This window comes from Streptomyces sp. NPDC057307, assembly GCF_042667665.1.
GTDB lineage: Bacteria > Actinomycetota > Actinomycetes > Streptomycetales > Streptomycetaceae > Streptomyces.
Map to the genome: position 1 here is coordinate 1 of NZ_JBHUZM010000006.1, position 112,944 is coordinate 112,944.

The 112,944-nt window shown below is 69.2% G+C and carries 98 protein-coding genes, 3 tRNA genes and 3 pseudogenes (1 of these 104 only partly in view); 44 read left to right on the forward strand and 60 right to left on the reverse strand.

Features of this window, described 5'->3' with window-relative positions; all coding sequences use genetic code 11:
• Positions 1–462: 462 nt before the first annotated feature.
• Positions 463–993, reverse strand: a complete 531-nt coding sequence (locus tag ACFUN8_RS03840; protein ID WP_383630950.1) for a hypothetical protein — start codon at positions 991–993, stop codon at positions 463–465.
• Between the two features lie 378 nt (positions 994–1,371).
• Positions 1,372–1,614, reverse strand: a complete 243-nt coding sequence (locus ACFUN8_RS03845; protein ID WP_383630953.1) for a hypothetical protein — start codon at positions 1,612–1,614, stop codon at positions 1,372–1,374.
• Positions 1,615–2,274: 660 nt separating this feature from the next.
• On the opposite strand from ACFUN8_RS03845, the gene ACFUN8_RS03850 reads away from it, so the two are divergent.
• On the forward strand, positions 2,275–3,051 hold the full coding sequence (locus ACFUN8_RS03850; RefSeq protein ID WP_383630956.1) for a ParA family protein: 777 nt from the start codon (positions 2,275–2,277) through the stop codon (positions 3,049–3,051).
• Positions 3,044–3,439, forward strand: coding sequence for a hypothetical protein (locus ACFUN8_RS03855; RefSeq protein ID WP_383630959.1), 396 nt, complete (start codon positions 3,044–3,046; stop codon positions 3,437–3,439). The genes ACFUN8_RS03850 and ACFUN8_RS03855 overlap by 8 nt, the downstream gene beginning before the upstream one ends.
• A gap of 792 nt (positions 3,440–4,231) precedes the next feature.
• Here the strand turns inward: ACFUN8_RS03855 and ACFUN8_RS03860 are convergent.
• From ACFUN8_RS03860 to ACFUN8_RS03870, 3 genes are all read right to left on the reverse strand, one after another.
• Entirely contained in the window at positions 4,232–6,454 is a 2,223-nt protein-coding gene (locus ACFUN8_RS03860) for an SGNH/GDSL hydrolase family protein (protein ID WP_383630962.1), read from the reverse strand.
• Positions 6,455–6,745: 291 nt separating this feature from the next.
• A complete protein-coding gene (locus tag ACFUN8_RS03865; protein ID WP_383630965.1) occupies positions 6,746–7,069 on the reverse strand; it encodes a hypothetical protein in 324 nt (107 codons plus the stop codon).
• Between the two features lie 320 nt (positions 7,070–7,389).
• A complete protein-coding gene (locus tag ACFUN8_RS03870; RefSeq protein WP_383630968.1) occupies positions 7,390–8,952 on the reverse strand; it encodes a recombinase family protein in 1,563 nt (520 codons plus the stop codon).
• Between the two features lie 54 nt (positions 8,953–9,006).
• On the opposite strand from ACFUN8_RS03870, the pseudogene ACFUN8_RS03875 reads away from it, so the two are divergent.
• Together ACFUN8_RS03875 and ACFUN8_RS03880 are read left to right on the forward strand one after the other, a co-directional pair.
• Positions 9,007–9,708: pseudogene (locus tag ACFUN8_RS03875) on the forward strand (AAA family ATPase); the annotation flags it as partial.
• Between the two features lie 54 nt (positions 9,709–9,762).
• Positions 9,763–10,458, forward strand: a complete 696-nt coding sequence (locus ACFUN8_RS03880; RefSeq protein WP_383630971.1) for a DUF1707 domain-containing protein — start codon at positions 9,763–9,765, stop codon at positions 10,456–10,458.
• A 74-nt stretch (positions 10,459–10,532) separates the two neighbouring features.
• On the opposite strand, the gene ACFUN8_RS03885 is transcribed toward ACFUN8_RS03880, so the two are convergent.
• Positions 10,533–11,882, reverse strand: a complete 1,350-nt coding sequence (locus tag ACFUN8_RS03885) for an SGNH/GDSL hydrolase family protein (RefSeq protein ID WP_383630973.1) — start codon at positions 11,880–11,882, stop codon at positions 10,533–10,535.
• A 200-nt stretch (positions 11,883–12,082) separates the two neighbouring features.
• Here ACFUN8_RS03885 and ACFUN8_RS03890 point away from each other — a divergent pair, with 200 nt between their 5' ends.
• On the forward strand, positions 12,083–13,690 hold the full coding sequence (locus ACFUN8_RS03890; protein ID WP_383630976.1) for a DUF445 domain-containing protein: 1,608 nt from the start codon (positions 12,083–12,085) through the stop codon (positions 13,688–13,690).
• 60 nt (positions 13,691–13,750) lie between these two features.
• Positions 13,751–14,683, forward strand: coding sequence for an alpha/beta fold hydrolase (locus ACFUN8_RS03895; protein WP_383630979.1), 933 nt, complete (start codon positions 13,751–13,753; stop codon positions 14,681–14,683).
• A gap of 28 nt (positions 14,684–14,711) precedes the next feature.
• Here ACFUN8_RS03895 and ACFUN8_RS03900 read toward each other — a convergent pair whose 3' ends face one another.
• A complete protein-coding gene (locus ACFUN8_RS03900) occupies positions 14,712–15,182 on the reverse strand; it encodes a MarR family winged helix-turn-helix transcriptional regulator (RefSeq protein ID WP_383630981.1) in 471 nt (156 codons plus the stop codon).
• 94 nt (positions 15,183–15,276) lie between these two features.
• Between ACFUN8_RS03900 and ACFUN8_RS03905 the strand changes: the two genes are divergently transcribed.
• Positions 15,277–16,212, forward strand: coding sequence for a nitroreductase/quinone reductase family protein (locus tag ACFUN8_RS03905; RefSeq protein ID WP_383630984.1), 936 nt, complete (start codon positions 15,277–15,279; stop codon positions 16,210–16,212).
• Here the strand turns inward: ACFUN8_RS03905 and ACFUN8_RS03910 are convergent.
• Positions 16,205–17,413 carry an endonuclease/exonuclease/phosphatase family protein gene (locus tag ACFUN8_RS03910; protein WP_383630987.1) on the reverse strand — a complete coding sequence of 403 codons (1,209 nt, stop codon included), beginning with the start codon at positions 17,411–17,413 and terminating at the stop codon, positions 16,205–16,207. The two genes, ACFUN8_RS03905 and ACFUN8_RS03910, sit on opposite strands and share 8 nt — an antisense overlap.
• 208 nt (positions 17,414–17,621) lie before the next feature.
• On the opposite strand from ACFUN8_RS03910, the gene ACFUN8_RS03915 reads away from it, so the two are divergent.
• On the forward strand, positions 17,622–18,602 hold the full coding sequence (locus tag ACFUN8_RS03915) for a hypothetical protein (protein ID WP_383630990.1): 981 nt from the start codon (positions 17,622–17,624) through the stop codon (positions 18,600–18,602).
• 42 nt (positions 18,603–18,644) lie between these two features.
• Here ACFUN8_RS03915 and ACFUN8_RS03920 read toward each other — a convergent pair whose 3' ends face one another.
• Entirely contained in the window at positions 18,645–19,412 is a 768-nt protein-coding gene (locus ACFUN8_RS03920; protein ID WP_383630993.1) for a helix-turn-helix domain-containing protein, read from the reverse strand.
• A 301-nt stretch (positions 19,413–19,713) separates the two neighbouring features.
• Here ACFUN8_RS03920 and ACFUN8_RS03925 point away from each other — a divergent pair, with 301 nt between their 5' ends.
• The 4 genes from ACFUN8_RS03925 (at position 19,714) to ACFUN8_RS03940 (ending at position 25,161) form a co-directional block, all read left to right on the forward strand.
• Positions 19,714–20,403, forward strand: coding sequence for a hypothetical protein (locus ACFUN8_RS03925; RefSeq protein ID WP_383630996.1), 690 nt, complete (start codon positions 19,714–19,716; stop codon positions 20,401–20,403).
• An 80-nt stretch (positions 20,404–20,483) separates the two neighbouring features.
• Positions 20,484–21,905 (forward strand): transcriptional regulator, encoded by a 1,422-nt coding sequence (locus ACFUN8_RS03930; protein ID WP_383630999.1) that lies wholly within the window; start codon positions 20,484–20,486, stop codon positions 21,903–21,905.
• Complete coding sequence (locus ACFUN8_RS03935; protein WP_383631002.1) at positions 21,902–23,731, forward strand: DEAD/DEAH box helicase; 1,830 nt, start codon at positions 21,902–21,904, stop codon at positions 23,729–23,731. Before ACFUN8_RS03930 ends, ACFUN8_RS03935 begins: the two co-directional genes overlap by 4 nt.
• Before the next feature lie 122 nt (positions 23,732–23,853).
• The gene (locus ACFUN8_RS03940) at positions 23,854–25,161 is read left to right on the forward strand and encodes a DNA cytosine methyltransferase (RefSeq protein ID WP_383631005.1); all 1,308 of its coding nucleotides are present in this window, start codon (positions 23,854–23,856) and stop codon (positions 25,159–25,161) included.
• On the opposite strand, the gene ACFUN8_RS03945 is transcribed toward ACFUN8_RS03940, so the two are convergent.
• The 7 genes and pseudogenes from ACFUN8_RS03945 to ACFUN8_RS03975 all read right to left on the reverse strand — a co-directional run.
• Complete coding sequence (locus ACFUN8_RS03945) at positions 25,099–25,554, reverse strand: very short patch repair endonuclease (RefSeq protein WP_383631008.1); 456 nt, start codon at positions 25,552–25,554, stop codon at positions 25,099–25,101. The two genes, ACFUN8_RS03940 and ACFUN8_RS03945, sit on opposite strands and share 63 nt — an antisense overlap.
• A gap of 45 nt (positions 25,555–25,599) precedes the next feature.
• Complete coding sequence (locus ACFUN8_RS03950; protein ID WP_383631011.1) at positions 25,600–26,445, reverse strand: NaeI family type II restriction endonuclease; 846 nt, start codon at positions 26,443–26,445, stop codon at positions 25,600–25,602.
• Between the two features lie 107 nt (positions 26,446–26,552).
• On the reverse strand, positions 26,553–29,474 hold the full coding sequence (locus tag ACFUN8_RS03955; RefSeq protein WP_383631014.1) for a Z1 domain-containing protein: 2,922 nt from the start codon (positions 29,472–29,474) through the stop codon (positions 26,553–26,555).
• Between the two features lie 13 nt (positions 29,475–29,487).
• Positions 29,488–31,023 (reverse strand): ATP-binding protein, encoded by a 1,536-nt coding sequence (locus ACFUN8_RS03960; protein ID WP_383631017.1) that lies wholly within the window; start codon positions 31,021–31,023, stop codon positions 29,488–29,490.
• A gap of 255 nt (positions 31,024–31,278) precedes the next feature.
• Positions 31,279–32,277: an SEC-C metal-binding domain-containing protein gene (locus ACFUN8_RS03965; protein WP_383631232.1), complete on the reverse strand. Its 999-nt coding sequence runs from the start codon at positions 32,275–32,277 to the stop codon at positions 31,279–31,281.
• Positions 32,278–32,444: 167 nt separating this feature from the next.
• Positions 32,445–33,233 (reverse strand): MFS transporter, encoded by a 789-nt coding sequence (locus tag ACFUN8_RS03970; RefSeq protein ID WP_383631020.1) that lies wholly within the window; start codon positions 33,231–33,233, stop codon positions 32,445–32,447.
• A 25-nt stretch (positions 33,234–33,258) separates the two neighbouring features.
• Positions 33,259–33,729: pseudogene (locus ACFUN8_RS03975) on the reverse strand (MFS transporter); the annotation flags it as partial.
• Here ACFUN8_RS03975 and ACFUN8_RS03980 point away from each other — a divergent pair.
• The 6 genes from ACFUN8_RS03980 (at position 33,728) to ACFUN8_RS04005 (ending at position 37,428) form a co-directional block, all read left to right on the forward strand.
• Positions 33,728–33,877, forward strand: coding sequence for a hypothetical protein (locus tag ACFUN8_RS03980; protein ID WP_383631023.1), 150 nt, complete (start codon positions 33,728–33,730; stop codon positions 33,875–33,877). The pseudogene ACFUN8_RS03975 and the gene ACFUN8_RS03980 sit on opposite strands and share 2 nt — an antisense overlap.
• Before the next feature lie 69 nt (positions 33,878–33,946).
• A complete protein-coding gene (locus ACFUN8_RS03985; RefSeq protein ID WP_383631026.1) occupies positions 33,947–34,477 on the forward strand; it encodes a winged helix-turn-helix transcriptional regulator in 531 nt (176 codons plus the stop codon).
• 53 nt (positions 34,478–34,530) lie between these two features.
• Complete coding sequence (locus ACFUN8_RS03990; protein WP_383631029.1) at positions 34,531–34,851, forward strand: DUF6412 domain-containing protein; 321 nt, start codon at positions 34,531–34,533, stop codon at positions 34,849–34,851.
• A 133-nt stretch (positions 34,852–34,984) separates the two neighbouring features.
• Positions 34,985–35,749, forward strand: coding sequence for a YidC/Oxa1 family membrane protein insertase (locus ACFUN8_RS03995; protein ID WP_383631032.1), 765 nt, complete (start codon positions 34,985–34,987; stop codon positions 35,747–35,749).
• 171 nt (positions 35,750–35,920) lie between these two features.
• On the forward strand, positions 35,921–36,778 hold the full coding sequence (locus ACFUN8_RS04000; RefSeq protein ID WP_383631035.1) for a fumarylacetoacetate hydrolase family protein: 858 nt from the start codon (positions 35,921–35,923) through the stop codon (positions 36,776–36,778).
• 56 nt (positions 36,779–36,834) lie between these two features.
• On the forward strand, positions 36,835–37,428 hold the full coding sequence (locus ACFUN8_RS04005; protein ID WP_383631038.1) for a disulfide bond formation protein DsbA: 594 nt from the start codon (positions 36,835–36,837) through the stop codon (positions 37,426–37,428).
• A gap of 152 nt (positions 37,429–37,580) precedes the next feature.
• On the opposite strand, the gene ACFUN8_RS04010 is transcribed toward ACFUN8_RS04005, so the two are convergent.
• Both ACFUN8_RS04010 and ACFUN8_RS04015 read right to left on the reverse strand, forming a co-directional pair.
• Positions 37,581–38,066, reverse strand: coding sequence for a heme-degrading domain-containing protein (locus ACFUN8_RS04010; protein ID WP_382563375.1), 486 nt, complete (start codon positions 38,064–38,066; stop codon positions 37,581–37,583).
• Positions 38,063–39,163, reverse strand: coding sequence for a Gfo/Idh/MocA family oxidoreductase (locus ACFUN8_RS04015; protein ID WP_383631042.1), 1,101 nt, complete (start codon positions 39,161–39,163; stop codon positions 38,063–38,065). Before ACFUN8_RS04015 ends, ACFUN8_RS04010 begins: the two co-directional genes overlap by 4 nt.
• Before the next feature lie 128 nt (positions 39,164–39,291).
• On the opposite strand from ACFUN8_RS04015, the gene ACFUN8_RS04020 reads away from it, so the two are divergent.
• From ACFUN8_RS04020 to ACFUN8_RS04050, 7 genes are all read left to right on the forward strand, one after another.
• Positions 39,292–40,539: an ROK family protein gene (locus ACFUN8_RS04020; protein ID WP_383631235.1), complete on the forward strand. Its 1,248-nt coding sequence runs from the start codon at positions 39,292–39,294 to the stop codon at positions 40,537–40,539.
• Between the two features lie 203 nt (positions 40,540–40,742).
• Positions 40,743–41,738 (forward strand): hypothetical protein, encoded by a 996-nt coding sequence (locus ACFUN8_RS04025; RefSeq protein WP_383631045.1) that lies wholly within the window; start codon positions 40,743–40,745, stop codon positions 41,736–41,738.
• A gap of 258 nt (positions 41,739–41,996) precedes the next feature.
• Entirely contained in the window at positions 41,997–43,085 is a 1,089-nt protein-coding gene (locus tag ACFUN8_RS04030) for a 2-aminoethylphosphonate ABC transporter substrate-binding protein (protein ID WP_383631049.1), read from the forward strand.
• Positions 43,086–43,309: 224 nt separating this feature from the next.
• Positions 43,310–44,089, forward strand: coding sequence for an HAD-IIA family hydrolase (locus ACFUN8_RS04035; protein WP_382563381.1), 780 nt, complete (start codon positions 43,310–43,312; stop codon positions 44,087–44,089).
• A 113-nt stretch (positions 44,090–44,202) separates the two neighbouring features.
• Positions 44,203–44,979, forward strand: coding sequence for a hypothetical protein (locus tag ACFUN8_RS04040; RefSeq protein WP_383631052.1), 777 nt, complete (start codon positions 44,203–44,205; stop codon positions 44,977–44,979).
• A gap of 124 nt (positions 44,980–45,103) precedes the next feature.
• The gene (locus tag ACFUN8_RS04045) at positions 45,104–45,775 is read left to right on the forward strand and encodes a class F sortase (protein WP_383631238.1); all 672 of its coding nucleotides are present in this window, start codon (positions 45,104–45,106) and stop codon (positions 45,773–45,775) included.
• Positions 45,776–45,961: 186 nt separating this feature from the next.
• Positions 45,962–46,990 carry a glycoside hydrolase family 6 protein gene (locus ACFUN8_RS04050; protein WP_383631055.1) on the forward strand — a complete coding sequence of 343 codons (1,029 nt, stop codon included), beginning with the start codon at positions 45,962–45,964 and terminating at the stop codon, positions 46,988–46,990.
• Positions 46,991–47,109: 119 nt separating this feature from the next.
• On the opposite strand, the gene ACFUN8_RS04055 is transcribed toward ACFUN8_RS04050, so the two are convergent.
• The 3 genes from ACFUN8_RS04055 to ACFUN8_RS04065 all read right to left on the reverse strand — a co-directional run bounded on the left by ACFUN8_RS04055 (position 47,110) and on the right by ACFUN8_RS04065 (position 51,530).
• A complete protein-coding gene (locus ACFUN8_RS04055) occupies positions 47,110–49,062 on the reverse strand; it encodes a galactose oxidase-like domain-containing protein (RefSeq protein ID WP_383631058.1) in 1,953 nt (650 codons plus the stop codon).
• Positions 49,059–51,029 (reverse strand): glycosyltransferase family 2 protein, encoded by a 1,971-nt coding sequence (locus ACFUN8_RS04060; protein ID WP_383631061.1) that lies wholly within the window; start codon positions 51,027–51,029, stop codon positions 49,059–49,061. Before ACFUN8_RS04060 ends, ACFUN8_RS04055 begins: the two co-directional genes overlap by 4 nt.
• 427 nt (positions 51,030–51,456) lie before the next feature.
• A tRNA-Lys gene (locus ACFUN8_RS04065) sits at positions 51,457–51,530 on the reverse strand.
• A gap of 181 nt (positions 51,531–51,711) precedes the next feature.
• Between ACFUN8_RS04065 and ACFUN8_RS04070 the strand changes: the two genes are divergently transcribed.
• The 3 genes from ACFUN8_RS04070 (at position 51,712) to ACFUN8_RS04080 (ending at position 56,107) form a co-directional block, all read left to right on the forward strand.
• Positions 51,712–53,136, forward strand: a complete 1,425-nt coding sequence (locus ACFUN8_RS04070; protein ID WP_383631064.1) for a peptidoglycan-binding protein — start codon at positions 51,712–51,714, stop codon at positions 53,134–53,136.
• A 14-nt stretch (positions 53,137–53,150) separates the two neighbouring features.
• Entirely contained in the window at positions 53,151–55,295 is a 2,145-nt protein-coding gene (locus ACFUN8_RS04075; protein WP_383631067.1) for an SPFH domain-containing protein, read from the forward strand.
• A gap of 218 nt (positions 55,296–55,513) precedes the next feature.
• Positions 55,514–56,107: a lytic polysaccharide monooxygenase gene (locus tag ACFUN8_RS04080; RefSeq protein WP_383631070.1), complete on the forward strand. Its 594-nt coding sequence runs from the start codon at positions 55,514–55,516 to the stop codon at positions 56,105–56,107.
• Between the two features lie 167 nt (positions 56,108–56,274).
• On the opposite strand, the gene ACFUN8_RS04085 is transcribed toward ACFUN8_RS04080, so the two are convergent.
• The 5 genes from ACFUN8_RS04085 to ehuB form a co-directional block, all read right to left on the reverse strand.
• Positions 56,275–57,033: an IclR family transcriptional regulator gene (locus ACFUN8_RS04085; RefSeq protein WP_383631073.1), complete on the reverse strand. Its 759-nt coding sequence runs from the start codon at positions 57,031–57,033 to the stop codon at positions 56,275–56,277.
• Positions 57,034–57,320: 287 nt separating this feature from the next.
• On the reverse strand, positions 57,321–58,160 hold the full coding sequence (gene ehuA / locus ACFUN8_RS04090; RefSeq protein ID WP_383631076.1) for an ectoine/hydroxyectoine ABC transporter ATP-binding protein EhuA: 840 nt from the start codon (positions 58,158–58,160) through the stop codon (positions 57,321–57,323).
• On the reverse strand, positions 58,150–58,800 hold the full coding sequence (gene ehuD / locus ACFUN8_RS04095) for an ectoine/hydroxyectoine ABC transporter permease subunit EhuD (protein WP_383631079.1): 651 nt from the start codon (positions 58,798–58,800) through the stop codon (positions 58,150–58,152). Before ehuD ends, ehuA begins: the two co-directional genes overlap by 11 nt.
• Positions 58,800–59,549: an ectoine/hydroxyectoine ABC transporter permease subunit EhuC gene (ehuC, locus tag ACFUN8_RS04100; RefSeq protein WP_383631082.1), complete on the reverse strand. Its 750-nt coding sequence runs from the start codon at positions 59,547–59,549 to the stop codon at positions 58,800–58,802. Before ehuC ends, ehuD begins: the two co-directional genes overlap by 1 nt.
• Positions 59,546–60,478: an ectoine/hydroxyectoine ABC transporter substrate-binding protein EhuB gene (gene ehuB / locus ACFUN8_RS04105; protein WP_383631085.1), complete on the reverse strand. Its 933-nt coding sequence runs from the start codon at positions 60,476–60,478 to the stop codon at positions 59,546–59,548. The genes ehuC and ehuB overlap by 4 nt, the downstream gene beginning before the upstream one ends.
• 173 nt (positions 60,479–60,651) lie before the next feature.
• Here ehuB and ACFUN8_RS04110 point away from each other — a divergent pair, with 173 nt between their 5' ends.
• Positions 60,652–61,152, forward strand: a complete 501-nt coding sequence (locus ACFUN8_RS04110) for a DUF3830 family protein (protein WP_382563404.1) — start codon at positions 60,652–60,654, stop codon at positions 61,150–61,152.
• Positions 61,153–61,258: 106 nt separating this feature from the next.
• On the opposite strand, the gene ACFUN8_RS04115 is transcribed toward ACFUN8_RS04110, so the two are convergent.
• Entirely contained in the window at positions 61,259–62,668 is a 1,410-nt protein-coding gene (locus ACFUN8_RS04115) for an amidase (protein ID WP_383631088.1), read from the reverse strand.
• Positions 62,661–63,611, reverse strand: a complete 951-nt coding sequence (locus ACFUN8_RS04120; RefSeq protein ID WP_383631091.1) for a D-2-hydroxyacid dehydrogenase — start codon at positions 63,609–63,611, stop codon at positions 62,661–62,663. Before ACFUN8_RS04120 ends, ACFUN8_RS04115 begins: the two co-directional genes overlap by 8 nt.
• Before the next feature lie 130 nt (positions 63,612–63,741).
• Here ACFUN8_RS04120 and ACFUN8_RS04125 point away from each other — a divergent pair, with 130 nt between their 5' ends.
• The 3 genes from ACFUN8_RS04125 (at position 63,742) to ACFUN8_RS04135 (ending at position 66,626) form a co-directional block, all read left to right on the forward strand.
• Complete coding sequence (locus ACFUN8_RS04125) at positions 63,742–64,728, forward strand: decarboxylase (protein ID WP_383631094.1); 987 nt, start codon at positions 63,742–63,744, stop codon at positions 64,726–64,728.
• The gene (locus ACFUN8_RS04130; protein WP_383631097.1) at positions 64,725–65,444 is read left to right on the forward strand and encodes a decarboxylase; all 720 of its coding nucleotides are present in this window, start codon (positions 64,725–64,727) and stop codon (positions 65,442–65,444) included. The genes ACFUN8_RS04125 and ACFUN8_RS04130 overlap by 4 nt, the downstream gene beginning before the upstream one ends.
• A 120-nt stretch (positions 65,445–65,564) precedes the next feature.
• Positions 65,565–66,626, forward strand: coding sequence for an LLM class flavin-dependent oxidoreductase (locus ACFUN8_RS04135; RefSeq protein WP_383631100.1), 1,062 nt, complete (start codon positions 65,565–65,567; stop codon positions 66,624–66,626).
• An 18-nt stretch (positions 66,627–66,644) separates the two neighbouring features.
• Here ACFUN8_RS04135 and ACFUN8_RS04140 read toward each other — a convergent pair whose 3' ends face one another.
• A complete protein-coding gene (locus ACFUN8_RS04140; protein WP_383631103.1) occupies positions 66,645–68,591 on the reverse strand; it encodes a putative bifunctional diguanylate cyclase/phosphodiesterase in 1,947 nt (648 codons plus the stop codon).
• A 315-nt stretch (positions 68,592–68,906) separates the two neighbouring features.
• On the opposite strand from ACFUN8_RS04140, the gene ACFUN8_RS04145 reads away from it, so the two are divergent.
• Positions 68,907–70,181, forward strand: coding sequence for a M6 family metalloprotease domain-containing protein (locus ACFUN8_RS04145; RefSeq protein ID WP_383631241.1), 1,275 nt, complete (start codon positions 68,907–68,909; stop codon positions 70,179–70,181).
• Positions 70,182–70,297: 116 nt separating this feature from the next.
• Here the strand turns inward: ACFUN8_RS04145 and ACFUN8_RS04150 are convergent.
• From ACFUN8_RS04150 to ACFUN8_RS04180, 7 genes and pseudogenes are all read right to left on the reverse strand, one after another.
• Positions 70,298–70,371: transfer RNA gene (locus ACFUN8_RS04150), tRNA-Lys, on the reverse strand.
• Positions 70,362–71,129 (reverse strand): annotated as a pseudogene (locus ACFUN8_RS04155) (hypothetical protein). Before ACFUN8_RS04155 ends, ACFUN8_RS04150 begins: the two are co-directional and overlap by 10 nt.
• A 128-nt stretch (positions 71,130–71,257) precedes the next feature.
• Complete coding sequence (locus tag ACFUN8_RS04160; protein ID WP_382563417.1) at positions 71,258–71,605, reverse strand: hypothetical protein; 348 nt, start codon at positions 71,603–71,605, stop codon at positions 71,258–71,260.
• Positions 71,606–71,697: 92 nt separating this feature from the next.
• Entirely contained in the window at positions 71,698–73,053 is a 1,356-nt protein-coding gene (locus ACFUN8_RS04165) for an AAA domain-containing protein (protein WP_383631106.1), read from the reverse strand.
• A complete protein-coding gene (locus ACFUN8_RS04170; RefSeq protein WP_383631109.1) occupies positions 73,050–74,765 on the reverse strand; it encodes a hypothetical protein in 1,716 nt (571 codons plus the stop codon). The genes ACFUN8_RS04165 and ACFUN8_RS04170 overlap by 4 nt, the downstream gene beginning before the upstream one ends.
• The gene (locus ACFUN8_RS04175; protein ID WP_383631112.1) at positions 74,756–76,000 is read right to left on the reverse strand and encodes a hypothetical protein; all 1,245 of its coding nucleotides are present in this window, start codon (positions 75,998–76,000) and stop codon (positions 74,756–74,758) included. The genes ACFUN8_RS04170 and ACFUN8_RS04175 overlap by 10 nt, the downstream gene beginning before the upstream one ends.
• Complete coding sequence (locus tag ACFUN8_RS04180; protein ID WP_383631115.1) at positions 75,900–76,901, reverse strand: phosphatase PAP2 family protein; 1,002 nt, start codon at positions 76,899–76,901, stop codon at positions 75,900–75,902. The genes ACFUN8_RS04175 and ACFUN8_RS04180 overlap by 101 nt, the downstream gene beginning before the upstream one ends.
• A gap of 235 nt (positions 76,902–77,136) precedes the next feature.
• Between ACFUN8_RS04180 and ACFUN8_RS04185 the strand changes: the two genes are divergently transcribed.
• Positions 77,137–77,733, forward strand: coding sequence for a histidine phosphatase family protein (locus ACFUN8_RS04185; RefSeq protein ID WP_383631118.1), 597 nt, complete (start codon positions 77,137–77,139; stop codon positions 77,731–77,733).
• Positions 77,734–77,772: 39 nt separating this feature from the next.
• Here the strand turns inward: ACFUN8_RS04185 and ACFUN8_RS04190 are convergent, their stop codons facing one another.
• Positions 77,773–79,161: a tetratricopeptide repeat protein gene (locus tag ACFUN8_RS04190; protein WP_383631121.1), complete on the reverse strand. Its 1,389-nt coding sequence runs from the start codon at positions 79,159–79,161 to the stop codon at positions 77,773–77,775.
• Positions 79,162–79,448: 287 nt separating this feature from the next.
• On the opposite strand from ACFUN8_RS04190, the gene ACFUN8_RS04195 reads away from it, so the two are divergent.
• Positions 79,449–79,901 (forward strand): hypothetical protein, encoded by a 453-nt coding sequence (locus ACFUN8_RS04195; RefSeq protein WP_383631124.1) that lies wholly within the window; start codon positions 79,449–79,451, stop codon positions 79,899–79,901.
• Between the two features lie 95 nt (positions 79,902–79,996).
• A complete protein-coding gene (locus ACFUN8_RS04200; RefSeq protein ID WP_383631127.1) occupies positions 79,997–80,881 on the forward strand; it encodes a spermidine synthase in 885 nt (294 codons plus the stop codon).
• A gap of 34 nt (positions 80,882–80,915) precedes the next feature.
• Here ACFUN8_RS04200 and ACFUN8_RS04205 read toward each other — a convergent pair whose 3' ends face one another.
• Positions 80,916–81,476, reverse strand: coding sequence for a hypothetical protein (locus tag ACFUN8_RS04205; RefSeq protein ID WP_383631130.1), 561 nt, complete (start codon positions 81,474–81,476; stop codon positions 80,916–80,918).
• 50 nt (positions 81,477–81,526) lie between these two features.
• Here ACFUN8_RS04205 and ACFUN8_RS04210 point away from each other — a divergent pair, with 50 nt between their 5' ends.
• Complete coding sequence (locus ACFUN8_RS04210; protein WP_383631133.1) at positions 81,527–82,258, forward strand: response regulator transcription factor; 732 nt, start codon at positions 81,527–81,529, stop codon at positions 82,256–82,258.
• Positions 82,255–83,643 carry a sensor histidine kinase gene (locus ACFUN8_RS04215; protein ID WP_383631136.1) on the forward strand — a complete coding sequence of 463 codons (1,389 nt, stop codon included), beginning with the start codon at positions 82,255–82,257 and terminating at the stop codon, positions 83,641–83,643. Before ACFUN8_RS04210 ends, ACFUN8_RS04215 begins: the two co-directional genes overlap by 4 nt.
• Before the next feature lie 203 nt (positions 83,644–83,846).
• Here the strand turns inward: ACFUN8_RS04215 and ACFUN8_RS04220 are convergent, their stop codons facing one another.
• From ACFUN8_RS04220 to ACFUN8_RS04255, 8 genes are all read right to left on the reverse strand, one after another.
• Positions 83,847–85,271: a glycoside hydrolase family 1 protein gene (locus ACFUN8_RS04220; protein WP_383631139.1), complete on the reverse strand. Its 1,425-nt coding sequence runs from the start codon at positions 85,269–85,271 to the stop codon at positions 83,847–83,849.
• Between the two features lie 66 nt (positions 85,272–85,337).
• Positions 85,338–86,207 carry a carbohydrate ABC transporter permease gene (locus ACFUN8_RS04225; RefSeq protein WP_383631142.1) on the reverse strand — a complete coding sequence of 290 codons (870 nt, stop codon included), beginning with the start codon at positions 86,205–86,207 and terminating at the stop codon, positions 85,338–85,340.
• Complete coding sequence (locus tag ACFUN8_RS04230; RefSeq protein WP_383631244.1) at positions 86,204–87,229, reverse strand: carbohydrate ABC transporter permease; 1,026 nt, start codon at positions 87,227–87,229, stop codon at positions 86,204–86,206. The genes ACFUN8_RS04225 and ACFUN8_RS04230 overlap by 4 nt, the downstream gene beginning before the upstream one ends.
• A 5-nt stretch (positions 87,230–87,234) precedes the next feature.
• Positions 87,235–88,587, reverse strand: a complete 1,353-nt coding sequence (locus tag ACFUN8_RS04235; protein WP_383631145.1) for an extracellular solute-binding protein — start codon at positions 88,585–88,587, stop codon at positions 87,235–87,237.
• Positions 88,588–88,728: 141 nt separating this feature from the next.
• Positions 88,729–88,801: transfer RNA gene (locus tag ACFUN8_RS04240), tRNA-His, on the reverse strand.
• 149 nt (positions 88,802–88,950) lie between these two features.
• The gene (gene orn, locus ACFUN8_RS04245) at positions 88,951–89,544 is read right to left on the reverse strand and encodes an oligoribonuclease (RefSeq protein ID WP_382563439.1); all 594 of its coding nucleotides are present in this window, start codon (positions 89,542–89,544) and stop codon (positions 88,951–88,953) included.
• Positions 89,545–89,554: 10 nt separating this feature from the next.
• Positions 89,555–90,772, reverse strand: a complete 1,218-nt coding sequence (locus ACFUN8_RS04250; RefSeq protein WP_383631149.1) for a helix-turn-helix domain-containing protein — start codon at positions 90,770–90,772, stop codon at positions 89,555–89,557.
• Between the two features lie 386 nt (positions 90,773–91,158).
• Positions 91,159–91,497, reverse strand: a complete 339-nt coding sequence (locus ACFUN8_RS04255) for a hypothetical protein (protein WP_383631152.1) — start codon at positions 91,495–91,497, stop codon at positions 91,159–91,161.
• 366 nt (positions 91,498–91,863) lie between these two features.
• On the opposite strand from ACFUN8_RS04255, the gene ACFUN8_RS04260 reads away from it, so the two are divergent.
• On the forward strand, positions 91,864–92,385 hold the full coding sequence (locus tag ACFUN8_RS04260; RefSeq protein ID WP_356590306.1) for a universal stress protein: 522 nt from the start codon (positions 91,864–91,866) through the stop codon (positions 92,383–92,385).
• A 22-nt stretch (positions 92,386–92,407) separates the two neighbouring features.
• Here the strand turns inward: ACFUN8_RS04260 and glmS are convergent, their stop codons facing one another.
• From glmS to ACFUN8_RS04275, 3 genes are all read right to left on the reverse strand, one after another.
• Entirely contained in the window at positions 92,408–94,237 is a 1,830-nt protein-coding gene (gene glmS, locus ACFUN8_RS04265) for a glutamine--fructose-6-phosphate transaminase (isomerizing) (RefSeq protein WP_383631157.1), read from the reverse strand.
• Between the two features lie 67 nt (positions 94,238–94,304).
• Positions 94,305–94,586: a hypothetical protein gene (locus ACFUN8_RS04270; protein ID WP_382563447.1), complete on the reverse strand. Its 282-nt coding sequence runs from the start codon at positions 94,584–94,586 to the stop codon at positions 94,305–94,307.
• A 172-nt stretch (positions 94,587–94,758) separates the two neighbouring features.
• Complete coding sequence (locus ACFUN8_RS04275) at positions 94,759–95,658, reverse strand: DUF4429 domain-containing protein (protein ID WP_383631161.1); 900 nt, start codon at positions 95,656–95,658, stop codon at positions 94,759–94,761.
• Positions 95,659–95,765: 107 nt separating this feature from the next.
• On the opposite strand from ACFUN8_RS04275, the gene ACFUN8_RS04280 reads away from it, so the two are divergent.
• Entirely contained in the window at positions 95,766–97,547 is a 1,782-nt protein-coding gene (locus ACFUN8_RS04280; RefSeq protein ID WP_383631164.1) for a beta-N-acetylhexosaminidase, read from the forward strand.
• A gap of 444 nt (positions 97,548–97,991) precedes the next feature.
• Entirely contained in the window at positions 97,992–98,672 is a 681-nt protein-coding gene (locus ACFUN8_RS04285) for a lysophospholipid acyltransferase family protein (protein WP_383631167.1), read from the forward strand.
• A gap of 9 nt (positions 98,673–98,681) precedes the next feature.
• Here the strand turns inward: ACFUN8_RS04285 and ACFUN8_RS04290 are convergent, their stop codons facing one another.
• A complete protein-coding gene (locus tag ACFUN8_RS04290) occupies positions 98,682–99,533 on the reverse strand; it encodes a siderophore-interacting protein (RefSeq protein ID WP_383631170.1) in 852 nt (283 codons plus the stop codon).
• Between the two features lie 3 nt (positions 99,534–99,536).
• Positions 99,537–100,568: an ABC transporter substrate-binding protein gene (locus ACFUN8_RS04295; protein ID WP_383631173.1), complete on the reverse strand. Its 1,032-nt coding sequence runs from the start codon at positions 100,566–100,568 to the stop codon at positions 99,537–99,539.
• 150 nt (positions 100,569–100,718) lie between these two features.
• On the opposite strand from ACFUN8_RS04295, the gene ACFUN8_RS04300 reads away from it, so the two are divergent.
• On the forward strand, positions 100,719–101,072 hold the full coding sequence (locus ACFUN8_RS04300) for a VOC family protein (RefSeq protein WP_383631176.1): 354 nt from the start codon (positions 100,719–100,721) through the stop codon (positions 101,070–101,072).
• Positions 101,073–101,094: 22 nt separating this feature from the next.
• On the opposite strand, the gene ACFUN8_RS04305 is transcribed toward ACFUN8_RS04300, so the two are convergent.
• From ACFUN8_RS04305 to ACFUN8_RS04330, 6 genes are all read right to left on the reverse strand, one after another.
• A complete protein-coding gene (locus ACFUN8_RS04305) occupies positions 101,095–101,739 on the reverse strand; it encodes a DNA alkylation repair protein (protein ID WP_383631246.1) in 645 nt (214 codons plus the stop codon).
• A gap of 94 nt (positions 101,740–101,833) precedes the next feature.
• A complete protein-coding gene (locus ACFUN8_RS04310; protein ID WP_383631178.1) occupies positions 101,834–102,616 on the reverse strand; it encodes a DUF899 family protein in 783 nt (260 codons plus the stop codon).
• Positions 102,617–102,788: 172 nt separating this feature from the next.
• Positions 102,789–103,943, reverse strand: coding sequence for an acyl-CoA dehydrogenase family protein (locus ACFUN8_RS04315; RefSeq protein WP_383631182.1), 1,155 nt, complete (start codon positions 103,941–103,943; stop codon positions 102,789–102,791).
• Positions 103,944–103,945: 2 nt separating this feature from the next.
• A complete protein-coding gene (locus ACFUN8_RS04320) occupies positions 103,946–104,881 on the reverse strand; it encodes a hydroxymethylglutaryl-CoA lyase (RefSeq protein ID WP_383631185.1) in 936 nt (311 codons plus the stop codon).
• Positions 104,878–106,878, reverse strand: coding sequence for an acetyl/propionyl/methylcrotonyl-CoA carboxylase subunit alpha (locus ACFUN8_RS04325; RefSeq protein WP_383631249.1), 2,001 nt, complete (start codon positions 106,876–106,878; stop codon positions 104,878–104,880). The genes ACFUN8_RS04320 and ACFUN8_RS04325 overlap by 4 nt, the downstream gene beginning before the upstream one ends.
• Positions 106,879–106,918: 40 nt before the next feature.
• The gene (locus tag ACFUN8_RS04330) at positions 106,919–108,550 is read right to left on the reverse strand and encodes a carboxyl transferase domain-containing protein (protein WP_383631188.1); all 1,632 of its coding nucleotides are present in this window, start codon (positions 108,548–108,550) and stop codon (positions 106,919–106,921) included.
• Positions 108,551–108,671: 121 nt separating this feature from the next.
• Between ACFUN8_RS04330 and ACFUN8_RS04335 the strand changes: the two genes are divergently transcribed.
• Positions 108,672–109,283, forward strand: coding sequence for a TetR/AcrR family transcriptional regulator (locus tag ACFUN8_RS04335; protein WP_383631191.1), 612 nt, complete (start codon positions 108,672–108,674; stop codon positions 109,281–109,283).
• Between the two features lie 78 nt (positions 109,284–109,361).
• Here ACFUN8_RS04335 and ACFUN8_RS04340 read toward each other — a convergent pair whose 3' ends face one another.
• Positions 109,362–109,847, reverse strand: coding sequence for a peroxiredoxin (locus tag ACFUN8_RS04340; RefSeq protein ID WP_383631194.1), 486 nt, complete (start codon positions 109,845–109,847; stop codon positions 109,362–109,364).
• Positions 109,848–110,034: 187 nt separating this feature from the next.
• Here ACFUN8_RS04340 and ACFUN8_RS04345 point away from each other — a divergent pair, with 187 nt between their 5' ends.
• Positions 110,035–110,823 (forward strand): phosphatase, encoded by a 789-nt coding sequence (locus ACFUN8_RS04345; RefSeq protein WP_382563470.1) that lies wholly within the window; start codon positions 110,035–110,037, stop codon positions 110,821–110,823.
• 65 nt (positions 110,824–110,888) lie between these two features.
• Here the strand turns inward: ACFUN8_RS04345 and ACFUN8_RS04350 are convergent, their stop codons facing one another.
• Together ACFUN8_RS04350 and ACFUN8_RS04355 are read right to left on the reverse strand one after the other, a co-directional pair.
• A complete protein-coding gene (locus ACFUN8_RS04350) occupies positions 110,889–111,803 on the reverse strand; it encodes an acyl-CoA thioesterase (protein ID WP_383631197.1) in 915 nt (304 codons plus the stop codon).
• 43 nt (positions 111,804–111,846) lie between these two features.
• On the reverse strand, positions 111,847–112,944 hold the 3' portion of the coding sequence (locus tag ACFUN8_RS04355; RefSeq protein ID WP_383631200.1) for an acyl-CoA dehydrogenase family protein. The gene runs 60 nt beyond the window's last position; 1,098 of the gene's 1,158 nt are visible here — the last part of the coding sequence; its start codon lies off the right edge, out of view; the stop codon is at positions 111,847–111,849.

Consider the following 112,944-nt stretch of genomic DNA (forward strand, 5'->3'; position numbering starts at 1 on the left):
GGGTAACTCCTTGGTGCTATCCGTTAAGCCCCAACGCTGCGTTACGTAACGACGTGGCGAGCGTTTCCCTTACTTTCAATTATCTCACGGGCGTCAATAGAAACCGCCGATCCGGCGCGAGGGCTCAAGCGCCACCTGGTGACGCGGTAGCGCCGGGCGTCCTAACCGTCCCCGCCGGCTGCGGCTAGGAACGTGGCGACCAACGGCACGAGCCGACGCCGGTAGGACAGGGCGTAACAGGGGTGACCGCGGGACGCGTTGAAGAGGCTCGACCTAGGGGTCGAGGCCGGCGGGCGGTTGGTGGGTGCGATCTAGCGCACCGAACCGCTGCGGGTGGTTCCGACGTCTTCCGTACGGGCGGCCGTCGTACAGGGCCTACAAGGTGGGCGCGCGGGTCAAACGACTGTGTTCTCGTCCGTTCTACGCTGCGACGCTTACAAGCGGCCTCACGGTGTCTCAGCGTCATGCAGTCGGGGTGTTGGTTGGTTCTCTCAACGCCAGTGCGCAGAACAGTCCGAACGGATGCGACTTACCTGTCTCGGCGGCGGTGACAGCGAGGCGCACGGCGGCCTCTTGGTGCTTCCACGCAGCCTTGAAGACGGCGTTCACGCTGTTTGCGGGCACCTTGAGGCGGCTGCTGACCTGTTGGACGACACGACGCACCTTGCGCAGCTTTGCCAGGAACTTCAACGAGCGTTCCCAGTGGGTCGGCTTGCCCTCGTTCCCCGGTACAGGAGTCGTCCTGGTGGACTTGGCGAACCAACGGCTCGGGGTGTCCTTGTCCTTGGCGACCTCTGCCAGGTCGAGCAAGTCTTGCAAGTGCCCCTTACGGATGAGCGACTTGAACTTGTTGCGGTACATTTTGTTGTCGATCAGGTCATCAACTTGCTGTGGAATCTCCTGTCCTTCTATAGAAGTAACGGAGGCGCTTTCGCTTGCCTTATTTCTATAGAACTCTCGTCGCGTTAATGTTGCTTTGATGCTTTCGGCCATTGCTGTTTCTCCTCACCCCCGATTTTGGGCAACACAAAATCGTCCCCGTTGCGGGGGTACTAACTGTTGGTTTGAACGGCTCGGCGTACCTGCGTGGTGGCAAGGGATATGAAAAAGACAAGAGCCCTCTTTCGAGGGCTCCATAAATGCGTCTAACTTCTGTGCTACTTCAATAGTAAACAATGCAGACATAATAGTCAAGACTATTTATGCGCTAAACCCAGGCAAAAGAATGAATACCCCCAAAACCGATGGGCTAGCGAATAAGGTCTTTGCACAGAGCTAGACGCTAGCTTGCTATAAGTATAATTGGAATTCCTTGAATTTGCAAACAAAACAAAGGCCACCTCTTAAAGGTGGCTGCACCGTAGTAACTAATTACGACTGCGCGAGACCTAAGTGTTTCTGAAGCGCTCGTACGTCGTCTTCGACACGGGTCACTTGCAGGGTGAGAGCCGCCCGCTCGTGTTGGTCATCCTCGACGACCTTGGCGATGCCGTCAACCATCTCGGTGATGTGGTCAAGGTGCTGCTTGGTAGCCATGTCATCTAAGCGCGCATGAACCTTGCTGAACTCGGTTTGCATGTGGTTGAAAAGTTTGGTGAATTGGTCTTCGCTCATATGTAACCTATTATGCGCTTCTTCCCGAGAAAATCAAGCGGCAAGCTCCTGCCTACTCAGGAACTCCCGTACGGCCTGCGTTACGAGCTGGTAGTCCTTCACTTCTCGTTCAACGGCCTGGCGTTTAATCTGCTTCACCATGTCCGCCGGTAAGTGCGTTGTGTACTTAACCACAAGGGGTTTTGTGGGTTTCCCCACTTCCCTACTTGTGGGCATGTGGTCTTGCAGTAGCGTTGGTTGGTTCATTGATTCCTCCTTATCGTGATGCGTTTGCTTGATGGTGGCGACCTACGGTGACGGCCGGCTCGGGCTGTGTGGGCGCTTCTAAGAGGCGTTCAGCGAGCCGTACCCACGTCGGCCCAGTGGTTAGGCTGTGGTGCTTTGGATCGAGGCCAAGCACCCCTGTGACGAATGCTCTTGCGTGCGTCCCAATCATGTCGTTAGTAATGGTGTGGTTGGGCTTCATCTTTCATGCTTTCTCTTACGCTTTCTATTGTAATTGAATACACGCACTAATTCAATAGCTCTCGCGTTATAGAAAGAGTGAGCTATAGAACTCTATAGTTATATAGCTAAATAGAGAATGCGTGCAGGAAAGGGTGATAGCTATTGTGAGGGGTGAGTGCTCGTGTTATCTTGAAAGTGGAGAACAAATGAATAATGGCAAAGAAAATCGCAATAGCCATCCATAAGGGTGGCGTAGGGAAGACGACGACGGCTAAGAACATCGCTGCTGCGATGGCGCTGGCTGGTCATCGAACCCTGTTGGTGGACTTGGACGAACAGGCCAACGCCACCAAGGGACTAGGGGTTGATCCTGCCGCTTTAACGGTCACGTTGAACAACTTGTTCGTGAGCCCCGAGATCCAGACATCATCGGCCGTGCAGGGGACGTTGGTTGACGGCCTTCACCTGATCGCAGGGCACCCAGACTTGTCGCGTACTGAAACAGGCATGGCGCTGCAACGGACTGACCCGACGGCACCTGATCCGATCGCGGCGCTTAAGGGACTGCTCGCAGAGCTGGAAGACGACTACGACTTCATCATCCTCGACACCCCGCCGTCGTTGAACTACATGACCATCAACGCCCTGGCGGCGGCTGACGAGCTGGTTATCCCAGCGGCAGCGAGCGCGTACAGCCAGGACGGCTTGGCTCGCACCATCGAGGCGTACGAGCGCGCAGTGGGGAGCTACAACCCAACGCTACGACTCCGGGGCATCTTGGTCACGCGCGTCAAGCGCACGCTCGCATCATCGGCCGTCTTCGATGGGATAGGGGAGACGTACAAAGACCTCGTGATCCCTCAGCTCATCGTGGAGTCCACCGCAGTGGATGAAGCCGAGCAACTGAATCAGCCGGTAGTGATCTATGACCCGCAGAGTCACGCCGCGCAAGGATATAAGCGGGTCGCGGAGATATTGACCAATGGCTAGAGATTTCAAAAAGCAGATGACAGAGCGGAAGACGGCCGCACCTCGCGTTGCCATCCCGCAGGTTGATCCAGAGGCACCCAAGCCCGCGCCGGCCCCGACCGTGAGTCCAGCAGCACCAGCCGTCGCGCCGCAGCGTGTAGAACCCGCCGAACCAGCTCGCCCCGCGGTGAGCGACCAGGAGCCCGCATCAGAGCGCCCGATCTACCTGACGCCGGTGGACACCGATGAACAGCCAATCAGTCGAGGGCTCGCCATGTACCCAACGCGGCACACACAGATCGTCCGGGACATCGCGTACATCGAGGGACGCCGACCGTGGAAGATCATCGAGGACGCACTCGAAGAGTACGTCGTGAAGCATTACGGCAAGCAGTACAAACGAAAATAGGGACGCGTCAAGCGTCCTCATTTTGTAGCGATTGAACGTCGCACAATGTTTGTTTTGCGACGTTCGGGATTAGCTCACAGGGGTGGAGGCTTACCAGATCATGACTTACGGCCGGTGTCCAGAGCGGCCGTGGCGTCGAGCCGGTTGCCCTCGTGTTGACAGGTTGGGGTGGACGTGGTGAAGCTGCCGGATTCTGCCGCGATAGCTATTCCACAAGTCTGGCGGTTTGCAACCCCCTTGTCAGGGACGGTAAGTCATGGCCTGGTAAGCGTTCCCCTGCCTCGACCTAGTCACGCGGCTTCTATGGCCCTCCGCCGGCCTCGTCTGCGTCGGCTCGTTCTACCGTCGCCCGGGGTGCCCTGATGGTCGAGGGCTCTTGCCCGTCGCAACCAGCACCTTGTTGCGACGACTTTAGATGAGATCGCGATACATGAAGAACGTGCTAGACAAAGCACCTACAACACTAAGCACTAACATAAGTCGCTTTAGAGTTTCAGATTTAGGGCTCAGGAGAGAAGCTACATCGCCTATAATGATTGCCGCGTAAGGAAGTCCGAAGAAGGCTCGATACGCTGGATGCAAGAGGATTAGACCGGCGGCCATGATTATCATGGCGACGATTAGGACGACCTGCTCTGCTCCGAATGATTTAATTACGTTATTTAGTTGTGGTTTAGTCATGGCTTGATTATATCTTATTTGAATGATAGGTGAAAATGAAGAACCCCCAGTCTCGAACTGCCGCGTTGGCTGTCCGTGGACCGGGGGTGTTGGCTCTTCAGTGTTTCGTTGCTATCCCTTCATTGCCGCAAGGACCAGTTGGGCATACGCCGCCTGACCCTTGTCGTTCGGATGGAAGATGTAGTTGCGGTCGTTGGCCACCTGGTCGATGTTGAAGAAGTACGAATCACCAGGGTCGGAGCACACGGTGTGTCCTGCGAACGGTGAGTTCGCCCCGTTCACGTCGACGTAGTGCAGTCGAGTACTTCCCGCACTACTGACGGCAGTGCTGATTTTCCCGTTGATCGCGGTCACGATGTTGCGAGCCGCTTGAGCGTCTCGCCAGTCGTAGCCGCTACCGAACAGGTACATGCACCGGAGGTCGTTGGGTTCGCCCGCCGACTTGACCGGAGCCACCTGCGGGTAGCCGACTACGTAGATCTGTGCGTTGGGTGCCTTCTCCAGGATCTTCGCGTACGTTGCCGTCAGCTTGGCAGGCAGCTCGTTGTTGATCTTGCCGAGTGCGGTGGTGTACGCGCTGGTTGTGACATCGCAGTCTCCGTCGTAGCACGCCGTGCCGAAGGTGGAGAATCCGATGTCGTTGCCACCGATGGAGACGGTGACGTACTTCGTGTTCACGTTCAGGCGCTTGTACTGCGGCTCCTGATTGCTGTACTGCGAGACCTCGCCCGAAACGTGCTCGGTCTTTGCTCCCGAGCAGGCCACGAAGCCATCTGCACCTACGGTCGCCGCCAGGGTGGTGTCCTGAGATACCAACCTGGAATAGGCGTAGGCGCTGCGATGGCATTGGTTGCCACCCGCGACGTTGGTCGCCGCGTCGAATGGCTGAACTCCTTCTCCGGATGAGTAGGAGTCACCCAGTGCGACGTAGCTCTCCGGCTTGGGGCCATTGAGCACCGCCCCACGCGGGTAATCCATGCCCAGGCCTTGCACCTTCACCGGCCACAGGTTGTAGTCAGTGCTGCCAGAGCAGGTGCCCGAACATTTTTTGGTGTTGACATACACCGTGTTCGGTCCGATGACGCTGTAGTCGTCGGACTCTATGACGCTGTAGCCGTACACTATTCCGTTCGGACCAGCATTGCCCTGAAGCGCACCTTGATACGTGATCGCGCCGCTGGCAGTGTCGAACACCATGATCTGAGTGAACGGCACCGAATACGGGTTGTAACTGAGTGTCTGCTTCAGTGAACGGATGACCACTACCTTGCCCGTCGTGTCGACGGCGTAGTAGTTGCCCTGGTACACGTTTCCGCTAGTGTCCTTGTTGGGTAGCTTTACCGACCCAACCTTTTGCCCGTTGGAGTTGAGCGTCACCAGGTTGGTGACGTACTCCGTGGGCGTGGCGGGCAGGTTGTCGGCGACCATCTTCTGTTCCTTGATGACCGCCAGCACACCACCACCCGGAAGCGGATAAGCCTTGTATTGCTGCATATCGGCCCCGGGTGTTGAAGCCGACGTTGTCCACGCTACTGACTTGGTCATCGGATCGTAGGCTGAGACCTTGATGCTTCTGGGGTTACTTCCGACATAAGTCGGATAGAATAGCCTCCCCACGGCATTGATCGGTGTGCCCCCCTGGTAATACCCCGTACTTGTCGGAGTATCGCCCAGGTTCGTGCCGCTATAGCTGATGTACTGGAGACGGCCTCCGTAGTTCCACTCAGCGGCGATGCCGTCCTTGTAGGCGAACAACAGGTTGCCTTGGTTGCAGCTTCCCTTGACTGCGATGTCCATCACCTTGGTCGGTGTGGTCTGACCGGACGCCAGATCGGGCGCGAGGCCAATGAGGCGCTGACTGCTGTTGACGAAGTAGATGTTGCCGTCCGCACCTACCACCGGTGTTGCCGATGATGAGGTGCAGCCAGTGTCGTACGTCCACTTCAAAGTGTTGTCCTGGTAGGCCAGCAGCTTCGAGCTTCCGTCCGGCTTTCCGTAGACGACGCCGTTCTTGTCGACGGCCGGCCGCAGAATGCAGTTGTCGACTCCGTCGACCTGAACTGTTCGGTTGAGCTGACGCGTCACGGTGCCGGTGGCTCCGTAGGTAGTCAGATCCTGGTCGGCGCTGCCGTTCAGGAAACAGCCGACCGTCACGTCACCCTGTGGACTCGTTGTGGTTTGCGCGTACTCGTATGCACGCGACGCAACAGCAGGCCACTGCAAGGGGGGAGTGGTGTCCGCCTCCGCCGTCCCCGGAGAGACGAAAGTGACCAACGACGCTATCAAACCCGCCAAAGCGAGCATGATCGGTGTTCGCGCATTGTTTCTGCGCATGATGGTTCTCACCAACTTTCTGATTGCTTGATTGTGAATGAACGAGGAACGATTAGGGCGACTGCACCGAACGGTGCTGTCATCCTCTAAACATTCCTTTTTGACTGAAGAGCCGCTATATTTATGACACGTCTTTACAATCTTGCAAATGGTAAAATAAACAACGCCCATCAATAACAGGGGTCAATAAATTCTTTGAATGAGCCCCCGCTCTGGTGTGCTGGTAGGCCACCAGAGCGGGGGTTTCCGTCTCAACCGCTGGGAGCGGTAGCGGGAGACGGAGTGTGGGGGTTACCCGTTGCTGTTGCCGACACGAGTGCCCGGAACGCGACCGCGTGTGCCGCGTGCGTTCTTGACGACCTCGTCCATGTTCGGCGCGAGCTTGTTGAAGTCCACCAGACGCATCGCGATTTCTCGCTTGTCGCCGTCCGGCATGGTGACTTCCAGCACCACTAGATCACCGATCGTTTTGAATGCCTCGGTCTCGGTGACCAGAACGTCCAGCACCTTGGGCTGGTCGATGTTGGGGTGCTGTCGCACCACCACGGCTGCGAACTCGTTGTCATCGCCCTGCTGACCGTTGAGGTCAGACACTTTGCGACTCACGATTGCCATTTCTGCTCCACTAGGTGGGGTTATGGTCGGCATGATTGCTTAGACCTCATCTATTTACGCATGGTGTGCGTAGGTTGCATATGGTGGAATTGACTACACCCCGAGTTTGTGGAGTGGTATTGCTTGCGTTTGCTGTATAATTGGATATAGAGAAGCATCTATGACAACCCCGCAACAAAGAACACCAGCATCAACGAAGCAGCAGTCGGCTGAGAAGTCGAAGCTTTCTGCTTGGGACGTGAAGGCACAAGAATGGGCCGAAGTGCAGGCTGCGAACTTGCCTGCACTTCGGCCCGAGCAACTCAAGCGGATCGGTGCGATTATTGGCGCGGCACCACTACTAGACGATCAGGGTTGAACCGATTGCTCCCCTTCGTCGCAGGCTTGAGCACGAAAGTCTCAAAGTTCTCGTCTACGACCGCGCGTCGCTGTTCGGGTGCAAGCTGCGCCCACACGTCGATGATGTTCGTCGTCTTCGGTGCTGCGGTGCGGCGCGTGTGAGCCGCCCGTTCTTTCATCAGCTCCGCGATGCGAGGTTCAATTTTCCGGATCTTCGGGAAGATCAGGCTGCCCATGTCGTCGTTGTCCTTGTACTCCGCGAGCAATCGTTTCTTCTTTGCGGTCAGTTCGGCTAGTTCGTCAGCGCCCGACCAAGGTGTGTCAGTCATGACCAGTTCCTGTTCCGCGAGGCGCGCGAAGATCAGCTTGGTTACCAGGTCATCTATTGCGATGCCTGATCCCGCGACCTTGTGGCAGACGTCGCAACTGTAGTCGTGACGGTTGTTCGGCTTTGCGGTTCCTCGGAGGTTCGAACCGCAGTTGCCGCAACGAATACGGCCCGTGCACATGTACTTGAGGCTTGCTTGTGACACGCCTGCCCCTGGACGATCCGGGCCAGCAAGCAAGTCCACGACAGAGTGCCAGGTGTGCTCGTCCAAAATGGACTCGTACTGACCCTTGATCGGGTTGCCTTCATCATCGGTCAGGTACCGCATGTGATGCGGTACATCCTTGGGGCCGTAGACGCGATACCCCACCATTCGCGGTGACGTAATCATGAGAACGAACGTCCTTCGTCGCCACAGGTTCCCCTGTGATGTCAGCCGACCCATTGCGTTCCACTTGTTGACGATGGTGTGAGCACCAACGCCCGCAAGCAATAGTCGTGCTGCGGCTCGGATCTGAACCGCTTCCTTGTGGACGAGAGTGCGCTTGTCATCGGCCCAACCGAACGCGCGGTTACCCCCAACGGGGATGCCGTGCTTGGCGCGGGATAGATGGCTGTCTTTCAGGCGTCGGGATGTGTCGCTGGATGAGCTGGCGCGGGCATTGAGGATGTACCACGCCGCTGAACGCCCGTTATCCGTCAAGAGGTCGAGTGATCCCCGGATGTCGAGGATGGGACGGTGGTAGTACTCAACTACCTCTATGGCGTCTGCCAAGTTGCGGTGGTCGCGCGTGAGACGGTCGATGTCATAGACAACCGATCCGTCTACCTGGGTGAGCTTGCCGAAGCCGTCGGCCGGGGTGAAGTGCTTGGATTCAGTGCGACCCTTCTTGAGGTCGCTCAACATGCCTTCAAACACAGGCCGGATGACACGGTAGATGTAACTACCGTCCTCCTGCTTGATACGCTTCTTCTTCCACGCTGAGGTGTGCGGCTCGTCATACGTGCCGACGTACGTGCCCCCGCGCGATTCGACGTACCTGCGGCAGAGGTCTTCTTGTTCGTCGCGGTTATTGATATCCCCGCCGGTCATGGGGATGCCGGAGTTCTGACGCTCGGTGCTGGCTTCGAAGGACAGTCGAACAAGACCGACGATGTTAAGGCCGGTCAGATCGCCCCGTTGGACGCGATCAATGATGTTCTGTTGTGACTGCACTGCGTGATCTCCTGTTACTCAGTGTAACATTGATCACTGCTTAGGTAAATGCGCTTCGGCCAGCGCACCACCCTGTGGTGGGACCTGCCGCTGATCGACTCGTACCGGCTGGTGCACCGTATGTACCGCATCCCCGACAAGCGCTACCAGGAGAATCTGGACCGCTGCGTCGAACTGCTTGAACTGGGCGAGCTGTTGGACGTCCCCGTACGGCAGCTCTCGCTCGGCCAGCGGATGCGCGGCGACATCGCGGCGGCGCTCCTCCACGACCCCGAGGTGCTGTACCTGGACGAGCCGACGATCGGCCTGGACGTCATCTCCAAGGCCAGGGTCCGCGAGTTCCTGCGGGATCTGAACAAGGAGCGCCGTACGACGGTGCTGCTGACCACGCACGACCTCACGGACATCGAGCAGCTCTGCCCGCGGGTCATGGTCATCGACCACGGCCGGCTCGTGTACGACGGGGCGCTCGCCGGGCTGCACGAGGTGGGCGAGAGCGAGCGGACCCTGGTCGTCGACCTCGAACGCGAGCTGCCGCCGGTCGAAGTGCCGGGAGCCCGGGTGGTGAAGGTGGAGGGGCCGCGCCAGTGGCTGGCGTTCCCGGCCGCGGCGTCGGCGGCGCCGCTGGTGGCGCGGATCGCGGCGGAGTATCCGTTGGTGGACCTGTCGGTGCGGGAGCCGGACATCGAGTCCGTCATCGCGAAGATGCTGTCCAGGCGGACGGTGCCGGAGCCGGCGGAGCGGTCGGCGCTGTGACGGAGGGGGCCTCGGCGCTGTGACGTCCGCCTCACCTTTGACTAGGCTGACAACATGACGAGTGAACTTCCTGAGATGCGCGCCTCGGACTCCGAGCGCGAGCGCGTTGCCGAACTGCTGCGCGAAGCCGTGGCGGAGGGGCGCATCGACATGGAGGAGTTCGACACCCGCCTCGACGCGGCGTTCAAAGCCCGTACGCACGGTGAACTCGAACCGCTGGTCAGGGACTTGCCCGCACCCGGTACGACGACGGATCTCGCCCCGTCGACCTCCTCCGACTCCACCGCTGTCGGGGGCCGTTGGGCCTCCCGGATCGGCCGGGGCCCCGCGACCTCGAAGTTCGGCTTCGCCTTCTGGGGAGGGTTCAGCCGCAAGGGCACCTGGACCGCGGGTCCGGCCTTCACCGGGGCCGTTCTCCAGGCCGGCGGCGAGATCGACCTGCGCGAGGCGCAGTTCGAGCAGCGGGACGTGGTCATCCGCTGCTTCGCGCTGATGGGCGGCATCCATGTCGTCGTACCGCCGGACATGGATGTCACGGTGCGCGGCTTCGGGCTGATGGGCGGCTTCGGGGAGGACGGCGAGCCGACGGACGTGAGTCCCGGATCGCCGCGGGTGATCATCACGGGGTTCGCGATGATGGGTGGTGTGGGTGTGACGCGCAAGATGAGGGCGGCGGACAAGCGCCGTCTCAAGGAGGAGCGCAAGAAGGCGGAGCTGGAGAGGAACAGGTTCCGCAAGGAACTCGACTAGGCCCTGCCCGCCGGACAGGCGGCGCCCAGGGCCCTGCGGGATGCCCCCGCCGGACCCTGCTCAGCGCTCAGAGGTCAGAGCCGAGCGGGCTCCGTGCCCACCAGGTCATCGAGATCCACGAAGCGCCCCATGGCCGCGTAGCCGGCGTCGCTCGGGTGCAGACCGTCGCCGGAGTCGTAGTCGGGCCGCAGCCGGTCGGGGGCGTACGGATCGCGCAGCAGCCGGTCGAAGTCGACGGTCCTGTCGAACACGTCGCCCGACCTGATGGCGTCGTTGATCCGGTCCCGTACGGCTTCGCGCCGGTCGGTGTGGCGCGAGTTGCCGCCGAACGGCATGAGCGTCGAGCCGACGACCCGCAGGCCCCGGGCGTGCGCCTGCCGGGTGAGGTCCTGCAGACCGGCGATGATCAGGTCCGGGTCGGTCTCGTTCGGCCGCCGGATGATGTCGTTGATACCCAGCTCGACGAAGACGGCCTCGGCGCCCGACTGCCCCAGGACGTCGCGCCCGAAGCGGGAGACGCCGCTCGGCCCCTTGCCGAGGGCGAGGCTCTGCCGCAGGACGCGATTGCCGCTGATGCCCGCGTTGAGCACGCCCAGACCACTGCCGCGCACCCGGTCCGCCAGCGTGTCGGTCCAGCGGTGGTCGGCGTCGTACGAGGAGCCGATGCCGTCCGTGATCGAGTCCCCGATGACGACGAGCGAGCCGCGTGCCTGCCGGTTGAGCACGTCGACGGCGGTGAGGTAGCGCCAGACCGAGGCACGTTCGAGGTACGCGTCGCCGCTCAGGTCGGGCGTACGGTCGCCCATGGCCGTGTACGAGGTCCGCAGGGCGCGCGGGTGGTACGTGACGGGGCCGCCGGGCGCGGGCGTGTACACCGTCACCAGCAGGTCCGCGTCGGACGGGACCTGGAGCCGTACGGGATCACTGACGACGTGCCCGCCGGGCGGGACGACGACGGACGTCTTCTTACCGAAGGTGACGGAACGCATGGTGCCCGGGACGGCGCCCGCGTCGTCGCCGCCGTTTCCGTCCGCCACGGCGATCGAGGCGCGGCCGATGAGCAGGGCTTCGCGGCTGAAGAGGTTGGAGAGGGTGACGCGGGCGGCGGTGCCGCCGATGCTGGTGTGCACGACGTTACGTATGGAGCGCCCCACGTGGCCGTGGGGTACACCGGGTTCGATCCCGGCCGGCGCTGCGGACCAGGTCCCGACCCACGCGTCGGCGGACGCGGGCGCCGCCGACCCCACGGGCGTACGGGCCCGCCCGCCCGCCCCACTTCCGGTCGCGGCGGCCTGGTCGCTGCTGCCCCCGTCGCGGCCCCCGCCGCCACCCAGTGCGCCGACCCCGACGAATATCGCGGCGCAGACCAGCGCCACGACCGTCATAAGGCCCGCGAGCAGGGCGAATCCCCGTGGTCTGTTCATGTCCCCCGTGTCTCCCTCACCTACGTACAAAGGACATCATCCGGCATGGCGCGGGAACTCGGGATGCGCGCCGGGAGTACCAGAGGTAGGGACAATGCGTACAGGTGGGTGAGGGTCCTGTTGGCGGGCCGGTTTTGGGTACGGGACGGTAGGGCATGGCGGCACGTACGCGGCTGGGTGGAGTGAGATGGGTGGAGTGAATGGAACGACGCGATCCGGCTGATCCGGCTGATCCGGACAAGGCGGGGGGTTCGGTGGGTCCGGTGTCCGGGGGCGACGCCGCCGGTTCGGACGGGGCCGACGCGCGCCCGGCCGGGGACGGCTCTCCTCGTGACGACGGCCCGGCGGCTCCCGCGCCCCCGGCCGAGGGCTCCTCGGTGACCGGCAGCGCGGGCAGGTCGGCGACGGCCATCACCGCCCGTCCGGATCCCGAGCCGGGCTCCGGCTCCGGCACCGAGGGCCCCGGCACCCCAGGCCCCGGCGGCAATGGCCCGGACGGCAAGGGCGCCGGCCCGGGCAGGCGCTCGCCGTTCTCCCCGCTCGGCGGGCTCGGATTCACCGCCGCCGACGAGGAGAAGCGGCGCGGCGTCCGCCGTATGAAGACGACCGCGACCGGCCTGCTGATCTTCGTCGCCGTCATCTACATCCTCGCCACCTGGGCCGAGAACTCGGGCGTCACCGGCTGGCCCGGCTACGTCGCGGCGGCGGCCGAGGCAGGCATGGTGGGCGCGCTCGCCGACTGGTTCGCGGTGACGGCGCTCTTCCGCCACCCGCTCGGTCTCCCGATCCCGCACACCGCGATCATCCCGAACAAGAAGGACCAACTCGGCGCCTCGCTCGGCTCGTTCGTGGGGGAGAACTTCCTCTCCTCCGACGTCGTACGGACCCGGCTGCGCGGGCTGGGCATCGGCGGCCGGCTCGGTGCCTGGCTCGCCGAGCCCGCCCATGCCGACCGGGTCACCGACGAGCTGGCCACCGCCCTGCGTGGCGCGCTGACCGTCCTGCGGGACAGCGACGTCCAGGCGGTCGTGGGCGAGGCGATCACCCGCCGCGCGGACGCCGCCGAGATCGCCCCCGGCATAGGGAAGACACTGGAGCGCGTGGTCGAGGACGGTGCCCACCACCGCGCCGTCGACCTGATCTGCGCCCGCGCGCACGACTGGCTGGTCGAGCACGGAGATTCGGTCATGGACGCCGTGCAGGGCGGGGCGCCCGGCTGGACGCCGCGCTTCGTCGACCGCAGGATCGGCGACCGCGTCTACAAGGAACTGCTGCGCTTCGTCACGGAGATGCGCGACATGCCGACGCACCCGGCGCGCGGCGCGATCGACCGCTTCCTCAAGGACTTCGCCTCCGACCTCCAGTCGGACACGGAGACGCGGGCGCGCGTCGAGCGCCTCAAGTCCGACCTGCTGGCGCGTCCCGAGGTGCAGGACATCATCGCGTCGGCGTGGTCCTCCGTACGCGCGATGATCATCGCCGCGGCCGAGGACGACCGCAGCGAACTGCGCCTGCGCGCCCGCGCCTCCCTCCTCTCGCTCGGCGCCCGTCTGGCGACGGACGGCAGGCTGCAGCGGAAGCTGGAGGGCTGGGTGGAGGACGCGGCGGACTACGTCGTGACGACGTACCGGGGCGAGATCACATCACTGATCTCCGACACGGTCGCGAGCTGGGACGGCAAGCACACGTCGAAGAAGATCGAGGCGCACATCGGCCGGGACCTCCAGTTCATCCGTATCAACGGCACGGTGGTGGGCGCGCTGGCCGGTCTGCTGATCTACACGATCTCGCACGCGCTGAGTGGGTGAGCCGGACCGCCCGGTTCACCCACCCAGCAACCATGGGGGAGTGCCCTCAAGTACGCACAGTTGTACGGAGGCGTTCAACGAAGGGGGGATGGGACCATCACCGCGATCACGACGGTCGCCACGGTCGCCACGGTCACGACGATCACAACGGACGACGGCGTACGGCTGGCCTGCACGGAGTACGGACCTGCCGAGCGGTCCACCGTCCCTGAGCGGGCCGCCGACTCCGAGCGGTCTGCCGACTCCGAGCGGTCCACCGTCCCCGTTCTCCTGCTCCACGGCCTCGCGGGCCACACGGCGGAGTGGGACGCGCTGGCGGGCCTGCTCGGCCCCGGCCACCGCCTGGTCGGTTACGACGCGCGGGGCCACGGCGCGAGCGACCGCCTTCCCAAGGATGTCTCGCGCGCGGCGCACGTGCGCGACGTCGTGGCCGTCATCGAGGAACTGGCCCTGGACCGCCCCGTCCTGGTCGGCCAGTCCCTCGGCGGGCTTACGGTCCTGCTCACCGCCGCCGCCCACCCGGATCTCGTCCGCGCGCTGGTCCTGGTGGAGGCCGGACCGAGGGGCCCGGCCCCCGAGCTGCCCGGCAAGATCGGGAAGTGGCTGGACTCGTGGCCGGTCCCGTTCGAGTCGGCCGACGAGGCGGTGCGCTTCTTCGGCGGCGGCGCGGCGGGTCCGGCCTGGGCGGCGGGCCTGGAGGCGCGTACCGACGGGCTGTACGCGCGCGTCGACCGGGACGTGATGGTGGCCTGCGTGGCGGAGAGCGGCGTTCGCTCGTTCTGGGCGGAATGGGACCAGGTGCGCTGCCCCGCGCTGGTGGTGCGGGGTGACGCGGGTGCCATGCCGGCGTCGGAGGCCGAGGAGATGCGGGTACGCCACCCGGCGGGGACGCGGGTCGAGGTCGTGGCGGGGGCGGGGCACGACGTACATCTGGACCGGCCGGCGGAACTGCACGCGCTGATCGCGGAGTTCCTGCACCCGACGCCCGCCTAGGCGCGCTGTCAGGGCGGGCCCAGGGGGGCTACTCCAGCCCCTGCTCGTACGCCTCAAGGGTGTCGACGAACATCCGCCGCTGCTCGGGCGTCAACGGCTCCAGCGCCCTGCGCCAGGCCCCGGCGCCGCGCGCCAGCCAGCCGTCGATGGCGGGCCGGTGCTTGTCGCTGATGCTGACGATCGTGCGACGCCGGTCGCTCTCGTCGGCCTCGCGCCGCAGGATCCCCTGCCGGCTCAGCTCGCCGACCATCAGGCTCACCGTGGCCGGGGCGACCTCCAGGCGTGCCGCGAGCGCGTTGACGGTCATCGGGCCGTCGAAGAGCAGGAACGCGAAGAGCGACAGATGGCGGGGCGCGAGGGAGAACGACTCCAGTTCCGCGGGGATCCTGATCCGCTTCGCGCGCCCGACCATCCGGGGCATGAGCAGCAACAACGTACGGATTCCGTCCTCGACACCGAGACCGGCGGCCTCGTCGTCACGCCTGCTGTCGGTTGACATCCGTACCGCCCTCTCAATAGCTTTGCATTCAAAGTATCTTTGCCTGCAAAGTAAAAACATCTTCTGGTCGAGCGTATCCGGAGAGGGCCACCCCATGACCGAACCCGAACAGCGGCAGAACATCCAGGAATTCAACCGGCTGATCATCGAGGAGTTCCGGGCGAACGGCGGCCGGGTGGGCGGCATGTTCGAGGGCGCGCCGCTCGTCCTGCTGACGACGCTGGGGGCGAGGAGCGGCAAGCGGCGCACGAACCCCGCCGCGTACGCGCGCGACGGCGAACGCCTCCTCGTCTTCGCCTCCAACGCGGGCGCCCCCGTGCATCCGGGCTGGTACTTCAACCTGCTCGCCGACAACCGGGTCACCGTCGAGATCGGCACGGTCGAGATCGGCGCCGAGGAGGGTGGCGCCGGGGAGGGTGGCATCGGGGAGGGCGGCGCCGAGGAGCGCGGCGTCCGCACGTTCTCGGCGCGCGCCGAACCGCTCCAGGGCGAGGAGCGCGACCACCAGTACGCCCTCCAGGCCGCCCGGGACCCGGGCTTCGCGGCGTACCAGGCGGGCACCGACCGCACGATCCCGGTGATCGCCCTGTACCCCCTGACCCTGACGGACCCGGCGCGGAACCGGGCGATAGGCGAGGAGCTCGTACGAGTCCACGCCCAGCTACGAGCCGAACTGACGGCCCTCCGCGCCACCCCGGCCTCTCCCTCCTCCGCCCTCGACGAGGGGCTGCTGCTCCACTGTCTGAGCTTCTGCGAGTCGCTGAGCATGCACCACACGGCCGAGGACGGCGCGTTCTCGGCCTTCGACCGGCAATTCCCCGAGCTGGCACCGGTGTTGGAGCGCCTGCGCACCGAACACCGCGCGGTCTCGGTGGCGCTGACGAAGCTGCGGGCCGACCCGCCGGCCACATCGGAAGCCCTGCGGCAGGAACTGGAACGGCTGGCGAAGGACCTGGACGAGCACTTCACGTACGAGGAGACGCACCTGCTCCCCGCCCTGAACGGGTATCCCGCGGACGCCCCTAGGTGATCGTCTTCTGTCGGCAGTCCTTCTCCTCGCCGGCCTTGTAGAGGCATACCTTCACGACGGGCGAACCGGCGCCGGCCGAGGCCGCGTCGAACGTTCCGCAGCGATCCGCGTACGCCCCGTCCTGCCCCGTCACGACCACAGGGCCGCCGGCCCTTCCCTGGACGTATGCCCGTACGCCCCAACCGTCCGCCTTGTTGTCACACACCCGGACCCTGGCGGCGGCGTCCGCGTACACCGAGACCTGGGCCGAGCCCGCCCGCGAGTCAGCGCCCGCGAGCACGGCTCCGGACTTGGTGACGGACGGGCTGTGGACGGTCACGTCGGTCACCACCGGCCGGTGGTCGGAGGCCGTCGTGGTGCGGGTGCGGGCGTCGGACACATCGATCGCGCCGGAGCCGTAGACGTAGTCGATACGCGCGTCGTCGCCGCTGCCCGGGTGGGTGACCACGGTGGCACCGGTGTTGGCCTTGACCTGCGTCCAGGTGTCGATCCACCCGGCACCGGCGATCCAGGACCGGATGCCGTCGTCCGGCCGCACGTTGAGGTCCCCGGTGAACAGCATCGGGGTGGTCATCCTGTCGGCGGGGAGCTTGCCGAGGATGTATCTGGCCTGCGCCTCGCGACGGGTGACGGCCGCCGCGCCGTCACCGGCGGAGAGGTGGGTGCTGTAGACGCGCAGAGCCGTACCGCCGACGCCGACATTGACGCCCCCCATGCTGCGGTCGACGGCACCGCTGCCGTCGTTCGGGAGTGTGTAGCTGACCTTCTCGTTGATGGGGTACTTGGAGAGGATCAGTTGCCCGGCCGACCCTCCGTAGGCGTTGGTGTCGCTCCTGGCGAAGTGCCCTTCGTACGCCGGGAACGTGTCCAGCAGGGTCTGGTACTGGTTGATACCGGGTCTGCCGTCGACCACACGGCCCTCGTCGTTGTGCACTTCCTGAAGGGTGACGATGTCCGGGTCCTCGGCGGCGATCGTGCTCACGACGCTGTCCCAGTGCGCGTCCCCGTCCGAGCTGTTGCCGCCCTGGATGTTCCAGTCGAGGACCCTCAGAGTCGTGGCGGCTGCCGCCGCGGGCACCAGTTCCTCCCCGGCCCCGGCCCCGGTCGGCGGCCGGAACTCCGCACCTGTCGTCCCGCCCGCGATCACCGCCGCTGCCGCCACCGCTGTCAGTACCGCTGCCAACTTCCGCTTGCGTCTCAAGAATCCCTCGTTCCAAGAACGGATCGGCGTGCTGTGGTCCTGGCACGTTAGGGCGCCGCGGATCACATCCACCAGCCTTGATCGGGTCATTGACGGAGAAGCACCCGCTTCCCGCACTGAACGAGCGTTGAACGCTCCCCACACCACACAAAGCAACAACATTCCGCGATCTCAACTACACAGAGTCACGGATGGGCAGAACGCATCCATGCCGACACCCACGACAGCGGACACCGCAGCGATCGACCGCCTCGCCCGCACACAGATGCGGCTGGCGACCTCCGGACAACTGCGCGCCACCGGCCTGGCCACCAGCACGGCCGCCCGCCGCTGCGCACCGGGCGGCCGCTGGCAGCGGCTGCTGCCGGGGGTCGTCCTGATACAGACGGGCAAGCCGAACGTCTGGCAACAGCTGCTGGCGGCCGTCCTGTTCGCGGCCCGGGGCGCCTCCGTGATGTCGGGCAGCACGGCCGTCCTGACGGGCGAGGCGGTCCTGGCCATCTACGGCGTACGCGGCGCCCGCACCGACCGTGCCGATGTCCTGGTCGGCGCGGGCCGCCAGCTCCGCGACCGCTCGTACGCCCATTTCCACCCCACCCGCCGCTGGCCGCCGACCCTCCGCGGCGAGGGCATCCCCTGCGTGCGCGCGGTCCGAGCGGCCTCCGACTTCGCGGCACACGAGCCCTCACCCGACCGCGTCCGCGCGCTCCTGGTGAGCACGGTCCAGAAGGGCCGCTGCCACCCGGACGACCTCCGCGCCGAACTCCACGCGTCCCGCGCCCTGCGCAACCCGGCGGTCCGCGCGGTGCTGGACGACCTCCGCGTCGGCATCCGCTCCATCGCCGAGGGCGAAACCCGCGACACCCTCCTCAACGCCGGCATCCCCGACCCCCTCTGGAACCCCACCCTCCTCACCCCGACGGGCACCTTCCTGGCCCGCCCGGACGCCTACTGGCCCTACGAGGGAGTCGCGTTGGAGGTCGACTCGGCGGAATACCACCTGGGCATCACGGAGTACCGCGCCACCCTCCGCCGCCGCCTGCTCCTGGAATCCCACGGCGTCTCGGTCCTGAGCGTGACCCCGTCCCTGGTCCGCGACCACCCCCAAGAACTGATCACAGCGGTCCTCACCAAACTCCACCTCGCCCCAACCCGCCCCACCCGGCCCCGGGTCATCCTCCGGCCCTGACGCACATCATTCGTCCAGGCCAGAGTTGTCGAGATATACCCCCTAAGGGGCGACGTCCCGCCGGCGCGTGTGCTGTGTCGCGGATCGGGTGAGGAAGGCGGCGTCTTCGTAGTTCTGGTCGTCGTGCAGTGATCCAACGATGCTCAGAACCATCTCCGGTTCCCGGAGGCCCGCATTGGTAAGCACGGCGTGAGCGGCATCGACCAGCCCGGCCTCGCGGCACGCTGACACGGCATTCCGGACATCCTTCGCGTCCACCGCGCGTGCCGCGTTGGAAAGGATGGTCATGGCAGCCGACTTCCGTCCTGCCAGGAGGTGTCGCCTCAGCTCCTCAATCCCCGCCCAGGTGGACTCCGCAGCTTTGGTGTGTTGCCGGTCCCCCTCCACGCGGGGGACCGGCAACACATCTTCCGGTCCGGCTGCCGCGATAGCCGCACTGCCCGCCGGTGCGGCGACGGACTGACCGCGGAGGTGACGCTTCTGACAGCGGTTCCGGATGCGCAACGGGGCCGGCCTTGGCGCCGGGCTTTCCACGGCCTCTCCACGCGCGCGTGCGCGGTCCTTGGCACGGCGCAGACGCCGTGCCAGATCGGCTTTGGCGTGCAGGTCGGCCAGTTCGGCGCGGGTGCGTGGTATCGGTCTGCGCCTGACGGACATGCTGTCCGGCATGAGGTTCCAGAGGCTGGAGAGGGTCGGCTCGCTCGGAAACCGCGCCGCGCTGAGGTACTCGGAGAGCGTGGTTTCGGCGATGCCGCACTTCCCGGCGATGGCCTTCTGACTCCCGAGATCTTCGCGGATGCGGGCGCACATGGCGCGTATCGCATCGGCCAGTCTGCACTCCTCACGCGTGGCATCCCGGCGGATCCTGCTGCTTACCTGCCCTCTGCGCGGCATCGGCCCCCTCCTCTGGATCCGCCCAGCGCGGTTCCCTTGGGGATCCATGGTGATGGAGTCGGGGGACGGAGCGTAGCCGAACGTGTTCACTCCTTTCAGAGAAGATCCAAAGGGCCTGGCTTTCTGACTCTTCGACAAGGCAGCCTTCAGGGGCGGCGCAGAGCACCGATTCGCACGGTGTCTGGTCGCTCCTGCTGCCCATCGAAAGGCTTAGGCGATGTCACTGCCGTCCTGGACGGACGAGAGTTACGGCTCCATGAAGCGGGGAGCGCTCTGGCTCGTCGCTGTAGTTGGCGAGGGGAATGTCTTCACCAAGACGCAGTTGAAGGAGGCGTTTCCCGGAACTGCCCAGATCGACCGGCGTGTTCGTGACCTCCGCGACTTCGGGTGGCGCATCGACACCAATCGAGAAGATCTCAGTCTCGACGCCAACGAGCAGCGGTTCGTGACACAGGGAGAGCCCGTCTGGGAGCCGGGCAAGGGACGGGCCAAGACGAGCACGCCCATTACGGCCACGCAGCGGCGCGAGATCATGGCCAGGGACGGCCACCTCTGCCGGTCGTGCGGCATTCCGGCCGGCCAGATGTACGCGGGGACGTACGAGGCCGCCCAGCTCGACATCGCCCGCCGCCAGGTCCTCAAGAGCGACGGCCGCAAGGTGACCCAGCTTGTAACGGAATGCAGCCGGTGCCGTGTTGGCGGACGCGACCTCACGACCGACACCCCCAGCCTTCTCACGAAGGTCCAGAATCTGGGCGACTTCGAGCGCTCAATCCTCTCAGGCTGGATGATGCACGGCGAGCGGGAGTTCAGTGCCCTGGAGACCATCTGGGCCGAGTACCAGTCTCTTTCGGCGGAGTCCCGTATGGAGGTCGAGGACCTCCTCAGTGAGGACAACGACGGCTGACACCACCACCCAGGGCCGGCCCGGCTGAGGCCCGCCGCCGTCCGCGATCGGCTCTGATTTGTTTCGATGGAGGAGACACCATGACCAAGGATTTCGGCACACCGCCTCTGGCGGCCGCGAACCGAACGAGAGTCGAAGAGAGGCTCAAGGAGATCAAGGCCACCGGGGGTGTCCCGGAGACCCTCCGGATCGAATGGCGGGGCCAGCCGCTTCAGATCGAGGTCATCGATATGCCGGTGGATTCTCTCTACTACAACCCTGGTACGCACCGCATCCGTGCCCAGCGCAGCCATGATCCCCTGCGTGACCGTGCCCTGGATGAGGACGCGTGGAGCGACGAGAGCCAGGAGTACCTGCACCACCTGCTCCAGGCACTTCCTTCGGACCCGTCCAAGCGAGACCCTGATTTCGACGCCCTCCTGGAGAGCCTCAGGGATTTCAAGCAGAATGATCCCGGGCTCATCACCCACGACGGGATTCTTGTCAACGGGAATACGCGACGTGCGGCTCTGAAGGAGATCGGCAACCCCAGTATCCGGGTGGGTGTTCTGCCGCCGTCATGCACGTGGGCTGACATCAACGCGGTGGAGCTCTCGCTCCAGTTGCGCAGAGACCACCGTCGCGACTACTCATACATCAACCGGCTGCTCGCCATCGACGAGCAGATGAGCCTGGGGCGTTCCGTCGCCGATATCGCCCGTGAGTTCCGCACCACCAGCCCACGTTGCGAGCAGGACATGTGGGTTCTGGCCACGCTCAACGATCTCGTAGACAGGAGCAGGGAGGGGGACACACAGCTGCGGCTTCTCGACTTTGAAGACCATCAGGAGAAGCTCAAAGAGCTGCACCGGAGGTATGTGAAGGACTCCGCGGTCAGCAAGGAACGCGCTGACGTCATGAAGGAAAGCCGTCTGGCCGCCATCGTCCTCGGGTTCTCCAAGACCGATGTCCGTCTTATCGAGCCGGAGTTCAAAGCACGGTATCTGGACCAGCGGCTGCCGGAGGACTTGAAAGGGCAGGCAGCCGCGAATGTGCCGGCCCCCGTCTCCATCCCTGGTCTGAACCGGACAGTGCGGGCCGCGGACGCCCAGGTCGCCGAGGCCAGGGCACTCACCGATTCGATCCTCAAGGTCAAAGCCGTCGAGGCGGCAGGGGGCGAGCTGTCTCCAGAGAGAATCGCGGCAGCGGCACGGACGCTGAGGGCAGCGAAGGACGCTGTTGAAGGCGCTCTGGAGCCGGCGGGCAAAGACGCGCGCGTCCGGAAGCGCAAGCAGGCAGCCCCGGACCGGCTGAACGACGCGTCTGAGGACCTTGAACAGTGCATCACCGATCTCGTCCTGTCCCGGGCTGCCAGCAGCCTGGACGACGAGTCCTTCGACGAAGCGGTACTGAGGCTGAGGGACTCCCTTGCCAAGCTGGCGAAGGAATCCGCGCGGACGATCAAGGCACCGGGTGACGGGGTGTCCTGGCTGCTTGAGGTCTTTCCCCGGGAGGAGTCATGACGCAGTCCGACGGGCCCTCGCTGCGGATTGAGTTTGATGTGACCCGGACGAGGGCGGTCCTGCGAGCCGCGGAAGGGCGGCAGGCGGATCTGGCGCGCCTCGCCGTCCGCTTTCCGGCCGGCGGCAGGCGTTCGCCTCTTGTCGCGGAGATCGACCTCGATGACTTTCTCGTTGGCGTCGGGGAACTCGGTACGTGGCCGGCGGACGCCCCGGTCGAGTGGGCGGACGATCTCGCTCAGCTCGTCGGTGGTGTCCTCGACGACGCCGACGCGGCGGAGCGGCAGCTTCGCGGAGACTCCAGCGAATCGCGGGACATCCAGGCCGCTGACGTCATCGCCATGCTGGGCAACGCGTGGACCGCAGACCTGACGGAATTCCAGAAGAGGGACATCGCGAGACTCCTGTCCCTCCGCCACGGAGCCAACTTCAGTGTCCCGGGAGCCGGAAAGACCCGTGTCGGCCTGGCGGTGTTCACGGCGATGCGGGAGATGGGCACGGCACGGAGGCTTCTCGTCGTCAGCCCCAAGTCCGCCTACGAGGCATGGGAGTCCGAGAGCCAGACGTGTCTCAAGGAGCCGTTGCGGTTCGAGGTGATGGCGAAGAGCCCGGATCCCGGGGCTGAGGTGCTTGTCGTGAACTACGAGCGTCTTGACCGCTCGCTGTCGGCGCTCGCAACCTGGCTCCAAGCGGGGCCCTCCATGGTGATCCTTGATGAGGCTCACCGGATGAAGCTGGGCGCGCGGGGCATCTACGGTGCCGCGTGCATGGCTCTTGGACCGCTCAGCAGCCGCCGGCTGATCCTGACGGGCACCCCCGCGCCCAACGGCGCGCGGGACTTGGAGAACCTGCTGTCGTTCGTCTGGCCCGGTCATGGCCGGCGAGTGGTCACCGGCGCTGTCGCGGGCGGAGACCTTGCTTACGCCAGCGCCGTACTGCGGCCGTTGTTCACTCGCACGACCAAGGCCGAGCTAGGACTGCCGCCATTCGAGCCGCGGATCCGCTATGTGGACCTGCCTGAACTGCACCGGGAGATCTACGACGCGCTCGTGGGCCGGTACTCGGCCCGGGCTGAAGCCGCGCGCGACGACTTCGATGCCTTGGGCAGGGCCATGCTGCGCCTCCTGATGGCGGCAACCAGCCCGGCCCTGCTCGCGGAGGGCAGCAGCAGATATGAGCCCCTGACCTACCAAGTACCGCCGATGGAAGTGCCGCAGGGCGATTCGCTCTACGCGCTGATGAAGCATTTGCCGAGCTATGAGCTCTCTCCGAAGTACCAGGAAGCTCTGAGCATCGTCGCGGAGAACGCGGCCCAGGGGCGCAAGACACTGGTGTGGACGACGTTCGTCCGCAGCCTGACCACGATGGAGCGGATGTTCGCGGGCTATCGGCCGGCGGTCATCCATGGCGGTACGCCCGACAGAGCGGAAGAACTGCGCAGGTTCCGCGATGACCCGGACTGCGCGGTTCTGCTGTCCAATCCCGCGACCCTGGGCGAGGGCATCAGCCTCCACCAGGTCTGCCATGATGCGGTCTACATCGACCGGGACTTCATGGCGGGGCGCTTCCTGCAGAGCCTTGACCGTATCCACCGGCTTGGTCTGGCGCCAGGAACGGAAACCAACGTGACCGTCCTCGCGGCGCGGGGGACAGTGGACGAGGTTGTGGCCCTCCGGCTGGAAGAGAAGCTGGAGTTCATGGGGCGCATCCTCGACGATCCGTCGGTACAGCAGCTTGGCGACCTGCAGGAAGAGGCGGCGATGGCCGGGGGCATGGATATGGCTGATGTCAGGGCGCTGCTGAAGCACCTGGACCACCCTGGACGATAGCGATCCCGGCGACGCGTGGCTGAGGCACAAGTGTGAGGTGTACGAGAGGCCAGGCATCCAGGGCGCTGTCCGTGGCAGATGCGACACTTGCGTGTCTGCATCAGCCACACCAGGAGAAGTCGATGAGTGCCAGTACCAGCGATGAACCGCTGACATCGATCGAGATCTGCGCGGGGGCCGGCGGGCAGGCCATCGGCCTGCACCAGGCCGGGTTCAAGCACTTGGCGCTTGTCGAGATCGACACGCACGCCGCTCTCACGCTCAGTCAGAATATCGAGAACCTGAAGAGCTGGAAGTGGGAGCACGAGTACTGCGACATCGTTCAGGGTGATGTGAATGGCTTCAAGCCCCTGCCGGACAGAAAGAACCCCGAGGCGGGCCTGAAAAAGCCTGTCAAATTTCTAGGCGGCCCCTTGAAGAAGGGGGAGCTCGATCTTCTTGCTGGCGGGGTTCCGTGCCCGCCTTTCTCGCATGCGGGAAAGCAACTGGGTAAAGATGATGAGCGAGATCTTTTTCCGACGATGCTTGACCTCGTTGGGGAGCTGAAGCCCCGAGCGGTAATGATTGAGAACGTACGGGGAATCATGGATGCGAAGTTTGAAAAGTATCGTGCGTATATTGAGGCAAGACTTCAAGGCGGACGGGCCGAAAGGCCGGAAGATGGTGTAGAAGAGCATTTCAAAGGGCTCGGGTACAAGGTCTGCAAGTGGGATGTTCTTGAGGCCAGTGACTTCGGAGTTCCTCAATTGAGGCCGAGGGCAGTTCTTGTTGCTATCCGAAAAGACATCCTGGGGGCCTTGCAATTCAATTGGCCCACCCCGAAGCCTTCTCTGCGGAAGAATGTCTTCCAAGCGCTCAAGCCGTCGATGGAGGCCAGATATGAAGTGTATCTGGAAATGGGCGGAGAGCTGGCGGAAGTCGCTCAAAAGCGCCTGAAGGTGTGGCTCGATAAGGAAGGGGAGGTGCCTATCGGAAAGAACGGAGATATCGCGCCCACCCTGGTTGGCGGTTCCAAGAAGCACGGTGGAGCCGACCTCGGGCCGAGTCGCGCGAAGACTGCCTGGGGGCTGCTGGGTATTTCCGGTATGGGTGTGGCGAATAGCATCGATGACTGCAAAGAGAAAAAGAGTCATGGGCGGGATCTATTTGGTGACAATGGGCCGATGCTGACAGTTGACCAAGCTGCCATCATTCAAGGCTTTCCTGAGGAATGGAAATTCTCAGGAAAGAAGACCGCCCAGTACCGGCAAGTAGGAAACGCGTTCCCCCCACCTGTGGCGGAGGCCGTAGGAAAAGCGATCGCCGAAGTTCTCTTGGCTGCCCGCAAGCGTGACGCCGAGAAGGAGAACGAGTCAGCTGGTCTGCTGTCAGGAGAGATCCTGCCGACGCCGTTGGACCGACTCCACGATCGACAGGGCGCAGTCGTCTGAAGCCTGGTGCTCCCAGAACCGGAGCACCAGCCAGCCCGCCTCCTCAAGGCGCTGATTGGTGTCCCGGTCGCGGGCCATGTTGCGTGCCACCTTGTCTGACCAGTAGCCGGAGTTGGTTTTTGGCGGCACGTAATGTTCAGGGCAACCGTGCCAGTAGCAGCCGTCGATGAAGACGGCCACTTTCGCGGGCCGGAAGACCATGTCCGCAGTCCGGCGGAGGGCCGGCAGGGGTTTGGCGGCGACGCGATAGCGGAGTCCACTGGCGTGGACGAGCCTGCGGATCAGGCGTTCGGGCTGCGTATCGCGACTCCGGATGGCCTGCATGTTGCGCCGTCGTGCGGCGGAAGACGCCCACGATCCCTCTGGTGGAGTCCAGGCCTCGGGCTCGGACACAGACCTCTTGCTCCTTTGCGCGCGGATATCGTTTCAACGGGCGGCTCACTCTGGGGCAGCTGGGTCCTGTGGGTCATCCCGCACAGCGATCCACTCACCGTCCCCGAGAGTGATATTGCGTGCCGCCGCTTTGTCACGGGAGTCGACCCAGTCGCCGCACAGCAGGGTCAGCCCTTCTTTCGCCGCGGCGTCTCTTGCCTGCCGGGCCCTGCGCATGGGGTCGTCTTTACCCGCTCCGACTGTGAGGATGACGTTCCGTGGAATGATCACGCCTTCCAGAAAGCGGAACATCATCAGGAGACGTTTTACCTGACCAGGTTTTTCGGCCAGGACCAGGGACGCCTGCTCTGTGGTCAGATAGCGGAGCGGATTCACTGGCAAGGACTGCCAGTCGTACAGCGGGACGCTCCATCTCTCACGCGCTTCGACCGCCAGTCCCCGCTTGCCGTCGTTGTTCCCCTTGCCCCGGTATAGCCAGGAGCGGTGAGTACGGACAAGCCAGGAGCGGTGCCGGTTGTTCTTGAGCTGTATCTGCGTGCAGATGCACAACTGGCAGTGCGCTTCCGCGGGGATAGCCCAGTTGCTTCCAACAGTGGCTTTGATATCGACAGGCGCTCCCGCGATCAGGGTATCGAGTGGGCGGGCCTTGGGCAGACTGAAAATCCGCAGGACCTCGTACTCCAGCTTGGCCCCGACGGAAGCACGTTCTCCGGGGTGCACATCGGGTGACTGCAGGTCGAATCTGCTGGTTCTGCCGCCATCGAGCACGTAGTCGATAGCGTTCCGGATAGCCTCGGTATACAGCGGGCCTGTCGGACGGTCGCCGAACCAGGCGAGTACTGACTGGAGTTCGGCATCATCCTCAGGCCGGAGGAGAAAGTGCTCCGGCACGGACTCTGTGTTCGTGCAGAGCTCTCCGGGTTCCTGCAGAACCAGCCGACCCATGCGAAAGATCTCTCACTCTCTGGTGTGGACCCAGGCCGCCCACTGCTGCCTTGTCAACGGACTTCGATGATCGCCTCGTCGTGCTGAGACTTGTCGATCGTACGGAATCGAACGAAGGGTACCGGCTTCCCCGTCTGGCCGGCGGCAGGGATGAAGGCAGCCGCCATGACGACCCTGGCTGGATCGATGCTGCAGTCGGCCACCGCCTGGTCCGGCATGTCCTCTGCCTGGACGACCGGGTAAAGGAGGATGGCCCCCCGCCGCGGCTGGTGGAGATTGGTGGCGTCGGGGTCATCTGTACTCAGCGGACGGAGTCCAGCGATCCGCTCCGCGGACTGTCGGTGATCCACGCCGGAGATGCGATTGAAGACGCCGCGGGCGTCGCGCTTGCGCTGTACGGGAGTCAGCGGCTGAGTGCCGAGAATCCGCACTTTCGTACGCGAGGTGCCGGAGGTCTGGGGGACGATCAGCGCCCAGTCGTCGGTAGCACACCCGGCGTCGCTGGAGTCTTTGAGATACGCGAGGTGCGGGGCGAAGAGGTCGTGACGGGCCCAGGTGAGTGTCGTCATGATGTCGAGCAGCTGCTCATGGCCGAGGATCGCGGTCTTGGCCCGGTAGCGCGTATAGCTTCCACGATCGGCCTCGGAGTGCGTGACCAGGACGGCGAAATCCTCACTCAGCGCTTCCAGGGCAGGCCGCCACACTTCGGTGTTATGCCGCAGGTCGGCTGGGCTCCTAGGGTACGCCGTCGGTTCCACCCACTGGCCGGGCGACCGCACTTCCACGAGTTCGGCGTTGAACATCTTCGTGCGGCTGGTTGGCTTGAGACCTGGCAAGTGCTGTGAAACCAGCGGGGGAATCTGAGCTGGTCGCACTTGCCGGTCTCCGTCGACGAGCCCGGCGTACATCGACAGCTGTGCGCGGAAGTTCTCTTCATCCCTGCAGACCGCTTCGAAGGCTTCGTACAGATCCAGCGTCTGCGTCTTCGTCAGCTGTTCTTCACGGCCGATGTACAGACGGACCAAGTCCCGGTAGCCAGGGCGAAAGCCGAACCAACGGCCCATCTGCATAAGGGTGTCGGCTTGTCGCGTGGTCCGGCGGTAGTACGTGATCGTCAGACCCTCGACGGTGAACCCGCGGGAGAGCTTGGTACCGCCTACCAGGATCTTCCAGATGTGTGGCGTCCTGTCGAAGTCCAGACCAATACCTGAGAAGTAGCTGTCGGTATCGCCATTGACAACGATGACCGGACTGCCGCCGCGATTGATCAATTGGCGTGCCCGGTAGACGTATTGCTTGAGCTCGGCGTACGAGCGAGGGGACGGCAGCGTGTCAGAGGTGAAATGATCGAAGTCAGAGGCCAGCAGAGCGGCGAGGCGGGCATGCCCGTCAACTCCGGTGTATGCGGCGCCATGCCACATTGCGGTGATGCGCTCGGCGAGTTCTGCGTGATCGTCAATTTTCACTGACTGATGGACAAGCATGGTGTGATGGCGGAAGGGTTTGTCATCAACACCGCGGTCCGCACGGTACAGCTTCAGGGCCCCAGTGAGGACGTAGGCGTCCATGGCTTCTTGGAGGCGGTCGCCGGTCTCGTTTCGGATGTCCCGGATGTGGGTTTCTTTGGCAGTGCCGAAATAATCCAGGTCATGGAAATCCTGCACTCCCATGTACCCCGCCGGGCGCGGCAACGAGATGAGGAAATCAGTGGGAAAGATGTCCTCGGCGTCGCTCGGATCGATGAAGACATTGGCGAACGGAGTAGCCGTGTAGCCGACGTACTGGGCGCGGGGAAGGAGCTTCAGGAGCTGAGAGATCAGGCCGTTGATCGCTGTGCGCGTAGTACGTCCTGACTCCCACTTCTTCGGGTTGGACGTGTTGACAGACGCCTGGTCGGACTCGTCATCGATGATGAGAACAGGCAGTTCACCCAGCAACCCATGGATCTGTTTGAGGTCTTTGACGAGTTTGGTGAGTACTGACTTGTTCTTCTTGACAACCATGACGCGGGCGGCTGCCCGGTGCAGGTTGCTGGGATCGTACAGCGGTTTCTTCGTGACCTTTTCAATCTCCAGCGTACGGATTCCTTGGAGAAGGCTGTTGTAATCGTTGTCGCGAGTAGTGAGCCTCTCGATGTCGAAAGCGCCCAGGTCTGATGGACGACGACCGTGGGAGACGAAATCTGGCCAGCCCTCGTCGTCGCCGACGTAGTCGATCCCTACCAAACTGTCCAGATCGGCCGGATCGGCCCCGCGCAGGATGTTCTCCTGGCCGATGAGTTCCATGTCCAGTCGCCGCTGGGTCTGTGCGCGCAGCAGGTTGAGTGTTCCGCCGAGGATGATCACGAGACGGTAGCCGGCGTCGATAGCTTTGGCGGTGACGCCGGTGAAGTTCGCCGTCTTCCCGGACTGCACGTAGCCGACAACCAGGCCCTTGGCCTGCCGCTGCGCTTCCTGCTCGGGATCGGTCAGGCGCTCCACAACAGCGTGGCTTGCTTCGTCGAGTCCGGCGACCGCCGCGTCGCTCCATCCTTTGGCACGCAACAGACGCTCATAGGCGGGCCAGTAGAAGGCCCGCGACCGAGCACGTTCCCGCGTATACCAGCGCGTGGAGTTGGCGGTGATGACTGCGGGGCGCGGCTCTTTGGAGATTTCGACCGTCTCACTCAACGCTGCTCGCAGTTGCTCCCCGAAGCCGAGCAGACGGTACACATCGTTACGTCGCTCGTCGGTGCGGGCAGTGGCAAGAGACCAGTTGGGCTCCTCTTCGAAATCCCACTGGGTGAGTTTGCGGCTCCAGAGGGCTAGGAGAACGCTGTCGCCTGCCGTCAGGTGTTTCCGGAAGGTGTCCTCGCCGAGGTCGGCCTCGGGGAAATCGTCATCGGCGGCCAGAGCTGCCCACTTGGCGAACGGCTTAGGGCCGCGGAGCATTCCGCCGAGGGCCGCGGTATGGATCTCCGCGAGTATGTCAGTCACGGCTGGTGGCCTTTCAGCTAGCGGTGCGGTCCCGGTGAGCGTGTACGGCGGCGAGCAGGATGCTGTTCCAGTAATCGACCTGGTCGCTCCGCTTCTTCTCCCAGCGGGCGAAGCTGAAAAGCTCTTCGAGCATCAGGTAGAGAAGAGTCTTTGTGATAGGGGCATCATTTGAGCCGCCGCGCTGGCCGGAGTTAAATGCATCGCGGTACTGCTTGTTGAGCTGAATTACTCTGTTGTCACGGTCGAGTTCGAAGAAGCGCTGAGCAGGGAGCGCGACCCAGCTGACTGTGATGGGGTCTTCGCCGGGCTTCGCCGGAAGCTCCTCCAGGATGACTCGTCTGATCCTCGGGTCGATGCCTTTGCCTGGCGGGATCACGGATTTCCGTGTTATCTCAGTGCGGGAGGATCCCTCTCGATAGGCCGCTTCAGCGTCTTCGAGGAAGGAGCGGAAGCTCCGCCCTTGATGGTCTTGGGCCTTTTCGATGCCACGAGCGAAAGCCGGGGTTGCTGTGACTCCCACTTTCTTTACGTCCAGACTGAAGACGCTGTTGGACTGCGACGGCAGGTCAAGGGCAATCCGGGCGAGATTGAGATGGGTATCTGTACTACCCCGCTGGCCGTTCCATCCGCCTGCCTGTACAAGGCGGTCGTTGCGGTAGAAGTAGAAGCCCTGCCGTTCGGCGAGAGGGCCGATCATTTTGTATTCGGCACGCGGCGACCTGGCCGGCCAGATGTGAGCGGTCATCTTGATGTCGCCGATCCCCTCGACGGGTGCGGTGAAGGCGCGAGGGTAGCCAGGCTTTCCTGGTAGCCGGTAATTGAAGGGATCGAGTGCTTCGACGGCGCTGTGATCCAGTTCATCGCGAGTGTGGACATCCTCAACAACGATGTCGATGTTGAGCCCGCCTCGGTCCAGGAACCGGTGCAGGTAGAGACCTAGATGGGTCTCCAGTTTCTGGATCGCTTCAGAGAGGAAGCGGTCTGTCTGGCTTGTTTCAACCGTCTCGAACGCGCGCACCCGGTCCCAGCGCACGACAGTTCCCTGCCACTCAACGATGCCGTCATAGCGGTCGATCAGGGACTGCGCGTATTCAGGGGCAACTGTGTCGCAGCGATAGCCGTCCGCCAGGGACGCCGCGGTCAGCTGGCGTCCGGCAGAGCGGCTCGTCTTGGTTTTACTCACAACGGTGAGGGCGTCCGCGTGGGAGAGGGAGGCCGCCTTCAGGCCAGTGCCGTACATCCCGAGGGCGCCTGCTCCGTAGTCGCGCCGACGCCCTACGGTCATGGCGGCGTCCAGCTCCGCGTCGTTCATTCCTCGGCCGTCATCGACGATGAGCAGGCTGAGCAGCCGGTCGTCATCGCGCAGGAAGTGCACGACGACCTTGCTCGCCCCCGCATCCAGGGAGTTGTCGATGAGGTCGGCGACGGCCACCTCGAAGCCGTACCCCTGATTGGTCAGAGCTTCGGCGTAACCAGAGTCCGGAGGGAGCCGCTTGCTGCCGCTCGTCGGAACATCGAACTGCCAGTCAGCAGTGGGCTGGTAGGGCATACAAGCTCCCTTGCACACAGAGTGCTTGGGCCTGTGTGGGGGGAGGGGGCGGCCCGAATCGGCGAACGGAATGTGACCGTACTGCAAAGGAAGGACATAGGGGAATCCGTTCCTGAAAAGTAGTCAGATGTACGTGCCCGGAGGGCTGTTGGACCGACGGTGCACCTTCATCTGACTTCGCCGTCCAGACGTGTTCCGAGAGCGGAATCAGAATCCCGAAACACGTCCAGTCGGGCCGGAAGGCTTGCGAGCGGGCTAACCCGCCCCGTGGCACTCCCCGTACGTCCTCCCCGAGCCGCACCAGCATGCCGCGTTGCGGGCCGGGGGCCAGGCGGTGGCGCGGCCGCGGGCTGCCAGGGTGGTGGCGTACTGGGGGAGCAGGTTGGGGTCCGAGGGGGAAGCGGCCTCTGAGGCGGCGAAGGCCTCGTAGGAGGGGACCGTGCCCGTCACGATGCCCAGGTTCGGGGTGCCCGTGGCCGCGAGTTCGCGTAGGGAGGACTCCAGTTGGGCGAGGTGGGTCTCGCGGGAGGGGTACTCGGTGCGGAGCTCGGGGTACGCCGTGAGCAGTTCCGTCAGTTCCCCGGCCGGCCAGTGCAGGACCGCGACCGGGAACGGGCGGGAGAGGGCCGAGCGGTACGAGCCCAGTTCGGCGCGCAGGCGGGCGATCTCGGCCTGGAGTTCGGCCGGGTTGTCGGAGCCGAGGGCCCACAGGCGTTTGGGGTCGTGGAGTTCGTCGAGGGGGACGGACGTCTTGTTCACCTGGTCGCCCAGGGCGTCCCAGTCGTCGTGCTCCAGGCCCAGCAGCCGGCGCAGGCGGTGGCGGCCGAGGAGGAGGGAGCCCGCGGAGTACGGGACTTCCTCGCCCGGGGTCAGGAGCAGGTTGAGGGCCGTGGTGTAGGAGTCGTGGGCCGCTTCGAGTTCGTCGTGGGCCTCCAGCGTCTCCGCCACGATCTCCCACGGCGCCGGTTCCAGCGGTTCGGCGATGCGCAGGCCCTCGATGATCGCGCGGGCCTCCGCCTCGTGGCCGTACTCCCACAGGTTCGCGGCCTTCAGCGCTTTCACCAGGTGGGGATGGTCCGGGGCGCCGGTGAGGAGGTCGTCGTAGAGGCCGGTGGCGCGGTCGCGGGCGCCGGCCAGTTCCAGGTGGGCGGCGGCCTGGAGGAGCAGCGGCTCGCGGTCCTCGGGGTACTGGGCCGCTGTGCGCAGCAGGCGCTCGGCTTCAGTGGTGTGGTCGGCAGGGATGTCGGGGCGCATGGTCCACACCGTACTGCTGTACGCCGGTCGAGGCGGAGGGCCTTCGGGGAGAGGGCGTAGAGGGTTCGGAGGGAGGGCGAGAGGGGAGGGGGAGGGGGCTCTTTGCGTACGAGCAGCGGTGGGCCGCGCTCGTACGTACGCGGGCCTACGAGGGAGGGTCGCGCTCGTCACCGCGCGGGCTGCCGCCGCTCCCGTAGCGCCAGCACCAGCGCCGCCCCCAGCACCGTCACCCCCGCCGACACCAGGATCGCCAGGTCCGTGCCGTGCTCCGGGGTGGCCGCCGAGGTCGCCACCGCGATCATCAGGGCGACTCCCGCCGCCGAGCCGAGGTAGCGGGCCGTGTTGTTCGCGCCCGAGCCCATCGCCGCGCGTTCCTGGGGGACGGACTCGACCGACAGACGGGGCAGCGCGGCGTTCAGCAGGCCGCTGCCGATGCCCGCGACGAGGAGACCCGGCACCAGCCGGCCCCACGATCCCGCGCCCACCGCGCCCAGCATCGACAGGGCGCCGGCCGCGTGCAGGGCGAAGCCCAGGGCCAGTTGGTGGCGGGCCGCCACGCGGCCCGCGAGGCGGCGGGTCTGGAGCGCGACCAGGAAGGCCGTGCCCGACCAGAGGACGAAGAGTCCCGCCGCGCCCATCGGGGAGATGCCGAGCGTCCGCATGAGCAGCGCCGGCAGGTAGCTGAACAGCCCGATCACCGCCAGCCCCGTGAACAGCGCGCCCGACGTGGCCGCCTGGAAGGGCCGTCGGCCCAGCAGCCGCAGGTCGATCAGGGGAGCGCCGCCGCGCCGCTCCACGGCGGCGAAGACGCCGGTCAGTACGGCGGCGGCCACCAGCAGCAGGACGACGGGCGTACACAGCCACCCGTCGCGGCCCAGCGTCAGCGCGCTCAGCAGCGCGGTCATGGCCGCGCCGAGCACGACCGCGCCCGCCAGGTCGGGCCGGCCGCGGAGCACGGGATTCGGCGAGCGTGCGGAAGGCGAGGACCGCGATGACGAGGGAGGCCGTGGCGAGTACGGCGTACGGCTGCTGCCAGCCGTACGTACCCAGCGCCCCGGCGAGCAGCGGCCCGGCAGCGATTCCCGCGCTGACGAACGCTCCCCAGACGCCGGTGGCCCTGATCCGCCCCGGCCCGGCCGGGAAGGCGTGCACGAGGAGTCCGAGGCTGCTGGCGATGATCGCGGCGCTGGAGGCGCCCTGCGCGATACGGGCGAGGGTGAAGGTGAGGGTGGAGCCGGCCAGTGCGCCGAGTCCGGTGGTGAGCGCGAGGCCGAGGGTGCCCGCGAGGAAGAGTCTGCGGCGGCCGTAGTCGTCGGCGAGGCTGCCCGCGACCAGCAGGAGGGCCGCGAGGCCGAGCGGGGCGCCGTTGAGGAGCCACGCCTGGGCGGATATCGCGGTGCCGAAGTCGGCGGTGAGGTCGGGGAGCGTGAGCATCGGGACGGTGTAGTTCATGAGCGCGACGGTCGTCGCCGCGCTGGTGACGGCGAGCGTGGCACCGGCGGCGGGCCCGGCACCGCGGGTGGTGGTGGAGGCGGCGGGGCTCGCGGCCACGGGCGTGGAGGACATGGCGAGATGCCGCCTTTCAAGGTTCGGTGAATGAACTCAGGAGTGGATTGACCGTAACATGGTGAGTTCGTTCACCGAACCTTGAATTGGTTAAGCTGAGGTCATGGCCCTCGGCAAGGACTACTCCGCCCAGCAGTGCTCGATCGCCCGAGCACTGGAGGTCGTCGGCGAGCGCTGGACACTGCTCGTCGTCCGCGACGCCTTCTACGGAGTGCGCCGCTACAACGACTTCCTCACCCACCTCGGCGTCCCCCGCGCCGTCCTCGCCACCCGCCTCAAGAGGCTGGAGGAGGCCGGCATCCTGGAGAAGCGGCGCTATCAGGAGTCGCCGCCGCGCGACGAGTACGTCCTGACGGAGCGCGGCATCGCCCTCTGGCCCGTCCTGCGCTCCCTCGGCCTCTGGGGCCGCGAACACATCGAAGGCGTCCTCCCGATGCGGGTGTTCACGCACGCCACCTGCGGGACCGAACTGGGCTCCTACGGCGAGTGCCCGGCCTGCGGCACGGCCGTACCGCCGCGCGACGTGCGGATGCTGCCGGGCCGCGGACTCGATCCGGAGCCCGACAATCCGGTGAGCCGGGCACTGCTCGCCCCCCGACGTCTGCTTCTGCCCATCGAAACCGATCGTGTATAACGGCTGGGAGGGTGTGAGCAGACCGAGGACGAGACAGTAGGGAGGGGCAGGGCATGAAACGACGCGCGACTCCGCCGCTGCGCTCCGCCGCCCTCCTGTTCTTCCTGCTCTTCGGCCTCGTCCAGATCCTGCTCGTCGACGCCGGCAGCCTCTCCGCCGCCGTCGCCCTCGCCGCCACCGCAGCGGCCTCCACCGCGTTCGCCGCCTCCGCCGCCATCTCGGCCCGGTGCGCCCCCGCCGTACCGCCCACCCGGGTCCGTACCGCGATCCGCGACCGCGAGCAGCGCACGGCCTTCCTGCCGCAGCGAGATCCCGACGCACGAGGCCGCACCAGGCCCCGAGCCCCCGGTCGTCGCGTTCCGACGACCGCGTAGGGCCTTCGCCAGCCGCCAGTCCCACCCCCTGAGCGATCGACTCCCACGCGGGTCGTCATGCCGAGCCGCGCCGTGCCCATCACCGGCGCCGCGCATCCCATCCGGCACGACGAGACCCTCGGAGGGCTCACCCATGTCCGTCTTCCTGTCCGGCTTCGCCTCCCTGGTCGGGCACATCGCCGACCTGCTCCACCCCCTCTTCCAAGGGGGCGCGACCGCCGCGGCGATCATCCTCTTCACCGCCTGTGTACGGCTCGCCGTCCACCCGCTCTCGCGGGCGGCGGCCCGTGGCCAGAAGGCCCGCACCAAGCTCTCGCCGCAGATCGCCGTGCTGCGCAAGAAGCACTCCAAGAACCCCGAACGCCTCCAGAAGGCGATCATGGAGCTGCACAAGAAGGAGCAGGTCTCGCCGCTCTCGGGCTGCCTGCCGAGCCTGCTCCAGCTGCCCGCGTTCTTCCTGATGTACCACCTCTTCTCCAGCCGGCGGATCGGCGGCGAGCCGAACGAACTGCTCGGCCACTCCCTCGGCGCCGCGCCCCTCGGCGACCGCTGGAAGGACGCACTCGCCGACGGCGGGATCTTCGGGGGAGCGGGCCTCGTGTACGTCGCGCTGTTCGTCGTCGTCCTGGCCGTCGCCACCTTCAACTACCGGCGTACGAAGCGGCAGATGGCCGCCATGCCGACGCCGACGGCCGGCCCGGACGGGCAGCAGATGCCCGGCATGGGCGCGATGACCAAGCTGATGCCGCTCATGTCGTTCGCGACGATCATCACGGTGGGCGTGGTGCCGCTGGCCGCCGCGCTGTACGTCGTGACAAGCACCACATGGACCGCCGTCGAACGGGCCTTCCTCTACCGCGACGCCCCGGCGGCGGGGGCGCTGGCCACCGCCGCGTAGCGGTTCCCGGTGATGGTCTCCGCGAGGCGCCCACGGTCCAGGGTGTGAACGGGGTCTTGCGGAGTGATCCGATGTCTTGGAGGATCGGCCAATCCCCCGACGGCCGCAACCCGTCGGCGGATGCCCCGCTCGACCAGGTCGATCCGCTCGACCAGAGGGAGATACAAGACCATGAAGCTGCTGCGTGTCGGTACGGCGGGTGCGGAGCGCCCGGCGCTGCTCGACCAGGACGGGACCCTGCGGGACCTGTCCGCACTGGTCAAGGACATCGACGGCGAACTGCTCGCCGACGAGGCCGCGCTGGACCGGGTACGGGCCGCCGCCGCGTCCGGCGAACTGCCCGTCGTCGACCCCGCCGGACTGCGCACCGGGCCGCCCGTCGGCCGGATCGGCAAGATCGTGTGCATCGGGCTGAACTACCACGACCACGCGCGCGAGACGGGCGCGGACATCCCGTCCGAGCCGATCATCTTCTTCAAGGCCCCGGACACCGTGGTCGGCCCGGACGACACCGTCCTCGTACCGCGCAAGAGCGTCAAGACCGACTGGGAGGTGGAGCTGGCCGTCGTCATCGGCCGCACCGCCCGCTATCTGGAGTCCCACGAGGAGGCCCTGGCGCACGTCGCGGGCTACGCCGTCTCCCACGACGTCTCCGAGCGCGAGTTCCAGATCGAGCGCGGCGGCCAGTGGGACAAGGGCAAGAACTGCGAGACGTTCAACCCGCTCGGCCCGTGGCTCGTGACGGCCGACGAGGTGCCGGACCCGCAGGCGCTGTCGCTCAAGCTGTCCGTCAACGGGGAGCGGAAGCAGAACGGGACGACGGCCGAGCAGATCTTCCCGGTGGCCGAAGTGGTGCGCTACGTCAGCCAGTTCATGACGCTCTACCCCGGTGATGTCATCAACACCGGTACGCCGGCGGGTGTGGCTCTCGGACAGCCGGAGCCGAAGCCGTACCTGCGGGCGGGGGACGTGGTCGAGCTGGAGATCGACGGACTGGGGCGGCAGCGCCAGGAACTCAAGGACGCGTAACTCGCCGTGCCGCGAGGCGGTTTGACGGGGTCGGGCCGACGAGAGAGGGCACTTCGATGGTTACGGAGCGAAGCACCGTCGACTTCTGGTTCGACCCCGCCTGCCCGCTCAGCCGCGTCACCGCCTCGTGGATCGTCGGCGTCGCCGAACAGCGACCGATCGACATCCACTGGCGCGTGATGAGCCTGTCCATCCTGAACGAGGGCAAGGACGTCGACCCCGAGGGCGACGAGGAGGGCTACCTCTGGATCCCCGCCCGCGTCTGCGCCGCGATCGTGACGGCGCACGGGCACACGGCGCTCGGCAGGTTCTACGACGCGCTGTGGACCGCCGAGGACGGCGGACGGCGCGAGTGGATGGGCGACATCGCCGAGGCCCTGAGCGTCGCGGAGCTGCCGGTGGAGCTGGCCGTGGCGGGCCTGTCCACCGACCACGACGCGGCCCTGCGCGCCTCGCACGCCGAAGCGATGAGCCTGGTCGTGGGGGAGGTGGGTACGCCGATCCTGGCCGTCACCCACCCCTCCGGGACCAGGCACGCCTTCTTCGGCCCGGTCGTCACCGAGACACCGGCGCCCGACGACGCGCTGCGACTGTGGGACGGGACGCTCCTCGTCGCGAGCGTCCCGGGCTTCCGCGAGATCAAAACCTGACGAGCACGGGCACGGGCACGCGTATGAGCGCGAGCGCGAGCCCGCGCCCGCGCCCGAGTCGGCATCACCCGGGCAACCGGGCAACCGGGCAACCCGGGCACCCGGGCAACCCGGGCGGGACTTCTCGCGCACGGCCCAGCTGGACTGCTGGGCTACATCCGCTCCAGCGTCCGCTCCAGGGCCTCCACCACCAGCGCGTGGTCCTCCTCCTGCGGCAGACCCGAGACCGTCACCGTGCCGACAACTCCCGCTCCCCGCACCGTGATCGGGAACGAGCCGCCGTGGGCCGCGTACCGGTCCGGGTCCAGCCGCGAGGAGTCCTCGAACGTGCTGCCCTTGGCGCGGAAGCGCGTACCGACCAGGAACGAACTCGCGCCGTACCGCTCGACCACCCGCCGCTTGCGGTCGATCCAGGCGCCGTTGTCCACCGACGAGCCCGGCAGCGCGCAGTGGAACAACTGCTGGCCGCCCCGCCGAATGTCGATCGCGACCGGCGCCTCGCGCTCGCGCGACAGCTCGACCAGCAGGCTCCCGAGCGCCCACGCGTCGTCGTAGGTGAAGTGCGGCAGGACCAACCGGGCCTCCTGCGCCTCCAGTTCGGCCACCGTCGGCAGGGACCGGCCCTGGGCCGCCGTCATGACGAGGCTCCGACCGTGACCGTGACGCCTTCGCGCGCGGAGCGGCGGGCCGCCTCCAGGACGTCCAGCGCGGCGGCGGCCTCGTGCGCCGTCACCGGCGGCGCCGTACCGTCGCGCAGTGCCCGTGCCACGCCCGCGTAGAACGCCGGGTAATCACCGGGCGTGCTCTCCACCGGGTGGCCGCCACCCGTCGCCGGAGACTCGCCGGCCCCGAGCCGGCCCCACAGGGACTCGGGCTCCGTACCCCAATTTCCGGCCGTTTCCTTGGTGTTGGGCCGCTTGCCGTCCCGCAGGTCGGCCTCCTGGGGATCCAGGCCGTACTTCACATAGCCCGCCTTCGAGCCCAGCACCCGGAAGCGCGGGCCGAGTTGGGCCGTGGTGGCGCTGACGTACAGATGCGAGCGGACTCCGCTCGTGTGCGTGATCGCGATGAACGTGTCGTCGTCGGCCGCCGCACCGGGCCTGCGTACGTCGGACTCCGCGTACACCAGCGCCGCCGGACCGAACAGCGCCAGCGCCTGGTCCACGACGTGACTGCCCAGGTCGTACAGCAGTCCTCCGATCTCTTCCGGCACCCCGGACTCGCGCCAGCCGCCCTTGGTCTGTGGCCGCCACCGCTCGAAGCGCGATTCGAAGCGCTGTACGTCGCCCAGCTCGCCGCCCGCGACGAGGCGGGCCAGAGTCAGGAAGTCGTTGTCCCAGCGGCGGTTCTGGAAGACGGAGAGCAGCAGGCCCCGCTCCTCCGCGAGAGCGGCCAGGTCGCGCGCGGCGGCGGCGGTACCGGCGATCGGCTTGTCCACGACCACCGGCAGACCGGCCTTCAGCGCGGCCGTCGCGATCGGGACGTGCGTCTTGTTCGGCGACGCGATCACGACCAGGTCCAGCTCGTCGGCCCGCTCCCACAGCTCGTCCGGTGACACGGCGAAACGGACGTCGGGGAACTCGCCACGCGCCTGCGCCTGGCGCTCGGGGTTCGAGGTGACGACCGTGTCGAGGACGAGGTCCTCGGTCGCGGAGATCAGCGGGGCGTGGAAGACGGAGCCCGCGAGGCCGTAGCCCACGAGTGCGACGCGCAGAGGGGTACCGGTGCCAGTCATGCGTTCCACTTAAGCAACGGTGTTGCCATAGTGCAAGCGGGCGTGACAATGACACCGTGGGCAACAGTGGAAACAGCGGCAGCGACAGCGACAGTGACGGCGACAGGGGCAGGAGCGCGCGCGTGGAGGTGGGGATCCGTACCGGCACGAACCCGGGCCCGCACACCGGCGCGAATCTGCCGTCGCTGCGCAGCCACAACTCCGCGCTGGTGCTCGACCTGCTCCGTACGGCGGGGGAGGGCGGCATCAGCCGCCTGGAACTCGCCGAGTCCACCGGCCTCACCCCGCAGGCGGTCAGCAAGATCACGGCCAGACTCCGTACGGAGGGCCTGGCGGCCGGCGCCGGCCAACGGGCGTCCACCGGCGGCAAACCCCGGACCGTCCTGTGCCTGGTCCCCTCCGCCGCGCACGCCGTGGGCCTCCATCTGGACCGCGACGAGCTGACGGCCGTCGTGGTCGACCTGGCGGGCACGCCGGTCGCGGTCCGTACGGCACCGTTCGACCTGGGCGCCGGAGCGGCCGAGGTAGTCGAGACCGCTGCGGCGCAGGTGGAGTCGGTACGGGCGGAGGCGGAGCGGCACGCGGACGCTTCAGGCACGGCGGATCTGGCCGGTGCGGCCGGTGCAGCAGGCGCGGTCGGCACGGCGGGCGCGACGGACCGGGCCGCCGACCCGGCCGACTCGGCGAGCCCCGCCGGCCCCGGCAGGCTGCTGGGCGTCGGGGTCGCCCTCCCCGGCCCGCTCGACCACACCGCCGGAGTGCTCGGGCGCGTCACCGGCTTCCCCCGGTGGGACGGCTTCCCGCTGCGCGACGCGCTCGCCGCCCGCCTCGGCCTGCCCGTCGTCCTCGACAAGGACACCAACGCCGCCGCCCTCGGCCTCGCGCTGCGCGGGCCCGGTGACTCGTTCGCGTACCTCCACCTCGGTACGGGCCTGGGCGCCGGCCTCGTACTCGGCGGCGCCCTCTACCGGGGCGACCGCACCGGGGCCGGCGAGTTCGGGCACCAGGTCATCCAGCTCGACGGGCCGCCGTGCGACTGCGGGAACCGAGGCTGCATCGAGGCGCTCTGCATGGCGGCGGTCGCGCGCGGGGACCTGGCGGAGGCCGCGCGGGTGCTGGGCGCCGGGGCCGCGAACCTGGTCGGGCTGCTCGACATCGACCGGGTGCTGCTCGGTGGCCGGGCGGTCGCCGCCGCCGAGGAAACGTTCGTGACGGGAGTCGGAGCCGTACTCGAAGAGCGTGCGCGCGGCCCCGTGGTCCCGGTGGCCATGGCCGACGGCGGCACCCATCCGGTCGCCGAGGGCGCGGCGCAACTGGTGCTCGCGCCGGTGTTCGGGCACGCGCGGGTCTTCGGGCGAGGGCCGGTGCGCGCCTGAGGGAGGCGGGGCCGTTGGGGCGTATTCGTACGATCTTCGGACCGTAGCTGGACGTGGCTACCCGGTCCGGCGGTCGGCCCGTGGCAGCGTCGGGGCCGTCCCCCATGCCCCGACTGCCCCGACCTCCCCGACCGTCTCGACTGCCCCGACCTCCCCGACCGTCTCGACTGCCCCGACCTCTTCGCGATCAGCAAAGGTCCCCCATGCGATCCATGCGACTGCGCCCCGCCCTTGTCACCGGAATCCTTGGAGTCATCGGAGCTGTCGGTGTCACCGTCGGCACGATCCTGCCCGCCGCGCTGCCCGCGAACGCCACCGTGCCGGAGCTGGGCGCGGGCGCGGACGCACGCGTGGACGCGGACGCGAGCGGCGGGGCGGGCCCCGGCCCCGGGGCCGACCGGCAGCCGAGCTGCGGCAAGGCGTCCGACCCGGACTTCCCCATCGACACGCGCATCCATGGCGGCCCCGCCGAATACAGCCCCGGCGGCCGGCCGGGTACCTGGTCCATCGATCTCAGCAACAGCACCGACGAGGCATGCCACAACATCCACCCGGTCATCGTTCTCAGCGACCGGCACCGGTCCCTCACCGCGGACCAGGTCCGGCTCCAACTCACCGACGACAAGGGCGAATGGCGGACCATGTCGCTGGAGAAGTCGGACGAGGACGAGACGATCGCCGTCCTCGAAGGCGGCTTCCCGGGCTTCGCCGTTCCGGCCCGACGGACCGTCACGGTGCGTGCGAGGCTGGCCTTCACGGCCGCGGCCGACGCCAACAAGGTCGTGGCGAACGCGGCGACGGTGCAGCGGCGCGGCGGTGACGGCGACTGGGTGGGGGAGTCGAACGACTACCGCTTCTCCGTAAGCGGTACAGACGCGCGTACGGACCCCGGCACAGCACCCGACACGGACGGCGACACGGACCGCACCCCCAGCGAAGGCACAAGCACCGGCACCGGCACAGGCACCGATGACCGGCGCCGTACTCCCGACCCGACCGGCGACGCCACCCGCGACGCGTCCCCGGGCCCCACCCCCAACTCCGAGAGCGGCAAGGAGCCTTCGGCTCCCCTCGGCATCGGCGCACTCGCCGACACCGGTTCAGGCTCCCTCGCCGGCCCCGCCGTCGCCGCCGCCGTGCTGGTCCTCGCCGGTGTCGCCCTGGTCGTCGGCCTCCGCCGCCCCCGTAACCGCCCCTGACCCTGTCTCGATCCTTGCGCGGGCGCTGCCAGGCCGCGCGGTGAGCGGTACTCTCGTGCTCGTCCTGGGCCTGAACGAAGCGAATCTGGAGTCCGGCCACCCGCGACCCACGAAGTCGCGTGCGTGGTCCTCGACATCGACATTTCCGCGGGTCCCTATGTGATCTACGGGTGGTGAACGGGCGTGTCTGTGCACAGCGGTACGGGACACAGCTCGGCCCCGCCCCGAGCCACCTCCCGCTAGGAGATACGAGCCGTCATGCCCCGCAATTCCCTCAACTCCCTCACCTCCAGAAGCAGTCGAACCCCGTTCATCGCCGTCGCCGGCAGCCTCGTCCTCACCGCCTCGCTCGCCGGCTGCGGCGGCGGTTCGGGCGGTTCGGAGGGGAACGTCGTCACCGTCTACAGCGCCGACGGGCTCAAGGGCGTCGAGGACGACGGCTGGTACGACAAGGTCTTCGCCGACTTCGAGAAGGACACCGGCATCAAGGTGAAGTACGAGGAGGGCGGTTCCGGCGAGATGGTGGACCGGGCCATCCGCGAGAAGGACGACCCGCGCGCCGATCTCCTGGTCGCCCTGCCGCCGTACATCCAACACGCAGAGCGCAAAGGGGTGTTGGCGTCGTACGACCCCAAGGGCTCGGACAAGGTGCACGGTTCGGGGAAGTCCGCCGACAACCGGTGGACGTCGGTCGTCAACAACTACTTCGGCTTCATATACAACAAGAAGGAACTGACGGACCCTCCGGCCACCTGGGAGGAGCTGCTGGACCCCCAGTACAAGGACAAGCTCCAGTACTCGACCCCCGGAGTCGCCGGCGACGGCACGGGCCTTCTCATCAAGGCCATGCAGGACTTCGGCGGCGAGAAGCCGGCCATGGACTATCTGCGGAAGCTCGAAGAGAACAACGTCGGCCCCACCCCCTCCACCTTCAAGCTCGCGGCGAAGGTCGACAAGGGCGAGATCCTCGTCGCGAACGGTGACGTCCAGACGAACTTCGACCAGTCCAAGACCCTGTCGAACATCGCGATCTGGTTCCCGGCGAAGGAGGGCGGCAAGCCGACCACGTTCGCCATGTACTACGGAGCCGGTGTCGTGGACGGCGCTCCGCACAGCGCGAACGGCAGGAAGCTGCTGAACTACATGCTCACCGAGAAGGCCCAGAAGCAGGTCAGCGGCATCGGCGGCGGCTTCCCCGCGCGTACGGACGTCAGACCCATGGACGAGAACGCCATCGAGCTGGCCAGGCTGATCGACGGTGTCACGCTCTTCGAGCCCAACTGGGAGCGCATCGAGCCCAAGCTCGACAGCTACGTCGCCTCCTGGAAGACGGCCACCGGCAACTGACGGCCTGCCCGATCGGCCTCGTCCCGATCCGCCGCGCCCTGATCTGCCGCGTCCCCGCCCGTCCTGTACGCGCCCCGGCCGCGCCCCGGCCCCGTGCCGTACGCGCCCCGCCGCGCCTCCCGAGAGCCGGGATCATCCCCACCTGATTAGGCTGGGGTCGCCGAGCGGCACGGAGCAGTGCCCGCGGCACCACCAGCACACTGCGTACGGCAGGAGTCCGTCACATGTCAGAGCGCAAGCCGATCGAATCCTGGCTCACCGACATGGACGGTGTCCTCGTCCACGAAGGCACCCCCATCCCCGGCGCCGAAGCCTTCATCAAGCGGCTGCGGGACTCCGGCAAGCCCTTCCTCGTCCTCACCAACAACTCCATCTACACCCCGCGCGACCTCCAGGCCCGGCTCTCCCGGATGGGGCTCGCCGTGCCCGTCGACAACATCTGGACCTCGGCGCTCGCGACCGCCAAGTTCCTGGACGTCCAGCGCCCCGGCGGCACCGCGTACGTCATCGGCGAGGCCGGTCTCACCACCGCGCTGCACGACATCGGCTACATCCTCACGGACCACGACCCGGACTACGTGGTGCTCGGCGAGACCCGCACGTACAGCTTCGAATCCCTCACCAAGGCGATCCGGCTGATCAACGACGGCGCCCGCTTCATCTGCACCAACCCCGACGAGACGGGCCCGTCGGCCGAGGGGCCGCTGCCCGCCGCCGGTTCCGTCGCCGCGCTGATCACCAAGGCGACCGGCAAGGACCCGTACTTCGCGGGCAAGCCGAATCCGCTGATGATGCGCACCGGGCTGAACGCCATCGGCGCCCACTCCGAGACCAGCGCGATGATCGGCGACCGGATGGACACCGACGTCCTGGCGGGTCTGGAGGCCGGGATGGAGACCTTCCTGGTGCTGACCGGTCTGACAAAGCCGGCCGATGTCGACCGCTATCCGTTCCGGCCCTCCACGATCGTCGACTCGATCGCCGATCTGGTGGATCTGATCTGACCGGATCTGACTGAGTACTCGCTGGTCACAGCCGTGTACGGGGCTTTCCGAGGCCCGCTGCGGATGCGGGATCCGGCCGGACGCGTGAGGCTTCCTTCATCAGGAGGTTCACGATGCGTTCAGGCTTGCTCGCTCTCCGTGCCGCCGGACTGGTCGCCGCCATGGTGGCGGTGCCCGTCCTCGGTACCACCGCCGCCGACGCCCACGACTCCGTGAAGGCGACGGTCACGCCGTCCCCCGTCCGCCCCGGCGGTGAGGTGAAGATCAAGGTCACGGGCTGTGAGAACCCCCGCTCGGTGGCCGCGCGGTCCGATGTCTTCGTCGCCGACTCCGAGCTGGCGGGCCGTGGCGCTCTGCGCGGTGAGGCGAAGATCAAGTCGTCGACCGAGGACGGCAGGTACGAGGTCGACGTCTGGTGCGACGGACACGACCACCAGGGCGCGGCGGTCTTCGAGGTGGACCACGACCCGAAGCCCAAGCCGAAGCCGTCCGCCAAGCCCTCCACGAAGCCCTCCTCGAAGGCTTCCCCCAAGCGGTCCGTGAAGCCCTCCGTGAAGCCCTCCACGAAGGCTTCCGCCGAGCCGAAGCCCCCCATCAAGCCCTCCCTCAAGCCCTCCGTCAAGCCCTCCGTCAAGGCGTCCGTCAAGGCGTCCGTCAAGGCGTCCGTCAAGGCGTCCGCCAAGCCTGAGGCCGAACGCACCTCCGCCTCGCCCGTCGCGCCCGTCCGCGCCGGTGGCGGCGGCAGGACCGGCACCGCCGTGGCCGCCGACGAGGCGGGCCCCAGCACCCCGCACACCGTGATCGGTCTCGTCCTCGCCGGCGTCGCCGCCGTGGCCGTGGCCGTCCGCAGCGCGCGTCGGAGGCGTTCCGCCGCGCGGGACTCCGACTGAGACGACCGTCCGACCGAGACGACTGAGCCGACGAGACGACCGAGACGACTGAACAACCGAGACAACCGAGACGACCGAGACGACCGAGACGACTGAGACGGCGGAGAAGACCGACATGGCCGAGATGCCGACCACCCACCGCCCGACCGGTTCGGGCCGACTGCTCACCGGCGTCGCCTGGGCCGTGCTGCTGCTCGGCCTCTGGGGCTGGGGTGCCGACGGACTCGTCGGCACCTCCTCGCCCATGACCGGCGACGTCGCCGCCGTCGGTCGCCCGATGGAGCAGCGGCCCCCGGCGGCCCACGACTCGCCGGAGCCCGCCGAACCGCGCCGCGTGGACGTCCCCTCCGTCGGCATAAAGGCGCCGGTCGTCTCGCGCGGTCTCGACGTCACCGGGGCGGTCGAGCCGCCGCCGTACGAACGGCCCGGGACCGTCGGCTGGTACGGCAGCGGCGCCCGGCCCGGCGCCACGGGCACCGCGCTCTTCGTCGGCCACGTCGACACCCGCACCGAACCCGCCGTCTTCTACGGTCTGAGCGCGGCCCGGCCCGGCGAGAAGGTCCGGGTGACCCGGACCGACGGCTCGGTCGCCGAGTTCACCATCGACGACGTGAAGGTCTACCCGCGGGAGAAGTTCGACGCGCGGAAGGTGTACGGCCCCCACGAGCCGGACCGCGCCGAACTGCGGCTGATCACCTGCGGCGGGACCTTCGACCGCAAGAGCCGTACGTACACGGCGAACGTGGTCGTCTCGGCGTACCTCACCGATGTGAAAGAGGCACGTCACGATGGCTGAGCCGGCCTCCCCGCGGCCCCGCTGTCACAGCTCGCACACGAAGCCGAACGACCGCCGTTACGGCCCCGGCCTCTGTGCCAGGATGGAGATTCGACCGGTCTTGTCCGGGCAGGCGCAGGCGGCAGGCAGGGCAGGATCGAGGCGCCTGGGGGGCGGCTCCGACGAACGGGCACCGAGGGGGAGTGGATGTACGGCAGTAATTCCGGTCGCGAGCGTCGCAGTCTGAGAGTGACGGCGTGCGCGACGGCCACAGGAGCGGCGCTGCTGATCGCGGGCTGTTCCTCCGACGGCGAGGACAAGGGCGAGAAGAACGCCGCGTCGAGCCAGCAGCCGAAGGCGACCGACCCGTACTGGGTGAACCCCGACGGCAACGCGGCCAAGCAGGTCGCCGACTACACGAAGGACGGCGACGACAAGAACGCCGGCCTCATCAAGAAGATCGCCTCGCAGCCCGTCGGCGAGTGGATCGGCCCGGACAACCCCGAGGAGGAGGCCCGCGGTTACACGGAGGCCGCCGCCAAGGCCGACCGGGACGCCCTGCTGGTCCTCTACAACGTCCCGCACCGCGACTGCGGCCAGTTCTCGAAGGGCGGCGCCGCCGACGGCGACGCGTACCGGGCGTGGGTCGACAAGGTCGCCAAGGGCATCGGCGACCGGCGGGCCACGGTCGTGCTGGAGCCGGACGCGCTGCTGCACCTGGTGGACGGGTGCACACCGCAGGAGTTCCACGAGGAGCGTTACGACCTGCTGAAGGGCGCCGTGGAACGGCTCAAGCAGCAGCCGGCCACCTCGGTCTACCTGGACGCGGGCAACGCGGGCTGGCAGTCGCCCGACGCGCTGTTCGAGCCGCTCCAGCGGGCGGGCGTCGACGCGGCGGACGGCTTCTCGGTCAACGTCTCGAACTTCTTCCCGACCGACGTGAGCCAGGAGTTCGGCAAGAAGCTGTCGGCGAAGGTCGGCGACAAGCCCTTCGTGATCGACACCAGCCGCAACGGCAACGGCCCTTACACGGGCGGCGATCCGAGCGAGAACTGGTGCAACCCGCCCGGCCGCGCGCTCGGCGAGCCGCCGACCACCAAGACCGGCGACCCGCTGGTGAAGGCGTATCTGTGGATCAAGCGCCCGGGTGAGTCGGACGGCGACTGCAAGGGCGGGCCGAAGGCCGGAGACTGGTATCCGGAGTACGCCCTGGAGCTGGCGCGCAACGCCAAGTAGCAGATGGCGAGTAGCACGGAGCGAGTAGCAAGTAGCGACCAGCACGGAGCGAGTGGCGGTACGACGTGGGCGGGCCCGTACGAGTACGGGCCCGCCCACCATCACCACACGCCTGAGGGCTACGGCACTTCGACCCACACGCCCTCGGACGGCGTGCCCTTGTCGTCCGTCACGAAGAGCATGTACCAGCCGGCCGGCACCAGCGCCTGGTTCTTCGGCACCGTCACCTCGATCCCGTCCGCCGTCTTCTCCATGTCCAGCGCGATCGACCGCTGTTCGACATCGGTGACATGCGTGACGGCGCTCGGCCGCAGCAGCTTCGCGGACTTCAGCGACGCGGCGTCCTTGGTCTTGAAGACCCCGGAGTCGCCGTGCTTGATCTTCTTCGGCCCGTCGGTCAGCGTCGGCTTGGAGTCCCGGAAGAGATACGGCGGGGTGTAGATCTCGATCCGCTGCTCGAAGACGCCCGGCTTGGTGTTCGCCTTGTCGGCGTAGAGCGAGTCGGAGCCGAAGATCATGACGCGGCCGTCGGGCAGCAGGAGCGAGCCCGAGTGGTAGTTGCGGCCGACCTCGGGGTCGGCGACGCGCGTGTACTTCCCCGCCTTGGGGTCGTACATCCGCGCTTCGAGGATGTTGGAGCCGCCCCGGCCCCGGTAGTCCTCGGCGCCGCCCGTCACCAGGACGGAGTCGTCCGGCATCAGCGACGCGCTGGGGTAGCGGGTGCCCTTGTCGAGTGCGGCGCCGTCCTTGAACTCCGGGTCGTCCTCCTTGAGATCGACCAGCCGGGACTTCTCGCTGGACTTCTCGGACTCGCCGACGCCACCGCCGCCGATGACCATGAACTTCTGGTCCTGCGCGGGCGGCAGCATGACGGTCGCCGACGTCTCCATCGTGTCCGCGTCGCTCAGGCCCGGGATCTTCTCGAACTTGTTCGTCTCCAGGTCCCAGATGCCGGGCTTGCGGCCGACGTCGGCGGGGCCGTAACCGGCGTTGGAGCCGCTGTAGAACAGCTTGCCGTTGTCCATCAGGAAGATCGCCGGGTAGGTGGGGAACTTCCGGATGATCCCGGTGTACTCCCACTCCTTGGTCTCGGGGTCGTACACCTCGTCCTTGCCGGGGACGATCTGCCCGATCTCGTCCAGGCCCGACAGCGCGAGGACCTTGCCGTCCTTCAGCGTGGTGAGGGTCGGATACCAGCGGGCCTCGTTCATCGGGTCCACTTTGATGTACTTCTCGGCGATCGGGTCGAACTCGAAGGCGTCCTTGATGCCTTGGAAGTCCTTCTTGTCGAGCGCGAGCTTCTGCGCGATGCCGTAGACGTTACGGGCGTCGGCACCCTTCATGCCCTGCACCCGGTAATTGTCCTCGGTGCCGGTCTCGTACTTCTTCCCGGACTTCCGGGCCTCGACGTAGATACGGCCCAGTCCGGGCTCGGTACGCTGGAAGGCGCCGGTCACCGGGTCGAATATCTTCTTCGCCTTCTCGACCAGGACCGGGTCCTTGGACTCGAAGGTCTTGCCGTTCTTCTTGCCGGTGAACATCGTGCCCGCAGGCAGTGTCATCGGCTTGTCGGGGTCCTCGTTGTGGACCACCATCAGGCCGCCGGCCTTGGTGGTGTCGCCCTTGAGCTTCTCGTACCGCTTCGTGCCGCCCGCCACCAGGAGCTTGCCGTCGGGCAGTTGGGTGTGCCCGGAGCAGAACATGTCCTTGGGCGTCGGGATCATCTTGAAGTCGTTCGTCGCCGGGTCCCAGAGGACGGACTCGAACTTGTTCGCGTCGAAGTTCTTCTGGTTGTTGCCAGACCCGGCTATCAGCAGCACCTTGCCGGTGTGCAGCAGTGACGCGTGAATCGAATTGATCTTGAATTTCGACGGGACGTCGAGAAAGTCCCAATGGCCGTTCGCGGCTTTGTAGTCGGGCCGGTTGATCTTGTAGTCGTGGTACTGCTCCGAACCGAACCGCCACATCGCCGGCCCGTTCATCCCGGCCACCACGACCACCACCGCGGCACCTATCGCGATGCGACGGGCGCGATTCCTGCGATGGTTCGGCCGGACGGGAAGCGCACTCATTGCTTAGGTCCCCCAAGGGAAATCTGTACGGTCTGGTCGAGGGCCCCGGGAGGCGTCTGCGGCGGTGCCTGCGGAACGTGCGGTGCCTGCGGCTGGGCCGGGGCCTGCTGGGGAGCCGACGGAGGCGTACTCCCGCCGCCCCGGTGCGACCCGTGCTTGCGGCGCTTCTTCTTCTCCGCCCGCATCCCCAGACGCCAGACGATGATCGGCGACGCCGTGATCAGCAGCGCCAGCGACGCCCAGGTGATCATCGCCGGATGGTCGTGCCCGAAGTAGAAGGACGAGCCCAGCGATCCGGCGAAGACGAGAATGAAGAACAGATGGATCCGGAACGTCCCGAACAGCGTGTCCGGGCTGGACGAGTCGCCCTTGGGCGTCACCACGAAGCTGCTCTTGCGGCGCAGTACGGCGTCGAGCAGTGAGCGCGCGTAGATCGGCGCGGAGAGCGCGGACATCGCCATGCCCGCGAGACCACCGGACCCCTCGGGCTCGTGCGGCGAGACGTTGTGCCGCCGGTTCCAGATGTAGAGGCCGATCTGGAGGGCCGACGCGTTGCCGTACAGCATCATCCAGATCGCCGGGTCGATCTGCACACCCGAGGCGCCCATGCCCAGGAACAGGGCGCAACTCAGCGCCGCCAGGATCCAGTTGAGCGCCGACATCGGGTAGAAGATGATCATCATCGTGTAGTTGAAGAGCTTGCCGGGCGGCAGGGTGGTGAAGCCCCGCCAGTACTGCTTGAGGATCGTCTCGTACGTGCCCCGCGACCAGCGCAGCTGCTGGGTGAAGAAGTCCGTCCAGGCGGTCGGGCCCTCACCGACGGCGAGCACGTCCGGGGTGTACACGGAGCGCCACTTGTTGCCGGTCTGCGGGTTCTTGGCGCGGTGCATCTCGAAGCCCGTGGCCATGTCCTCGGTGATCGAGTCGTACAGCCCGCCGATCTGCTTGAGCGCCGAGATCCGTACGGCGTTGCTCGTGCCGACGAACATGGGCGAGCCGTAGCGGTTGCCCGCGCGCTGGATCAGGGCGTGGAAGAGGAACTGCTGCGACTCGGCGGCCTTCGTGACGAACGTGTCGTAGTTGCCGTACACCTGCGGGCCGATGACGAAGCCGACGTCCGGGTCGCGGAAGTAACCGAGCATCCGCTCCAGGTAGTTGGCCATCGGGACATGGTCGGTGTCCACGGACGCGAAGAAGTCGTAGTCGTCGCCGTGCGCGTCGAGCCAGGCGTTGTAGTTGCCGTGCTTCGTCTTCGCGCGGTGCGCGCCCTTCGTCTGGTTCCACTTCGCCACGCCCTTGCGCGAGAAGTGGTGCACACCGAGCCGCGCGCAGACCTCCTTGACGGCGGGGTCGTCGCCCTCGTCGAGGAGCCAGACGTGCATCAGCCCGCGGTGCCGGATCTTGACCGCGGCCTCCAGCGTCTTCGTCACCATCTCCAGGGGCTCCTTGCCCGGCACGAAGGAGGTGAGGAAGGCGACGCGGGTGCCGCTCGCCGGTACGACGGGGACGGGGTCACGCGCCACCAGCGTCGCGTGCGCGTTGGACAGCACGTTCATCGTGCGGAACAGCTCGATCAGTCCGATCGAGACGAGCATCACGATGTCGAGGATGAGGAGCGTGTCGTTCTTCAGGTTCGGGTCGCGCTCGGTCCAGTGCTGCGGCTGCATCAGCCAGGCGAAGAGACCGAGGGAGAGGAGCGGGGCGGCGCCGAGCAGCAGGGCGGCCCGGATCCGGTGCGGCTCCTGAGAGAGCAGCGAGCGGTACTGCACCTTGTACGGCTTGTTCGGGTCCGGCTGGGTGAGCGGCCCGGCGAGCCGGCTGTAGTGCTCGTAGTCGTACTTGGGCAGTTCCTTCTTGGCCCTGGGCCGAAGCCGGGATCCGCCGGTCCGCAACTGCGAGGGAACCCGGAGTTGAGTGGTCCGGGACGCGTCGTTGTTCGGCCGCTCGCCGTTCGGCGTCGACGTCATCAGTCATCCCCCCGCACGCATGCTGGTGCGTGATTGGTCGGTCGGTCCGGTAGGTCGCGCGCCACCGTCAGTACAGACACGCATCGGGACCTTCCGGTTGCATGATGCCGTTCACGACATCAGCCCATGAACGGGACCCCCACCCCGCTCGGTATGCAAACCGGAGCAAACTCTTCAGCTGCCCCAACTGCAAGAAACGCGTGCTTCTTTGGACCCGTCGGCTTCAGGATAGGTTCTACGACCCCCGCCAAGATCGCAAGAGTGAAAGATACTACTTGCGCGTCATATGACCGCATTGGTGTGCCGGTCGAAGTGGGAGCTGTGGCCGGACTGTGAAGTTGCCGCGAAGGCGACGCTGTCGCGCGATGCGATACGGGGGAAACGAGCGAGGCCCTCTCGCGTGATGCGAAAGGGCCTCAGCCGTGCGTGCGCCGCCAGGGACTCGAACCCCGGACCCGCTGATTAAGAGTCAGCTGCTCTAACCAACTGAGCTAGCGGCGCCTGCTGACCTGGAGAACTCTACCCGACGCTCCGGAGTGCTCCCAACCATTTGATGAGTGATGTGGCCTGTCGGATGGTCGTTTTTTACCTTTGATCCGTCAAAATGTGATTAGTCAGGACCGTTAGTGACTGACGCGCGTGCAACACCGCACAGCATCTTGTCGAGTGTGGAGGGGATCGCATGACCGCACCGGTCTTCGAGGAGTACGAACCCGCTTGCGACTGCCCCTGTGGTGGATGCGCCGAGCAACGCCGCCGGCTGGCCCAGGGCCTGTCCCTGCGCGCGGGCGGCCACCCCGCCGCCCACGGCGCGCGCCGCGCCCTGGTCCTCGTCACCGCCGCCGGCGTCGCCCTCGGCGCCACGGGCGTGGGCGCGGGTGAGGCCGACGCGGACACCGCGGGGCCCGCGCTCGGCACCGCGCAGGCGGACGAGGCGGCCACGACGACGGCCCCGGCGACGGCCACGGCGGTGAGCACGTCGGTGGGCGCGTCGGTGGCGTCGGCGGTGACCGCGGCGCCGACCGAACCGGATCCGACGAGTCCGCAGGGTGTGAGCGGCCCGCTGTACGGGCCCCCGTCGGCGGGACCGTCGCCGGACCACTCGGTCGAGACGCTGCGCAGGACCAGCCGCGCCGACATCATCAACCGCGCCAAGCTGTGGGTGGACGCGAAGGTCCCCTACTCCATGACGAAGTACTGGTCCGACGGCTACCGCCAGGACTGCTCCGGTTATGTCTCGATGGCCTGGAACCTGGACGGCAACGAGTGGACGGGGAGCCTGTCCCACTTCGGCACCCGGATCGCCAGGGAGGACCTGCAGCCCGGCGACATGCTGCTGTTCCACAACCCGTCCGACCCCACCAAGGGGTCGCACGTGACGCTCTTCGGCGGCTGGACGGACTACACGCACACGTACTACCTCGCGTACGAGCAGACGAAGCCGAGCACGCGGGCGCAGTCCACGCCGATGGCGTACTGGAACAATTCGGCGAGTTACGTCGCGTACCGCTACAAAGGCGTGACCGGAGGCAACAGCGGCAGCACGGCGGACACGCCGAAGCCGGTGGCCTTCCCCGGTGCGAAGTCCTTCGGGCCCGGCGCCGACAACGCGAACGTGACCCGGCTCGGCGAGATGCTCGTCGCCCGGGGCGGCGAACGCTTCTACGACGTGGGCCCCGGACCCCGGTGGGGCGAGGCCGACCGGCGTGCCACCGAGGCGTTCCAGCGGGCGCAGGGCTGGCGGGGCGCGGAGGCCGACGGGCTGCCGGGACCGGACACCTGGCGGTATCTGGCGAACGGGCTCGGCAAGGACATCCCCACGGCCGGAGCGACGGCGGGGGCGGGCGGCCCCGGCGGTACGAGCGCGCGGCCGGAGTACCCGGGCGCGGGGCAGTTCCGGCCGGGCCGGTCCGGCGCGCACGTCACCCGACTCGGCCACCAACTGGTGAAGCGCGGCTACGGCAGCCACTACGTCTCGGGCCCCGGCCCGCGGTGGGGCGAGGCCGACCGGCGCAACGTGGAGGACTTCCAACGGGCGCAGGGCTGGCGCGGCAGCGCCGCTGACGGGTACCCCGGCCCCGAGACTTGGCGACGACTCTTCGCATGACGACGGAGGCAAGGATGACCACACAGACATCGCAACCGAACGGCGACGGACAGCTGCTGCGGGGCGCGCCGGCGCTGCGGGCGGCGGCGCGCAACGCGCTGACGGCACGAGGGCCGGCGGAGCCGGTGGATTCGGTCGAGCCCGTGGAGCTGATCGAGCCCGTGGATCCCGTGGACCCGGTCGAGCCGCCCACTCGGGCCGAAGTCCCGGCGGAGCGTCCGGCGGTCGCCACGACCGGCTGGAACGAGGCCGGCTGGTACCAGAACGTACGCCTGCTGGCGGGGCCACCGGCCGAGCCCGATCCACCGCACGAGGGGGAGCCGCCGGGACCCGTGGCGACGGCGGAGCGCCCGGAGATGTTCGCGAAACGACCCGCGGAGACGGAACTCGCCGCGGAGCCCGACCCGGAGGCTTGTTACGGCGGGACGGTGCCCGAGGTCGCGGCGATCGTGGAGTGGGTGTCCGCCGAGAAGGAACGGGAACAGGAGCCGGACCCGGTGCCGGTGGAACCGCCGGCGGAGGCGGAAGCGGAGACGGAGGCTTCGACGCGGTCGGCGTATGCCGAGCCGGCGGTCGTGGAGCCGGCGGCCGTGGAGCCGGAGGCCCGCCCGGAGTGGGAACCGGCGGATGACGTCGTGGAGTCCGCCCCGACCGGGAGCGACGCGCCCGGTGAACCGGAGGCGGAGCCGGAGCCCGAGGCGGCCGACGTGCCGCACTCGCGGGGCGAGTCCTGGGCGTTGCCCACCAAGAACGATCCTCCGGGCGTGGACACGGCCGGCGAGGACCTGTACGTCGCCGCGCCCACGGCCGATGACGGCCCGTCAGCGCCGCACGCGGAGCAGGACGCCGTCCCCGCCGACGAGAGCGTGGCCGCGCCCGCCCAGGTGCCCGCGACCGATGACGATCCGTCGGCCACCGGCACCGACCCGGTCGACCCGGTCGACCCGGCCGACTCCGCCGCGCCGGACGAGCCCAGCGGGATCCCCGCCCCCCTGTGGGACGTCTCCGTGCGGGCCGGGTCCGGGGCCGCCATTCCCACCCGGGCCTCGGTCACCTTCGACAGCCACCGCTGGAGCCCGCTCATCGTCGGTGAGGCCACCCACGAGATCCCCGTCCATCTCCTCTTCCGCGACGACGAGTCGCCCGTCCCGGCCGCCGGACGCCCGCGCGCCCGCCGCGCGCCCGTCGTCTCCGCCCCCGTCCTGCCGCCCGTTCTCGCCCCCGCCGCGACCGCGCGCCCCGCGACGCCCGTGGACACGAAGCTGGTCGAGCGGCCGGGGCCCACGCTGCCCGGCTGGGCGGCGGCGCTCGTCGGTGTCGCCGGGCTGTTCGGCTGCGTGGCGGTGCTCTGGTGGGTCGGGGCCGTGCCCGAGGCGCTGACGGAGATGTTCGGGCTGGTCTCGAATCCGTACTACGGCATCGGCATCGGTATGTGGGCACTGCTCACCGTCGCCGTGACGCTCACGCTCTTCGCCTTCGGCGGGCTCGGCCGGGGCCGGGTCGGTCACGCCTGGGTGCTGACGCTCTTCGGTGAGTACCGGGGGAGCGTGCGGCGTACGGGACTTCTGTGGGTCAGCCCGCTCCTGCTGCGCCGGCGTGTGGACGTACGGCTCCGGCACTGGCGCAGCGAGCCGATGCCCGCGGTCGACGCGAACGGTACGGCGCTGCGCGTCGTGGTCCTGGTGGTCTGGCGGGTCAGGGACACCGTCCGGGCGGCGCTCGGGGTGCGCGACCACGAGGAGTATCTGCGTGAGCAGGTCGAGGCGGCGATGGCGCGGGTGCTCTCGCAGTTGCCCGCCGACGCCTTCAACGAGGCCGCGCCGACGCTGCGTAACGCCGAGGTGGTCGGCGAGGCGCTGACCCGGATGCTGTCGGCCGAGTGCCGGCCCGTCGGGCTGGATGTCTTCTCGGCGCAGCCGACGCGGATCGAGTACGCGCCGGAGATCTCGGCCGCGATGCAGCGCAGCCGGATCGCGGCGATCGACGCCAGGCACCGGGACACCGTGCTGACGTCGGTGGTCGACGCGGTGGACGACACCGTGCACCGGCTGACGTCGCGGGGGCTCGTGGAGCTGGACGACTACGAGCGCAAGGTCCTGGTGAAGGATCTGACCGTGGCGTTCTACACCGGCAGGCACGGTCTGAACGAGGGGAACTGACCGTTCCGCTGGGGTTGATTGGTCTGGACCTTTCTTGGTCGTTGTTATGGACACGGTCAACTTCGGTCAATACTCTGTGCCTTGGTCTAGACCTGATTGCGCAGTCAGGAGTCACCGCACCACCGCGTCACCAGCAGCATCCGCACCACCGCACCACCGATTCACCGCACGCGTGCAGCACGGCTCACCGAACTCCCCACGGTCCCTGGAGCGAGAGCATGCGAAAGAAGAGAATCAGCGCCGCCGTACTCGGTCTCGCGGTGGCAGGCGTGTCCCTGCTCGCCACCGGAAGCGCGACCAGCCACGGCTACACCGATTCACCGATCAGCCGTCAGAAGCTGTGCCAGAGCGGCGCCGTCACGGGCTGCGGAAACATCCAGTGGGAGCCGCAGAGCGTCGAGGGCCCCAAGGGCTTCCCGGCCGCGGGTCCCGCCGACGGAAAGATCTGCGCGGGCGGCAACGGCCAGTTCGCGCAGCTCGACGACCCGCGTGGCGGCAACTGGCCCGCCACCAACGTCACGGGCGGGCAGGGCTACAGCTTCCGCTGGCAGTTCACCGCCCGGCATTCCACGTCCGACTTCCGCTACTACATCACCAAGAACGGATGGGACCCGACCAAGCCGCTCACCCGCGCGGCCCTCGACCCGCAGCCGTTCATGACCGTGCCGTACGGCAACCAGCAGCCGCCGGCCACGCTCGTCCACCAGGGCTCGATGCCCACCGGCAAGACCGGCAAGCACATCGTCCTGGCCGTCTGGAACGTCGCGGACACCACCAACGCGTTCTACGCCTGCTCGGACGTCAAGTTCTGATCCACCCGGGCCGGTTGGGCCCGGGGAAGTTCCGCACGACGCAGTTCCATCAGCATGTGACCGGCGAGGGTCTGCTTCATCGCTGACGGGCCGGGCCGTCGTACTTGGGGTGTGTGCCGCAACCCGCGTGCGTCGGCCCGGTTCTGCTCCGCCGGTCCCCGCCGCGGTCAGATGGCCAGCGAGAGCACCATCGGGGCCGCGCCCCGGTTCAGGGTGTCCGCCGCCGAGCGCAGCCGGTGCGCGTGCTCGATCGGCATCGACAGGGCCAGACAGCCGACCGCCGAACCCGCCGTCAGCGGCACCGCCGCGCAGACCGTGCCCACCGCGTACTCCTGGAGGTCCAGGATCGGCACCGTCGCCGGCTGGCTGTCCAGCTTGGAGAACAGCACACGCTCGTTGGTGATGGTCCGTGAGGTGAGTCGCGCGATCTTGTGCCGGGAGAGATGGTCCCGGCGGCTCTTCTGGTCGAGCTGGGTGAGCAGGCACTTGCCGACGGCGCTCGCGTGCGCCGCCGAGCGGAAGTCCACCCACTCGTTGACCGCGGGCGCGTCCGGCCCGTCGGCGAACTGGGTGATCTTGACCTCGCCGTCGATGTACCGGCTGATGTAGACCGCCGCCCCGACGGAGTCGCGCAACTCGCTGAGCGTGTTCTGGAGTTTGGTCTCCAGGGCCTCCTCGCGGGTGCTGCCGGAGCCGAGCAGGACCAGCGAGTCCCCTATGACGTACGCGCCGTCCGAGACCTGCTCCACATAGCCCTCGCGCCGCAACATCGCCAGCAGCGGGGCGAGATGGCCCGTCGGCAGACCTGTCTCGCGGGCGATCTGGAGATCCATGACGCCACCGGCGTGCTTGGAAACCGTTTCGAGGACGCGCAGGACATAGTGCACCGAGTGGAACGGCGCGGTCGGCTCTGGCTTCAGCGCCACGGTTTCCCCCTAGCAGGTTGTGACCGCAAGCTTCTCTACCACGATAGCCGTCAAGGGCCCTTTCCGGGGCAGCTGTTGACCAGAATGACGCCCCTCCCGACGGCCTCATCTGGGGCGTATCGCATTGGCATATGCCAGGGTCACAACCACCCCGGAGGCCGGCCGCGGAAACGGGGGAACCCGGTCCGCTGAACGAGGACCGGGTTCCCCCGAATTCGGCGAGGTCTCGCCTGCGTGAATGCGCCGGGCGTACGCCTGTGGCGCCGCTACGGCGCGCATCCGCACCGCTACAGAACCGCGCTCAGGAACTCCCTGGTGCGCTCGTGCTCCGGGTCGCTGAACATCTTCTCCGGCGGCCCGGACTCGATGACCCGACCGGCGTCGAACATCAGTACGTCGTCGGAGATGTCGCGCGCGAAGTTCATCTCGTGCGTCACGCACAGCATCGTGATGTCCGTCGTGCGGGCGATGTCCCGCAGTACGTCGAGGACCCCCGCGACCAGCTCCGGGTCGAGCGCGGAGGTGACCTCGTCCAGGAGCAGGACCTGCGGCCGCATCGCGAGCGCCCGCGCGATGGCCACCCGCTGCTGCTGCCCGCCCGACAGCTGGCTCGGATACGCGTCGCAGCGGTCCCCGAGTCCCACCAGGTCGAGCAGCCCACGCGCCCGCTCGTCGGCCTCGTCCGTGGACAGGCCGAGCACATGCACCGGCGCCTCGGTGACGTTCCGCAGCACCTTCATGTTCGGGAAGAGGTTGAACTGCTGGAACACCATGCCTATGTTCTTGCGCACCTCACGGACATGGCGCTCGCCGGCGGGGACGAGTTTGCCGTCCTTCTCCTCGTGCGTGAGGTAGTCGCCGGCCACCTTGATGGTGCCCTCCTCCGGCCTGATCAGCGTCATCAGGAGTCTGAGGATCGTCGTCTTGCCCGATCCGGAGGCGCCGATCAGCGTCACGTGCTTGCCGGAGTTGACCGTGAAGTCCAGTGAGTCCAGGACCGTGTTGGACCCGAAGCGCTTGGTGACCTTGTCGAAGCGGATCAGCTCGCTGCCGTCGGCGGCGGGATTGGCCGTTTCCTTGTTGGCCGTGTCCTTCGGGGTGTTGAGGGGAGTGCTGTCAGCGGACAAGGCGACGCTCCAATGCTCGCATGAGAAGGGATGCCGGATAGGAGATGACGATGAAGGCCACACCCACGACGGTGAAGACCTCGACCGTCAGGAAGGTCTCCGAGGCGAACTGCCGTGCCTCGCCGAGCATTTCCAGTACTCCGATGACGAAGAGCATCGGAGTGTCCTTCAGCATCGCGATGACGTAGTTGCCCAGCGCGGGCACGACGCGCCGGATCGCCTGCGGGAGGATCACCGCGCCCCAGGTGCGGGACCTCGGCAGGTTGAGTGCCTTGGCCGCCTCCCACTGGCCGGCCGGGACGCCGTCGATGCCGGCCCGGTAGACCTCGGCGGTGTACGTCGAGTAGTGCAGGCCCAGGCCGACCACACCGGTGACCATGGCGCTGAGCGTGACACCCCACTCGGGGAGCACGTAGTAGAGGAAGAACAGCTGCACCAGCAGCGGGGTGTTGCGGACGAACTCGGTGATGATGTTCACCGGCCAGCGCACCACCGCCAGGCCGGATCGCTGGGCCATCGCCCAGACGAGACCGAGCGCGAAGGCGAGCAGCGCGCCCAGGACCAGTGCCTGGAGCGTGACGAGCAGGCCGTCCCAGAACATCGGCATGAAGTCGCCGACCGCGGACCAGTTCCACTGCATCAGCGCTCACCTCCCGCGGGCGCCGGAACGGCGTCCTGCTTCTGCTGGGGGATCTCGGCCTTGCGCCCGGCCCACCATGACGTCTTCTCGGGGCGCTGACCGATCCCGGCCTTCGCCTGCCGCTCCAGGACGCGCATACCGCGCGTGAGCACGAAGGCGAGCACGAAGTACATCAGCAGGATGACCGTGTAGACGGGCGCGCTCTGACCGGTCGCGTTACGCACCAGCGACGCACCGAAGGCGATGTCGGCCACGCCCATGATGGAGACCAGTGCCGTGCCCTTGAGCAGCTCGATCAGCAGGTTGTTGAACGGCGGGATCATCTCCGGCCACGCCTGCGGCAGGATGATCTTCCGCAGTTGCTGCGCGGGCGTGAAGCTCAGCGCGATCCCCGCCTCGCGCTGGGCGGGGGCCACGGCCTGCACCGCGCCCCGGACGACCTCGGAGCCGTACGCCCCGTAGGTGAGCCCGAGCGCCAGGGTCGCCGCCCAGAGGGGGACCAGCTGCCAGCCGAAGCCCAGCGGGAGTACGAAGAAGATCCAGAACATCAGGATCAGCGCGGACGTGCCGCGGAATATCTCGAAGTAGGCCCCGGATATGAAGCGCACGATCCACAGCCGGTGGGAGCGGGCGAGTCCGACGACCAGCGCGACCACGGCGGCCAGTGCCGCGCTGAAGATCGTCAGCTGGACGGTGATCCAGACACCTTCGAGGAGAAGTTTCCACAGGCCCCAGGTGATCTCACTCATGGCGCGCACTTCTCCTTCGCCGTGATGGTCGTCATCTGGTCCTTCGTGAAGCCGAAGGGCCGCATGATCTCCAGGAGCTCGCCGCTCTTCTTGAGCTTGTGCAGCTCGCGGTTGAAGGAGTCACGGAGGTTGGTCTCCGGGGACCGGAAGGCGAAGCCGCCGACGTCGATGACGGGCTTGCCGTCCACGATCGGTGTGACCTCCTTGGTCGCCTCGGCCCGGGTGCTCTCCGCCTCCTTGATGACGTTGAACACCGTGACCGCCGTGCCGGCGAAGACATCGACGCGGCCCTGCTCGACGGCGAGCAGCCCGGCCAGCTGGTCGGGCAGGGTCGTGATGCTCTTGACCCCGGCCTCCTCCGCGTAACCGATCTCCGCGTAGCCGACACCCGTCGCCATCTTGGCGCCGGCCTCGGCGATGTCCTGGTAGCTGTGCAGATTCTTCGGATTGCCCTTCGGCACGATGAACGCGTCGAGCATCTGGTACTCGGGGTCCGCGAAGATGACCTGCTCGCAGCGTTCCGGGTTGATGTACATCCCGGCGGCGACCACATCGAACTGGAGCGAGTTCAGCCCGGTGATCAGCGAACCGAACTCCGTGGCGAAGGGCTGGACGCTGTCCACCCCCAGCTCCTTGAAGATGCGCGACGCGATGGCCGGCGCGGAGCCGGTCATCTCACCGTCCTTGCCGATGTAGCTGTACGGCTGCTCACCGGCCAGCCCGAGGCGAACGGTCCCCTTGGCACGCAACTGGTCCAGGAGGGTCCCCCCGTCCCCGGTGTCGGCGGTGGCCACGCGGCTGCAGCCGCTGGTGGCCCCGACCGCCCCCGCGACACCGAGTGCCGCGGCACCCGCGAGCAGCGAGCGGCGCCGGAGTCTGCTTCCCGTGATTCCCGTGCTTCCTGAGTTGTTCCCCTTTAGTGGAGCCATAGGCGCGCGGCTACCCGGATCGCCCGAGGGTATGCGGATCATTTTCGGACCGATATGCCTATCGTTACCAACGGGGAGTCGGGTCCGTCCGGCCCGGCATTCGCACGGCCGGGGCGGGTATTCATGGCCGGACACAGGCTGAACCGAACCGACGAGAAGGGCGCGAAGAACCTATGAGCGACCGTTTCATCGAAGTGTCGTTGGACAAGCGCGGCGTACGCTGCACCGCCAAACTCCTCGACGACCTGGCCCCGATCACCTGCGCCGCGGTGTGGGACGCGCTGCCGCTGGGCGGTGACGTCTATCACGCCAAGTACGCGCGCAACGAGATCTACGCGCTGATGCCCGGGTTCGCGGCCGAGGAGCCGCCGTTGGAGAACCCGACGGTCACCCCCATTCCGGGCGATCTGTGCTATTTCACCTTCTCCGACACGGTGCTGGGCACCACGTCGTACGGGTACGAGGAGCAGGCCGCCCACCGGGGCCGCCGTACCGTCGTCGACCTCGCGCTGTTCTACGAGCGCAACAACCTGCTGATCAACGGCGACACGGGGTGGATCCCCGGCATCGTCTGGGGCTCGGTCGTCGAAGGGCTCGACGAGATGGCGGAGGCGTGCCAGGACCTGTGGCGCGCGGGCGCGGTGGGGGAGACCCTGAACTTCCGCCGGGCCTGAGCGCCGGGCCCGCCCGCCGGCCCGGCTCGCCCTCAATCGCCGGGCGGGCTTCACATGCGGCCCGGCCGCCAGGCGGGCCCGGTCGGCGATCCGCCGGCCACAGGACCTACGCCCCCGTCGGGGCCGGGAGCGCCGTCGCTCCCGACTCGTACAGCGCGTGTGCCGCCCGCATCACCAGCGCGTCCGCGTGGCGGGCGCCGATCAGCTGGAGGCCGATCGGCAGCCCGTCCGCGTCCACCCCGCACGGCACGGTCGCCGCCGGCTGCTGGGTCAGGTTGAAGGGATACGTGAACGGGGTCCAGCCGGTCCAGCGGCGGTGCCCAGAGTCCTTCGGCGTCTCGACGCCCGCCTCGAAGGCGGTGATCGGCAGGGTGGGCGTGACCAGCAGGTCGTACGTCTCGTGGAACCGGCCGAGCCGCCGGCCCAGCTCCATCCGCGCGTCCACCGCCGCCAGATAGTCCAGCGCGCTCTCCCGCGACCCGGCCGCCACGATCTCCCGGAGCCCCGGATCGAGCAGCGCGCGCTGCTCCTCGCCCAGCGACTGCGTCACCCGCGCCGCACCCGTGAACCACAGCGTGTGGAACGCCTCCACCGGATCCGAGATGTCCGGGTCGGCCTCCTCGATGTACGCGCCCAGCTCCGCGAGCCGCCCCACCCCGCGCCGTACCGCCGCCGCCACGTCCGGCCGCACCGCGACCTGCCCGCCGAACGACGGCGAGTACCCGATCCGCAGCCCCGCCACCCCCTGCGACAGGGCGGCGCGGACACCCGGCGCCGGGGCGAGCTGCGACCAGTCGCGCCAGTCCGCGCCGCTGATCACATCGAGCAGCAGCGCCGCGTCGGCCGCGTCGCGCGCCATCGGCCCGGCGTGCGCCAGCGTGCCGAACGCGCTGGACGGGTAGAGCGGGATACGCCCGTAGGTGGGCTTGAGCCCGAAGACGCCGCAGAAGGACGCCGGGATCCGGACCGAGCCGCCGCCGTCGGTGCCGATCGACAGCGGACCCGCGCCGAGCGCCACCGCCGCCGCGCTGCCGCCGCTCGATCCGCCGGCCGTCCGCGACAGGTCGTACGGATTGCGGGTCACCCCGCTCAGCGGCGAGTCCGTCACGCCCTTCCAGCCGAACTCCGGGGTCGTCGTCTTGCCGATCAGGACCGCGCCGTTCTCGCGCAGCCGGGCCACGGCGGGCGCGTCCTCCGGCCAGGGACCGGCCGGATCGATGGTCCGCGTCCCGCGCAGGGTCGGCCCGCCGCGCTGGAGGAACATGTCCTTCACCGAGACAGGCACCCCGTCGAGCAGCCCCTGCGGCGCCTTTCCGCGCCATCGGCCGGTGGACGCCTCGGCGGCGGCCAGCGCCTCGTCGGCGTCGACCCGGACGAAGGCGTTGACGAGCGGCTCGACCGCCTCGATCCGTTCCAGGGTGGCGCGCACCACGTCGACCGGCGAGAAGTCGCCCTTCTCGTACCCGGCCAGCAGCTGTCGTGCGGTGAGATCGGTGAGGAACATGGACTCAGTCATGCATGGGGACGTACCCACGTTTCTTGTCCACCACGTTAGGCAATGGCTCTCCGGACGCCCAAATGTCGTAAAGACCGACGAACTGCTCGCCCAGTCGGTCCCGCCAGCCGACGGTGTCACCGCTCATGTGCGGCGACACGATCAGTCCGGGCACATCCCACAGACGGCTGTCCGGTTCGAGCGGCTCCGCCTCGAACACATCGAGGGCGGCGCCCGCGATCCAGCGCTTGGACACGGCGTCCACCAGCGCGTTCTCGTCGACGAGCTGGCCGCGCCCCACATTGATGAAGCGCGCCGACGGCTGCATCAAACCGAAGAGACGCGCGTCGAACATGCCGCGCGTGCTCTCCGTGAGCGGCGCCGCGCAGATCACCCAGTCCGAGCGGGTCAGCAGCCGGTCGAGCTGGTCGGCGCCGTGGATTCCCGGGCGCGCCGTGCGCCCGGTGATCGCCACCGTCACGCCCAGCGCCTTCAGGGTCTCGGCGATCGCCCGGCCGATCGGACCCGCGCCGACGACGGTCGCGCGGCTGCCGGCGACCCGCAGTCCCTCGCGGTGGCGCCAGCGCCGCTGCCGCTGGAGTTCGAGAGTTCCCGGCAGGTCCTTGGCCATGGCAAGGACAAGACTTGCCACGTATTCGGCAATGGGCTCCTCGAAGATGCCCCGGGCGTTCGTCACCAATGTTTCGGAGTTGATCAACTCCGGGCAGAGCAGCCGGTCCACACCGGCGCTCGCCGTGTGGACCCAGCCCGGCCGCGGGCCGTCGCCCGGCCAGGCGAGACGGATCGCGTCCGAAGTGAAGTCCCACGCCAACAGGACGTCGGCCAGGGGGAGTTGGGCGGCGAGGTCGGACTCGTCCGCGTACCGGATCCGGGCCCGGCCGGTCAGCCGGCCGAGGCGCGGCGGCGGGTCGGCACCCAGGACGAGAAGCGTCGGTTCGGCCATCGGGAGGGCCCTTCTGAGCGGGGCGGGGATTTCCCCGAGGAAAATTCGGTGCAACGTATTTCCTGTGCGGATTGACCACGCTCGCATTCAGCTCCTACCGTCGTCAACAACAGCCAAAGGGGGCCGTGCGATGGATGTCTCCTTTCTGGGCGGACCACAGCCGCAGCGTGGTGTCGGTGTGGTCGCCCCATTCGATTTCGCTCTCGACCGCGAACTCTGGCGTTGGATGCCCGACGAGATCTCGCTGCGCCTGACGAGGACCCCTTACGTCCCCGTCGAGGTGTCGCTGGACCTGGCCAGGCTCGTGAGTGAGCACGAGACCCTCGGAGAGGCGGTGAGGGCCCTAGGCGCGTCCGAACCAGAGGTGATCGCGTACGCCTGCACATCAGGCAGCTTCGTCGGCGGTATCGGCGGCGAGCGGGCCATGTGCGAGGCGATGGACAGAGCGGGCGAGGTGCCCTCGCTCACGACGTCGGGCGCGCTGCTGGAGGCGCTCGAAGAGCTGGGCGCGAAACGGATCGCGCTGGTCACGCCCTATACGGAGTCGGTCACCGAGTCGCTGGAGGAGTACCTGGCGGAGGCCGGGGTAACCGTCACGGGTCGCGCTTTTCTGGGGCTGACCCGGCACATCTGGAAGGTGCCGTACCGGTCGGTCGTGGACATGGCGCGGCAGGCCGTCGTCGGTGCGGCCGACGCGCTGTTCATCAGCTGTACGAACCTGCCGACGTACGACGCGATCCCGCAGTTGGAGGCTGAGCTGAGGATGCCGGTGCTGTCGGCGAACCAGGTCACGATGTGGGCGGCCCTGCGCAGAATCGGCGCGCACGCGGTCGGTCCGTACCAGGGCCTGCTGCTCAACCCGCCTCCGGTGCGCCATGTGCCTACGCTGGAGGGGATGGGAGAACTTCCCGAGATCTCGGGAATCTCCGAGGTCCCGATCGCCGAGATCGCGCGGATCAACGAGATCTCCGAGATCAGCGACATCCCCGGTATCGCGGAGATGGAGCGGATGGAACCGGTCCAGCAGATGCAGGACAGCCAGCCGGTCCAGCCCGGTGAGTGGGCGCAGCCCTCCCAGCCGGACGCTCCGACCGAGGAACAGGAAGGGTGGACATGACGACCGTCGGACTTCTCTACCCCGGCCACTCCGCCGAGGACGACTACCCCCGTCTGGAGATGCTCTTCGACAGCGACATCAGACTGCCCCTCGTCCACACCGACATCGGCGAGGACGCCCACCGGGTCGACGCGCTCCTGGAAATGGGCGCGGCGCGGCGGCTGGCGGACGGCGTCGAGGAGCTGCGGATGGCGGGCGCCGAGTCCGTGGTCTGGGCGTGCACGAGCGGCAGCTTCGTGTACGGCTGGGAGGGCGCGCACGAGCAGGCCCGGAAACTGGCGCTGGAGGCGGGACTGCCGGCTTCGAGCACGTCCTTCGCCTTCGCGCACGCGGTCCAGGCGCTGGGCGCGACCCGGGTCGCGGTCGCCGCGACCTATCCGGACGACGTGGCGGGTTACTTCGCCGCCTTCCTGAAGGCGGCGGGCATCGAGGTGGTCTCCACGCGCGGCAGCGGCATCATCACGGCGGCCGAGGTCGGCACGTGGGGCCGCGACGAGGTACTGGCCCTGGCCCGCGAGGGCGACCACCCGGACGCGGAGGTGGTCCTCCTCCCGGACACGGCGCTGCACACGGCGGCGTACCTCCCGGAGCTGGAGGAAACCCTGGGCAAACCGGTCCTCACCGCGAATCAGGTGACGGTCTGGGAGGGCCTGCGGCTGGTGGAACGCCGGGCGTGGGCGCCGAAGCTGGGCACGCTGTTCGCGAGCAAGCCGTAGTGACGTTCTCCCGCCCGCCGCGCGGCGGGTGGGAGGCGCACGGGCGGCGGGAATAAAACGGAGCGGGCCTCCTGTTGGTGCGGGTTGTACGCAGATCCCGCACCAGAAGGGCCCGCACCGGTGGTTGACGCAATTCGAGGTACGGCGCTGGGCAGCGCGCCCGTGCCGCTGTCCGTACTGGATCTGGTCACCGTCGGCAGCGGGAGCACCGCGCACGAGTCCCTGCGGACCAGTGTCGAGATCGCCAAGCTCGGCGAGCGCAGGGGCTACCACCGGCACTGGGTCGCCGAGCACCATTCGATGCCCGGCGTCGCCTCGTCGTCGCCCGCCGTGATCCTGGCCCATCTCGCCGCCCACACCGAGCGCATCCGGCTCGGCTCGGGCGGCGTCATGCTGCCCAACCACGCGCCGCTGGTCATCGCCGAACAGTTCGGCACCCTGGAGGCCCTCGCCCCCGGCCGGGTCGACCTCGGGCTCGGGCGGGCGCCCGGCACCGACGGGGCCACGGCCGCCGCGCTGCGCCGTACCGACCGGCTGAACGAGGGCGCCGACGACTTCCCGCAGCAGCTCGCCGAACTCACCCGCTTCCTGGACGACGACTTCCCGAACGGGCACCCGTACTCCCGTATCCACGCCGTCCCCGGCCCCGTCCAGGGCCCCGCGGCCCGGCCGCCGATCTGGCTCCTCGGCTCCTCCGGGTTCAGCGCCCGGCTCGCCGCGACGCTCGGGCTGCCGTTCGCCTTCGCGCACCACTTCTCGGCGCAGAACACCATCCCCGCGCTGGACCTCTACCGCGAGTCCTTCCGGCCGTCCGCCGTGCTCGACGCCCCCTACTCGGTGATCGGCGTCGCCGCCCTGGCCGCCGAGGACGAGAACGAGGCCCGCCGCCAGGTCCTGACCGGCGCGCTGTCGATGCTGCGGCTGCGCACCGGGCGCCCCGGGCTCGTCCCCACGCCCGAGGAGGCGGAGGCGTACAGCTTCAGTCCTCAGGAGCGTGACTTCGTCGACGGCTGGCTGACGAACATGGTCCACGGCACCCCGGACGCCGTCCGCGCCGGACTCGACGACCTCCAGAAGCGCACCGGCGCCGACGAGTTGATGCTCACCGCCAACGCCCACGGCGGTGAGGCACGGCTGCGCAGCTACGGCCTGATCGCCGACGCGTACGGCCTGCCGGCCTGACCGAGTCCGCGTACGGGGTCAGACCGCCGGCGGGCTGACCCCGATCATCTCCGCGATCCGCTCCGGCGACACCGCCCGTGAGTAGAGCCAGCCCTGCCCCGTGTCGCACCCGATCCGGCGCAGCCGCGCGGCCTGCCCCGCCGTCTCCACGCACTCCGCCGTGACGGTGAGGCCCAGCCGGTGCGCGAGATGGACCAGCGTCTCCACGATCGTCTCGTCCGCCGGATTGGGGTGCACGCCCTCGTCGTAGCGGAAGCCTCGTACGAAGGAGCCGTCCAGCTTCAGTACGGAGACGGGCAGCCTGCTGAGATACGCGAGGTTCGAGTAGCCGGTCCCGAAGTCGTCGATGGCGATCCGTACACCCATGTCGCTCAGCGCCTGGAGCGCCTGGAGCGGCCGGCCCGCCGAGCCCATCACCGCCGACTCGGTCAGCTCCAGCTGCAGCAGATGCGGCGCGAGACCCGTCTCGGCGAGGATCGCGGCCACGTCGGCCACCAGGTCGGAGTCCCAGACCTGCCGTACGGCGACGTTGACGCTCACGAACAGCGGCCGGTCCGCCGGGTGGTCCCGCTGCCACTGGCGGGCCTGCAGACAGGCCGTACGAAGCACCCACCGCCCGAGCTGCACGATCGAGCCGTCCTCCTCGGCGATCCCGATGAAGCGGTTGGGCGCGAGGATGCCGAACTGCGGGTGGTTCCAGCGGACCAGCGCCTCCACGCCGTGGACGACCCCGTCGGCCATTCCCACCAGCGGCTGGTACTGGAGCACGAACTCCTCGCGCTCGACCGCCGGGCGCAGTGTGGACGACAGCGCCTGGCGGGTCATCCGGTGCGCGTTGCGCTCCGGGTCGAAGAGGGTCCAGCGCGCCTTGCCGTCCGCCTTCGCCCAGTAGAGCGTCGTGTCGGCGACCTGCATCAGACCGGTGGGTGTGGTGCCGTCGGCGGCCCGTTCGACGACGCCGATGGACGCCGAGACCGAGAGCCGCTGCCCGGCCAGGTCGAAGGGCAGCTGGAGGGCGGCGAGTACGGCGCGGGCGAGATCGGCGAGCTGTTCCGTACCGGCCGAGTCCTCGACCAGGATCGCGAACTCGTCGCCGCCGAGGCGCGCGACGAGGTGATGGCCGCCGCGGCTGTGCGGGTCGTTGTCGGCGCACTCGGTCAGCCTCGCCCCGACGGCCGCGAGCAGCCGGTCGCCGACGCGGTGCCCGAGGGTGTCGTTGACGGCCTTGAAGCCGTCCAGATCCAGATAGCAGAGACCGATCCGCCCTGTTCTGCCATGGTCGTACGACGATTCGAGCGTGGTCGACAGCCGCTCGAAGAACAGCGTGCGGTTGGGCAGTTGGGTCACCGGGTCGTGCATCTGGAGATGGCGGAGCCTGGCCTGGAGTTCACGGCGCTCGCTGATGTCCGTGAGGGAGAGCAGGACGCTGCCCCCGTCGGGCAGGGGCGCGACGGTGACCTCGGCCCACAGCGCGCGGCCGTCGGGGTGCTTGAGGCGCCGGGTGCAGCGGAAGCGGGAGCGCCGGCCGCGCAGGACCTCGTGGTACGCGTGCCAGGTCCGGTCGTCGGAGGCGAGGTCGACCAGGTCGGCGGCGGCGCGGTCGCGCAGCGAGGCGCGCTCGGTGCCGATCAGCTCGGCGAGGGCGTCGTTGGCGGTGACGACGGTGCCGCGGCGGTCGACGACGGCCATGGGGAGCGCGGCGGCGTTGAAGGCGGCGCGGTAGTCGCTCCGGTCGCGGTGGCTCGCGTCGGGGTGGCTCGTGTCGGGGTGGTCGGGGCGGTCGCCCGTGTGACGTGGAGCGCGTCGGTCGGGGGTCTCGCGGGAGCCGTCCGCCGTTCGCGGTTCGCCGAGTACGAGGCCCGTACCGTCCGGCCTGCCCAGAGCATCACGTTCCGTGACCGACGGCGTGCTGGAATCGGGTGCCGCGACTGCCGCATGCCGCGGCCCTTCGGAGGTTCCGCTCACGGCTCGCTCCCGCGGTGCAGTGGTGTCGTACAGGGGTGTGATTCGGGATGATCGGCGCAGGAAAGCAGGAAAGTGTGCCGATCATAGAGGCTGGCCGGTCGGCCGTTCCAGCTCTCCGGCGGTGAACCCGGACGCGCGCTGTCGGCGCCGGTCGCTGGGCGATCGTTTCTGCGCGGCTGCGGCGCGGGATGTCTCCGGATGTCTTCGGTCTGATCGATTGTGACTTTCCGTGATCCGTCGGGGGTGTCGTTCCACTCACCCAACTGGGCCAGCGGAACAGGGCGTACAGGAGCAAACCGGCACAAGGTGGGTGAGCTGTCCCGCATTCCGCAGCCGGAGGTCCACGTGGAGCGTCGCCCGACACCCGGGGGAGTGGAACGGCCGCGCCTGCGCAGTACGGCCGCGGCCTTCACCTCCCTCGTCGCGGTCGCCGCCACCTCACTGGTGGCCGGCCCCGCGGTGGCCGCCAACTCCGCGGGGCCGTGCGCCCTGCCGCGTACCGCCGCGCACCACTCGCTCGGCCTCGACACCTGGAACGCCTCCTATCCGCGCCCGGCCAGGACCCTCGACGCGGTCATGGTCTTCCTGTCTTTCCCGGACGCCGTGCCGCGAACCGAGCCCGCCGATCTGGTGGCCGACCACTTCCCGACGACCAGCAGATTCTTCGAGCGGGCGTCGTACGGGAAGTTCGCCCTGCGCCCGCACCCCCGGCTCCAGTGGATCGCCATGCCCCGCGCCTCCACGGACTACGCCATAAAGCGCGACTGGGACCCGGCGATGCGCACGGCGTACCTGCGGGACGCGCTGGCGGTCGCCGATCCGGTGATCGACTTCTCGCGGTACGACGTCGTCTATCTGGTCGCCGACCCGGACGCGCCCGGCGTGGACTCCGACGCGACGAAGGTGGTCAACTTCGATCACCCCCTGAGCGCGGACGGCACGGAGATCAAGCGCGTCGTCACCGTCTTCGAACGGCACCCGCCGGACCGCAACGTACTGGCCCACGAGACCGGGCACGTCTTCGACCTGCCGGACCTCTACCACCGGCCGACCGACGGCAAGGGCGACTGGGACACCCATGTCGGCGACTGGGATGTGATGGGCAGTCAATTCGGCCTGGCGCCGGACCTGTTCGGCTGGCACAAGTGGAAGCTGGGCTGGCTGGAGCGGCGACAGGTCAGCTGTGTGAAGCCGACGGGCACCAGCATGCTCACCCTGGAACCGCTGGACGCCGCGCCCCCGGCCGGCGCGAGCGCCGGGACCCGGCTCGCGGTGGTCAGGACGGGCGAGCACTCGGCCCTGGCGATCGAGGCGCGCGGCTCGACCGGGAACGACGCGACCACCTGCACCGAGGGCGTGCTGATCTACCGGGTGCGGGGCGAGGCGGAGTCGGGCGGCGGCCCCATCGAGGTGGTGGACGCGCACCCGGACAGCGAAGCCTGCTGGGACCAGTCGGTCTACCCGCCGCTGGCGGACGCGCCGCTGGAGATCGGGGAGACGTTCACGGTGCCGGGGGAGGGCACGAAGGTGGAGGTGGCCGACCGTACGCGGACGGGGGCGTGGACGGTCAAGGTCACGACGGGGGTGTGACGGCGGCGGCGGCGGTCGTGGGGGTGCGGTGCGGTGTGCGGTGTGCGGTGCGGTGGCGGTGGCGGTGTGTGGACACGAAAAAGCCCCTCGCTCTCACGAGGGGCTTTTCCTGTCTGTGCGCCGCCAGGGACTCGAACCCCGGACCCGCTGATTAAGAGTCAGCTGCTCTAACCAACTGAGCTAGCGGCGCTTGCTGACGTCGTAGACCTTAGCACCAGGATCGGTGCGAAGAAAAATCGATATGACAGGCCCCTGGGCGGACCCCGAACGACGCCGCCGCGCAGCTCAGGGACGCGAACCCGGCGCGCTCGGCACCGCGCCGGTCCGTGGTCGGGTGACCGCCGTCCGTACCGTGGGGCGGCTCGCCCGTACGCACGCCCACAGCAGCACCTCGGGGCCCGGCAGCCACGGATGACGGGTGTCGGGGGCCACCACCCAGCGGGGCGCCGGAGTGCCGCCGGGGACCAGCGACGGCACGGTCACCGCGTCGCCGGAGCCGTGGCAGAGCAGCGGCGGAACGGCCGGCGCGGCACCCTCCGGGGCCGAGCGCCCCCACTCCTCCCAGGACAGCAGCGACGGCAGCCGCTGGGCGGTGCCGGGCGCCGCGAACAGCATCATCCGCCCCCGGTGCGTGGCGACCGGCCCCGAGCCGGGGCCCTCGGACCACAGCCGGTCGAGCATGCGCCTGCCGAAGATCGCGGGCACGTTCACGACGTCGAAGACACCGCCGCAGGGCAGCACACCGGGGGCGGTCGGCCTGGCCTCCCAGAGGGAGAGCGTGGAGCGGGGGTACGGCCCGGCCGAGGCGAGCCACCCGGCGCCGGCGGCGGTCACCTGCGCGGTGTGATGGTGCCCCTCCTCGCGGAGGTAGTTGAAGATGTCGGTCCGGCGCTCGTCGTCGCAAGCACCCGGACTCAGGGGGGATTCATCTCGCAGCCATGCACTCATGGCGACTACGTCTACCTGGAGTAACCGTCCCGTTCCGGGGAGTTGTCGGAAACCGGGACAGGGTGGTGCGGGAGGGCGTAACCTACGCCCCGGCATATGCCAGGCGGGTGGCCGGAAATACGCCCTCGTCACTCCCCGGGCGTGCGCCCGTTCCGCAGCAGGTCACGGCCGAACTCCACCATCTTCTTGGCGTAGTCCTCGGTCCACTGCGCCCGTTCGGCGATGTCCGCGGCCGTGAGCCGGTCGAACCGCCGCGGATCGGCGAGCTGCGCGGCGGCGACGGCCTGGAACTCCACGGCCCGGTCGGTCGCCGCCCGGAAGGCGAGCGTCAGCTCGGTGGCCCGGTCCAGCAGCGCGCCCGGGTCGTCGATCGACTCCAGGTCGAAGAAGTGCTCCGGATCGGAGGCCGCCTCCGACGGCTCGAACAGCAGCGGGGCGGGCCGCAGCCGCCGCTGACTCGACTCGGATTCCGCCATGTGGTCCTCCTACTGCTCCTGATGCGGGTGGCTGCGCTGTCGTCCGTACGGCTTCGGCCACCGTCCATTGTCCCGCCCCGCGCAAGGGGGCCTCAGGACTGCCACGCCACCCGGTGCTCCGCCAGGTGGGAAAGCACCGCGTGGTTCGCCTCCCAGCCATCAGGGAACTTGATCGTCACTCCCAGCTGCACCGGCTCCGTCGACGGGTGTTCGTCCAGCAGTTCCGGGACGCCCGCGCGGCAGACCACGATGCAGGCGTGGCGGTGGCGGGACGTGAGCACGCACAGGCGGCCCGTCTCCAGGTGGAACGCCGTCGCGTCCGGGCGGCCCGACAGCGGGTGCAGGACGACCGTGACGTCGAACTCACGGCCCTGGAGGCGGTTCGCCGTGTCCACGGCCACCCCCGTCACCCCCAGCTCCGTCAGCGCCGCGCGGATCGCCGCCGCCTGGTCGCGGTGCGCCGTGCCGACGGCCACGCGGTCGGCCGTCAGCGGCGCCGCGTCCGGGCCGCGCTCGCCGACCGTCGCGCCGCCCCGGTCCAGCAGCCGGCGGACGACCAGGGCCACCGCCCGTACCGCCTCGGGGTCCGTACGCGGCGTACGCCGCGCGGGCAGCTCCAGCAGTCCCCAGCCGGACGCCGCCGCCTCGTCCACGACCCGGTCCGGGCCCGAGCCGTCGGACGGCACGGCGAAGGTGAGCCGCCGGTCCGCCGGGCCCGTACCGCTGCGGAACGGCGTGTACGGGTAGAACGCGTCCGACACCAGCGGCGCCGCCGACGACGGCAGCCGCCACGACACCGGCAGCCGGTGCTGCGGCAGTTCGGGATTGTGCGCCAGCAGCGTGGCGACCGCGCTCGCCGACGGGTCGTAACTCAGCCCCGCCCACTGGTCGGCGCCGACCACGCTGAACGGGTCCAACTGGCCCGGGTCGCCCACGAACAGCGCCCGCTCGAACAGCCCGGCGACGGCGAGCAGCGCGTCCGAACGCATCTGGTACGCCTCGTCCACGATCGCGTGCCGCCACGGCTCGACGCCCTGCACGTGCGCCCACTTGGCGGCCGTCGACACGACCACGTCGAGGCCCGCGAGATCGGCCGCCTTCGCCGACTTCCGTACGGAGGGCAGCTCGTTGAGCGACGGGTCGTAAGGGTCCGGGTCGTTGCTGTGCAGTCGGCCCACCGGCAGATCGGGGGCCTTCTCGGCGAGCCGGGTCACCAGGTCGTCCACCTGGGCGTTGGTCTGCGCGACCACCATCAACGGCCGCCCCGCGGTGGCCAGTTCGAGCGCGGCCCGCACCACGAGCGTCGACTTCCCGGCGCCGGGCGGCGAGTCGACGACCACGCCCCGGTACGCCCCGTACAACGTGTCGTACAGGATCGCGTCGGTCGCCCGCGCGGCCTCCGCGCCGGGGTCGAAACCGGCGCGGTCGGATGCGGTCGTGGCGGTCACAGGAAGTCCTCCTCGGTCACCGGGTCGGGAAGCGGCAGGGGGAGGGCGAGCGGCGGCGCGGGCGCGTCACCGGCCGGCGTACGCGACTCAGGCGGCTGTACGGCTCCGAGGACGGGACCGGGCCCGTCGGCGCCACCGGCCCCGGTGGCGGGAGCGACCCCCGCCCCCTCCACGCCCGGCGGCCCCCCGTGCGTCCACGGCGTCTCCTCCGTCGACGGCAGCTTCGGGCCACCCCGCTGGTCGTGTTCGAACAGGGTCCAGGCGATCCGGTCGCCCTTCTCCGGGAGCGACCCCTCGACCGGTTCCCTGCCACGGCCCATCCGGTCCGTCAGCCGCACCACCAGCGTGCCGTCCGGCTCCCGGCCCACGAACTCCGCCGACTGCGGCTTGCCGTCCAGCGAGCGGTAGACCTTCGTGCGCTCGCCGAGCTGGGGGTGGTCCTCGCTGTACAGCGTGATCAAGGGGCGCGGACTGGGGCGCTTGCTCTCGCTGTAGGCCATCACCACGTCCGTCACCTCCCCGACGAACGCCTCGCCCGACAGACGGCGCCCCGCCAGCACCAGCGGGTCGTCCAGCGCCTCCTGCGCCTCCAACTGCGCCTGCGCCGTCTCCCGCGAGGCCAGCTTCTGCGCCGCCGTCACCGCGTCGTCGTGCCGGGGCTGCGGCGGTTCGCCGGACCGCACCCGGTCGCGGTGGCCCGTGAACGACCAGCGGTCACGCGTCCACCGGTCGGCGACCCGCGCCCCCTCCGGCAACTCCCGCAGCAGGTCCAGCCCCTGCCACACCGCGTCCCACGTCGGCCGCAACTGGCTCTCCAGCAGCGCCCGGATCTCCCGCTCGGCCCGGGTCAGCCGGCCCAACTGCTCGTCTGCGCCCAGCCCGTCCTCGGCGGCGCCCAGCGACTGACGCGCCCGGTCGTACTCGTCGATCGCCGGCGCCAGCAGCCTGTTGTCGAAGGCCGGGTCCGTCGCCGGACCGGCGGGCGGGCACAGCAACTGGCCGCGGCGGTCCCGGTCCGTCTCCGCGCGGAGCGCCGCGTCCCGGCCCGAGCCGCCGTCCGGCGGGTCGACCCAGGCCAGCAGCGCCCCCAGATGCTGGTCCTCCAGATTGGACTGCCCCGTCGCCCAGTGCCTGTTCAGCAGATCGGTTGCCGCCAGCAGCAACGACGAACCCGGCACCCGCGCCCGCTCGCCGTAGTGCGTCAGCCAGCGGCCCAGCAGCGGCACCCGCGCGGGCGCCGGATACGGCGTGTCCGGGTCCTGCTCCGCCGTACGCCGGAACCGCATCGAACGCCCCAGCAGCCGTACGAAGTCGACCCCCGGCCGGTTCGGCACGATCAACTGCGGCGCGTCCACGCACAGATCGACCTCGACCTTGACGCGCTTGCCCGTCTCCGGGTCGGTCTCGTTCCGCTCGGCGGGCTCCACGTCGTCCGCGTAGGCGTCCAGATGCGGCAGCAGCGCCTCCGCCAGATCGGCGAGGAACGCGAAGCGCAGATCACGGTCGCGCGGCTGCGCCACGGTCAGCAGCCGGGGCGACTCGCGGTCCGTACCGACGAGCGCGCCCAGCGGGGCACCGGCCTCACCGGCCGTGGTGAGCGGCACGAACACCAGCGGGCGATCCGACAGCCGCCGATGGCACACGGTGGCCAGCGGCTGCGCGCGCCCGCTCTCCACCGCCTCCAGCCGGGCCAGGGTGTTGATCAGCGACATCCGGCGACCGCGCCTTCCGGGACGGACGCCAGCGCCTCGGCGCGCAGCGCGGCGGCCCGGCGCAGCGCCACGACCGTCGGATCGTCGTCGTCGGTCCGGGCGCCGGGGTCCGTCCCCGGCGCCGTCTCGCCGCGCGCGGCCGCCAGCACGGCGCCGACCGTCGTCAGGCCGCCCAACTCGCCCCGTACACCCCGTCCCAGCGCCTCCACGGCCCCCGCCGAGCGCGCCCGGCCCCGGCAGTGGAACGCCAGCTCGCACGCGGCCAGGCACTCCGGCGCGTACGCCGCCGTCACCGAGTCGACCGCCGCCGTCAGCTCCGCCGGCGAGCATCGCTCCAGGTCGAAGCTGATGCCCTCGGGCAGGGTCGCCGCGAGGTCCTCGATCCTGGTGAGCCGGGTCAGCTGCCGGCGGGTCACCGACAGCTGTTTCCGTACGTCCACGACCGACGCGGTCGGCAGGTTGGAGAAGTCCCTGGGGCAGACCAGCAGCACCGAGTGGTCCACCCGGGCGCCGGTCACCCGCACGGCGACCCGCTCCAGGGCCAGCACGTACACGGCGGCCTGCCGCGCGGCGGCGCCCACCTTCGACGGGTCGGCCGAACTGTCGATCATCGGGAAGGACTTGATCTCCACGACCGTCCACCGGCCGTCCGGATGCACCACCACGGCGTCCGGCTCCAGATAGGCGGGCGAGCCCGCCACCTCCAGCGCCAGCAGCGGATGCACGAGCAGCGTCCACGCGCCGGACGCGCCGGGCTTCGCCTCCGCGCCGGTCGCCTCGCGCAGCGCCAGCGCCGTCCGCGCGGCGCGCCCCTCGGGACCGGCCGCCGACAGGTCGGGCACGAGCACCTCACCGGGCACCGGCGGCGGCGATCCCGCGCCCATGCGCTCGTGCAGCAGCCGCATCAGCTCCGTACCGCCGTCGGCCTTGACGCGCGCCTCGAACGCGTTGCCCCGCATGAACGCGAACTGCGACTGTCCGAAAGGCGCGGGAGAGCCGAGCGCCGCCGCCAGCGCAGTCTTGTCGACCCCGGCCCCGTCCAGCAGGGCACGGCGCCCGCAGCCGGGATTGGCCGCCAGGGCGGCCAGCGCGCGGGCGTCCAGCGGATGCGGCGCGACGTCCGGTCCGCGCAGCTCAGCGAGCCGCTGCCGGAGCGTCGTCGGTCGCGGCTCCGGAACCGCCGGGGGTGCCGGTGCTGCTGTTGGTGCGGGTGCGCTGCCCGGGGAATCGCTCACCCGCGGAAGTCTCGCATCCGTCACTGACAATCGGAGGTTTGACCGGGGAGTTGGCCGAAGTCGCCGAATGCTTCGCGACCGCGACGGACGCCCGCCCGGGGCCCGGCAGCAGCGCGAGTCGCGCCACGAACGCGTAGCGGTCGGCCGCGCGTGCCCAGCCCCGGTCGGCGGCCCGCAGCGCGGGACCCGTCAGCAGCGCGCCCGCGCCCATCACGGCGCCGCCGGCGACCGCGTCCAGGAAGTAGTGGTTCGCGGTGCCCATCACGACGATCACCGTGAGCACCGGATAGACGAGACCCAGGACCCGCACCAGCGGTGTCTTGCCGTGCCGCCACAGGAGCACCCCGCACCACAGGGCCCAGCCGACGTGCAGGCTCGGCATCGCGGCGTACTGGTTGGTCATCCCGCCGAGCCCGCGCGGTGCGCTCGCCTCGGCGCCCCACCAGCCGTACGAGCTGTACTGCGCCATCGTGTCGACGAAGCCGTAACTGGCGTCGAGCAGGCGCGGCGGGCACGTCGGCAGCAGGGTGAAGCCGATCAGACCGAGCAGCGTGGACAGCATCAGCCAGGTACGGGCCGCCCGGTAGTGCGCGGGGCGGCGGCGGAAGATCCAGATCAGCACGGCCGGGGTGACGAGATAGTGCAGCGAGGCATACGCGAAGTCGGCGGGTATGCCGATGGCCGGCGTGCTGGTGAAGAGCCGGTTGAGCGGATGCTCGGCGTTCAGGAAGAACGCCTTTTCTATTCGCAGGATCGCCAGACCGTGGTCGACGGCGGTCGAGACATCACCGCGCGCCAGCAACCGACCCGCCGAGTACGCCGCGTACACCACTGCCAGGAGCAGCAGTTCGGCCCACCAACGGGGCCGGTGGGCGGTGCGCGCACGGGCGGTCTGCGGCATCCGGAACGCTCTCCCTCATCTGTTTACGCGGCCTTCCGCCGACGTTCAACCGTACGGTGTAGGCCGCCGCGCGCAAGCGAGGGGTCCCCCCTACGAACCCTCGTGCGTCAACGTAACCCCCGGGGACCGGAGGTCGGCTGCCCATGGGGACGCCGAGATCGTCCCGGAGGTTGCCCGCCGTTCAGGTGCGGGATGATGGGACGGCACCTGTTTGTGTACCTCAGGGAGAGCTTCCATGGCACCGCGCATCCTCCTCGCCCGGCACGGTCAGACGGCGTGGTCGCTGTCCGGCAGGCACACCGGCAGGACGGATGTCCCTCTGCTCGACGAGGGCAGGCGCGGCGCGAAACTGCTCGGGGAGCGGCTGCACCGCGAGCCGTGGTCGGGGCTGCCCGACACGGAGATCCGCACCAGCCCGCTGCTGCGCGCGAGCGACACCTGCGAACTCGCCGGGTTCGGCGGCCGGGCGCGGCCGTGGGACGCGCTGATGGAGTTCGACTACGGCGCGTACGAGGGCATGACCCCGGCCGAGATCCAGGCGGTGCGGCCGGGCTGGTTCATCTGGCGCGACGGCGTCCCCGACGGGGAGACCCTGGCCGAGGTCGCGGCGCGCGCCGACGAGGTCGTGGCGTGGGCCCGCTCGGCCGACCGCGACGTGCTGGTCTTCGCGCACGGCCACATCCTGCGCGCGATCGGCGCGCGGTGGCTGGGGGAGGACGTGTCGTTCGCGTCCCGGATCCGGCTGGCGCCGACGTCGCTGTCGGTCCTGGACTGGGCGTACGGGGCGCCGGCGATCGACATCTGGAACGACACGGGGCACCTCGCGGGCTGAGGGCCTGTTGTCCGGCTGTCCTCGATCGCCGGACGGGCTTCACCGCCCCCGGCTCGACGTCGACGCGTGGCGGTCCAGGAACCCGCCCACCTCCGCCGTACGCCGTCGCGGCAGCAGCACCCGCACCATGCCCGCGAGCATGCCCTGGATACGGGACGACTGGACCTCGTCCATCAGGTCGAGCACCTGGTGCCCGGTCGCCGCGGCCTCGTCCAGGAGGCCCGCGCGCGCCAGGTCGGTGGCCAACTCCGCCCGGTAGAGCGCGAGATTGCGGGTGAAGTGCGGGTCCTGGAGGACCGTGGCCCGGTACGCGTGCCGGGCCGCCGTCGACCAGTCGCCCAGCGCCGCCCGGCACTGCGCCTCCAGGGCCTCCAGCTCGGGCTCGCCGAAGAAGGACATCCACTCGGGGTCGGTGTCCGACGTACCGCGCTCGAAGAGCGCGTGCGCCTGCCCGAGCGACTGCTCGCAGCCCGTACGGTCCCCGAGCCCGGCCCAGCCGCCCGCCTCGCGCAGCGCGAGGAGCGACAGCAGCCGCGGCGAGGCGAGGTCCCGTGCCGCGTGCCGGCCCGCCTGCGCCGCGCGTACCGCCTCACGGTGTCTGCCCGCGTCCCGCGCCAGGAACGCCGTGTTGCAGAACGCGTGCGCCTCAAGTCCCGGGTCACCGGCGACCCGTGCGGTCGCCAGCGCCTCCGCGTAGTGCGAACGCGCGTCGTCGAACCGGCCCGAGTCGTGCGCCAGCCAGCCCACCGAGATCGCCAGTTCGCCCGCGCTCGCGTGCAGCCGGTCGGCCGTCGCGCCGTGGGAGACGGTGCCCGCGTCGAGGAGCGCGTACGCGGTGCGCAGCGGCTGCGCCGCCCGCCGGTACAGACCGTCCGCGCCGTGCCGGTCGTCCAGCAGCCGGATCCGGCGTACCGCCTCCTCCAAGGCGCTCACCTCGGCCTCGCCCGCCCGTCGGGGGCCGGGCACGGCGGCGGTCGCGGGCGGGGCGCCGAGGCCGGCGCCGAGGCTGAGAGAGACCGACGCCATCGACGCCGTGCCGTTGGTCATGAATGCGCGACGCCGCACGTCGCTCTCCTCGCTGATGTCACCGGTGTCGCTGTACATCGGGGTCGGGTTCGAGAGGGAGGCCGGCGCCGGGCGGGCGTCGGCCGTGGCCCCGGACGCCCGGCCGCGTACGCTCTCGCGGGCCGAGAAGCCCAGGTCGGCCAGGGTGAGGCCGGGGAACATATGGAGGAAGACGCGTTCGTACGCGTAGTTGGGACAGCGAATTTCGCCGGCCTCCACCCGACCGATATAACGTGCGTCGCAGGCGACTTGTTCACCGATCTCCCGCGCGGACCTGCGTACGGCCGCCGCGAATTCGCCCGGTGAGCGGGGGCCGCGCAGCCGGCGGAAGGGGAGATTGGGAACCGCCCGGGTCGACACCATGGCCGAGACCTCTCTTGGAACACCCTTGGTCCTGCGTACCGGTTCAGCCGGTGACCGGTTCCGGCACTCCGGCGTTCCGGCGTCCAAGAACGTACCTGTTGTAACGAGTTGCTTACACAGGGTTTGGCTACAAACCGGATATCTCACCCACGATCTGCCATGAACTGCCATCCTTTGCGGCGGACTCCTGCCGTAGCTGTTGACGCCGCGACGCGTTGAACCATGTGGAGACGCGCCACGTGTTTCCTCGGCGAGGAGGGGTTCCCTTGTTGGAGTTGGAGGTCGGTATGAAGACCAGTGACAGCTCATGGACGACTGCTCAGCACAAGCCCACGGCCGAGGCGGGCGATCCGCCGCCCGGTGACGCTTCTCACGGGCACCACGGCGTGCCGTGCGACCTGGTGACCGTGCCGGCCCGCCAAGGGCTGGAGGCCGTCGACATCCTGCGCCGAGGCGCGGGCGAGGCCCCGGCGGTGGGGCCCGTGCTCCTCGACGTCAACTGCGACAACCTCGGGTTTCTGGTGCCGCCCGGCACGGCGGCGGGCTGGGACATGCCCGGCAGCGCGTGTACGGAGACGGCCGGCCGGGGGCTGCGTGTCCCGGCCGAGCCGCCCGTCACCGGCGGCGCCTGGCTGCTGCCGCCCGACGCCGGGGTCGGGGAGGTCACGGACCCGGCGGTGCTGCGGGAGGCCCTCGGCGAGGCGGCCCGGCTGATCGAGGCGGCGGACGGCCACCGCTGACGCGTCCCGGTGCCGGCCTGCCGGTGAGCGAGCGTCGGTGAGCGCGTGCCGGTGTGAACGCGTGCCGCTGCGCGCCGCCGGGCGATAATGGACCGGTGGCGAAGAATCCGGCGGCGAAGAACAGGCGACGTGGACGAGGTGTCCCCGGGCCCGAGACCGTCACCGAGCCGGTCGACGGCGGCCTCGCCGAGCTGGTGCCCGACCGTGAGCGCTCCCGCGCCTGGACGCTGCTGATCGACGGCGCCCCGCAGTCGCACGTCGACCTCGCCGAGCCGACCCATCTCTCCTTCGCCTACCAGCGCAGACTCGGTCATGTCGCGGACCTCGTCGCTCCCGCCAACCAGCCGCTGCACGTGGTGCACCTCGGCGGTGGCGCCTTCACCCTCGCCCGTTACGTCGCGGCGACCCGCCCCCGGTCCACTCAGCAGATCGTGGAGCTGGACGCGCCGCTGGTCCAACTCGTGCGCAGGGAACTGCCGCTGGACCCGGCCGCCCGGATCCGGGTCCGCTCCACCGACGCGCGGGCCGGACTCGCCAAGGTGCCCGACGACTGGGCGGACCTGGTGATCACGGACGTCTTCGACGGAGCCCGTACCCCGGCGCATCTCACCAGCGCCGAATTCCTCGCCGACGTACGGCGGGTGCTGCGCCCCGGCGGCGCCTACGCGGCCAACCTCGCCGACGGGCCGCCGCTCGCGCATCTGCGGTCCCAGATCGCCACGGCCGCCACCGTCTTCCCCGAACTGGCGCTCGCCGCCGACCCCGCCGTACTGCGTGGCCGGCGCTTCGGCAACGCCGTACTCCTCGCGTCCGACCGGGAGTTGCCCGTCGCCGAGCTGACGCGCCGGGTCGCGGGCGATCCGCATCCGGGACGGGTGGAACACGGGCGGTCGCTCACGGACTTCACCGGCGGCGCGGCGCCCGTCACCGACGCGAACGCCAAGCCGTCACCCGTACCGCCCGCCGGTTCCTTCGACTGAACACCCGCGTCGACGCCCGTGCTCCGTCGGCGACCTATCGCTCGTCGACCTGTACCCGCGGCGCCGAGTCGTGCCACGTGCAGAAGACCGAGACCTCCCGGTCACCCTGCGTGAACGTCACCCGGATCCAGAGGTCCTGCTTCCACACCTGCATCTGCCACCCCGCCTCCGGCGTCGCCGAGACCAACTCGGCCGAGTCGGTGCCGAGATCGAAGACGACCCGCCCGCCGTCGACCGGATAGCTCCGCACCTCACCGTTGGCGGCGGAGTCCGCGCCCGTGTCCGTCGGCGGCGCCTTCTTCGACGGCTTCGCGGGCGGTGTCGCCGAGGGCTTGTCGTCGGAGGTCCTGGACGGCTCCGGGGACGCGGTGGCCGACGGCGAGGGCGGCGGGCTCGGCGGGCGGTGCGTCGAGGAGGACCGCGGCCGGGCGCGCTGCGTCGTCGCGCTGTCCCCGGTGATCGGCAGCGCCCGCGGCCTGTCGTACACCGTGCCCACCACGACCGTGTGCACGCCCCACCAGGACAGCGTGACCGCCGCCCCGGTCGCGAGCGTCCACGCCATGGCATGTACGAGTCCTCTGCGCATCGGGGCCATACTGCACCACCCGCCCCGCGCCTGTCCCCGGATGGCGTACGGTGCCGCCCATGCCAAGTGTGCTCGTGGTCGAGGACGACCAGTTCGTACGCTCCGCCCTCATCAGGCACTTGACCGACGCGTCGCACACCGTACGCAGCGTCGGTACCGCCCTGGAGGCGCTGCGCGAGGTGGCCCATTTCCGCTTCGACGTGGTCATCCTCGACCTCGGACTGCCCGATCTCGACGGGTCCGAGGCGCTGAAGATGCTGCGCGGGATCACCGACGTACCGGTGATCATCGCCACCGCGCGGGACGACGAGGCTGAGATCGTACGGCTGTTGAACGACGGCGCCGACGACTACCTCACCAAACCGTTCTCGGTGGAGCACCTGTCGGCCCGGATGGCCGCCGTGCTGCGCCGCTCGCGCGCCACCGCCGACGACCCGCCCTCGCGCGTCATCCGCGTCGGCGGACTCGCCATCGACCCGCTGCGCCGCCAGGTCGAACTCGACGGGAAGCGCCTGGACCTGACACGCCGTGAGTTCGACCTGCTGGCCTTCCTCGCCGGACGGCCCGGTGTCGTCGTCGGGCGCAAGGAACTGCTGGCCGAGGTGTGGCAGCAGTCGTACGGCGACGACCAGACCATCGACGTCCATCTGTCCTGGCTGCGCCGGAAGTTGGGCGAGACGGCGGCCCGGCCCCGCTATCTGCACACCCTGCGCGGCGTCGGCGTGAAGCTGGAGCCCCCGGCCCCCCGGACGCCGTCGTCCGGCCCCGGCGCGTACGAACCACTGTCATGAGATGGGCGCTGGTCAGGGTCTCGCTGGCGGTGACCGCGATGGTCGTGCTCGCCTTCGCCGTCCCGCTCGGGCTCGTCATCAAGGAGATGGCCAAGGACCGCGCCTTCTCCAACGCCGAGCGGCAGGCCGCGACCCTCGGCCCCGTCCTCTCCATCGCCCAGGGCCGCGAACAGCTGGAGTGGGCCGTCGAGTCCAGCCCCATCGGTGACACGGGACAGCTGGCCGTCCATGTGCCGGCCTCCGGCGAGCCGGGCAGCGTGCCCATGGAGATCGGCACCCGCCGGGCCGCCCAGAAGGACCTGCGCGCCACCGAGGAGCTGGGCAGGGCCTCCATAGCCGACGTCAGCGGCGGGTCCTCGCTGCTCCAGCCGATCGCGATCTCCACCGGGAAGATCGCCATCATCGAGGTGTTCGTCCCCGAGGACGAGGTCTCCAACGGCGTCGCCACCGCCTGGCTGGTCCTCGCGGGTGTGGGCATCGCGCTGATCGTGGGCTCGGTCGCCGTGGCCGACCGCCTCGGCGTACGGATGGTCCAGCCCGCCCAGCAACTGGCCGGCGCCGCCCATGACCTCGGCGAGGGCCGGCTCGGCGCCCGCGTCCCGGAGAAGGGCCCCACGGAGCTGCGGTCCGCCGCGATCGCCTTCAACTCGATGGCCGACCAGGTGGTCCAACTCCTCGCCAACGAACGGGAACTTGCCGCCGACCTCTCGCACCGCCTGCGCACCCCGCTCACCGTGCTGCGCCTCAACGCCGCGTCACTGGGCGAGGGCCCGGCCGCCGAGCAGACGCGCGCGGCCGTCGCGCAGTTGGAGCGCGAGGTCGACACCATCATCCGTACGGCCCGCAAGGCCAAGCCGCAGACCCGCGCGACGATGCCCGGCGTGGGGTGCGACGTCTCCGAAGTCATCCGGGAGCGGATGGACTTCTGGTCGGCGCTGGCCGAGGACGAGGGCCGGACGGTACGGCTGGCCGGGGTCGGCCGCCCCGTGCGTATCCCCGTCGCCCGGCCCGAACTGGCCGCCGCGCTCGACGCGTTGCTCGGCAACGTCTTCCGGCACACCCCGGAGGGCACCGCCTTCGCCGTCGACGTCCACCACGCCGACGACGCCGTGATCGTCCTGATCTCGGACGCGGGCCCCGGGATCGCGGACCCCGAGGCGGCCCTCGTCCGCGGCAACAGCGGCGCCGGCGAGGGCTCGACGGGGCTCGGGCTCGACATCGTGCGCAGGGTCGCGGAGTCGACCGGCGGAGACGTACGCATCGGGCGCTCCATGCTCGGCGGCACGGAGATACGGATCTGGATCGGACTCGGCGGCCGTGGCGCCACGCGGTCCACCGGGGAGCGCCGCGGGCACCGGCTGCGGCGTCGGCGGGCCGATCATTAATCCGCTCCCAATGGTTCCTTAAGGGGACCTCAAGAAGGGCAACGCCCGTCCGCTATCGGTGACTTGTCCGGATCGGGGCGGCTAGCGTGCTGAACGCGAGACCGCACCACCCGCGCGGCTGCCGCCCCCACCGGTCGCCACCCCACCGCGTCCCGGCCGGCCACCCGACCCCCCACCCGGCCGGGACGCGCCCCTGACACGTCCTACGCGGCCGCGTCCGGCAGGACGCCCGTCTCCGTCAGACGCGCGTACCAGCGGGCGCTGGACTTCGGCGTACGCGACTGCGTCTCGTAGTCGACGTGCACCGCGCCGAAGCGCTTCCCGTAGCCCCGCTCCCACTCGAAGTTGTCCAGCAGCGACCAGAGGAAGTAGCCGCGTACGTCCGCCCCGTCGGCCATCGCGCGGTGCGCCGCCGACAGATGCCCGTGCAGGAAGCGGATCCGGTCCGGGTCGTGCACGGCGCCCTCCGCGTCCGGCTTGTCGTCGTACGCCGCGCCGTTCTCGGTGATCACCAGCGGCACGTCGGGCGCCTCGCGGGTGTAGCGCATCAGCACGTCGTACAGCCCGGTCGGATCGACCGACCAGCCCATCTCCGTCACCTCGCCCGGCGGCTGATGGAACGTCACGGACTCGGCGCCCGGCCAGGGGGACTTCTCGCCCGCGCCGTGCGCGTGCCCGTGGCTGTCACGGCGGGAGGCGTCCGCGCCGGTGCCCGCCGCGGCCGACACCAGGTGCGGCGTGTAGTAGTTGATGCCCAGCCAGTCCAGCGGCTGGTGGATCGTCGCCGTGTCCGCGGGCTTCACGAAGGACCAGTCGGTGATCCGCGCGGTGTCCTTGAACAGATCCTCGGGGTACGCGCCCGACAGCATCGGCCCGGTGAAGATCCGGTTCGCCAGCGCGTCGATACGGCGCTGGGCGTCCAGGTCGTCCGGCGACTGCGAACGGGCCCGGACCGCCGCGGCGTTGTGGCAGACGGTCACCTGCGCGCGCCTGGGCAGCACCGTCCGCAGCGCCTGCGTGGCCAGCCCGTGACCGAGGTTGAGATGGTGCGCGGCCCGCAGCGCCAGCACCGGATCCGTACGGCCGGGCGCGTGCACACCGGAGGCGTACCCCAGAAAGGCGCTGCACCAGGGCTCGTTGAGGGTCACCCACCGGTCGACCCGGTCGCCGAGCGCGTCACCCAGGATCCGCGCGTACTCCGCGAATCTGAACGCCGTCTCGCGCACCGGCCAGCCGCCCGCCGTCTCCAGATCGTGCGGCAGGTCCCAGTGGTAGAGGGTGAGGACGGGCCGGATACCGCGCTCCAGCAGGTCGTCGACGAGCTTGCGGTAGAAGTCGAGACCGCGCTGCACGGCCGGGCCGCGCCCGATGGGCTGGACGCGCGACCAGGAGACCGAGAACCGGTACGCGTTCACCCCGAGGTCCGCCATGAGGCGCACGTCCTCGGCCCGGCGGTGGATGTGGTCGGCGGCGGTGTCACCGGTGTCGCCGTTCTCGACCTTGCCGGGCGTATGACTGAAGGTGTCCCAGATCGACGGGGTACGGCCGATCTCCCGCGCGCCGCCCTCGATCTGGTAGGCGGCGGTGGCGGTGCCCCATATGAAGTCGGACGGAAAACTGAGGGACATGGGTGCGCTCCGGGTCGGGGAGTGGGCGGGTCGGCCGCGGGTCGGCGAACCGGGGAAAACACGCGGTCAGCCCTTCACCGCACCTGTCATGATGCCACCGACGATGTGCCTGCCGAAGATCACGAAGGCCAGCAGGAGCGGAAGCGTACCGAGCAGGGCGCCGGCCATGATCACCGACTGGTCGGGAATGTAGCCGCGGCCGAGGCCCGTGAGCGCGACCTGCACGGTGGGGTTGCCGTTCTGGGTGAGCGCGATGATCGGCCAGAAGAAGTCGTTCCAGGCCAGTACGAAGGTCAGCATGCCCAGCACGGCCATCGCCGGCCGCGCCGCCGGGAAGACGACGTGCCACACGACCCGCCAACTGCTCGCGCCGTCCACCCGCGCCGCCTCGACCAGCTCGGTCGGCAGCGCCCGCACCAGATACTGCCGCATGAAGAACACCCCGAACGCGCTGACCAGCGTGGGCAGCACGACGGACTGCAGCCGGTCGGTCCAGGACAACTCGGCGATCAGCATGTACAGCGGTACGACACCGAGTTGCGGCGGCACCATCATCGTGCCGATCACCAGCAGCAGAAGCAGATTCTTGAACCGGAAGCGGAGCTTGGCGAAGGCGAAGCCCGCGAGCGTCGAGAACAGCACCGTCGCGGCGGCCACGGTGCCCGCCACCAGGAGCGTGTTGAACAGCGCCGTACCCATGTTGGCGTCGGTCCAGGCGATACGGAGATTGCGGACGAGATTCCCGCCGAACCAGAAGGGCGGGGGAGTCTGTGCCAGCCGCGTGGTGTTGCGGGACGCGGCGATCGCCGTCCAGACGAGGGGGAACAGCGAACCGGCGGCGAACAGGATCAGTACGGCGTAGGTGAGCCGCCCCGCGTGCCGGTGCCGCCCGGCGGCGCGCCGCGTTCTCGAAGTCGGTTCTCCTGTGGCGGTCATGAACTCCTCCGCAGCCGGCGGGCGACGAGCCAGTTCACCGCGCCGATGATCAGCAGGATCAGGAACATCGCCCAGGCGATCGCCGAAGCCCGGCCGAGATGCAGATTCACCCAGCCCTGCTCGTACAGATAGAGCCCCAGCGTCTGGAACTGATGGTCGGAGCCGCCCGTCGCGCCCGCGCCGCCGTTGAACAGCAGCGGCTCACCGAACAGCTGGGTCGCGCCGATCGTCGAGACGACACAGGTGAAGAGGATCGTGGGACGCAGGGACGGGATCGTCACATGCCGGAACTGCTGCCACCGCGAGGCCCCGTCGAGCGCCGCCGACTCGTACAGCTCGTCGGGGATCGACTGCATCGCCGCCAGATAGATCAGCGCGTTGTAGCCCGTCCACCGCCACACGACGATGGTGGAGACCGCCAGTTGGGACGTCCATGTGCCGTTCTGCCAGTCGACCGCGTCGAGACCGGCCAGCCCCAGACCCCAGTTGATCATTCCGTGGTCACGGCCGAAGAGCAGCACGAAGACCAGCGTGGCCGCGGCGACACTCGTGGCGTACGGCGTCAGGACGGCCACCCGGAAGAACATCGAGCCGCGCAGCCGGTGGTTGAGGAGATGCGCGATGCCCAGCGCGATCAGCAACTGCGGGACGGTCGAGAGCAGTCCGATGGTCACGGTGTTCCGGAGGGCGTTCCAGAAGAACTCGTCGCCGAGCAGCCGCGAGAAGTTGCGCAGGCCCACCCACTCCATGTCGTCGGGCGCGGTGAGTTCGACCCGGTGCAGCGAGGCCCAGCCGGTGTAGAGGAGCGGGAAGAGGCCGAAGACGGCGAAGAAGAGGAAGAAGGGCGCGACGAAGGCGTACGGGCTCCACCGCGTGTCCCTGCGGTGCCACCGGGCGCGCCGCTCCCGTCTCCGCTCCTCCCGCCGCCGGTCCGGGCGGCCGGCCGGCTCCGGAAGCGGCGCCGTGCCCTCCTCCCACCCGGAGGGCACCACCGTGGTCGCGTCACCCGCCACGCCCGTCATGTCGCTCACTGGTCCAGCGCGTTGTCGATCGCCTTCACCGCGGCGTCCCAGCCCTGCTTCGACGACCGGCCCTTCTGGTCGACCTGGAGCATGCCGACGTCCGCCAGGTTCTGGGCGATGATCAGGTCCTTCGGACCCACGATCTGGACCGGCACGCCCTCCGCCGCGCCCGCGAAGATCCGCCCCATGGGCGCGTTGCCGAAGTACGCGTGCCGCGCGCCGGAGACGGCCGGCAGGTCGTACGCGGCCTGGGCACTCGGGAAGCTGCCGCGCCGCTCGAACAGCTTCGCCTGCTGCTCGGGCGCGGTCAGCCAGGCGACGAGCCGGGCCGCCGCCGCCTTGTTCCGCCCGGCCTCGGGCACGGTCAGGAACGAGCCGCCCCAGTTGCTCGGCCGGGGCGCCGCCGCCACGTCCCACTTGCCCTTGCCCGCGGCGCCGGCCTTGTCCTGGATGTAGCCGAGCATCCAGGCCGGACAGGAGACGGTGGCGAAGGTCGCGTTGGCGAAGCCCTGGTCCCACGCGGGTGTGAACTGCTGGAGCTTGCCGGTCAGTCCCTCGCGGGCGAACTCGGCTGCGGTGTCCCAGGCCCGCCGTACGGCCGGGTTGGTCTTGTAGACGACCTTGCCGTCCGCGTCGTAGAAGCGCTTCTCGTTCCCGCCGGTGATCGCCGCCATCACCCCGGACGCCGAGTCGACGAAGACCGTCCCCCTGGGCGCCCGTGCCTTGAAGCGCTTCCCCACCGCCAGATACTTCCGCCAGTCGCCCGCCCACAGCTTCCCGACGGCCGTACGGTCGGTGGGCAGCCCGGCCTTGGCGAAGAGGTCCCGGCGGTAGCAGATGCCCTGGGGCCCGATGTCCGTGCCGAGGCCGACGGTCCTCCCGTCGGCGGTGGTGGCCTGCGACCACTTCCAGGGCAGGAAGCTGTCCTTCCGTACGCCCTCGGTCCGGCCCAGGTCCACGAGCTTGCCGGCCTGGGTGGCGGTGATCTCGGCGATGTTGTTGACCTCGACGGCCTGGACGTCGGCGAGTCCGCTGCCGCTGCCGAGGTGGGTGAGGAGCTGCGGGTAGTAGTTCTCGTTCCGCTCGATGGACGTCTGCTTGATGACGACGCCCTTGTTGAGCTTCATGTACTCGTCGTACAGCCCGGCCTCCTTGAGACCGAAGGCCCCGAAGACTCCCACGGTGAGCGTGGTCCCGCCGTTGCCGTCACCGCCGCCACTTGTGCCGCCGCCGCTCGTCGCGACGCCGACCGCGGGCTCGGCCGGGTCCTCGGCACATCCGGTGAGCGGCCCGGCCCCGAGCGCGGCGACGACCGCGAGGCCCACCAGCCGACGGGACGCACGGGAATGTGTGCGCATGACGTCCTTCCCTGGACGGACGTGGGAGCGCTCCCACGGAACGGGTCGAGCGTCCCCGCTCACATGGGAGGTGTCAAGGGACCGGGCGGCGACACGACGAAGGGCCGGTCCGCTCGCGCGAACCGGCCCTTCATTCGTCAGGGTGAGTAACGGGACTTGAACCCGCGACATCCTGGACCACAACCAGGTGCTCTACCAGCTGAGCTATACCCACCATGCCCGGTCAATCCTGTGCCCGACCGGCCGAGAAAAAGTGTACAGGGTCCGCGAGGGTGCTCGCGCCCGAGTTATTCCGGGCGCCGAGGGGCCGTGCGGCCGGTGCGCCTCGCCGCGTACCCGTCACGGCGTACGACACCGTGTACGTCACAGCACGTGCTTCGCCGCGATCGCCTTCGCCGTGTCCGAGTCCGGGCCCGGCTGCGGCACGAAGACCGCCTCGCGGTAGTAGCGCAGCTCCGCGATGGATTCGCGGATGTCCGCCAGCGCCCGGTGGTTGCCGCTCTTCTCCGGGCTGTTGAAGTAGGCGCGCGGGTACCAGCGGCGCGCCAGCTCCTTGACCGACGAGACGTCGACGATCCGGTAGTGGAGGTAGCCCTCCAGCTCCGGCATGTCCCGCAGCAGGAAGCCGCGGTCGGTGCCGACCGTGTTTCCGCACAGCGGCGCCTTCCCCGGCTCCTTGACCTGCTCGCGTACGTACTCCAGCACCCGCTGCTCGGCCTCGGCCAGGGTGGTGCCGCCGGCCAGCTCGTCGAGCAGGCCCGAGGCGGTGTGCATCTGCCGCACCACCTCGGGCATGGTCTCCAGCGCCGCGTCCGGGGGACGCACGACGATGTCGACCCCTTCGCCGAGCACGTTCAGCTCCGAGTCGGTGACCAGGGCGGCCACCTCGATGAGTGCGTCCTCCGTCAGCGAGAGCCCGGTCATCTCGCAGTCGATCCACACCATTCGATCGTTCATACGCCTTACCCTACGGTGCGCTCCGCTGACCGGGCAGGCTCGGGCGGCCCTGACCGGAGGCGAACGCCTCCGAGTAGGACTTGACCGGCTCCGGCACCGACGACGAGGCCGTCGCGGAGCCGGACGGGGAGGCTGCCGCCGCTGTCCGCCGGAGCTGCGGGGACGCCTGCGCCGGCACGTGGTCCACCGGGGACGACGCGAGCTGGTCCCCGTGCGGACGGCGGGCCCGGTAGGCGGCCCGGTACGCGGCGGGGGACGAACCCAGCTGACGCCGGAAGTGCCCGCGCAGTGCCACCGGCGAGCGGAAGCCGCAGCGGCCGGCGACCTCGTCGACCGAGTAGTCGGAGGTCTCCAGCAGCCGCTGCGCCTGAAGCACGCGCTGCGTGATCAGCCACTGCAGCGGCGCGCTGCCGGTGAGCGATCGGAAGCGGCGGTCGAACGTCCTGCGGCTCATATAGGCGCGGGCCGCCAGAGTCTCCACGTCGAACTGCTCGTGCAGATGCTCCAGCGCCCAGGCCACGACCTCGGCGAGCGGGTCGGAGCCGATCTCCTCTGGTAAAGACCTGTCCAGATAGCGCTCCTGACCGCCACTGCGCCGCGGTGGGACGACGAGCCTGCGCGCCAGTGCCCCGGCGGCCTCCGTCCCGTGATCCGTACGCACTATGTGCAGACACAGATCGATTCCGGCCGCCGTCCCGGCGGAGGTGAGCACATCGCCGTCGTCGACGAACAGCTCACGCGGATCCACATGGACGGACGGATACCGCTTGGCCAGCGTCGGCGCGTACATCCAGTGCGTGGTCGCCGGTCGGCCGTCCAGCAGGCCGGCCGCGGCGAGCACGAACGCGCCGGTGCACAGTCCGACGATCCGGGCGCCTTCCTCGTGCGCTCTGCGCAGCGCGTCGAGCGCCTCCGGCGGCGGCGGCGAGGTGATCGACCGCCAGGCGGGGACCACCACCGTGCCCGCTCTGCTGATCGCCTCCAGGCCGTAGGGCGTGGTGAGTTCGAGCCCGCCGGTGGTGCGGAGCGGGCCTTCCTCCCCACCGCACACGAGCAGCCGGTATCGCGGAACCCCGGCATCCTGGCGGTCGATGCCGAACACAGAGAGCGGAATGGAGCTCTCGAAGATGGGCCCACCACTGAACAGCAGCACAGCGACGACTTCCCGGCGGCGACGGCCGGAAAGCTTCCGTGCTGACTCCGGTGCGGCAATGGAGTCCTGGCTCATGGCGCTAAGCCCCCCTCGGTGTTCGCGTCTCCCCGTTCGTGTCGGGTCTTTCGCTCCTGCACGATTCCCCTCGGTTTTGCACGGGACCCCACTCTTCGCTACTCATGATCGAATCTACTGCGTCCCGTGGTGCCGGCGTGACAAGTTCTCCATCCGGCGCTATGTCGACAAGGCAACTTGGCGCGAAGCATTCGATCACGAAGCGTTCCACCCGCACGGCCCACAGGGAAGTGCGCCTCGCGCGCATGGCCCGTCCCCGTAGGCTCTTCGCGGCCGGAAAGAGGCTCTCTGCCCTGGTGGCAAGGGGGTTGGCAGGCCATTTCGCCAAGGATGGGTCTCAGGGGTGAAGTTGGCTGAAAACTTACGGGTGTGCGGACCAGGAAGCGTCAGTCTCCCGGCGTGCTCCGGCCACGCGTCCGCGCGCCCCGATGCGCCCCCTGGGGCCTGGTGTTACCCGCCGTACGTTGGGCACGGAGCGACTGCTCCGAGCGGCGCAGCAGGAGCCGGCAGACCGCCGTCACGGCGAGAAGGCCGAGCGCGGGCACGGCGGCCCCGCCGACGGAAGTACCGAAAACGACAAGCACCACCGGCACGAGCACACAGCTGAACGCGGCCCAGCGAACCACATCGCTCGCGGACTCGGCGGACGCCGCGGACGCGCTCGATGTGGCCGACGCGGACTCCGGGCCCGAGGGGGAGGCGTGGTGGTGCGGTCGTACGGACACGTGAGCTCCCTGGTGACGGGGGTGGCTGTGGTGACTGGAGTGACTGCGTCGACTACGGGGGACCCATGATCAACGAGACGTCCGGCCGTCCGGTCACTTACCACCCCCCGGGTGGCCCGCCCTCCGGGTCGTCGCTCACGCCCCCCGCCGGGTCCCTGTGTACCTGCCATCCGGCGTTGCGATCCCTGACGGGCTCGGGCATGCTCCCCTGGGACGCCGCGACCGCGGCGGCGGTCCCTGGGCGAAAAAGAGGAGTGTCGCCGTACCCTTGGGGGTAAGGGGTTGGGAAGATGATTCCCAGACACAGCTTTGTTGCCCCGTCAATTGTTGCTCCTTCACACAAGGACCTTCCTCGCCGAGACATCGATGGCCGGTCACGAAATCCCCGAACCCGCTGACCGCGAGCAGTTGACCGACCCCGCGTCGGACCTGCAAGCGGCCGAAGAGACGCGCCACTCCTGTGATCCCGCCTTCCGGCACGGAGTGGTCGTCGGCTTCGACGGCTCGACATCGAGCGAGCGCGCGCTGGCGTACGCCATCGGCATGGCCCGCAGGCTGGGCTCAGCCCTGATCATCGTGCATGTGGCCAACCGGCTGCCCACCACCGTCTGGGCGGGCTGCGAGCCGCCGGTCTTCGTGGATGTGCCGGACCACCGCACCGAAGTGCTCGGCCTCGAACTCGCCTGCGCCGACTACCTCGCCGAGGTGCCGTGGATCCTCGTCGAGCGCGGCGGCGACATCTGCCACGAACTCGAAGAGGTCGGCCAGGAGTACTCGGCGGACGCGATCGTCGTCGGCTCCACGCACGGCATCGTCGGACGCATCTTCGGCACGGTGGCGGGACGGCTGGCACGACGGGCCCAACGGCCCGTCGTGGTCATCCCGTAGCCGCGTCTCCTCGACGCCGGTTCTACTCCACCGTCACGGACTTCGCGAGGTTGCGCGGCTTGTCGATGTCCCGGCCCAGTGCCAACGCCGTGTGATAGGCGAGCAGTTGGAGCGGGATGCCCATCAGGATCGGGTCCAGCTCCGTCTCGTTCTTCGGTACCACGATCGTCTGGTCGGCCTTCGGCTGCTCCTGGTGCGCGACCGCCAGGATCCGGCCGCTGCGCGCCTTGATCTCCTCCAGCGCCGCGCGGTTCTTCTCCAGCAGATCGTCGTCCGGCACGATCGCCACCGTCGGCAGCGCCGGCTCGATGAGCGCGAGGGGGCCGTGCTTCAACTCCGAGGCCGGATAAGCCTCGGCGTGGATGTACGAGATCTCCTTGAGCTTCAACGAGGCCTCAAGTGCCACCGGATAGCCGCGTACCCGGCCGATGAACATCATCGACTTCGCGTCCGCGTACTCCTCCGCCACCTTCTTGATCTCCGCCTCGGACTCCAGGATCTCCTCGATCTGGGCGGGCAGCCTGCGCAGCCCCGCGATGATCCGCTTGCCGTCGGCGACCGACAGATCCCGGATCCGGCCCAGGTGCAGCGCGAGCAGCGCGAAGGAGACCACGGTGTTGGTGAAGCACTTGGTGGAGACGACGCAGACCTCGGGGCCCGCGTGCACGTACACACCGCCGTCGGTCTCGCGGGCGATCGCCGAGCCGACGACGTTGACCACGCCGAGCACCCGGGCGCCCTTGCGCTTGAGTTCCTGCACGGCGGCCAGGACGTCGTACGTCTCGCCCGACTGCGACACGGCGATGTAGAGCGTGTCGGGGTCCACGACCGGGTTGCGGTAACGGAATTCGGACGCGGGCTCGGCGTCCGCCGGGATCCGCGCCAGCGACTCGATCAGCCCGGCGCCGATGAGACCCGCGTGGTACGAGGTCCCGCAGCCGAGGATCTTGATGCGCCGCACCCCGCGCGCCTCGCGCGCGTCCAGATTCAGACCGCCCAGGTGCACGGTCGAGAACCGGTCGTCGATCCGGCCGCGCAGCACCCGGTCCACGGCCTCGGGCTGCTCGGAGATCTCCTTGTGCATGTACGTGTCGTGGCCGCCCATGTCGTACGACTCGGCCTCCCACTCCACGGTGGTCGGCGTGGCCGAGGTGCGCGAGCCCTCGGTGGTGTACGTACGGAAGTCGTCGGCCTTGATGGTGGCCATCTCGCCGTCGTCGAGCGTGACGACCTGGCGGGTGTGGGAGACCAGCGCGGCGACGTCGGACGCGACGAACATCTCCTTCTCGCCGATGCCGAGGACGACGGGCGAGCCGTTGCGGGCGACGACGATACGGTCGGCGAAGTCGGCGTGCAGGACGGCGATGCCGTACGTGCCCTCCACCAGCTTCAGCGACTGGCGGACCTTCTCCTCCAGCGTCTCGGCCTGGGAGCGCGCGATGAGATGGGTCAGGACCTCGGTGTCGGTCTCGGAGAGGAAGACGACACCGTCGGCCTCCAGCTTCACGCGCAGCTCGGTGGCGTTGTCGATGATGCCGTTGTGGACGAGGGCGACCTTGTTCTCCGGGTCGAGGTGCGGGTGCGCGTTCTCGTCGCTCGGGGCGCCGTGGGTGGCCCAGCGGGTGTGCGCGATGCCGGTGGTACCGGCGAAGCGCTTGGGGACGCGGGACTCCAGCTCCCGGACACGGCCCTTGGCCTTGACCATCTTCAGGGCCGCGGGCTTGCCCGCCGTCGCCTTGCCGGTGATGACCAGGCCGGCGGAGTCGTAACCCCGGTACTCCAGCCGCTGCAGGCCCTCAAGCAGCAGTGGAGCGACGTCGCGCCTTCCGATGTAACCGACGATCCCGCACATATCAGTCTCTGCCCCTCCGTCGATGTTCTGTGGTGATGCGGTGCCCGGCCCAGCCCGCTCAGCCGGCTCAGCCGTAGACGATGCGCCGGAGCTGTCTGAGGGACAGCTCCGGCGGTGCCACCGCGCGGTGCGGCAGCTCGGCCGCGATCCGCTCGAAGATCTCCGGGTTCGTGGCGCCGCCGGCCTGTAGCTCGCGGTGTCTGCGCCGGACGAATTCCTCGGTGGTCTCGTCGAAGTACGCCAGCACGTCCAGGATCACCCGGGCCGCCTCGCCGCGCGGGAGCGCGGTGCTGCGGACCAGATGGTCGACGAGGTCGTCGTGGGACGAGGGTGAACGGCGTTCGAGCACCCGTAGATACTGCGGGCGCGCGGGGCTCTTTGCAAGAATCCTGCCCGATTCCGGGCAGGAGTGTTCATGATCTCTTGCGTGGTGCGTGGCGCGGGCGTTTTCGGGGCGGTAGGTGGAGCCGTACGCGGAGCCGTACGCGGAGCCGTACACGCAGCCGCATTCGCAGCCGAATTCAGAGGCGCTTCAGTACGGCCTGCTTGGCGGTCGTGAACTCCTCCGCCGTCAGGATCCCGGCCTGGTGCAGCTCGCCCAGCTCACGCAGTCTGCGCAGCAGCGCGTCATGGTCGTCGCCACTCGCCGGGGCGGGGGCCGGCACGGGGACGGCGTCGGCCGGCTCGGGTGCCTTGGCGAGGAGGGCGGGCGCGGGGGTGTCCGCGTTGGGGTGCGGCAGCCGGGCGACCACGGCGGCGGCCACCAGCGCCATCAGCGGGTCCTTGCGGAAGCCGTACAGCTCCACGGCGTGCGGGTCGTACTTCGGAGCCGGGGAATTGCCCCGGCCGACCCGGAAGCGCAGGAAGCCGTTCTCCATGCCGGCGCTCGGCCGCCACTCCACGGCCTCCACATCGCCGAGCGAGAGGGTGGTGGTGCCACGCGAGGACTTGGACTCCTCGGTCTTCCAGTTCCACTCCAGACGGATCTCCTCGCCGTCGAAGGTGGCCGTGCCGTCACCCGCGCTCATCGTGATCGGCAGGGACGGGCCGGGCAGCAGATAGTGCCCGGTGGGACCCGAGTCGACCTCGTCGAGCAGCAGGGAGTTGCGCACCTCGTCGACGAAGTACTCGGCGACGCCCGCGCGGTCGTTCTCCACGGTCAGCTGATACGGGTCGGAGCCGTCGTCCAGCTTGCCCCCGGCGACCCTCGTGAGCGGGTCGGCGCCGTCGCGCAGCCGCAGCCTGAGCCGCCCGGACTTACGGCCCTGCTCGAAGGTCACGCCCGCCAACGCCCGCAGCGGCACGGCGACTTCGCCGAGTGACTTGCGCAGCAGACTCACCCGCTTGTCGCTGCCGGGCACTATGCGCACCGTGTCGCCGTCGAAGGTCCAGGTGCCGTCCTTCTGGATGATTTCCGCCATGCGCCGATTCTTCCATCGAGGGGCCGAAGCAGGTGTCGAAGAAGGTGCGGAAGAAGGTGCCGAAGAAATGGTCTACACCTTGACCACGGACGGGGCTCGGGGTTCCGATGGGAAGGTTCGGGCGCTACGCACCACCGTCGTGGATCCACAGTCGTGAACTCCGTCGAAGGGGCAAGCCTGTGAGACAGCACGGAACACCCCCCACATCCCCCACATCCGCCACGTCCTCCTCATCCCCCCGATCCGCCTCCCGCCGACTCCCCGGACCGCTGCTCGTCGCGGTCGCCCTGTTCTCGTGCGTGGCCGCCTCCGGCGCCGTCGCCGCTCCCGGGCCCGGCGCCGCGGCGGCCGGAGCCGGCTCGGCCACCAGGCCGCTCGGGGAGGTCGTCCCCGTGCCCGCCTCGGTGCGGCCGGGCGGCACGCCGTACTCCATCACCGCCTCGACCCGGATCCGGGTCGACGACGACTCCCGCGAGGCACGGCGCGTCGGTACCTATCTGGCGGGGCTGCTGCGGCCCGCCACCGGCTACGACCTGCGGATCGCCGACGACGACCGGAACCGGGGGCGCGGCGACGACGGGATCCGGCTGCGGCTGACGTCCGGCCACCGGGACCGCGCGCTCGGCGACGAGGGCTACCGTCTGGAGTCGGGCCGTGACGGGGTCACCCTCACGGCCCGCAAGCCCGCCGGGCTCTTCCACGCCGTCCAGACACTGCGGCAGCTCCTCCCGGCCGCCGTGGAGCGCGACAGCCGGCAGCGCGGCCCCTGGAAGGTCGCGGGCGGCACCATCACCGACAAGCCGCGCTACGCGTACCGGGGCGCGATGCTCGACGTCTCACGGCACTTCTTCGGTGTCGACCAAGTCAAGCGCTACATCGACCAGTTGGCCCTCTACAAGATCAACACCCTGCATCTGCACCTCTCCGACGACCAGGGCTGGCGCATCGCGATCGACTCCTGGCCGCGACTCGCCACGTACGGCGGTTCGACCCAGGTCGGCGGCGGCCCCGGCGGGTACTACACCAAGGCCCAGTACCGCGAGCTGGTGCGCTACGCAGCGTCCCGCCATCTCGAAGTCGTCCCGGAGATCGACATGCCGGGCCATACGAACGCGGCTCTCGCCTCGTACGCCGAGCTGAACTGCGACGGCGTCGCGCCGCCGCTCTACACCGGCACGGCCGTCGGCTTCAGCTCGCTGTGCGCGCCGAAGGAGATCACGTACGACTTCGTGGACGACGTGGTGCGTGAGCTGGCCGCGCTGACACCCGGCAGATATCTGCACATCGGCGGCGACGAGGCCCACTCCACCAGCCACGCGGACTATGTGGAGTTCATGCGGCGGACGCAGGCGGTGGTGGGCGAGTACGGGAAGAAGGTGATGGGTTGGCACCAGCTGACCGGCGCCGACCCGGTGAAGGGCGCGGTCGCCCAGTACTGGGGTTACGACGCCACGGGCGCCGCCGAGCGCGCGCAGGTCGCCGAGGCGACGAAGGCCGGCACGAAGCTGGTCCTGTCACCGGCCGACCGGGTCTATCTCGACATGAAGTACGACCGGAACACCGAACTGGGCCAGAGCTGGGCCGGGTTGGTGGAGGTGGACCGCTCGTACGACTGGGACCCGGCGGCCTATCTCGCCGACGCGGGGGTCGACCCCGGCGCGGTGCTGGGCGTCGAGGCGCCGCTCTGGTCGGAGACCCTGGTGACCAGCGACAACATCGAGAAGATGGCGTTCCCGAGGCTGCCGGGTGTCGCGGAGATCGGCTGGTCCCCGCAGTCCGCGCGGGACTGGGACACGTACAAGAAGCGGCTGGCCGCCCAGGGGCCGCGGCTGACGGCTCTGGGGATCGACTACTACCGCTCGCCGGTGGTGCCGTGGCCCGCGGAGTGACCCCGGGCCACCGCTGACGAGACGGGCGCCCGTGCGGCACCACGCACGAGCACGGGCGCCCGCCGGGCCGCTCGAACGGCCCTCGGTAGGGAGCCGCTGTCGGTCTGGGCGACAACGGGCAAGTGGCCGTTGAGCGTTCGGAAGTTCGGCGAGTGGAGCACGGTGTTCGAGCGCGGGGTGACGAAGGCGGTCCGGGTCGCGGCGCCGACGGCCGCGGTGGGTCTGGAGTGGGGGTACCCGGACTGGGACCGGGGCCGGTTGGCGGGCCGGGTGGGAACGGGCCTGCGGCGCGGGTCGGTTCCGGCGGGTGGGCGGCAACGGGCCTGCGGTGCGGGGTGGTTGAGCCGGGTGGTTGAGTACGGGTACTCACGCCGCCGGCCGCGCTTCCGGCGACCATGAGAGCCGTCGCACGCCGTCGCGCACCTTCCACCCCGGAGGCCCCTCATGCTCAGCCGTACAGCCGCCGCGCTGGTGCCGTTCTTCGGGCGGCTCACGGTCACGCTGGACGGGGACGCCGAGTTGGCGCCCGGGAGCATCGTCGCCGCGAACCACACGTCGCTCAGCGACCCGGCGATCGTGCTCGCCGCGCTGCGTCGGCTGGACGTCGAGCCGGTCGTGATGGCGGCGGCGGGGCTGTGGCGCGTACCGCTTCTGGGGCGGGCGCTCGCCCGTGGCGGGCACATCCCCGTCCGTCGCGCCGACCCACGGGCCGCCGGCTGCCTCGAAGACGCCGCCGCCGCGCTCGCCCGGGGCCGGATCGTCCTCATCTACGGCGAGGGCGGCATCCCGGACGTCGCCCTCGGCACCGAGACGCCTCCCCGCCCGTTCCGCAGCGGTCTGGCCCGCCTCGCCGCCGCCACCGGTGCCCCGGTCGTCCCGCTCGGACAGACCGGAGCCCGGCGCGTGATGTCGGGCAGTGGACCGGGGCAGCTCGCGGTCCTGGCCACCGCGCCGCTGCGCCGCCCGGACCTGCGGGTGCACATCGGCGCCCCGGTGCGGCTGACGGGCGATCTGCCGACCGCCACGACGCGGGCCCACACCGCGGTCACCGCGGCGTGGCTGACCGCGGTCGGCCGGTCCGTGGCGCCCCCGGCCCCGGTCGCGGCGGTGGCGGCGACGGTCTGACGGGCTCGGTCACGGCGTCTTCGCCGCTTCCTCCCGCAACTGCTCCTCGCTCAGCCCCCGCCGCCAGTAGCCGACGAACGTGACATGCCCGCGGTCCAGCCGGCGCTCCCGTACGAGATGGCGGCGCAGCTCCCGCACCGTCCCGGCCTCGCCGGCGAGCCACGCGTACGGCGCGGTGCCGGGCAACTCGGCTGCGCGTACCGCGTCCAGGGCCGACGGGGCGTCCTCGTCGCCCGCCAGCCAGTGGACGGTCGCGTCGGCCGCCGTCGGCAGCTCCGTCCGGTCGGCGGCGTACGGCACGCTGAGCCACACCCGCGCCCTCGTCCCGGCGGGCAGCCACTCCAGGATGGCGGCGGCCGCGGGCAGGGACGTCTCGTCGGCCCAGATCAGTACGGAGTCGGTGTCGCCCGGGGGCCGGAAGCGGACCGCCGTGTTGTCCGCGACGGCGGGCCCGAGCACGAGCACACGGTCGCCGGGCACCGCGCCGCCCGCCCAGCGGCAGGCCGGCCCGCCGTCGGGGTGCAGGGCGAAGTCGATGTCCAACTCGTCCGGCCCGTGGCGCTGTTCGCGCACCGTGTACGAGCGCATCACGGCCCGTACGTCCTCCGGCAGCGCGCGCCAGGCCGCCCACCAGCCGTCACCCTCCTCGACGGGGACGACGGGCGCCGACTGTCCCGGCAGGGGCAGGAACAGCGACAGGCTCTGGTCGCGCCCGCCGGCGGCGAAGCCGGTGAGGCCGGTGTCGCGCCGGGTGTCGCCGCCGAAGGTGACGCGGACGAGCGACGGCCCGAGCCGCCGTGTCCGTACGACCTGAAGCGCGAAGAAGCGGAACGGAGCCGTGCCGGCCGTCGCGGTCGTCATGGGTCAGGCGACCTTCCGGGCCTTCTCGATGGCCGCGGCGAGATCTTCGAGGATCGGCGCGCACTTGTCGTACGAGTAGATGGGCTCCGTGACGCGGGGGACGACCTGGCCGGCCTCGACGGCGGGCAGCCTCGCCCAAGTCGGCTTCGAGGAGAGCGCGTTGGGCTGGAGGGCTGAGGAACGGTTGTCCATCATGATGATGTCGGCCGGGTACTTGTCGATGTTCTCCCAGCTCAACTCCTCGAAGAAGCCCTGCGCGTTCACCTTCGGCTCGACGAACTTCACGCCGAGTTCCTGGAAGTAGAGGGTGTCGGCGGACATCTTGGCGAGCGAGACGTAGAACAGGTCCTGACTGGCCGAGCCGACCAGCACCCTGATGTCAGGCTTGGACTTCGCGGCCGCCCGCAGCCGGCCCGCCGCCTTCTCGAACCTGGCCTTGGCGGTGGTCACCTTCGCGGCTCCCAGGTCCGCGCCCAGGGACTCGGCGAGGTCCGCGTGGCGCCGGATCGCCTTGGGGACGGTGGTCTCCGCCGCCCGGAGCGCCACGCCGGGGGCCAGTTTGAGGATCTTGTCCTTGGACTGCTCGGGGACGTACCAGAGTTCACCCTCGACCCACTGCGCGGTGACGAGCAGGTCAGGGGCGAGCGCCGCGTACTTCTCGACGTTGAACTCGCCCCAGACGTTGCCGAGAATCTCGATCTTCGTGACATCGAGGTCCCCCGCCTGGATGTCCGGCTTGCCGTCCTTGGTGGTGGTGGGCCCGAAGACGCCCTTGACCTCGATCCCGTAGTCGTGGAGCGCGGCGGCGGTGCCGGTGAAGGCGACGATGCTCTTCGGCACGCTGTCGGCCTTCGCCGTCTCACCGCGGTCGTCCTTGAAGGACCAGGGTCCCGCCTTCGCGTCGCCGCCCGTGCCCGCGCCTTCCTTGTCGTCGTCGCCGCTCCCGCAGGCGGCGAGCGCGAGGCCGAGACCGACGGCACCACCGGCGGCGAGAACACCGCGACGGCTGAGGGGCGAGCTGAGGGCGTTGGGCATGTCGATGTCCGCTTTCGTACGCGCCGGAGACCGACCGATGGGCCGGTTCAGGTAGGTTAGCCTAACCTTGCTTACCGTGACGTACGGGGCGGATGTCCGAGGTCCGGGGCAGAGTGGGGGAGTCGTCCCACCTCTCCACAGGAGCCAGCGATGTCCGTTCACCGCGTCGTGCCCAACATCCACGTGCAGCCCGAAGCGCTGGACCAGAGCCGGGAGTTCTACGGCCTGCTGGGGCTGGAGGAGGTCATGAACCAAGGGTGGATCATGACCCTCGCCTCTCCGTCGACCCCCGCCGCGCAGATCAGCTTCCTCACCGAGGACGCGACCGCGCCCGTCGTCCCCGACATGAGCGTCGAGGTGGCCGACGTGGACGCGGCCTACGCGGCGGTGCGGGCGAGCGGCGCGGAGATCGTGCACACGCTGCGGGACGAGGAGTGGGGCGTACGCCGCTTCTTCGTCCGCGATCCCGGCGGCCGGGTCGTCAACGTGCTCGGCCACCGCTGACGACCGGCCCCGGGATCCGCACCTACGTGGCCTGCTGCCTGCGCACCATCTCGGTGATCCAGACAGGGGCGTACGGGGACGTGCACCCCGGCGGCGTCGGGTAGTCCTTGAGCACCTCCAGGCGCTCACCGATGTCGATCGCACGGGCGCGATGCTCGGGATGCTCGATGCCGATCTGCGCCAGGCAGTGGTTCATCGCCCACTGCAAGCGGTCCGGCGCGTCCTTCATCCGCGCCTCGATGACATCGACCAGCCCCGCGAGATCGAGACCGGCGGGCTTCTTCGTCACGCGATCCGTGGTCAGCGCCCAGCCGGCGCTCGCGACCACCGGATCCGGATCGGCGGACCAGGCCAGCCGCAGCTCTTCGCGGTGGGGGTTCTTCTTCACCACGTAGTTCACGAGCCAGTCGTGCACCTTCGCCGCGCGCGCCTCACGCAGCATGGCGTCCAACTCGGCGCCCCCGAACGCCTTCGGGCGGCAGATCAGCAGCGCCAGCAGTCTCGCCGCGGTGTCGTCCGTCTCCCAGAGCCGTCGGGCGAGTTCCTGCTGTGTCCTCAGCCGCTTCGCGAGTGAACGGAGCTTGCCGAGGTTCACCCCGTGATCGTCACCGTGCTTCTCGTTCACCGCGCGCGCCCTCGGGTCCTCCAGGGCGGCCAGCTCGGCCATGACCTCGGCCACGCTCGTGTCGGTCACCTCGGCCTCCTGCTTCCGTCGCGTGCGGGTGCGGGTGCGGGTGCGCGTGCCCAGCGTACGACGCCGGTCAGTGGTGGTCGCCCTGCCGGCCGAGGGTCGTCTCGGGGCCCGCGCCGGGGCGCGTCCACTGCGGTGCGGGGCGGCCGGTCGGGCCCCAGGTGGCGTTGCCGTCCACGTCCGTGCGCCAGTACCAGCACGGGCCCTGCCCCTCGGGCCGGCCCTCGGGGTTGTCCTCCCACGCCTCGCCGCGGCCGTAGGGCGTCATGTCGAGCAGGGTGAAGGATCCGCTGGCCGGCTCGGTGCCACGGCCCGTCGTGGAGTAGGTGAGGAACACACGGTCGCCGTCGCGCAGGAAGGAGGTGAGATAGCCCATGTCACCGCCGACCGGCTCCGCCACGTCGCGCACCGAGTACCAGGGCTGGGTGTAGCCCATGAACTCGACGAAGGGGGCCACCTCGTCCCACGTACCCGTGGTCAGGATGGCGAAGGAGACGCCGCGGGCGTTGAGGTAGACGGGGTCCTTCAGGTGCCACGCGGTGACGGTGCAGCCCTCGCACTGCCCCTGGTGCGGCGCGCCGTCCCACCACATGTGCTTGTAGACCACCAGCTCGTCGCGGCCCTGGAACAGGTCCAGGAACGGGACCGGGCCGTCGGCTCCGACGACCTCGACCGTCCCGTCGAACTCCACCATCGGCAGTCGGCGGCGGGCCGCGGCGATGGCGTCGCCCTCGTGGGTGTGGGCCTTCTCGCGGACCAGCAGCTCGTCACGGGCCGCCTGCCAGGTGGCCAGGTCGGCGATGGGCGGGCGGCCGGGGAGCGGAGTGTTCGGGTCGCTCGGCGTGGTCGTCATGGGTCCTCCGTGTGTCTGGTGCGGGTGACCGTCGTACGACGTCCTACGCCGGTCACCAGTACAGACTCCCGCGCCGTCCGGAACTCATCGCCGCAGCGGGCGCCCCCGGCGAGTCGGCTCCCGGAACACGTCGGTCGGTCACGCGCCGCCGGAAGGGTGACCCGGCGGGCCCCTACAGCCCCAACTCCCGCGCGATCAGCATCCGCTGGACCTCGCTCGTACCCTCGCCGATCTCCAGGATCTTCGAGTCGCGCCACATACGGGCCACCGGATACTCGTTCATGAAGCCGTAGCCGCCATGGATCTGGGTGGCCTCGCGGGCGTTGTCCACCGCGACCGTGGAGGAGTAGAGCTTCGCCAGCGCCGCCTCCTTCTTGAACGGCTCGCCGTGGACCAGACGGGACGCCGCGTCGCGCCAGCCGAGGCGCGCCATGTGGGCGCGCATCTCCATGTCGGCGATCTTGAACTGGATGGCCTGGTTCGCGCCGATCGGGCGGCCGAAGGCGTGGCGCTCCTTGGCGTATCTCACCGACTCGTCCACGCAGCCCTGTGCCAGCCCCGTCGCCAGCGCGGAGATGGCGATGCGGCCCTCGTCCAGGATCCGGAGGAACTGCGCGTACCCGCGGCCTTCCGTGCCGACCAGATTCGTCAGCGGGACGCGGACGTCGGAGAACGACAGCTCGCGGGTGTCCGACGCGTTCCAGCCGACCTTCGAGTACGGGGCCGCGACCGTGAAGCCGGGGGTGCCGGACGGGACGATGATCGAGGAGATCTCCGGGCGGCCGTCCGCCTTGCGGCCGGTGACCGCCGTGACCGTGACCAGGCCGGTGATGTCCGTGCCCGAGTTGGTGATGAAGCACTTCGAGCCGTTGATGACCCACTCGTCGCCGTCGCGTACGGCCGTCGTGCGCGTGCCGCCCGCGTCCGAGCCCGCCTCCGGCTCGGTCAGACCGAAGGCGCCCAGGACCTCGCCGGAGCACAGGCGCGGCAGCCACTCCCGCTTCTGCTCCTCCGTACCGAAGAGGTGCAGCGGCATCGCGCCGAGCGAGACGCCCGCTTCGAGGGTGATGGCCACGGACGAGTCGACGCGGGCCAGCTCCTCCAGGGCGATGCCGAGCGCCATGTAGTCGCCGCCCATGCCGCCGTACTCCTCCGGGAAGGGCAGGCCGAACAGGCCCATCCGGCCCATCTCGCGCACGATCTCGTACGGGAACTCGTGCCGCTCGTAGAGGTCGCCGATCTTCGGCGCGACGACGTCCTGCGCGAACGCCTCGACGGTACGGCGCAGTTCCTCGTGCTCCGGTGAGAGCCGGTGGTCCAGGGACATGGCTAGGACTCCTTGTGGGAGAGAGCGCTTACGGTGCGGGAGGGGCTGGGTCGCCCCAACTGTTCGGCCATCCACACGCTGGTGGCGGTGAGCAGGCCGAGGTCGACCCCGGTGTCGATACCGAGGCCCTGCAACATCCACAGGAGGTCCTCGGTGGCGAGATTCCCGGTGGCGCTCTTCGCGAACGGGCAGCCGCCCAGGCCGCCCGCGGACGCGTCGACGGTGGTCACGCCGTGCTGGAGCGCGGCGAAGGTGTTGGCGAGTGCCTGGCCGTACGTGTCGTGGAAGTGCACGCCGATCTTCGAGACGTGCACGCCTTCCTCGATGAGCGTGGCGAGCAGGCTCTGCACATGGCCGGGCGTCGCCACGCCGATCGTGTCGCCGAGGCTCACCTCGTCGCAGCCCATGTCGACCAGGGTCCTGACGATCCGGGCGACCTGGTCGACGGGGACGGGCCCCTCCCACGGGTCGCCGAAGCACATCGAGAGATAGCCCCGGACATGGAGCCGCTCCGCGCGGGCGCGGGCGACGACCGGCTCGAACATGGCGAGGGACTCGTCCAGCGTCCGGTTCAGATTGGCCTTGGCGAAGGACTCGGTCGCACTGGCGAAGACCGCCACCTGACGGACGCCGAGGGCCAGCGCCCGGTCGAGACCGCGGTCGTTCGGTACGAGGACGGGCAGCCGTACGTTCTCCAGGTCGCGCACCAGGGGGAACAGCTGCTCGGCGTCGGCCAGTTGGGGCACCCACTTGGGGTGGACGAAGCTGGTCGCCTCGACGGTGGTGAGTCCGGCGGCGGCGAGGCGGTGGATGAACTCCGCCTTGATCTCCGTCGGGACGATCGTCGCCTCGTTCTGGAGGCCGTCGCGCGCGCCCACCTCGTGGATACGGATCCGGGTCGGCAGGCCCTCGTCCATGACGGTCATCGGAAGCGTCATCTCTCCTCCTCGGGAGCCTCAGGGACCTCAGGGACCTCAGGAGCCTCGGCGGAGGCGGCCGGGGCCACCACCGCCAGCACCTGGTCCATCGCGACGGTGGAGCCCGCCGTGACGTCCAGCTCCGTGACGGTGCCGTCGTGCGGGGCGGAGATGACGTGCTCCATCTTCATCGCCTCGACCACCAACAGGCCCTGGCCCGCGACGACTTCCTCCCCGACGGCCACCTTGACGACCGTGACCGTGCCGGGCATCGGGGCCGTCAGCGCGTCGAGACCCCCCGCGCCGGCGGCGCCGAGCAGCGCCGCCTCGACCGGATCGTGGTCCTGTACGTGCCAGCTGTCGCCGTCCCTGCCGAGCCAGTCGGCCGCGCGGTGGAAGGTGTGCGTCACCCCGTCGACCGTGACGGTCACCCGGCCGGGCTCCACGCGCGCCGACGGGCCGGAGCCGAGCAGTCGGTGAGTAACGGGTTCATGTCCCGTCACTCGCAGCTGGTGGGTGACGGGGACGGGCGCGGCGCCCATCCGCCAGCCGTTCGGTACGGAGAAGGGGTCGGTCCAGCCGGTGACCGGGCTCGGAGCGGGGGCCAGGGCCGATTCCCGTACCGCCGCCGCCGCTTCGTACACCTCCGGCGGCACCTCCGTCGGTACCAGAGAGTCCGCGTCCCGCTCCACCAGTCCTGTGTCCAGCTCGCCCGCCACGACGGCGGGGTGGGCCAGCAGCCTCCGTAGGAAGCCGGCGTTGGTCGGGACGCCCAGCGTCACCGTCTCCGCCAGGGCCGCCCGCAGTCTGCGCAGCGCCGTCGGGCGGTCGGGGGCGTGCACGATCACCTTCGACAGCATCGGGTCGTACAGGCTCCCGATCTCCGTGCCCTCGCTCAGGCCCGAGTCCGTACGGACACCGTCGCCCCCCGGCTCGCGCAGGGACAGCACCCGGCCGCCCGACGGCAGGAAGCCGCGTGCGGGGTCCTCCGCGCAGATCCGGGCCTCGATCGCGTGCCCGGTGAGGGTGATGTCCTCCTGGGTGAACGGGAGCCGCTCACCGGCGGCGACACGCAGCTGCCACTCGACCAGATCCAGGCCGGTGACCAGCTCGGTGACGGGATGTTCCACCTGGAGGCGGGTGTTCATCTCCATGAAGAAGTACGACGCGGGGTCCTCGCCCGGGACGATGAACTCGACCGTCCCCGCGCCCCGGTAGCCGCAGGAGCGTGCCGCCTGCACCGCGGCCTCGCCCATCGCCGCGCGCGTCTTCTCGTCCAGCAGGACGGACGGCGCCTCCTCGATGATCTTCTGGTGGCGGCGCTGCAACGAGCACTCGCGCTCGCCGAGATGGACCACGTTGCCGTGCCCGTCGGCCAGCACCTGGATCTCGATGTGGCGCGGCCGGTCGATCCACCGCTCGACGAGGAGCGTGTCGTCGCCGAAGGACGCGCGGGCCTCGCGCCGGGCCGCCGCGATCTCGTCCCGCAGGGCCGACTCCAGCCGGGTGAGCCGCATGCCCTTGCCGCCGCCGCCCGCCGACGGCTTCAGCAGCACGGGCATCCCGATCTCCTTGGCCGCTTCGGCCAGTTGGTCGTCGGTCAGCCCGCTGCCGGAGGAGCCGGGCACCACCGGAACACCGGCCGCAGCCACCGTCTCCTTGGCGCGGATCTTGTCTCCCATCAGGGAGATGGCGGACGCGGTCGGGCCGATGAAGACCAGCCCGGCGTCCGCGCACGCCTGCGCGAAGGCCGCGTTCTCCGCGAGGAAGCCGTAGCCCGGGTGGACCGCCTGGGCGCCCGTACGGGCCGCGGCCTCCAGCAGCCGGTCGCTCACCAGATAGCTCTCGGAGGCGGGCGCCGGGCCGATCCGGACGGCGGTGTCCGCCTCCCGTACATGCCGGGCGTCCGCGTCGGCGTCGCTGAAGACCGCGACGGAACGGATGCCGAGCGCGCGCAGCGTACGGATGACGCGGACCGCGATCTCGCCGCGGTTCGCGACGAGGACCGTGTCGAACATGCCGGTCGTGGAAGGGGTGGTCATGGTGGTCATCTGTCACTCACATCCGGAAGACGCCGAAGCCGGGGGCGGTGCTGTCCTTCTGAGGAAGCGGGGCGTTGGCGCAGGCGGTCAGCGCCAGACCCACCACCTGACGGGTCTCCAGCGGGTCGATCACCCCGTCGTCCCAGAGCCGCGCCGTCGCGTAATAGGCGTTGCCCTGCGTCTCGTACTGCGCGCGCACCGGGTCCTTGAACGCCTCTTCCTCCTCGGCCGGCCACTGTTCGCCGCGCCCCTCGATCTGGTCGCGCTTGACCGTCGCCAGGACGGAGGCGGCCTGTTCGCCGCCCATCACCGAGATCTTGGCGTTGGGCCACATCCACAGGAAGCGGGGGGAGTAGGCCCGGCCGCACATCGAGTAGTTCCCCGCGCCGTAGGAGCCGCCGACCACGACCGTGAGCTTGGGCACGCGCGCGCACGCCACGGCCGTCACCATCTTCGCGCCGTGCTTGGCGATGCCGCCCGCCTCGTACGCCTTGCCGACCATGAACCCGGAGATGTTCTGAAGGAAGAGGAGCGGGATGCCGCGCTGGTCGCACAGCTCGATGAAGTGCGCGCCCTTCTGGGCCGATTCGGAGAACAGGATGCCGTTGTTGGCGACGATCCCCACCGGGTGGCCGTGGATCCGGGCGAAGCCGGTGACCAGCGTCGTGCCGAACTCGGACTTGAACTCCGCGAACCGCGAGCCGTCCACGAGCCGCGCGATGACCTCACGGACGTCGTACGGCGTGCGCGAGTCGACCGGCACCGCCCCGTACAGCCCCGCGGGGTCGACCTTCGGCTCCTCCGCCGGCTCGACCCGCCAGGGCAGCGGGCCGCGCTCGGGCAGCGTCGAGACGATCGTGCGGACGATGCGCAGCGCGTGCGCGTCGTCCTCGGCGAGATGGTCGGTGACCCCCGACGTACGGGAGTGGACTTCTCCGCCGCCCAGCTCCTCGGCGGTGACGACCTCGCCGGTCGCCGCCTTCACCAGCGGCGGGCCGCCCAGGAAGATCGTGCCCTGGCCGCGGACGATCACGGCCTCGTCGCTCATCGCGGGCACGTACGCGCCGCCCGCCGTGCAGGAACCGAGGACGGCCGCGATCTGCGGGATGCCGGCGCCGGACATCCGCGCCTGGTTGTAGAAGATCCGGCCGAAGTGGTCACGGTCGGGGAAGACCTCGTCCTGCATGGGCAGGAAGGCGCCGCCCGAGTCCACGAGATAGACGCACGGCAGCCTGTTCTCCAGCGCGACCTCCTGGGCGCGCAGATGCTTCTTCACCGTCATCGGGTAGTACGTCCCGCCCTTGACCGTGGCGTCGTTGGCGACCACGACCACCTCACGGCCGCTGACCCGGCCGATCCCGGCAATCACGCCGGCCGCCGGCGCCTGGCCGCCGTACATGTCCTCGGCCGCCAGCGGGGCCAGCTCCAGGAAGGGCGAGCCGGGATCCAGCAGGGTGTCCACCCGGTCGCGGGGCAGCAGCTTCCCGCGCGCCACATGCCGGGCGCGGGACTTCTCACCGCCGCCGAGCCGGGCGGCGGCGAGCCGGTCGCGCAGGGCGTCCGAGAGCGCCTGATGCCCCGCCTCGTTGGCGCGCCAGGCCTCCGACGCCGGGTCGGCGGCGCTCGCCAGCACGGGTGCCTGCTGCATCGGTCGAGCTCCCTCGCTCCGTCTTGGCCGGTCCCGCCCGTTCACCACGCGTGGTTAGTGAGCGTTAACGTTTCGGTCTCAGGTTAACGACCGCTAACCGTCCTGTCTAGAATGGATTTCCATGAGCACCAGGACCGCGGCACCGACGCGCCGCGAGCAGATCCTCAACGAGGCCGCCAGGCTCTTCGCCGAGCGCGGTTTCCACGGGGTGGGCGTCGACGAGATAGGGGCGGCCGTCGGTATCAGCGGGCCGGGCCTGTACCGCCATTTCGCGGGCAAGGACGCCATGCTCGCCGAACTGCTCGTCGGCATCAGCGGCCGGCTGCTGGACGGCGGCAGGAAGCGCGTGGCGGCCTCGGCCGGCGACCCGGCGGCCGTGCTCGCCTCGCTGATCGACGGCCATATCGACTTCGCCCTGGACGACCGCCCGCTGATCACGCTGCACGACCGGGAGCTGGACCGCCTCAGGGACAGCGACCGCAAGCTCGTGCGGCAGCTCCAGCGGCAGTACGTGGAGCTGTGGGTCGGCGTCGTGCGCGAGATCCACCAGGAGCTTCCCGAGCCGGTCGCCCGCGGCGCCGTGCACGCCGTCTTCGGCCTGCTGAACTCGACGCCCCATCTGAGCCCCACCGGCCGCGGCACACCCCGGCGCGCGGTGGCGGAAACGCTCCTGCGCCGTCTGGCGCACGGCGCGTTCGCCGCCCTCGGCGACTCCCAGGACGTCACGCCCTGATCCCGGGGACGTCACACCCCGACTCGGGGGACGTCATGGCCCTGACTCCCAGGACGTCACGCCCTGACTCGCAAGACGTCACGCCTTGAGCGCGGTCAGCTCCCTGGCCAGCGTCTCCACCGGCTGGAACGTCGCGCCGAGCAGTGCCACGTGCTTCCAGTGCAGCGTGCCGTCCGGCGCGATCAGGAAGACCGCGCGGCGCAGCCCGATCCCGGGCGCGGCGATCCCGAACGCCTTCGCCACCGTCCGCTCGGTGTCGGCCAGCAGCGGGATCCGCAGGCCGTACTTACGGGCGAACGCCTCGTGGCTGTCGATGTCCTGCGGGCTGATGCCCCACACCTCGGCGCCGAGGTCGGTGAATGTCTCCAGACCGCTGGAGTACGAGCACAGCTGCTTGGTGCAGACGCTCGTGTCGTCGCCGGGGTAGAAGGCGAGGACCAGCGGGTGGCCCCGCCGCTCGTCGAGGCGGTACTCCCTCCGTACGAAGGTGTCGTCGCCGTCGAGCACCCCGCCGGGCAGGGTGAAGTTCTCCACCGGACGGCCGAGGCCGGGTGATGCTGCCACAAGAGGCTCCTTCGCTGGTTCGGGCGCACCGCTGTCGGGGCACTCCGCTCGTCGCACACTCTTCGTCGTCTTCTCGTCCGTCGTGCGGTTGCCGTCCTCGGCGCGGACACCGCCTCGGATCGTGCCCGGTACGTCCAGTCACCGGGACGAGCGGCACCGCGCGTACATCTGACGGCACAATGGGCTCATGCCGATACCCAGCCGCGAAGCTCTCGTCGACCACCTCGTCCGCACGCGCATCGCCGGAGACGTGGCCACACCCAGGGACAACAACCTCTCCCACTATCGCAAGCTCGCCAACGGCGACCGCCACTTCTGGCTGGGCCTGGAGCTCGGCGACCGCTGGACGGACGAGCAGGACGTGCTGGCCGTGATGGCCGAGCGGTGCGGGGTCAACGACGATCCGGAGCACCGGCACGGCCAGGACACCATCGACCCCGAGCTGACCGTCGACGCCCTGGGGCGGATGGCGGCGCGGCTGCGCAAGGCGGCGGCGGGCCGTGAGAGCGTGCTGTTCGCGACCGGCCACCCCGGTGGCCTGCTGGACGTGCACCGGCAGACGGCGGACGCGCTGCGGCTGGCGGGCTGCGAGATCATCCGGATCCCCGGCGGCCTCACGGCCGACGAGGGCATGCTCTTCCAGTTCGCGGGCGTCGCCATGCTGGAGCGCGGGGCGACGCTCTGGCACACCCACTCGCCCGAGCCGATGCGGGCCATCCTGGACGGCCTGGAGCGCGACGGCAGACCACAGCCGGACCTGGTGCTCGCCGACCACGGCTGGGCGGGCTGTGCGGGCCAGCGGGGGCTCGACTCCATCGGGTACGCGGACTGCAACGACCCGGCCTTGTTCATCGGCGAGGCGGAGGGCACCCTCCAGGTGACGGTCCCGCTGGACGACCACGTCACGGACCCGCGCTTCTACGACCCGATGACGGAGTACCTGCTGCACGAGGCCGGCCTCACGAACACCGTCTGAGCACGGACGAGCGGCACCACGGCACCACAGCAGCCCGGCGCTGAGGACAGGCACAGCGGCCGGGCTCAGTCGCGCCCCGCCCCGGACCGGCCGGTCCCACCGTCGCCGGATTCCCTCGGTACGCGCATGACGCCCTCCTGGATCACCGAGATCGCCAGCCGCCCGTCCCGCGTGTAGATCCGGGCCTGCCCGAGCCCCCGGCCACCGGACGCGGACGGCGACGTCTGGTCGTACAGCAGCCACTCGTCCGCCCGGAAGGGCCGGTGGAACCACATCGCGTGGTCCAGGCTCGCCCCGACGATGTCGCCGGTCGCCCAGCCGCCCCTGCCGTGCGCGAGCAGCACCGAGTCGAGCAGTGTCATGTCGGAGACGTACGTCGCCAGGCAGACGTGCAGCAGCGGGTCGTCGGCGAGCTTGCCGACCGTGCGGAACCACACCTGCGAGCGGGCCTCGCGCGGCCGTCCGGCCGTGGCGTACGGCGGGGCGTCCACGTACCGCAGATCCACCGCGGCACGGGCCTCCAGCAGCCGGTCGGCGACGGACGGGTCGACGAACCGGTCCGCGTGGCGCGGCAGCAGTTCGGCCGCGGTCGGCAGAGTCTCCGGATCCGGCGCCGGCGGCATCCCGGCCTGGTGCTCCAGCCCCTCCTCGTACGTCTGGAAGGACGCGGAGAGGTGGAAGATCGGCTGGCCGTGCTGGACGGCCACGACCCGGCGCGTGGTGAAGGACCGGCCGTCACGGATGCGGTCGACCGTGTAGACGATCGGGGCGCCGGGATCGCCCGCGCGCAGGAAGTACGAGTGCAGGGAGTGGGCCGACCGGTCCGTGGGGACGGTACGGCCCGCGGCCACCAGGGCCTGTGCGGCGACCTGGCCGCCGTAGACGCGCGGGATCGCCGCGGAGCGGCTGAGACCGCGGAAGATGTCCTCCTCGATGCGCTCCAGGTCGAGCAGATCGAGGAGGGACTCCAGTGCGTTCATGGTGCTGATCGTGTCCCTGGTCCTGGCTCGCGGCCCTTATGGCCTAGAGGCCCATGGACTTGGCGATGATCATCTTCATGACCTCGCTGGTGCCGCCGTAGATGCGGTTGACGCGGTTGTCCGCGTACAGGCGGGCGATCGGGTACTCGTTCATGTAGCCGTAACCGCCGTGCAGCTGAAGGCACTTGTCGATCACGCGGTGCGCGACCTCCGTACAGAAGAGCTTCGCCGACGCGGCCTCCGCGGCGGACAGCTCACCCGCGTCGTGGGCTTCGAGGGCGCGGTCGCAGACTGCCTCGGCGGCGTCGACCTCGGCCTTGCAGGCGGCCAGTTCGAACTTGGTGTTCTGGAAGGAGGCGACGGTCTTGCCGAAGACGGTGCGGTCCTGGACGTAGTTCTGCGCGAACCGGATCGCGGCCGACGCCTGCGCGTACGCGCCGACGGCGATACCCAGGCGCTCCTGCGGCAGATTCTGGCCGAGGTAGGAGAAGCCCTTGTTCTCCTCGCCGAGCAGATCGTCGACGGGCACCTTGACGTCGCTGAAGGACAGTTCGGCGGTGTCCGAGGACTTCAGCCCCAGCTTGTCGAGCTTGCGGCCGACCGCGTACCCCTCGGACTTCGTGTCCACGACGAAGAGCGAGATGCCGTGCCTGCGGTCCTCCGGGCTCGGCGGGGCGGTCCGGGCGCAGACGATGACGCGGTCGGCGTGCACGCCGCCGGTGATGAAGGTCTTCGCGCCGTTGAGGACGTAGTGCGAACCGTCGGCGGAGAGCTTGGCCGTGGTCTTCATGCCCGCGAGGTCGGAGCCGGTGCCGGGCTCGGTCATCGCGATGGCGTACATGCTCTCGCCGGTCACGAAGCCGGGCAGCCAGCGCTTCTTCTGCTCCTCGGTGGCGTACGCCTTCACGTACGGCAGGCAGAGCGCCACATGCACGCTCGAACCTCCGAAGGAGACCCCGGCGCGGGCGCACTCCTCGGAGACGATCGCCTGGAACTTGAACGACTCCTCGCCCGCGCCCCCGTACTCCTCCGGCACCTCGATACCGAATATGCCCAGCTCGCCGAGCTTGTAGTAGAACTCGCGGGGGACCAGGCCCTCGGCGTACCACTCGTCGTAGACGGGGACGACCTCGGCCTCGAT

Bases quoted from the DNA above. Each gene is read 5' to 3' on its own strand.
- ACFUN8_RS03840 (WP_383630950.1), bottom strand. From the start codon at position 993: ATGGCCGAAAGCATCAAAGCAACATTAACGCGACGAGAGTTCTATAGA.
- ACFUN8_RS03845 (WP_383630953.1), bottom strand. From the start codon at position 1,614: ATGAGCGAAGACCAATTCACCAAACTTTTCAACCACATGCAAACCGAG.
- ACFUN8_RS03850 (WP_383630956.1), top strand. From the start codon at position 2,275: ATGGCAAAGAAAATCGCAATAGCCATCCATAAGGGTGGCGTAGGGAAG.
- ACFUN8_RS03855 (WP_383630959.1), top strand. From the start codon at position 3,044: ATGGCTAGAGATTTCAAAAAGCAGATGACAGAGCGGAAGACGGCCGCA.
- ACFUN8_RS03860 (WP_383630962.1), bottom strand. From the start codon at position 6,454: ATGCGCAGAAACAATGCGCGAACACCGATCATGCTCGCTTTGGCGGGT.
- ACFUN8_RS03865 (WP_383630965.1), bottom strand. From the start codon at position 7,069: ATGGCAATCGTGAGTCGCAAAGTGTCTGACCTCAACGGTCAGCAGGGC.
- ACFUN8_RS03880 (WP_383630971.1), top strand. From the start codon at position 9,763: ATGACGAGTGAACTTCCTGAGATGCGCGCCTCGGACTCCGAGCGCGAG.
- ACFUN8_RS03885 (WP_383630973.1), bottom strand. From the start codon at position 11,882: ATGAACAGACCACGGGGATTCGCCCTGCTCGCGGGCCTTATGACGGTC.
- ACFUN8_RS03890 (WP_383630976.1), top strand. From the start codon at position 12,083: ATGGAACGACGCGATCCGGCTGATCCGGCTGATCCGGACAAGGCGGGG.
- ACFUN8_RS03900 (WP_383630981.1), bottom strand. From the start codon at position 15,182: ATGTCAACCGACAGCAGGCGTGACGACGAGGCCGCCGGTCTCGGTGTC.
- ACFUN8_RS03905 (WP_383630984.1), top strand. From the start codon at position 15,277: ATGACCGAACCCGAACAGCGGCAGAACATCCAGGAATTCAACCGGCTG.
- ACFUN8_RS03915 (WP_383630990.1), top strand. From the start codon at position 17,622: ATGCCGACACCCACGACAGCGGACACCGCAGCGATCGACCGCCTCGCC.
- ACFUN8_RS03920 (WP_383630993.1), bottom strand. From the start codon at position 19,412: ATGTGCGCCCGCATCCGCGAAGATCTCGGGAGTCAGAAGGCCATCGCC.
- ACFUN8_RS03925 (WP_383630996.1), top strand. From the start codon at position 19,714: ATGTCACTGCCGTCCTGGACGGACGAGAGTTACGGCTCCATGAAGCGG.
- ACFUN8_RS03930 (WP_383630999.1), top strand. From the start codon at position 20,484: ATGACCAAGGATTTCGGCACACCGCCTCTGGCGGCCGCGAACCGAACG.
- ACFUN8_RS03935 (WP_383631002.1), top strand. From the start codon at position 21,902: ATGACGCAGTCCGACGGGCCCTCGCTGCGGATTGAGTTTGATGTGACC.
- ACFUN8_RS03940 (WP_383631005.1), top strand. From the start codon at position 23,854: ATGAGTGCCAGTACCAGCGATGAACCGCTGACATCGATCGAGATCTGC.
- ACFUN8_RS03960 (WP_383631017.1), bottom strand. From the start codon at position 31,023: ATGCCCTACCAGCCCACTGCTGACTGGCAGTTCGATGTTCCGACGAGC.
- ACFUN8_RS03965 (WP_383631232.1), bottom strand. From the start codon at position 32,277: ATGCGCCCCGACATCCCTGCCGACCACACCACTGAAGCCGAGCGCCTG.
- ACFUN8_RS03980 (WP_383631023.1), top strand. From the start codon at position 33,728: ATGAGCGCGACGGTCGTCGCCGCGCTGGTGACGGCGAGCGTGGCACCG.
- ACFUN8_RS03985 (WP_383631026.1), top strand. From the start codon at position 33,947: ATGGCCCTCGGCAAGGACTACTCCGCCCAGCAGTGCTCGATCGCCCGA.
- ACFUN8_RS03990 (WP_383631029.1), top strand. From the start codon at position 34,531: ATGAAACGACGCGCGACTCCGCCGCTGCGCTCCGCCGCCCTCCTGTTC.
- ACFUN8_RS03995 (WP_383631032.1), top strand. From the start codon at position 34,985: ATGTCCGTCTTCCTGTCCGGCTTCGCCTCCCTGGTCGGGCACATCGCC.
- ACFUN8_RS04000 (WP_383631035.1), top strand. From the start codon at position 35,921: ATGAAGCTGCTGCGTGTCGGTACGGCGGGTGCGGAGCGCCCGGCGCTG.
- ACFUN8_RS04005 (WP_383631038.1), top strand. From the start codon at position 36,835: ATGGTTACGGAGCGAAGCACCGTCGACTTCTGGTTCGACCCCGCCTGC.
- ACFUN8_RS04010 (WP_382563375.1), bottom strand. From the start codon at position 38,066: ATGACGGCGGCCCAGGGCCGGTCCCTGCCGACGGTGGCCGAACTGGAG.
- ACFUN8_RS04015 (WP_383631042.1), bottom strand. From the start codon at position 39,163: ATGACTGGCACCGGTACCCCTCTGCGCGTCGCACTCGTGGGCTACGGC.
- ACFUN8_RS04025 (WP_383631045.1), top strand. From the start codon at position 40,743: ATGCGATCCATGCGACTGCGCCCCGCCCTTGTCACCGGAATCCTTGGA.
- ACFUN8_RS04030 (WP_383631049.1), top strand. From the start codon at position 41,997: ATGCCCCGCAATTCCCTCAACTCCCTCACCTCCAGAAGCAGTCGAACC.
- ACFUN8_RS04035 (WP_382563381.1), top strand. From the start codon at position 43,310: ATGTCAGAGCGCAAGCCGATCGAATCCTGGCTCACCGACATGGACGGT.
- ACFUN8_RS04040 (WP_383631052.1), top strand. From the start codon at position 44,203: ATGCGTTCAGGCTTGCTCGCTCTCCGTGCCGCCGGACTGGTCGCCGCC.
- ACFUN8_RS04045 (WP_383631238.1), top strand. From the start codon at position 45,104: ATGCCGACCACCCACCGCCCGACCGGTTCGGGCCGACTGCTCACCGGC.
- ACFUN8_RS04050 (WP_383631055.1), top strand. From the start codon at position 45,962: ATGTACGGCAGTAATTCCGGTCGCGAGCGTCGCAGTCTGAGAGTGACG.
- ACFUN8_RS04055 (WP_383631058.1), bottom strand. From the start codon at position 49,062: ATGAGTGCGCTTCCCGTCCGGCCGAACCATCGCAGGAATCGCGCCCGT.
- ACFUN8_RS04060 (WP_383631061.1), bottom strand. From the start codon at position 51,029: ATGACGTCGACGCCGAACGGCGAGCGGCCGAACAACGACGCGTCCCGG.
- ACFUN8_RS04070 (WP_383631064.1), top strand. From the start codon at position 51,712: ATGACCGCACCGGTCTTCGAGGAGTACGAACCCGCTTGCGACTGCCCC.
- ACFUN8_RS04075 (WP_383631067.1), top strand. From the start codon at position 53,151: ATGACCACACAGACATCGCAACCGAACGGCGACGGACAGCTGCTGCGG.
- ACFUN8_RS04080 (WP_383631070.1), top strand. From the start codon at position 55,514: ATGCGAAAGAAGAGAATCAGCGCCGCCGTACTCGGTCTCGCGGTGGCA.
- ehuD (WP_383631079.1), bottom strand. From the start codon at position 58,800: ATGCAGTGGAACTGGTCCGCGGTCGGCGACTTCATGCCGATGTTCTGG.
- ehuC (WP_383631082.1), bottom strand. From the start codon at position 59,549: ATGAGTGAGATCACCTGGGGCCTGTGGAAACTTCTCCTCGAAGGTGTC.
- ehuB (WP_383631085.1), bottom strand. From the start codon at position 60,478: ATGGCTCCACTAAAGGGGAACAACTCAGGAAGCACGGGAATCACGGGA.
- ACFUN8_RS04110 (WP_382563404.1), top strand. From the start codon at position 60,652: ATGAGCGACCGTTTCATCGAAGTGTCGTTGGACAAGCGCGGCGTACGC.
- ACFUN8_RS04115 (WP_383631088.1), bottom strand. From the start codon at position 62,668: ATGACTGAGTCCATGTTCCTCACCGATCTCACCGCACGACAGCTGCTG.
- ACFUN8_RS04120 (WP_383631091.1), bottom strand. From the start codon at position 63,611: ATGGCCGAACCGACGCTTCTCGTCCTGGGTGCCGACCCGCCGCCGCGC.
- ACFUN8_RS04125 (WP_383631094.1), top strand. From the start codon at position 63,742: ATGGATGTCTCCTTTCTGGGCGGACCACAGCCGCAGCGTGGTGTCGGT.
- ACFUN8_RS04130 (WP_383631097.1), top strand. From the start codon at position 64,725: ATGACGACCGTCGGACTTCTCTACCCCGGCCACTCCGCCGAGGACGAC.
- ACFUN8_RS04160 (WP_382563417.1), bottom strand. From the start codon at position 71,605: ATGGCGGAATCCGAGTCGAGTCAGCGGCGGCTGCGGCCCGCCCCGCTG.
- ACFUN8_RS04170 (WP_383631109.1), bottom strand. From the start codon at position 74,765: ATGTCGCTGATCAACACCCTGGCCCGGCTGGAGGCGGTGGAGAGCGGG.
- ACFUN8_RS04180 (WP_383631115.1), bottom strand. From the start codon at position 76,901: ATGCCGCAGACCGCCCGTGCGCGCACCGCCCACCGGCCCCGTTGGTGG.
- ACFUN8_RS04185 (WP_383631118.1), top strand. From the start codon at position 77,137: ATGGCACCGCGCATCCTCCTCGCCCGGCACGGTCAGACGGCGTGGTCG.
- ACFUN8_RS04190 (WP_383631121.1), bottom strand. From the start codon at position 79,161: ATGGTGTCGACCCGGGCGGTTCCCAATCTCCCCTTCCGCCGGCTGCGC.
- ACFUN8_RS04195 (WP_383631124.1), top strand. From the start codon at position 79,449: ATGAAGACCAGTGACAGCTCATGGACGACTGCTCAGCACAAGCCCACG.
- ACFUN8_RS04205 (WP_383631130.1), bottom strand. From the start codon at position 81,476: ATGGCCCCGATGCGCAGAGGACTCGTACATGCCATGGCGTGGACGCTC.
- ACFUN8_RS04210 (WP_383631133.1), top strand. From the start codon at position 81,527: ATGCCAAGTGTGCTCGTGGTCGAGGACGACCAGTTCGTACGCTCCGCC.
- ACFUN8_RS04215 (WP_383631136.1), top strand. From the start codon at position 82,255: ATGAGATGGGCGCTGGTCAGGGTCTCGCTGGCGGTGACCGCGATGGTC.
- ACFUN8_RS04220 (WP_383631139.1), bottom strand. From the start codon at position 85,271: ATGTCCCTCAGTTTTCCGTCCGACTTCATATGGGGCACCGCCACCGCC.
- ACFUN8_RS04225 (WP_383631142.1), bottom strand. From the start codon at position 86,207: ATGACCGCCACAGGAGAACCGACTTCGAGAACGCGGCGCGCCGCCGGG.
- ACFUN8_RS04230 (WP_383631244.1), bottom strand. From the start codon at position 87,229: ATGACGGGCGTGGCGGGTGACGCGACCACGGTGGTGCCCTCCGGGTGG.
- ACFUN8_RS04235 (WP_383631145.1), bottom strand. From the start codon at position 88,587: ATGCGCACACATTCCCGTGCGTCCCGTCGGCTGGTGGGCCTCGCGGTC.
- orn (WP_382563439.1), bottom strand. From the start codon at position 89,544: ATGAACGATCGAATGGTGTGGATCGACTGCGAGATGACCGGGCTCTCG.
- ACFUN8_RS04250 (WP_383631149.1), bottom strand. From the start codon at position 90,772: ATGAGCCAGGACTCCATTGCCGCACCGGAGTCAGCACGGAAGCTTTCC.
- ACFUN8_RS04260 (WP_356590306.1), top strand. From the start codon at position 91,864: ATGGCCGGTCACGAAATCCCCGAACCCGCTGACCGCGAGCAGTTGACC.
- glmS (WP_383631157.1), bottom strand. From the start codon at position 94,237: ATGTGCGGGATCGTCGGTTACATCGGAAGGCGCGACGTCGCTCCACTG.
- ACFUN8_RS04275 (WP_383631161.1), bottom strand. From the start codon at position 95,658: ATGGCGGAAATCATCCAGAAGGACGGCACCTGGACCTTCGACGGCGAC.
- ACFUN8_RS04280 (WP_383631164.1), top strand. From the start codon at position 95,766: ATGGGAAGGTTCGGGCGCTACGCACCACCGTCGTGGATCCACAGTCGT.
- ACFUN8_RS04285 (WP_383631167.1), top strand. From the start codon at position 97,992: ATGCTCAGCCGTACAGCCGCCGCGCTGGTGCCGTTCTTCGGGCGGCTC.
- ACFUN8_RS04290 (WP_383631170.1), bottom strand. From the start codon at position 99,533: ATGACGACCGCGACGGCCGGCACGGCTCCGTTCCGCTTCTTCGCGCTT.
- ACFUN8_RS04295 (WP_383631173.1), bottom strand. From the start codon at position 100,568: ATGCCCAACGCCCTCAGCTCGCCCCTCAGCCGTCGCGGTGTTCTCGCC.
- ACFUN8_RS04300 (WP_383631176.1), top strand. From the start codon at position 100,719: ATGTCCGTTCACCGCGTCGTGCCCAACATCCACGTGCAGCCCGAAGCG.
- ACFUN8_RS04305 (WP_383631246.1), bottom strand. From the start codon at position 101,739: ATGGCCGAGCTGGCCGCCCTGGAGGACCCGAGGGCGCGCGCGGTGAAC.
- ACFUN8_RS04310 (WP_383631178.1), bottom strand. From the start codon at position 102,616: ATGACGACCACGCCGAGCGACCCGAACACTCCGCTCCCCGGCCGCCCG.
- ACFUN8_RS04315 (WP_383631182.1), bottom strand. From the start codon at position 103,943: ATGTCCCTGGACCACCGGCTCTCACCGGAGCACGAGGAACTGCGCCGT.
- ACFUN8_RS04320 (WP_383631185.1), bottom strand. From the start codon at position 104,881: ATGACGCTTCCGATGACCGTCATGGACGAGGGCCTGCCGACCCGGATC.
- ACFUN8_RS04325 (WP_383631249.1), bottom strand. From the start codon at position 106,878: ATGTTCGACACGGTCCTCGTCGCGAACCGCGGCGAGATCGCGGTCCGC.
- ACFUN8_RS04330 (WP_383631188.1), bottom strand. From the start codon at position 108,550: ATGCAGCAGGCACCCGTGCTGGCGAGCGCCGCCGACCCGGCGTCGGAG.
- ACFUN8_RS04335 (WP_383631191.1), top strand. From the start codon at position 108,672: ATGAGCACCAGGACCGCGGCACCGACGCGCCGCGAGCAGATCCTCAAC.
- ACFUN8_RS04345 (WP_382563470.1), top strand. From the start codon at position 110,035: ATGCCGATACCCAGCCGCGAAGCTCTCGTCGACCACCTCGTCCGCACG.
- ACFUN8_RS04350 (WP_383631197.1), bottom strand. From the start codon at position 111,803: ATGAACGCACTGGAGTCCCTCCTCGATCTGCTCGACCTGGAGCGCATC.